120 protein-coding genes, 1 tRNA gene and 2 riboswitches (2 of these 123 running past the window's edge) are annotated in these 110,780 nt (G+C 63.5%); of the genes, 82 read left to right on the top strand and 39 right to left on the bottom strand.

The annotated features are described in order from the left end of the window. On the bottom strand, positions 1–129 hold the 5' end (the start) of the coding sequence (locus GR702_RS03745; RefSeq protein ID WP_160984631.1) for a type 1 glutamine amidotransferase domain-containing protein. Its footprint begins 420 nt before the window's first position; 129 of the gene's 549 nt are visible here — the first part of the coding sequence; its start codon is at positions 127–129; the stop codon falls past the left edge of the window. Between the two features lie 104 nt (positions 130–233). Here GR702_RS03745 and parC point away from each other — a divergent pair, with 104 nt between their 5' ends. Then, a complete protein-coding gene (gene parC / locus GR702_RS03740; protein ID WP_160984630.1) occupies positions 234–2,528 on the top strand; it encodes a DNA topoisomerase IV subunit A in 2,295 nt (764 codons plus the stop codon). 13 nt (positions 2,529–2,541) lie between these two features. On the opposite strand, the gene GR702_RS03735 is transcribed toward parC, so the two are convergent. From GR702_RS03735 to GR702_RS03705, 7 genes are all read right to left on the bottom strand, one after another. Next, positions 2,542–3,195, bottom strand: coding sequence for a retropepsin-like aspartic protease family protein (locus tag GR702_RS03735; protein ID WP_237449539.1), 654 nt, complete (start codon positions 3,193–3,195; stop codon positions 2,542–2,544). A 65-nt stretch (positions 3,196–3,260) separates the two neighbouring features. Further along, positions 3,261–3,899 carry a retropepsin-like aspartic protease family protein gene (locus tag GR702_RS03730; protein ID WP_160984629.1) on the bottom strand — a complete coding sequence of 213 codons (639 nt, stop codon included), beginning with the start codon at positions 3,897–3,899 and terminating at the stop codon, positions 3,261–3,263. Continuing rightward, positions 3,896–5,068: a CCA tRNA nucleotidyltransferase gene (locus tag GR702_RS03725; protein WP_160984628.1), complete on the bottom strand. Its 1,173-nt coding sequence runs from the start codon at positions 5,066–5,068 to the stop codon at positions 3,896–3,898. The genes GR702_RS03730 and GR702_RS03725 overlap by 4 nt, the downstream gene beginning before the upstream one ends. After that, on the bottom strand, positions 5,061–5,666 hold the full coding sequence (locus GR702_RS03720) for a CoA pyrophosphatase (protein ID WP_160984627.1): 606 nt from the start codon (positions 5,664–5,666) through the stop codon (positions 5,061–5,063). The genes GR702_RS03725 and GR702_RS03720 overlap by 8 nt, the downstream gene beginning before the upstream one ends. After that, positions 5,663–6,217 (bottom strand): DUF1285 domain-containing protein, encoded by a 555-nt coding sequence (locus GR702_RS03715; RefSeq protein ID WP_160984626.1) that lies wholly within the window; start codon positions 6,215–6,217, stop codon positions 5,663–5,665. The genes GR702_RS03720 and GR702_RS03715 overlap by 4 nt, the downstream gene beginning before the upstream one ends. Positions 6,218–6,294: 77 nt before the next feature. Next, complete coding sequence (locus GR702_RS03710; RefSeq protein WP_160984625.1) at positions 6,295–6,819, bottom strand: GNAT family N-acetyltransferase; 525 nt, start codon at positions 6,817–6,819, stop codon at positions 6,295–6,297. Between the two features lie 55 nt (positions 6,820–6,874). Next, positions 6,875–8,065, bottom strand: a complete 1,191-nt coding sequence (locus tag GR702_RS03705) for a PQQ-dependent sugar dehydrogenase (RefSeq protein ID WP_160984864.1) — start codon at positions 8,063–8,065, stop codon at positions 6,875–6,877. 10 nt (positions 8,066–8,075) lie between these two features. Here GR702_RS03705 and GR702_RS03700 point away from each other — a divergent pair, with 10 nt between their 5' ends. Then, positions 8,076–8,708, top strand: coding sequence for a ribonuclease HII (locus GR702_RS03700; protein ID WP_160984624.1), 633 nt, complete (start codon positions 8,076–8,078; stop codon positions 8,706–8,708). A 4-nt stretch (positions 8,709–8,712) separates the two neighbouring features. Here the strand turns inward: GR702_RS03700 and GR702_RS22020 are convergent, their stop codons facing one another. Then, positions 8,713–8,874, bottom strand: coding sequence for a hypothetical protein (locus GR702_RS22020; protein ID WP_202408036.1), 162 nt, complete (start codon positions 8,872–8,874; stop codon positions 8,713–8,715). A gap of 341 nt (positions 8,875–9,215) precedes the next feature. Here GR702_RS22020 and GR702_RS03695 point away from each other — a divergent pair, with 341 nt between their 5' ends. From GR702_RS03695 to GR702_RS03685, 3 genes are all read left to right on the top strand, one after another. After that, positions 9,216–10,349, top strand: a complete 1,134-nt coding sequence (locus GR702_RS03695) for a site-specific DNA-methyltransferase (RefSeq protein WP_160984623.1) — start codon at positions 9,216–9,218, stop codon at positions 10,347–10,349. Between the two features lie 133 nt (positions 10,350–10,482). Next, a complete protein-coding gene (gene folP, locus GR702_RS03690; RefSeq protein WP_160984622.1) occupies positions 10,483–11,595 on the top strand; it encodes a dihydropteroate synthase in 1,113 nt (370 codons plus the stop codon). Between the two features lie 206 nt (positions 11,596–11,801). Continuing rightward, positions 11,802–12,158 carry a hypothetical protein gene (locus GR702_RS03685; RefSeq protein ID WP_160984621.1) on the top strand — a complete coding sequence of 119 codons (357 nt, stop codon included), beginning with the start codon at positions 11,802–11,804 and terminating at the stop codon, positions 12,156–12,158. 119 nt (positions 12,159–12,277) lie between these two features. On the opposite strand, the gene GR702_RS03680 is transcribed toward GR702_RS03685, so the two are convergent. Beyond that, the gene (locus GR702_RS03680) at positions 12,278–13,702 is read right to left on the bottom strand and encodes a sigma-54-dependent transcriptional regulator (RefSeq protein ID WP_160984620.1); all 1,425 of its coding nucleotides are present in this window, start codon (positions 13,700–13,702) and stop codon (positions 12,278–12,280) included. Positions 13,703–13,896: 194 nt separating this feature from the next. On the opposite strand from GR702_RS03680, the gene GR702_RS03675 reads away from it, so the two are divergent. From GR702_RS03675 to gcvPB, 7 genes are all read left to right on the top strand, one after another. Next, entirely contained in the window at positions 13,897–14,019 is a 123-nt protein-coding gene (locus GR702_RS03675; RefSeq protein WP_160984619.1) for an aa3-type cytochrome c oxidase subunit IV, read from the top strand. 133 nt (positions 14,020–14,152) lie between these two features. Then, positions 14,153–15,313, top strand: a complete 1,161-nt coding sequence (locus GR702_RS03670; protein WP_160984618.1) for a deoxyguanosinetriphosphate triphosphohydrolase — start codon at positions 14,153–14,155, stop codon at positions 15,311–15,313. A 9-nt stretch (positions 15,314–15,322) separates the two neighbouring features. Continuing rightward, complete coding sequence (locus tag GR702_RS03665; RefSeq protein ID WP_160984617.1) at positions 15,323–16,087, top strand: NAD(P)H-binding protein; 765 nt, start codon at positions 15,323–15,325, stop codon at positions 16,085–16,087. Then, a riboswitch (glycine riboswitch) is annotated at positions 16,084–16,190 on the top strand. Its footprint overlaps the gene before it by 4 nt. 1 nt (position 16,191) lies before the next feature. Next, positions 16,192–16,311, top strand: a riboswitch (glycine riboswitch). Positions 16,312–16,346: 35 nt separating this feature from the next. Continuing rightward, positions 16,347–17,501 carry a glycine cleavage system aminomethyltransferase GcvT gene (gene gcvT, locus GR702_RS03660; protein WP_160984616.1) on the top strand — a complete coding sequence of 385 codons (1,155 nt, stop codon included), beginning with the start codon at positions 16,347–16,349 and terminating at the stop codon, positions 17,499–17,501. A 10-nt stretch (positions 17,502–17,511) separates the two neighbouring features. Beyond that, positions 17,512–17,883, top strand: coding sequence for a glycine cleavage system protein GcvH (gene gcvH, locus GR702_RS03655; RefSeq protein WP_160984615.1), 372 nt, complete (start codon positions 17,512–17,514; stop codon positions 17,881–17,883). A 109-nt stretch (positions 17,884–17,992) separates the two neighbouring features. Then, positions 17,993–19,363, top strand: coding sequence for an aminomethyl-transferring glycine dehydrogenase subunit GcvPA (gcvPA, locus tag GR702_RS03650; RefSeq protein WP_160984614.1), 1,371 nt, complete (start codon positions 17,993–17,995; stop codon positions 19,361–19,363). After that, on the top strand, positions 19,360–20,958 hold the full coding sequence (gcvPB, locus tag GR702_RS03645) for an aminomethyl-transferring glycine dehydrogenase subunit GcvPB (RefSeq protein ID WP_160984613.1): 1,599 nt from the start codon (positions 19,360–19,362) through the stop codon (positions 20,956–20,958). The genes gcvPA and gcvPB overlap by 4 nt, the downstream gene beginning before the upstream one ends. A gap of 97 nt (positions 20,959–21,055) precedes the next feature. Here gcvPB and GR702_RS03640 read toward each other — a convergent pair whose 3' ends face one another. Both GR702_RS03640 and GR702_RS03635 read right to left on the bottom strand, forming a co-directional pair. After that, positions 21,056–21,187: an entericidin A/B family lipoprotein gene (locus GR702_RS03640; RefSeq protein ID WP_160984612.1), complete on the bottom strand. Its 132-nt coding sequence runs from the start codon at positions 21,185–21,187 to the stop codon at positions 21,056–21,058. Positions 21,188–21,301: 114 nt separating this feature from the next. After that, complete coding sequence (locus GR702_RS03635) at positions 21,302–21,433, bottom strand: entericidin A/B family lipoprotein (protein WP_160984611.1); 132 nt, start codon at positions 21,431–21,433, stop codon at positions 21,302–21,304. 270 nt (positions 21,434–21,703) lie between these two features. Here GR702_RS03635 and GR702_RS03630 point away from each other — a divergent pair, with 270 nt between their 5' ends. Together GR702_RS03630 and GR702_RS03625 are read left to right on the top strand one after the other, a co-directional pair. Next, positions 21,704–21,910, top strand: a complete 207-nt coding sequence (locus GR702_RS03630; protein ID WP_160984610.1) for a hypothetical protein — start codon at positions 21,704–21,706, stop codon at positions 21,908–21,910. Between the two features lie 117 nt (positions 21,911–22,027). Next, positions 22,028–22,642, top strand: a complete 615-nt coding sequence (locus GR702_RS03625) for a YceI family protein (RefSeq protein WP_160984609.1) — start codon at positions 22,028–22,030, stop codon at positions 22,640–22,642. A gap of 72 nt (positions 22,643–22,714) precedes the next feature. Here the strand turns inward: GR702_RS03625 and GR702_RS03620 are convergent, their stop codons facing one another. Next, complete coding sequence (locus GR702_RS03620; RefSeq protein ID WP_160984608.1) at positions 22,715–23,908, bottom strand: acetyl-CoA C-acyltransferase; 1,194 nt, start codon at positions 23,906–23,908, stop codon at positions 22,715–22,717. A 438-nt stretch (positions 23,909–24,346) separates the two neighbouring features. On the opposite strand from GR702_RS03620, the gene GR702_RS03615 reads away from it, so the two are divergent. From GR702_RS03615 to GR702_RS03520, 20 genes are read left to right on the top strand one after another with little or no spacing between them, the layout of a single operon-like run. Next, a complete protein-coding gene (locus tag GR702_RS03615) occupies positions 24,347–24,721 on the top strand; it encodes an NADH-quinone oxidoreductase subunit A (protein ID WP_160984607.1) in 375 nt (124 codons plus the stop codon). Then, entirely contained in the window at positions 24,718–25,293 is a 576-nt protein-coding gene (locus GR702_RS03610) for a NuoB/complex I 20 kDa subunit family protein (protein ID WP_160984606.1), read from the top strand. Before GR702_RS03615 ends, GR702_RS03610 begins: the two co-directional genes overlap by 4 nt. 6 nt (positions 25,294–25,299) lie before the next feature. Next, the gene (locus GR702_RS03605) at positions 25,300–26,193 is read left to right on the top strand and encodes an NADH-quinone oxidoreductase subunit C (RefSeq protein WP_160984605.1); all 894 of its coding nucleotides are present in this window, start codon (positions 25,300–25,302) and stop codon (positions 26,191–26,193) included. 2 nt (positions 26,194–26,195) lie between these two features. Further along, positions 26,196–27,407, top strand: a complete 1,212-nt coding sequence (locus GR702_RS03600; protein ID WP_160984604.1) for an NADH-quinone oxidoreductase subunit D — start codon at positions 26,196–26,198, stop codon at positions 27,405–27,407. Further along, complete coding sequence (locus GR702_RS03595; protein WP_160984603.1) at positions 27,404–27,754, top strand: nuclear transport factor 2 family protein; 351 nt, start codon at positions 27,404–27,406, stop codon at positions 27,752–27,754. The genes GR702_RS03600 and GR702_RS03595 overlap by 4 nt, the downstream gene beginning before the upstream one ends. A gap of 17 nt (positions 27,755–27,771) precedes the next feature. Beyond that, the gene (locus GR702_RS03590) at positions 27,772–27,975 is read left to right on the top strand and encodes a hypothetical protein (RefSeq protein ID WP_160984602.1); all 204 of its coding nucleotides are present in this window, start codon (positions 27,772–27,774) and stop codon (positions 27,973–27,975) included. Continuing rightward, entirely contained in the window at positions 27,968–28,636 is a 669-nt protein-coding gene (locus GR702_RS03585) for a complex I 24 kDa subunit family protein (RefSeq protein WP_160984601.1), read from the top strand. Before GR702_RS03590 ends, GR702_RS03585 begins: the two co-directional genes overlap by 8 nt. Beyond that, positions 28,636–29,946, top strand: coding sequence for an NADH-quinone oxidoreductase subunit NuoF (gene nuoF / locus GR702_RS03580; RefSeq protein WP_160984600.1), 1,311 nt, complete (start codon positions 28,636–28,638; stop codon positions 29,944–29,946). Before GR702_RS03585 ends, nuoF begins: the two co-directional genes overlap by 1 nt. Then, entirely contained in the window at positions 29,946–31,964 is a 2,019-nt protein-coding gene (nuoG, locus tag GR702_RS03575; protein ID WP_160984599.1) for an NADH-quinone oxidoreductase subunit NuoG, read from the top strand. Before nuoF ends, nuoG begins: the two co-directional genes overlap by 1 nt. Continuing rightward, on the top strand, positions 31,961–33,007 hold the full coding sequence (gene nuoH / locus GR702_RS03570; RefSeq protein WP_160984598.1) for an NADH-quinone oxidoreductase subunit NuoH: 1,047 nt from the start codon (positions 31,961–31,963) through the stop codon (positions 33,005–33,007). The genes nuoG and nuoH overlap by 4 nt, the downstream gene beginning before the upstream one ends. After that, positions 33,004–33,489 (top strand): NADH-quinone oxidoreductase subunit NuoI, encoded by a 486-nt coding sequence (gene nuoI / locus GR702_RS03565; RefSeq protein WP_160984597.1) that lies wholly within the window; start codon positions 33,004–33,006, stop codon positions 33,487–33,489. The genes nuoH and nuoI overlap by 4 nt, the downstream gene beginning before the upstream one ends. Before the next feature lie 27 nt (positions 33,490–33,516). Beyond that, complete coding sequence (locus GR702_RS03560) at positions 33,517–34,134, top strand: NADH-quinone oxidoreductase subunit J (protein WP_160984596.1); 618 nt, start codon at positions 33,517–33,519, stop codon at positions 34,132–34,134. After that, on the top strand, positions 34,131–34,436 hold the full coding sequence (gene nuoK / locus GR702_RS03555) for an NADH-quinone oxidoreductase subunit NuoK (RefSeq protein WP_160984595.1): 306 nt from the start codon (positions 34,131–34,133) through the stop codon (positions 34,434–34,436). The genes GR702_RS03560 and nuoK overlap by 4 nt, the downstream gene beginning before the upstream one ends. 4 nt (positions 34,437–34,440) lie before the next feature. After that, positions 34,441–36,558 (top strand): NADH-quinone oxidoreductase subunit L, encoded by a 2,118-nt coding sequence (nuoL, locus tag GR702_RS03550; protein WP_160984594.1) that lies wholly within the window; start codon positions 34,441–34,443, stop codon positions 36,556–36,558. A 4-nt stretch (positions 36,559–36,562) separates the two neighbouring features. Continuing rightward, a complete protein-coding gene (locus GR702_RS03545; protein WP_160984593.1) occupies positions 36,563–38,095 on the top strand; it encodes an NADH-quinone oxidoreductase subunit M in 1,533 nt (510 codons plus the stop codon). Next, on the top strand, positions 38,095–39,558 hold the full coding sequence (gene nuoN, locus GR702_RS03540; RefSeq protein WP_160984592.1) for an NADH-quinone oxidoreductase subunit NuoN: 1,464 nt from the start codon (positions 38,095–38,097) through the stop codon (positions 39,556–39,558). The genes GR702_RS03545 and nuoN overlap by 1 nt, the downstream gene beginning before the upstream one ends. Then, a complete protein-coding gene (locus GR702_RS03535; protein WP_160984591.1) occupies positions 39,555–40,271 on the top strand; it encodes a biotin--[acetyl-CoA-carboxylase] ligase in 717 nt (238 codons plus the stop codon). The genes nuoN and GR702_RS03535 overlap by 4 nt, the downstream gene beginning before the upstream one ends. Before the next feature lie 22 nt (positions 40,272–40,293). Next, complete coding sequence (locus GR702_RS03530) at positions 40,294–41,073, top strand: type III pantothenate kinase (RefSeq protein ID WP_160984590.1); 780 nt, start codon at positions 40,294–40,296, stop codon at positions 41,071–41,073. Continuing rightward, positions 41,070–42,695, top strand: a complete 1,626-nt coding sequence (locus GR702_RS03525; protein ID WP_160984589.1) for an MBL fold metallo-hydrolase — start codon at positions 41,070–41,072, stop codon at positions 42,693–42,695. The genes GR702_RS03530 and GR702_RS03525 overlap by 4 nt, the downstream gene beginning before the upstream one ends. 12 nt (positions 42,696–42,707) lie before the next feature. Next, the gene (locus GR702_RS03520; RefSeq protein WP_160984863.1) at positions 42,708–42,998 is read left to right on the top strand and encodes a DUF1467 family protein; all 291 of its coding nucleotides are present in this window, start codon (positions 42,708–42,710) and stop codon (positions 42,996–42,998) included. Positions 42,999–43,176: 178 nt separating this feature from the next. On the opposite strand, the gene GR702_RS03515 is transcribed toward GR702_RS03520, so the two are convergent. Then, a complete protein-coding gene (locus GR702_RS03515) occupies positions 43,177–45,825 on the bottom strand; it encodes a coiled-coil domain-containing protein (RefSeq protein WP_160984588.1) in 2,649 nt (882 codons plus the stop codon). A gap of 69 nt (positions 45,826–45,894) precedes the next feature. Here GR702_RS03515 and GR702_RS22255 point away from each other — a divergent pair, with 69 nt between their 5' ends. Further along, positions 45,895–46,197 carry an Hpt domain-containing protein gene (locus GR702_RS22255; RefSeq protein WP_160984587.1) on the top strand — a complete coding sequence of 101 codons (303 nt, stop codon included), beginning with the start codon at positions 45,895–45,897 and terminating at the stop codon, positions 46,195–46,197. A 237-nt stretch (positions 46,198–46,434) separates the two neighbouring features. Beyond that, entirely contained in the window at positions 46,435–47,469 is a 1,035-nt protein-coding gene (locus GR702_RS03505) for a hypothetical protein (RefSeq protein ID WP_237449538.1), read from the top strand. A 170-nt stretch (positions 47,470–47,639) separates the two neighbouring features. Here GR702_RS03505 and GR702_RS22535 read toward each other — a convergent pair whose 3' ends face one another. Further along, positions 47,640–47,774, bottom strand: a complete 135-nt coding sequence (locus GR702_RS22535; protein ID WP_272916644.1) for a hypothetical protein — start codon at positions 47,772–47,774, stop codon at positions 47,640–47,642. Between GR702_RS22535 and GR702_RS03500 the strand changes: the two genes are divergently transcribed. Both GR702_RS03500 and GR702_RS03495 read left to right on the top strand, forming a co-directional pair. Next, on the top strand, positions 47,766–48,473 hold the full coding sequence (locus tag GR702_RS03500) for a hypothetical protein (RefSeq protein WP_237449537.1): 708 nt from the start codon (positions 47,766–47,768) through the stop codon (positions 48,471–48,473). The two genes, GR702_RS22535 and GR702_RS03500, sit on opposite strands and share 9 nt — an antisense overlap. After that, positions 48,470–49,852, top strand: a complete 1,383-nt coding sequence (locus GR702_RS03495; protein WP_160984585.1) for an ATP-binding protein — start codon at positions 48,470–48,472, stop codon at positions 49,850–49,852. The genes GR702_RS03500 and GR702_RS03495 overlap by 4 nt, the downstream gene beginning before the upstream one ends. A 1-nt stretch (position 49,853) precedes the next feature. Here GR702_RS03495 and GR702_RS03490 read toward each other — a convergent pair whose 3' ends face one another. The 3 genes from GR702_RS03490 to gltX form a co-directional block, all read right to left on the bottom strand. Next, positions 49,854–50,051 carry a hypothetical protein gene (locus tag GR702_RS03490; protein WP_160984584.1) on the bottom strand — a complete coding sequence of 66 codons (198 nt, stop codon included), beginning with the start codon at positions 50,049–50,051 and terminating at the stop codon, positions 49,854–49,856. 167 nt (positions 50,052–50,218) lie between these two features. Next, positions 50,219–51,502: a citrate synthase gene (locus GR702_RS03485; protein WP_160984583.1), complete on the bottom strand. Its 1,284-nt coding sequence runs from the start codon at positions 51,500–51,502 to the stop codon at positions 50,219–50,221. Between the two features lie 13 nt (positions 51,503–51,515). Beyond that, positions 51,516–52,964: a glutamate--tRNA ligase gene (gltX, locus tag GR702_RS03480; RefSeq protein WP_160984582.1), complete on the bottom strand. Its 1,449-nt coding sequence runs from the start codon at positions 52,962–52,964 to the stop codon at positions 51,516–51,518. A gap of 122 nt (positions 52,965–53,086) precedes the next feature. On the opposite strand from gltX, the gene GR702_RS03475 reads away from it, so the two are divergent. Then, positions 53,087–55,222: a ComEC/Rec2 family competence protein gene (locus tag GR702_RS03475; protein WP_237449536.1), complete on the top strand. Its 2,136-nt coding sequence runs from the start codon at positions 53,087–53,089 to the stop codon at positions 55,220–55,222. Here GR702_RS03475 and lexA read toward each other — a convergent pair. The 9 genes from lexA to GR702_RS03430 form a co-directional block, all read right to left on the bottom strand. After that, a complete protein-coding gene (gene lexA / locus GR702_RS03470) occupies positions 55,216–55,905 on the bottom strand; it encodes a transcriptional repressor LexA (protein ID WP_160984580.1) in 690 nt (229 codons plus the stop codon). The two genes, GR702_RS03475 and lexA, sit on opposite strands and share 7 nt — an antisense overlap. Positions 55,906–56,016: 111 nt before the next feature. Then, positions 56,017–57,243, bottom strand: a complete 1,227-nt coding sequence (locus GR702_RS03465; protein ID WP_160984579.1) for a molybdopterin-binding protein — start codon at positions 57,241–57,243, stop codon at positions 56,017–56,019. Positions 57,244–57,247: 4 nt separating this feature from the next. Next, a complete protein-coding gene (gene moaC / locus GR702_RS03460) occupies positions 57,248–57,724 on the bottom strand; it encodes a cyclic pyranopterin monophosphate synthase MoaC (protein ID WP_160984861.1) in 477 nt (158 codons plus the stop codon). Positions 57,725–57,740: 16 nt separating this feature from the next. After that, positions 57,741–58,532 (bottom strand): indole-3-glycerol phosphate synthase TrpC, encoded by a 792-nt coding sequence (gene trpC / locus GR702_RS03455; RefSeq protein WP_160984578.1) that lies wholly within the window; start codon positions 58,530–58,532, stop codon positions 57,741–57,743. A 10-nt stretch (positions 58,533–58,542) separates the two neighbouring features. Continuing rightward, positions 58,543–59,535, bottom strand: a complete 993-nt coding sequence (trpD, locus tag GR702_RS03450) for an anthranilate phosphoribosyltransferase (protein WP_160984577.1) — start codon at positions 59,533–59,535, stop codon at positions 58,543–58,545. Then, a complete protein-coding gene (locus tag GR702_RS03445) occupies positions 59,532–60,143 on the bottom strand; it encodes an anthranilate synthase component II (protein WP_160984576.1) in 612 nt (203 codons plus the stop codon). Before GR702_RS03445 ends, trpD begins: the two co-directional genes overlap by 4 nt. After that, positions 60,140–60,940, bottom strand: coding sequence for a phosphodiester glycosidase family protein (locus GR702_RS03440; RefSeq protein ID WP_337192513.1), 801 nt, complete (start codon positions 60,938–60,940; stop codon positions 60,140–60,142). Before GR702_RS03440 ends, GR702_RS03445 begins: the two co-directional genes overlap by 4 nt. Next, on the bottom strand, positions 60,937–62,448 hold the full coding sequence (locus GR702_RS03435; protein ID WP_160984574.1) for an anthranilate synthase component I family protein: 1,512 nt from the start codon (positions 62,446–62,448) through the stop codon (positions 60,937–60,939). Before GR702_RS03435 ends, GR702_RS03440 begins: the two co-directional genes overlap by 4 nt. Before the next feature lie 23 nt (positions 62,449–62,471). Beyond that, on the bottom strand, positions 62,472–64,421 hold the full coding sequence (locus GR702_RS03430) for a peptidylprolyl isomerase (RefSeq protein WP_160984573.1): 1,950 nt from the start codon (positions 64,419–64,421) through the stop codon (positions 62,472–62,474). Between the two features lie 350 nt (positions 64,422–64,771). On the opposite strand from GR702_RS03430, the gene tpiA reads away from it, so the two are divergent. From tpiA to GR702_RS03410, 4 genes are all read left to right on the top strand, one after another. After that, on the top strand, positions 64,772–65,530 hold the full coding sequence (tpiA, locus tag GR702_RS03425) for a triose-phosphate isomerase (RefSeq protein WP_160984572.1): 759 nt from the start codon (positions 64,772–64,774) through the stop codon (positions 65,528–65,530). A gap of 138 nt (positions 65,531–65,668) precedes the next feature. After that, entirely contained in the window at positions 65,669–66,076 is a 408-nt protein-coding gene (secG, locus tag GR702_RS03420; RefSeq protein WP_160984571.1) for a preprotein translocase subunit SecG, read from the top strand. Between the two features lie 142 nt (positions 66,077–66,218). Beyond that, complete coding sequence (locus GR702_RS03415; RefSeq protein WP_160984570.1) at positions 66,219–67,853, top strand: CTP synthase; 1,635 nt, start codon at positions 66,219–66,221, stop codon at positions 67,851–67,853. A 10-nt stretch (positions 67,854–67,863) separates the two neighbouring features. Beyond that, on the top strand, positions 67,864–68,904 hold the full coding sequence (locus GR702_RS03410) for an oxidoreductase (RefSeq protein ID WP_160984569.1): 1,041 nt from the start codon (positions 67,864–67,866) through the stop codon (positions 68,902–68,904). Between the two features lie 174 nt (positions 68,905–69,078). Here the strand turns inward: GR702_RS03410 and GR702_RS03405 are convergent, their stop codons facing one another. Next, a complete protein-coding gene (locus GR702_RS03405; protein ID WP_160984568.1) occupies positions 69,079–69,549 on the bottom strand; it encodes an Hsp20 family protein in 471 nt (156 codons plus the stop codon). Positions 69,550–69,729: 180 nt separating this feature from the next. On the opposite strand from GR702_RS03405, the gene grxC reads away from it, so the two are divergent. From grxC to GR702_RS03385, 4 genes are all read left to right on the top strand, one after another. Further along, complete coding sequence (grxC, locus tag GR702_RS03400; protein WP_160984567.1) at positions 69,730–69,993, top strand: glutaredoxin 3; 264 nt, start codon at positions 69,730–69,732, stop codon at positions 69,991–69,993. A 3-nt stretch (positions 69,994–69,996) separates the two neighbouring features. After that, positions 69,997–70,824: a carbon-nitrogen hydrolase family protein gene (locus GR702_RS03395; RefSeq protein WP_160984566.1), complete on the top strand. Its 828-nt coding sequence runs from the start codon at positions 69,997–69,999 to the stop codon at positions 70,822–70,824. Between the two features lie 7 nt (positions 70,825–70,831). Then, entirely contained in the window at positions 70,832–71,338 is a 507-nt protein-coding gene (locus GR702_RS03390; RefSeq protein WP_160984565.1) for a DUF1178 family protein, read from the top strand. A gap of 65 nt (positions 71,339–71,403) precedes the next feature. After that, a tRNA-Arg gene (locus tag GR702_RS03385) sits at positions 71,404–71,480 on the top strand. Here GR702_RS03385 and GR702_RS03380 read toward each other — a convergent pair. The 4 genes from GR702_RS03380 to GR702_RS03370 form a co-directional block, all read right to left on the bottom strand. Further along, on the bottom strand, positions 71,439–73,136 hold the full coding sequence (locus GR702_RS03380; RefSeq protein ID WP_160984860.1) for a recombinase family protein: 1,698 nt from the start codon (positions 73,134–73,136) through the stop codon (positions 71,439–71,441). The genes GR702_RS03385 and GR702_RS03380 overlap by 42 nt on opposite strands. 18 nt (positions 73,137–73,154) lie before the next feature. Next, positions 73,155–73,391 carry a hypothetical protein gene (locus tag GR702_RS22015; RefSeq protein WP_188082514.1) on the bottom strand — a complete coding sequence of 79 codons (237 nt, stop codon included), beginning with the start codon at positions 73,389–73,391 and terminating at the stop codon, positions 73,155–73,157. Positions 73,392–73,458: 67 nt separating this feature from the next. Next, on the bottom strand, positions 73,459–73,950 hold the full coding sequence (locus tag GR702_RS03375) for a type II toxin-antitoxin system YhaV family toxin (RefSeq protein ID WP_160984564.1): 492 nt from the start codon (positions 73,948–73,950) through the stop codon (positions 73,459–73,461). Next, positions 73,950–74,276 (bottom strand): type II toxin-antitoxin system PrlF family antitoxin, encoded by a 327-nt coding sequence (locus tag GR702_RS03370; RefSeq protein WP_160984563.1) that lies wholly within the window; start codon positions 74,274–74,276, stop codon positions 73,950–73,952. The genes GR702_RS03375 and GR702_RS03370 overlap by 1 nt, the downstream gene beginning before the upstream one ends. Before the next feature lie 139 nt (positions 74,277–74,415). On the opposite strand from GR702_RS03370, the gene GR702_RS03365 reads away from it, so the two are divergent. From GR702_RS03365 to GR702_RS22010, 5 genes are all read left to right on the top strand, one after another. Beyond that, positions 74,416–75,615 (top strand): DUF932 domain-containing protein, encoded by a 1,200-nt coding sequence (locus GR702_RS03365; RefSeq protein ID WP_160984859.1) that lies wholly within the window; start codon positions 74,416–74,418, stop codon positions 75,613–75,615. A 127-nt stretch (positions 75,616–75,742) separates the two neighbouring features. After that, the gene (locus tag GR702_RS03360; protein WP_160984562.1) at positions 75,743–77,896 is read left to right on the top strand and encodes a ParB/RepB/Spo0J family partition protein; all 2,154 of its coding nucleotides are present in this window, start codon (positions 75,743–75,745) and stop codon (positions 77,894–77,896) included. Between the two features lie 120 nt (positions 77,897–78,016). After that, positions 78,017–79,048 carry a DUF7146 domain-containing protein gene (locus GR702_RS03355; RefSeq protein ID WP_160984561.1) on the top strand — a complete coding sequence of 344 codons (1,032 nt, stop codon included), beginning with the start codon at positions 78,017–78,019 and terminating at the stop codon, positions 79,046–79,048. Between the two features lie 328 nt (positions 79,049–79,376). Next, positions 79,377–80,291, top strand: a complete 915-nt coding sequence (locus tag GR702_RS03350; RefSeq protein WP_160984560.1) for a DUF2493 domain-containing protein — start codon at positions 79,377–79,379, stop codon at positions 80,289–80,291. Between the two features lie 313 nt (positions 80,292–80,604). Further along, the gene (locus GR702_RS22010; protein WP_188082358.1) at positions 80,605–80,763 is read left to right on the top strand and encodes a hypothetical protein; all 159 of its coding nucleotides are present in this window, start codon (positions 80,605–80,607) and stop codon (positions 80,761–80,763) included. A 160-nt stretch (positions 80,764–80,923) separates the two neighbouring features. Here the strand turns inward: GR702_RS22010 and GR702_RS03345 are convergent, their stop codons facing one another. Together GR702_RS03345 and GR702_RS03340 are read right to left on the bottom strand one after the other, a co-directional pair. Continuing rightward, positions 80,924–81,829, bottom strand: a complete 906-nt coding sequence (locus tag GR702_RS03345; RefSeq protein WP_160984559.1) for an ImmA/IrrE family metallo-endopeptidase — start codon at positions 81,827–81,829, stop codon at positions 80,924–80,926. A 1-nt stretch (position 81,830) separates the two neighbouring features. Then, the gene (locus tag GR702_RS03340) at positions 81,831–82,157 is read right to left on the bottom strand and encodes a helix-turn-helix domain-containing protein (RefSeq protein ID WP_160984558.1); all 327 of its coding nucleotides are present in this window, start codon (positions 82,155–82,157) and stop codon (positions 81,831–81,833) included. Positions 82,158–82,456: 299 nt separating this feature from the next. Between GR702_RS03340 and GR702_RS03335 the strand changes: the two genes are divergently transcribed. From GR702_RS03335 to GR702_RS03300, 8 genes are all read left to right on the top strand, one after another. After that, on the top strand, positions 82,457–83,380 hold the full coding sequence (locus GR702_RS03335) for an AAA family ATPase (RefSeq protein ID WP_237449535.1): 924 nt from the start codon (positions 82,457–82,459) through the stop codon (positions 83,378–83,380). After that, positions 83,377–83,853, top strand: coding sequence for a hypothetical protein (locus GR702_RS03330; protein WP_160984557.1), 477 nt, complete (start codon positions 83,377–83,379; stop codon positions 83,851–83,853). Before GR702_RS03335 ends, GR702_RS03330 begins: the two co-directional genes overlap by 4 nt. Further along, complete coding sequence (locus GR702_RS03325; protein WP_160984556.1) at positions 83,850–84,350, top strand: HORMA domain containing protein; 501 nt, start codon at positions 83,850–83,852, stop codon at positions 84,348–84,350. Before GR702_RS03330 ends, GR702_RS03325 begins: the two co-directional genes overlap by 4 nt. Further along, positions 84,347–85,249: a CBASS oligonucleotide cyclase gene (locus tag GR702_RS03320; protein ID WP_160984555.1), complete on the top strand. Its 903-nt coding sequence runs from the start codon at positions 84,347–84,349 to the stop codon at positions 85,247–85,249. The genes GR702_RS03325 and GR702_RS03320 overlap by 4 nt, the downstream gene beginning before the upstream one ends. After that, positions 85,210–85,965 (top strand): DUF6602 domain-containing protein, encoded by a 756-nt coding sequence (locus GR702_RS03315; protein WP_474100215.1) that lies wholly within the window; start codon positions 85,210–85,212, stop codon positions 85,963–85,965. The genes GR702_RS03320 and GR702_RS03315 overlap by 40 nt, the downstream gene beginning before the upstream one ends. 8 nt (positions 85,966–85,973) lie before the next feature. Next, on the top strand, positions 85,974–87,158 hold the full coding sequence (locus tag GR702_RS03310; protein WP_160984554.1) for a DUF2235 domain-containing protein: 1,185 nt from the start codon (positions 85,974–85,976) through the stop codon (positions 87,156–87,158). Continuing rightward, positions 87,155–88,975 (top strand): hypothetical protein, encoded by a 1,821-nt coding sequence (locus GR702_RS22005; protein ID WP_202408032.1) that lies wholly within the window; start codon positions 87,155–87,157, stop codon positions 88,973–88,975. Before GR702_RS03310 ends, GR702_RS22005 begins: the two co-directional genes overlap by 4 nt. Before the next feature lie 489 nt (positions 88,976–89,464). Next, complete coding sequence (locus tag GR702_RS03300; protein WP_160984553.1) at positions 89,465–89,794, top strand: DUF736 domain-containing protein; 330 nt, start codon at positions 89,465–89,467, stop codon at positions 89,792–89,794. Positions 89,795–89,877: 83 nt separating this feature from the next. Here the strand turns inward: GR702_RS03300 and GR702_RS03295 are convergent, their stop codons facing one another. Continuing rightward, complete coding sequence (locus GR702_RS03295; RefSeq protein ID WP_160984552.1) at positions 89,878–90,102, bottom strand: helix-turn-helix domain-containing protein; 225 nt, start codon at positions 90,100–90,102, stop codon at positions 89,878–89,880. Between the two features lie 247 nt (positions 90,103–90,349). Here GR702_RS03295 and GR702_RS03290 point away from each other — a divergent pair, with 247 nt between their 5' ends. The 11 genes from GR702_RS03290 (at position 90,350) to GR702_RS03240 (ending at position 98,559) form a co-directional block, all read left to right on the top strand. Next, positions 90,350–90,619, top strand: coding sequence for a DNA -binding domain-containing protein (locus tag GR702_RS03290; protein WP_160984551.1), 270 nt, complete (start codon positions 90,350–90,352; stop codon positions 90,617–90,619). A 133-nt stretch (positions 90,620–90,752) separates the two neighbouring features. Further along, the gene (locus GR702_RS03285) at positions 90,753–91,031 is read left to right on the top strand and encodes a transcriptional regulator domain-containing protein (RefSeq protein ID WP_160984550.1); all 279 of its coding nucleotides are present in this window, start codon (positions 90,753–90,755) and stop codon (positions 91,029–91,031) included. Continuing rightward, positions 90,988–91,536 (top strand): DNA -binding domain-containing protein, encoded by a 549-nt coding sequence (locus GR702_RS03280; RefSeq protein ID WP_202408072.1) that lies wholly within the window; start codon positions 90,988–90,990, stop codon positions 91,534–91,536. The genes GR702_RS03285 and GR702_RS03280 overlap by 44 nt, the downstream gene beginning before the upstream one ends. Before the next feature lie 126 nt (positions 91,537–91,662). Then, on the top strand, positions 91,663–91,929 hold the full coding sequence (locus GR702_RS03275; protein ID WP_160984549.1) for a helix-turn-helix transcriptional regulator: 267 nt from the start codon (positions 91,663–91,665) through the stop codon (positions 91,927–91,929). Continuing rightward, positions 91,926–92,432, top strand: a complete 507-nt coding sequence (locus GR702_RS03270) for a DUF2840 domain-containing protein (protein ID WP_160984548.1) — start codon at positions 91,926–91,928, stop codon at positions 92,430–92,432. Before GR702_RS03275 ends, GR702_RS03270 begins: the two co-directional genes overlap by 4 nt. Next, positions 92,429–92,974: a S26 family signal peptidase gene (locus tag GR702_RS03265; protein ID WP_160984547.1), complete on the top strand. Its 546-nt coding sequence runs from the start codon at positions 92,429–92,431 to the stop codon at positions 92,972–92,974. The genes GR702_RS03270 and GR702_RS03265 overlap by 4 nt, the downstream gene beginning before the upstream one ends. A 34-nt stretch (positions 92,975–93,008) precedes the next feature. Further along, positions 93,009–93,344, top strand: a complete 336-nt coding sequence (locus tag GR702_RS03260; protein ID WP_160984546.1) for a DUF736 domain-containing protein — start codon at positions 93,009–93,011, stop codon at positions 93,342–93,344. 4 nt (positions 93,345–93,348) lie between these two features. Further along, positions 93,349–94,137 (top strand): lytic transglycosylase domain-containing protein, encoded by a 789-nt coding sequence (locus tag GR702_RS03255; RefSeq protein WP_160984545.1) that lies wholly within the window; start codon positions 93,349–93,351, stop codon positions 94,135–94,137. A 238-nt stretch (positions 94,138–94,375) separates the two neighbouring features. After that, entirely contained in the window at positions 94,376–96,136 is a 1,761-nt protein-coding gene (locus GR702_RS03250) for a DUF3363 domain-containing protein (protein WP_160984544.1), read from the top strand. A 14-nt stretch (positions 96,137–96,150) separates the two neighbouring features. Continuing rightward, a complete protein-coding gene (locus GR702_RS03245) occupies positions 96,151–98,124 on the top strand; it encodes a conjugal transfer protein TraG (RefSeq protein WP_160984543.1) in 1,974 nt (657 codons plus the stop codon). A 9-nt stretch (positions 98,125–98,133) separates the two neighbouring features. Then, complete coding sequence (locus tag GR702_RS03240; protein WP_160984542.1) at positions 98,134–98,559, top strand: ribbon-helix-helix domain-containing protein; 426 nt, start codon at positions 98,134–98,136, stop codon at positions 98,557–98,559. Between the two features lie 80 nt (positions 98,560–98,639). Here GR702_RS03240 and GR702_RS03235 read toward each other — a convergent pair whose 3' ends face one another. Continuing rightward, on the bottom strand, positions 98,640–99,278 hold the full coding sequence (locus GR702_RS03235; RefSeq protein WP_160984541.1) for a GNAT family N-acetyltransferase: 639 nt from the start codon (positions 99,276–99,278) through the stop codon (positions 98,640–98,642). Positions 99,279–99,556: 278 nt separating this feature from the next. On the opposite strand from GR702_RS03235, the gene trbB reads away from it, so the two are divergent. The 11 genes from trbB to GR702_RS03180 are packed head-to-tail and all read left to right on the top strand — an operon-like array spanning position 99,557 to position 109,145. Further along, positions 99,557–100,543, top strand: coding sequence for a P-type conjugative transfer ATPase TrbB (gene trbB / locus GR702_RS03230; protein WP_160984540.1), 987 nt, complete (start codon positions 99,557–99,559; stop codon positions 100,541–100,543). Further along, positions 100,540–100,872 (top strand): TrbC/VirB2 family type IV secretion system protein, encoded by a 333-nt coding sequence (locus GR702_RS03225; protein WP_160984539.1) that lies wholly within the window; start codon positions 100,540–100,542, stop codon positions 100,870–100,872. The genes trbB and GR702_RS03225 overlap by 4 nt, the downstream gene beginning before the upstream one ends. After that, positions 100,872–101,144, top strand: a complete 273-nt coding sequence (locus GR702_RS03220; protein ID WP_160984538.1) for a VirB3 family type IV secretion system protein — start codon at positions 100,872–100,874, stop codon at positions 101,142–101,144. The genes GR702_RS03225 and GR702_RS03220 overlap by 1 nt, the downstream gene beginning before the upstream one ends. Then, the gene (gene trbE / locus GR702_RS03215; RefSeq protein WP_160984537.1) at positions 101,141–103,630 is read left to right on the top strand and encodes a conjugal transfer protein TrbE; all 2,490 of its coding nucleotides are present in this window, start codon (positions 101,141–101,143) and stop codon (positions 103,628–103,630) included. The genes GR702_RS03220 and trbE overlap by 4 nt, the downstream gene beginning before the upstream one ends. Beyond that, a complete protein-coding gene (gene trbJ, locus GR702_RS03210) occupies positions 103,627–104,385 on the top strand; it encodes a P-type conjugative transfer protein TrbJ (RefSeq protein WP_160984536.1) in 759 nt (252 codons plus the stop codon). The genes trbE and trbJ overlap by 4 nt, the downstream gene beginning before the upstream one ends. Positions 104,386–104,389: 4 nt before the next feature. Next, on the top strand, positions 104,390–104,695 hold the full coding sequence (gene trbK-alt, locus GR702_RS03205) for a putative entry exclusion protein TrbK-alt (protein ID WP_160984535.1): 306 nt from the start codon (positions 104,390–104,392) through the stop codon (positions 104,693–104,695). 1 nt (position 104,696) lies between these two features. Next, on the top strand, positions 104,697–106,007 hold the full coding sequence (gene trbL / locus GR702_RS03200; RefSeq protein WP_160984534.1) for a P-type conjugative transfer protein TrbL: 1,311 nt from the start codon (positions 104,697–104,699) through the stop codon (positions 106,005–106,007). Positions 106,008–106,010: 3 nt separating this feature from the next. Then, a complete protein-coding gene (gene trbF, locus GR702_RS03195; RefSeq protein WP_160984533.1) occupies positions 106,011–106,694 on the top strand; it encodes a conjugal transfer protein TrbF in 684 nt (227 codons plus the stop codon). Further along, positions 106,691–107,707, top strand: coding sequence for a P-type conjugative transfer protein TrbG (gene trbG / locus GR702_RS03190; RefSeq protein ID WP_160984532.1), 1,017 nt, complete (start codon positions 106,691–106,693; stop codon positions 107,705–107,707). Before trbF ends, trbG begins: the two co-directional genes overlap by 4 nt. Further along, positions 107,704–108,924 (top strand): TraB/TrbI/VirB10 family type IV secretion system protein, encoded by a 1,221-nt coding sequence (locus GR702_RS03185; protein WP_160984531.1) that lies wholly within the window; start codon positions 107,704–107,706, stop codon positions 108,922–108,924. Before trbG ends, GR702_RS03185 begins: the two co-directional genes overlap by 4 nt. Further along, positions 108,921–109,145, top strand: coding sequence for a DUF2274 domain-containing protein (locus tag GR702_RS03180; protein ID WP_160984530.1), 225 nt, complete (start codon positions 108,921–108,923; stop codon positions 109,143–109,145). The genes GR702_RS03185 and GR702_RS03180 overlap by 4 nt, the downstream gene beginning before the upstream one ends. Before the next feature lie 14 nt (positions 109,146–109,159). On the opposite strand, the gene GR702_RS03175 is transcribed toward GR702_RS03180, so the two are convergent. The 3 genes from GR702_RS03175 to GR702_RS03165 form a co-directional block, all read right to left on the bottom strand. Further along, positions 109,160–109,468 carry an EexN family lipoprotein gene (locus tag GR702_RS03175; RefSeq protein WP_160984529.1) on the bottom strand — a complete coding sequence of 103 codons (309 nt, stop codon included), beginning with the start codon at positions 109,466–109,468 and terminating at the stop codon, positions 109,160–109,162. A gap of 30 nt (positions 109,469–109,498) precedes the next feature. Further along, entirely contained in the window at positions 109,499–110,422 is a 924-nt protein-coding gene (locus tag GR702_RS03170) for a LysR substrate-binding domain-containing protein (RefSeq protein ID WP_160984528.1), read from the bottom strand. 309 nt (positions 110,423–110,731) lie between these two features. Continuing rightward, positions 110,732–110,780, bottom strand: partial view of a sterol desaturase family protein gene (locus GR702_RS03165; protein WP_160984527.1) — the end only. 761 nt of this gene lie beyond the right edge of the window; only the last 49 of its 810 coding nucleotides appear in the window; the start codon falls outside the window, past its right edge; the stop codon is at positions 110,732–110,734.

Raw genomic sequence — 110,780 nt, 5'->3', positions numbered from 1 at the left:
CTTGATTTCTCCGGCTTCGGGGCTTGCGATCACGGTCTCGATGCCTGCGGCATTGAGTGCGTCCCGAGGGCCAGTGAGCTCCGACTGTTCGAAGCCGTCGGTCGCGATGATGAGCACGCGTTGAGCCATGCCAGAAGTCTCCTGTATTTGGGGGATGGTACAGGAATGGTCGGCGGAAAACTTCGGTTCCTGTGGTTCCACTCGGCCGGCCGTGTTGCTAGTGCGTTCCGGCCATGGTGACCACGACAGACGACGACTCCGATCCGTTCGACGCCATCGTCGACGCGCCCTTCGACGCCGCCTTGTCGGAGCGCTACCTGATATATGCGCTGTCGACGATCACGGCGCGCTCGCTGCCGGACCTGCGCGACGGGCTAAAGCCCGTGCATCGCCGCCTGCTCTGGGCCATGCGGCTGCTGAAGCTTGACCCGGGCAACGCCTACAAGAAGTCGGCGCGCGTCGTCGGAGACGTGATCGGCAAGTATCACCCGCATGGCGACGTGGCGGTCTATGACGCCATGGTCCGCCTCGCGCAGGACTTTTCGCTGCGCTATCCCCTTGTGGAGGGGCAGGGGAACTTCGGTAATATCGACGGCGATAACGCTGCCGCCTACCGCTACACCGAAGCCCGGCTGACCAGGACCGCTATCCAGCTCATGGCCGGGCTGGACGAAGGCACAGTGGATTTCGTGCCGACCTACAACGGCGAGGAAAGCGAGCCGGAAATATTCCCCGGCCTGTTCCCCAACCTCCTCGCCAACGGCGCGATCGGCATCGCCGTTGGCATGGCAACGTCGATCCCCAGCCACAACGTGGCCGAGATCATCGATGCGGCGCTGATGCTGATCGACAATCCGCAGGCAGAGCACGCGCAGCTGATGGAAGTATTCCACGGCCCGGACTTCGCGACCGGCGGCTTCGTGGTGGATAGCCCCGAGGCGATCAGCCATGCCTACGAGACCGGCAAGGGCGCGTTCCGCGTCAGGGGGCGCTTTTCTACGGGCCGCAACCCGGATGGGACCTGGGAGGAGACCGGGATTGAAAAGATGGGTGCCGGTCAGTGGCAGCTCGTCGTCACCGAAATCCCGTACATGCTCGCCAAGGGCAAGCTGATCGAGCAGATCGCCGCGCTGATCGGCGATCGCAAGCTGCCGATCCTGGAAGACGTGCGCGACGAGAGCGACGAGGAGATCCGTCTCGTCCTCGTCCCCAAGAGCCGTAACGTCGATCCCGAACTGCTGAAGGAAAGCCTCTACCGCCTGACCGATCTCGAAAGCAGGTTCAGTCTCAACCTCAACGTACTGGATTCGCATCGGACCCCGGGCGTGCTGGGGCTCAGGCTGCTGCTGCAGGAGTGGCTTTACAGCCAGATCGACATCCTGCTGCGTCGCACCCGTCACCGGCTCGACAAGATCGCGGCGCGGCTCGAACTGGTCTCCGGCTACATCATCGCCTATCTCAATCTCGATCGGATCATCGAGATCATCCGCCATGAGGATGATCCCAAAGCGGTGATGATGGCCGAGTTCGAATTGACCGACAGGCAAGCCGAAGCGATCCTCAACATGCGCCTGCGCTCCCTGCGCAAGCTTGAGGAAATGGAACTTCGCAAGGAACATGCCGAACTGCTGAAGGAGCAGGACGAGCTCAACAAGCTGCTCGAAAGTCCCGCTCGCCAGCGCACGCGGATCAAGCGTGACCTTGCCAATCTGCGCAAGGACTATGCGGAAGACACGCCTTTGGGGCGCCGGCGGACGACGATCGCACAGGCGGCCCGGACGGTGGAGTTCAGCATGGACGCCATGATCGAGAAGGAGCCCGTAACGGTGATCCTCTCGGCTCGCGGCTGGATACGCGCGGCGAAAGGGCACGTGCCACTCGACGGAGACTTCAAGTTCAAGGAAGGCGACGGTCCCGCGTTCGCATTCCATGCGCAGACCACGGACAAGATCCTCATCGCGCTGGACAACGGCCGGTTCTACACGGTGGGCGCAGACAAGCTGCCGGGCGCTCGCGGCTTCGGCGAGCCGATCCGAACCATGGTCGACATCGATGCCGAAGCGCATGTCGTCTCCGCCATCCCCTACAAGCCCAAGGGACAGTTGCTGCTGGCATCGAACATCGGCCGGGGCTTTGCGGCGGAGATGGACGAGCTTCTGGCCGAGACCCGCAAGGGGCGCGCGGTGATGTCGACGAAGCCGGGAGTCACTCTGTCCATCGTTCGCGAGATTCCGGCCGAGCATGACCACGTCGCGGTCATGGGCGACAACCGGAAGCTGGTGATCTTCAGCCTCGAGGAACTGCCGATCATGTCGAAGGGGCAGGGCGTCACGCTGCAACGCTACCGCGACGGGGGAATGGCGGACGTGATCACGCTGCGGCTTGAAGACGGGCTCTCGTGGACGATGGGCGGGGAGAGCGGCCGGACCCGGACGGAAAAGGACATGCAATTGTGGAAAGTCGCACGCGGTGCCGCCGGACGGCTCCCGCCGGTCGGCTTCCCGCGCGACAACAAGTTCCAGGGGTGAGTGAAAGGAAGGTTCAGCTCACGTTTTGCGGATGATGCGGCACCAGGATAAGGGTGCGCCCTTCCACCCGCCAACTCGCCAGACGCGACAGCAGGTTCATGCCGATCACGTTGGTCTCGCCGATCCCCGGCGCAACGACTGCATCGAGTTCCCGCGCGACGATGTTGCCGATGCGCAGTTCATCGATGGTGGCGAGCTGTGCCTTCACCGTCCCGTTCGCCGTCTTCATCAGCACGGAGCGGTTGAGAGTGTTCGTCTTCAACTCCGCGGCGGTCGCGGTGGCTGGCGAGATGGCGGTAAGCGTCGCGCCGGTGTCCACCAGGAACTGGCGCTCGACGCCGTTCACCGACGCCGTGATCCAGAAGTGCCCGTCCCGCTGCATGGGCACCCGCGTCTCCCCGCCTTCGACGCTTTGCCGTTCGATGCCGAGTTGAGGCAGCGCGAAGTCGGCGCCGGTCGTAAGCCGCGCCACTTGTGCGATCGTGAGCAGCATCGCCGCGAGAAGTCCCAAGTTACCGAGCCCGCGCACGAACCCGCCCAGCATGGGGGCCGGACGCCGAAGCAGTCCGCCCAGCATGCTCGCGACGATGCCCGCCAACGCAAGCGCCAGAAGGGGCTGGCCGGCGAGGAAGTTCAGGATCTGCGGGAAGTCCATGGATTGCGTCATACCAAGTCGCGGCTTTCCATTGGCTGTATGCGTCCACTTAGTCGCGGCCGCAGCCTAGTGCTTGATTACGTTGCCGCGGGGCGAGGAACGAGAATCAATCGACGCCCCTCCACCCGCCAGCTTGATAGCTGCGAAAGCAGGTTCATGCCGATGACGTTGGTCTCGACGTCGCCATCCGGTCCGACCGCGATAGGCAGGGCATTGGCGGCGATCCCGCCGAATTCCAGCGAATCCGCCTCGGCCATCCTCGCGACGATGGTGCCGTTGGCAGTTTCCAGGATCACGCCGGCGTTGTCAGGGTCGAGCCGGAGACCGGCGCGCTCGGCCGTGCGGCGCGAGACGCCGGTGTAGGTCGCGCCCGTGTCTACGAGGAATTCCACCGGCCTACCGTTGAGCCGGGCCTCCACCCAGAAATGCCCGTCGGCACGCATGGAGACGACGGTTTCCTGTCCGACGATTTCGGCGGGCCGGGTGCGGTCCAGCAGAAGCGCCGCATCGGAGCGGCCGTTGCGCTCGGCGACCTGCGCGACCGTCAGCAGCAGGGCGGCGGCCAGCCCGAGGTAAGCGGCGTTGCGCATGGCATGGCCGAGCCGTGGCCGCGCGGGGGAGAGCATCCCCGCGCCTACCGCAAGGAGGATGGCGACGATGGTGAGGGCGAGCAGAGGCTGGTCAAACAGGAAGCTGCCCAGCTCCCCAAGGTTCATGCGCGCATCTCCGCGAGAGCTTTATCGAGCAGAGCTTCCACCCGGCCTGCATCCGGGAAACCTTCCGCCACCCACGCGTCTTCCACGTGCTTCATGATACGCGCCACTTCCGGTCCCGCGCCAACGCCGCGCGCGACAATCTGGCCGCCCTTGAGCGGGAATTGCGGGGTGCCCCAATCCGCCAGCGAGGAGACGTCTGCGCCCGCGATCAGCAGCCGATCGAGCGCGGCATCGCGGCCGATTCTGTACGCCAGGGTGCGGGGTTCTACAGGTGCGTCATTGCGGGCGGCAGCGAGCGCCAAACGCTTCTTCTGCGCAGCGGAGAGGCGAAAGCGGGAGGCGACATGTTCCGCAAGAGACACTTGCGCGGGCAGGAGTGCGGCAAGCCGGCGGACGGCGTCGGGTGCCTGGCTCTGTGCGGTCTCGGCGGCTACCAAAGCGGCAAGTCCTTCGGGATCAGCCTCGGGCAGGATCACGGGAAGAACGCCTAGTTCCCGCATCCGTCGCACCGTGGGTGCGGGATCGGGAAGACCGAGAAGGTTCATCATCTCCGCGCCGACGCGCTCACGCGAGAGACCCTTGAGCGTAGCCGCGAGTTCGGCACAAGCCGCCTCGGCTTCCGCATCTGCAGGCGTCGTGCCGAACCGCGCCTGAAAGCGGAAGTAGCGCAGGATCCGCAGGTGATCTTCGCGAATGCGCTGGCGAGCGTCGCCGATGAAGCGCACTCGGCGAAGTTCAAGATCGAGATTTCCGCCGAACCAGTCGAATATTTCACCCGTAAGCGGGTCCGCATAGAGAGCGTTCATGGTGAAGTCCCGCCGGGCCGCATCCTCTCGCCAGTCGTTGGCGAAGACGACCGTGGCGCGGCGGCCGTCGGTCGAGACGTCGTGGCGCAAGGTGGTGATCTCGACCGGACCACCCGGCAGGATCGCCGTGACGGTGCCATGCTCGATCCCTGTGGGAACGGAGCGGATGCCAGCATCCTGAAGGCGTTCAATGACGGCGGACGGCACCAGCACGCTTGCCATGTCAATGTCCTTCACCGGCAAGCCGAGCAGGCTGTCGCGCACGGCTCCGCCTACATATCGCGCATTGTCGTGCCCCAGGGCCGTAACGAGCCCGGCCAGATCCTCGCGGTGCAGCCAGGCCGCTTCCAGGCGCTTAGTCATGCCAGTTCAGCCTTCCGGCAAGGTTGTGGAGAATGGCGCCCGTGACGCCCCAGATCACATGATCCTGGCCCTCCGCGTTCCAGACGATTTCCACGAAGCTATGTGCGCGTCCTTCATATTGCACTGAGCGGGTGCGCTGATTGGCACGGTCGAGCACGAAACCGACGGGTGCCTCGAACCATTGAGCGACTTCTGCGGGGTTGGGCACGATCGTGATGTCTGGCGGGATCAAGCCGATCACCGGCGTGATCTCGTACCCGCTACCGGTGCGGTAGAGATCGCTGGTTCCGATGACGCGCACATCCTGTGGGCGGATTCCGAGTTCCTCATGCGCCTCCCGCAAGGCGGCTTCCACCGCAGTCTCGCCCGGGTCGATACGCCCACCTGGGAAGGCTATCTGCCCCGGATGAGCGCGCATCGTCGATGGCCGGTGCAACAGCAGCATCCCGGGGCGCTCGCGCTCCGTGATGGCGATGAGCACTGCTGCGGGCTTGAAGCTCTCGATTTCGTCCACCCGCGGATCGGTCCAGAGAGCGGGAGGAGCCGCTGCGTGGCCCACCTCGAAGCGGCGGGAAACAGCGGCGAAAAGAGCGCTCATGCCGGCCGCAACGAGAAGGTTGCGCCGCCGCTGGTGACGGCCGGATTGGCTTCATCGGCACGGGCGAGAGCGAACTCGACCAGCTGGGCGTAAGTGCTGCGGTTGAGGCGCGCGCGGGTGCCGTGCCGAACCTTTACGTAGATCGCCGGAGTATCGGGATCGCCCTCCGCCTCGATGGGGTGGTCCGGCCCCGCAATCACGAGGTCGTCGGTGTTGAGGCGGAACACCAGGGTATCGCTCTCCTGCTTCATGTCGACCGCGACGAAAGCCGCATCTTCGACCTCGACAGAAAGCTTCTGCGAGGGAGTGACCAGCCAGTGGGTTCCCCTCTCATCGCACATCAACAGCGAAGCGAAAGCCCGCACCATGGCCGGCCGCCGGATCTCGCCGCCCTGATGGAACCAGCGACCGTCGGAAGCGATCCGCATCTCGCTGTCTCCCGTGTGCACGGGCGACCATCGATCAAGCGGAGGCAGCTTGCGCTCGGCCACAAGTTTGGCCACTTCGGTCAACGAAAGACCGGCAAGTTCGGGAGGCGGTTCGTAAGGCATCGTCTCGCGATGCCAGATAGGGCGCCGCGCGCCAAGGTCCAGTATCCCGGCTCGCCCCGACGAAGGACGCTGCCGGTTCAGCGCAGCCAGGGTCCGAGGGTGCCAGTCTTCGGAAGGACCGCCGGATTGTCGCACCGCACCAGCAGGCGATGACGCTCGAACGCGCCGGGAAGGGACCATCCCGCGGTGTGCTCATTGGCAAAACCCCAGAACCGTCCGTAATATTCTGGATCGCCGATCATCACCTGGGGAAGCGGCGCTCGTTCATCGATGCCTGCCATGCTTGCCGACATCAGCGCCTGGCCATAACCCATGCCCTGGTGCTCTGGCAGAACCGCGACCGGTCCTACCATGATCATCGGATGCGCGCGTCCCGCCTCGTCGTTTAGCGCCACCGGCCAGCACTGGATGGAGCCGACCAGCATCTCTTCTGCGTCGAGCGCCGCGAAGCTGAGGCCGGGCAGCCAATCGGTGCCTTCACGCACTTTGTAAGCGGTGCGCTTGTGCCGACCCGGTTCGAACGCGGTATCGAGCAACGCTTCGACAAGTGCGGGGTCGACGTTGTCGAGGGGGATTATCGTGGCGGTCTGAGGTGCGGTCATGGCGGCCGCCCGATAGGGGGGAGCGGCGCCGATGTCGATTCAATTCGCGGGATCGTCAGCCTGCGGGAGCAGAAGGTGCCAACTTCAGCAGCCGACCGCTTCCCGGTACTTCTCCGTCCTCGATCAGCCAGATCATCCCGGCACCGTCCTGCACGATGTCGCGGATACGGTTCTCCATCGGATAACGCGCTTCTTCGACAGCCTTCTCGCCATCGATCCGCACGCGAACAAGGCCGGTGGCGACAAGACCGGTGATGAGCGCCTGTCCCTTCCACTGGGGAAACCGCTCTGCGGAGTAGAAGATGAAGTCTCCCGGAGCGATCACCGGGTTCCAGCTTATCGCGGGAGCGGCAAGATCGGGGCGCGTGGAATGGCGCGGGATCGGTTTTCCGTCGTAGTGGTCGCCGTCGGACACGAGCGGCCAACCATAATTCGCCCCCGGTTTCACAAGGTTCAACTCGTCGCCGCCGGCGGGCCCATGCTCAAGATCCCAGAGGCGACCGTTGGCATCGAAAGCAAGGCCCAGCACATTGCGGTGCCCGTAGGACCAGATCTGGTCGGTTGGCGAGCCCTTGCCGGCAAACGGGTTTCCGGGCGCGGGCGTGCCATCGGGCAGCAGGCGCACAATTTTGCCGAGATTGGCCTTCATGTCCTGTGCGGGCGTGAACTTCTGCCTGTCGCCTGAGGCCACGAACAGGTACTTGCCGTCCGGCGAGAAGGCTAGGCGGTGGGAGTAGTGGCCACGCCCGGTGACTTTCGGTGTCTGCCGCCAGATGACTTTGAGATTGTCGAGCCGGCACTTGAGCGGCTCGTCGCAGACGAGGTCTGCTCGTCCCACTGCTGCCCCTCGCGTATCGCCTTCGCCAGCTTCGGCCCAGCTGAGATACACTGTCCTGCGGTCAAGCTGCCTCCCAGTCTCTCCGGGCGCGAAGACGATATCGCCCAGTCCGCCCTGGCCGCCATAGTCGACCTTGGGCACCCCGCTGACCGTTCCGATCCGGCGGTCGGCCAACATGAAGCGGATCGTGCCCTTCCGCTCGGTGACGAAGAGGGTGCCGCTCCCGCGGTCGACCGCAATGGCCCAGGGCTCGTCGAACTGCGCCGCCACTTCGACGCGGAACGGCGTACCCGTCTCGGCCCGGGTGTCTTGCGATGGTGAACTCTTTTCCCCTGTCGCGGCGCTGCCGCAGCTTGCGAGCATCACGGCGAGAGGCGATAGGGCGGTGACTAGTCTAGCAGCGATCATGCCCAGCCCAATGCGTGCTTCCTTCACCGGTTCCTCCGACACAAAACGTTACGTCATAGGCGTAGATGAAGCCGGCCGCGGCCCCCTCGCCGGGCCTGTGGTGGCAGGTGCCGTCGTGCTGTGCAAGCCGCGCCCTTCCGGGCTCGACGATTCGAAGAAACTCTCCCGTACCCGGCGCGGCGAACTAGAGGCGACGATCAAGCGGCGTTGCCGATGGGCGGTCGGTGTCGTGGAAGTGGACGAGATCGACCGGCTCAACATCTTCGGCGCGACGATGCTGGCGATGACCCGCGCCGTACTGTCGCTATGTGACGCGATGGGAGAGGAGCCGGGCGAAGTCCTCGTCGATGGCAACCTGACGCCGCTCGGCCGGCGGGAGGAGTGGCGGTGGAATGCGCGCGCCATCGTGGGCGGCGACGCGATCGAACCGTGCATCTCGGCCGCGTCCATCATCGCCAAGGAGCACCGAGACCGGCTGATGCGCGATCTCGCTCTTTCGCATCCACACTATGGGTGGGAACGCAATGCGGGGTACGGCACCGCCGAGCACCTCGCCGCCTTGCGGGAACACGGGGCGACAGCGCACCACCGCCGTAGCTTTGCGCCTGTCTCGCAGCTGGAACTGCTTCTTCAGGCGCCCTAAGCGATTAGGCTGCTAGCGGCAGCGGCTTGGCTTCGGTTGCTGCCGGGGTGGCGGGAACGGGCGCGTCGACAGCTTCGGCGGGAGCGTCAACCAGGCCCGCGATATAGCGTTCAGCAACGACGACGTCGCGGCGAGACGCGAAATAGAGCGAAATCAGCGAAAACATAAAAAACCTCGATGTGGATTGCTGCGGTGCAGCATGCCCGTCGCATGTGGCGCTCCCGGCCAGTTGCGGCAAATGCAAGGTTGCGTATCGCAGTTGCATAAAGTGCCAAGGGCGGATCTTAGCGGCAGCCCGTCAACGAAAGTTATCCACGTCCAGGCGTCTCGGCGCAGCACCATATCTTGAGTCCGGGCGAGTCGATCTGGCTCGACATCTTGTGGCGGATTCCTTTTGTTCCGCTCTGCTGAACGGCTGAATCGCAAGGTTTTCTGGCGAGTCGCGGCTTGACGTGGAGTTTCGGATGACTCACCCTAAAGGCATATCCACAGAAATTCGGAGCAGTCATGGGGCAGATATTGGTCAAGGAACGCATTCGGGCGAGGGCGCCGGCGCCTACCCCGAAGGAGCTGCTTCCGCTCGGCCGCATCATCCCAGGCGACTGCATTGAGGCGATGCGAACCATTCCAGATGGCAGCGTGGACATGGTGTTCGCCGATCCGCCCTACAATCTGCAACTGGGCGGCGATCTTGCCCGCCCGGATGGCAGCCATGTGGATGCAGTGACGAACGACTGGGACAAGTTCTCCAGCTTTGCCGCATATGACCAGTTCACGCGTGAGTGGCTGACCGAGGCGCGCCGCGTGCTGAAGCCGGAGGGGTCGCTCTGGGTGATCGGCTCCTACCACAACATCTTCCGGCTCGGTGCGATCATGCAGGACATGGGGTTCTGGATCCTGAACGATATCGTGTGGCGCAAGGCCAACCCGATGCCGAACTTCAAGGGGACCCGCTTCACCAATGCGCACGAGACGCTGATCTGGGCCAGTATGGGCGAGAAGTCGAAGTACACCTTCAATTATCGCGCGATGAAGACGCTGAACGACGAACTGCAGATGCGCTCGGACTGGGTCCTGCCGATCTGCAACGGCGCCGAGCGGCTCAAGAAGGGTGGTCGCAAGGTCCACCCGACGCAGAAGCCCGAGGCGCTTCTCTACCGGGTCATGCTGGCGACGACCAACAAGGGCGACGTTGTGCTCGATCCGTTCTTCGGAACCGGCACTACCGGTGCTGTCGCCAAGCGTCTTGGCCGCGAGTGGATCGGCTGCGAGCGGGAAGGCGATTACCGGGAGGCTGCGATGGAGCGTATCGAGATGGCGCTGCCGCTCGATGAAAGCGCGCTCAGGACCATGCAGTCCAAGCGCACCGCGCCCAAGGTGGCATTCGGCACGCTGGTAGAAACGGGCTGGATCGTTCCTGGAACCGAGCTGTTCGACAAGAAGCGCCGGCATGTTGCGACGGTACGGGCGGACGGGTCTCTGGAGGCGGGCACCGTAAGCGGCTCGATCCACGGCTTGGGGAAGGACCTCCAAGGCGCGCCGTCCTGCAATGGCTGGACGTTCTGGCATCTGGAGCACGAAGGCGAGGTCAAGCCGGTCGACGCCATCCGCCAGCTTTATCTGCTCGCCACCGAGCCTTGATCGCCGTCGAGCACGACGAAGGAGTGGCAACTTCGTGGCTCCGCGCCGGAGGATCTTGATCCTTTCAACGCGGAGCGCGACCTTTTGGCGGAAACAGGTTCTGCCTCCTCGTGCCTCACGCTAAAGCAGCATCATGACCCGCAAGCTCTACATCCGCCCGATCGCCTTCGCCGACAGCCCGCAGAGCGAGGAGGGTGATGCCGTCCGGCTTGGCGGCTCCATGGTCTGGGCAAGCCGCTTTGCCCTCATCGTGCGTGAAGGCTCGCGCGTCGTATCGCGAGAGCGGGTGGCCGCGTCCGAGATGACGGCGGCGTTGGCCGGGTTGCCGCCGGAGCTTGGCGAAGCGGGAGAGCGGCAATGGGCAAACCTGCGCAAGGTTCATGCACCCCTTGCGTGTGGCGAGCGAACGATCCGCCTTGACCAGCCACAGGTCATGGGCATCCTCAACGTGACGCCCGACAGCTTCTCGGACGGCGGGCTCTATTTGAATGATGAGGCGCGCGCTCTGGCCCATGCCTCGGCGATGCTCGAAGGCGGAGCGGCGATCATTGATGTTGGAGGCGAGTCCACCCGGCCCGGCGCAAGCGCCGTCTGGGAAGGTGACGAGATCGAGCGCGTCGTGCCGCTCGTGGGCAGGCTGGCGTCGATGGGAGCTGCGATCAGCCTCGACACCCGCCGCCCCGGCGTCATGGAAGCGGGACTTGCCGCAGGCGGGCACATCATCAACGACGTGTCGGCTCTCCGGTACGACCCGCGAAGCCTTGAGTTGGCAGCCTCCGGCAAGGGTCCGGTTGTGTTGATGCATGCGCCCGGGAGCGCGGACGACTTGCATCGCGGGGCCAACTACGAGGACGTTGCACTCGACGTTTTCGACTGGTTGGACGAGCGCCGCGACCTTGTGGTCGATGCCGGGATCAAGGCGGAGCGGATCATTCTCGATCCGGGCTTCGGCTTCGGGCTGACGCTGGCTGAAAATCTTGGCCTGTTCAATGCACTGCCTTTGTTTCATGCCCTTGGTCATCCCCTGCTGGTTGGGGTCAGTCGCAAACGCATGATCGGCGCGCTCTCGAACGAAGCGCCTGCCGAGCAGCGGCTTGGCGGTTCACTGGCACTTGCAGTTAAGGCATTGGATGCAGGCGCCCACATCCTGCGTGTCCATGACGTCCTGGAGACGGTGCAGGCGGTGCGGGTCTGGCGCGGGCTTCGCGACGCGGCGCTGACGGACTTCAGCCAGCTGCCTTCCTGATACAAATCTGCATGAAGGATGAACGCTCGCTAAATGCCAGATGAACAGCATTCCGGCATAAATGTGATCCAGTAGTCACAACACCGTCACGTCTTGGCTGACGGTCGGTTCGTCCCACCCGTGGGCGCCAAATGTACCTGGGTCGGTTTCCCTTTCAAACGCCGAGGCAATTCCGCCCGGCATGGAAAGCGAAAGGGGATTTTCCCATGAAGCAGACCAAGATCATCGGTGCCGCTGCACTGGCCATCGCCACTATTCCTGCCGCCGCCATGGCGGTCGTGCCCACTCTTTATGAAGAGCAGGCTGCACGAGCGGAGGAAGAACGCATCATCCAGACTCCTTTGGGAGGCATCGATGGCAAGCACTGGTACAACTACCGCGCGAATGTGAACGAGACCCAGAAAGAACTCGCTGGCGATTTGCGCGGAGCAAGCGACATCGAAGACCAGCGCGACGCCTGGGAGGAGTACGGCACCGAACTTCGTCACGAGCGCAGTACTTATGTGAAGGCGATGGTAAAGCGCGGCTACCGTGTGCCCACCGTGTATATTGAAGGCATCTAAACCTTCTTCTTCGAAACTCCGATCTTCAGAAAACCGGGTTGCGCAGGACGTGGCCCGGTTTTTTGCATGCAGTGAGGCATGGCAAAGCCAGAGTTCACTCCTTTCCGGCGCTTGGCGGGTTAGGCTGTGTTGTCGATGCCGAGTTCGCTGAGCTTGCGGTAAAGGGTAGAGCGGCCGATGCCGAGGCGCCGTGCCACCTCGGTCATGCGGCCGCGGTATAGGCCAATTGCAAGGCGGATGACGTCAGCCTCGATCTCCTGCAGCGGCCGAAGGTGCCCATCGGGCGTGTAAAGCATCACGCCCGAACTCTCCTGAATCGGGTTTCCGGCGACTGTGGAAGAGCTTGTGCCAAGAATGTTGAGAAGCTGTGGAAAGTCCTCAGAGGTCAGCGCATCGCTGTCGCAGAAGACAGCGGCACGGAAGAGGACGGCCTGCAACTGGCGAACGTTCCCGGGCCAATCGTAAGCAGCAAGCAGGGAGAGGGCGCCATCTGTCACGCCAAGTTCGCGCAAGCCCGGCTGTTCGCCGATCCGCGCGAGGAAGTAGCGGGTCAGTGCCGGAAGATCCCCGGCACGTTCGCGCAGCGCCGGTAGATGAACCTTGGTGGCGGACAGGGCCTCCAGCAGCTCCGGCATGAAAAGATCCTGGCTGACCATGTCCGCAAGGGGGAGGTTGCTTGCCGCGATGACACGAACGTCCACCCGGAACGAGTGACGTGCGCCTATCGGGCGGCAGTCGCCTTTACGGATGGCTTCGAGCAGTCGCTCCTGTACGGACAGGGGAAGGCTGTCGATCTCGTCCAGGGCGAGCGTGGCGCCGTCGCAATGCTGGAGCGCGCCGATCTGCCGGTCGAATGCGCCGGGGAACGCACCTTTCTCGTGTCCGAACAGGACAGACTCTATCGAGTTCGCAGGCATGCCACCCACGTTCACAATGCGGAGCGGCATTCGTGCTCGTGGAGATGCTGCATGCATGGCGCGGATGAGCATTTCCTTGCCCGATCCGCTCTCACCTTCGATCAGCACGGGCGAATGTCCCCGCGCCGCCTTCGCTGCCACGGCAAGGGCCTTGCGGAAGTTGGGAGAGGCTCCGATCATGGACTCGAAGTCGGGATTGGCCGCCATCTTCTCGGTGAGCGGTGCAAGCTCGTCACGCGGAGCTTCCTGCGTGGTTGCCGAGCGCAGCGCATGCATCAGGCGGTCGGGAGCCACCGGCTTGATCAGGTAATCGGTTGCACCGGCGCGCATCGCCTCTACCGCCAGGAGCGGCGAAGTGCTTGCCGTGAGCATCAGGATCGGCAGGGCAGGGCGGCGGGACTTGAGCTCTGCGATCAACACACAGGCGTCGTCGCCGGGAACCCACTGGTCGAGGATGATGGCCGACAACTGCATGCCCTGCCGGGTGCCGAGCGTGGCGATTGCGGTCTCGGCATCGCGCACGATAAGCGTACGCCATCCTTCCCGCGACGCCAGCGCCGAGATGAGACGGCTCTGTGCCGGCTCATCGTCGATGAGCATGAGGAGGCGTTGATCAAGGTCCGCCATTGTTCGCCGCTTTGCTTCGCCTCCATGGGGTGACAGGACTGTCATAGGGCTAACCGGTAAATGTGCGATTAAGCGTATGGTCGAAGCCCGCCAACATCGTCCTGCCGGGTCGTTTTGATGCCTTCCTGCTTGAGCCGGCACCCGGTGCTCGCTAGAGCAAGGGCAGAACCGGAACAAGGACAGGGGATACCACCATGGCTGGCAACGATATCAAGGCCGCGACCGAGACCTACAACGGCTTCGTCAAGGCTGCGACATGGGGCACGGTATTCTGCGTGGTCGTGGCAGCGATCGTCGTTGGCCTGATCGCCTCCTGAAGGCGAATCCCGGCCGAGCAGGCTTGCCGGCCCGCCTTCTGCAGTGAGTGCAAGCACTTGCGCGGACTTGTGCAGGAACCGCCCGAACGGCTAGGGCGGGACCTTCCCTGTCGCACAAGCGGAGACTGCGCGCTTGACCCTAGCTCCCTATGCCTCTGATCCTGCCCGCTCGCGTGGAAGGGAGTTCCCGACGGGTGACGGCCTGGCACGCGGACCGCGCAGCCCGTACCAGCGAGACCGCGACCGGATTATCCATTCCATTGCTTTCCGACGCTTGCGGTACAAGACGCAGGTCTTCATCGCGCCGGACGGGGATCACTACCGCGTCCGCCTCACCCACAGCCTGGAGGTAGCGCAGATCGCGCGCGTGATTGCGCGGATCCTGGGTCTGGACGAGGATCTCACCGAGGCGCTCGCGCTCGCTCACGACATCGGCCATCCGCCATTCGGCCATGCGGGCGAGGAAGCCCTCGATGCCGCACTCCACAAGGCGGGCGGTTTCGACCACAACGCCCATACCTTGCGCACGCTCATGCGGGTGGACAGCCCGTATTGCGAGCATGACGGCCTGAACCTCACCTGGGAAACGCTCGAAGGCCTTGCAAAGCACAACGGCCCGGTGAGCAATCCGGGATGGGCGCTTACCGCCTTGAATGAAGCCTATCCACTTGACCTGCACACGCATGCCTCGCTCGAGGCACAGGTCGCGGCGCTCTCTGACGATATCGCCTACGACAACCACGACATCGACGATGGTCTGCGCGCCGGCTTTCTCGACCTCGACGAACTGCTCGCGCAGCCATTCGTCGCCGATCAATGGGCTGAGGTCGAGCGCCGCTATCCGGGCTCGCCGATAGATCGCCAGCTGGCCGAGCTCATCCGCAGCCAGATCGGCGTCATGGTGAACGACCTGGTAGGCCAGACCCGCGCGAACCTTGTCGGCGTATCGAGCGTGGACGAGGTGCGCGCCGCGGGGCGTCCCTTGGCGTCCTTTTCGCCCGCGATGGCCGAGGCGGAACGCACCTTCAAGCGCTTCATGTACGAGAAGCTTTACTACCATCCAGAGCAACTGGAGACCGCCCGCCGTGCGCGCGCCGTTTTGGCGGAGCTTTATGCTGCCTACTCGCAGGAGCCGGTGCTGATGGAAGAAAGCTGGATCGACACCATGCCTCGCTTCGAGCCGGATCGCAGCCGCCACATTGCAGACTACATCGCCGGCATGACCGACCGCTTTGCCATCGCCCGCCACGCCGATATCTACGGGCGGACTCCCGAGGGCCTGAGCAATGTCTAGGCCGGGCTGATGACGCAGCAGGGGGCTTTGCGCATTTGCCTGGTCGGAGCGACGGGGCTCGTCGGTTCGGCCATAATCTCGGAGGCGGTGGGGCGGACTGACGTACGTATCATCGGCGTAGGCCGCCGCGAGGCTGACCTTCCTCCAGGCGCGCGCATGGAGATGCTGGTCGGCGAGCCGATCGACTGGCCCGCGCTCATACGCGCCGCACGGGCGGATGTTTTTGTCTGTGCACTGGGCACGACGATGAAGGCGGCAGGTAGCCGCGAGCAGTTCCGTGCCATCGATCATGAACTCGTGCGCTTTGCTGCGGAAGGCGCGCGGGAAGCGGGGATCGAGCGGATGGTCCTTGTTTCTTCGATCGGCGCGGATCGGGATGCTGCGAACTTCTATCTTCGGGTGAAAGGCGAGACGGAGGACGCGCTGGCGCGGCTCGGCTTCTCCCGACTGGACATCTTGCGTCCGGCACTGCTGCGTGGAACGCGGAAAGATCGTCGACCGCTGGAACGCGCAGCGCAGTGGCTCGCGCCTCTCGCGGATCTGCTGGTGCTTCACGGTCCTTGGCGACGCTTCCGCACCATACGCGCGCGGGACCTGGCCCGCGCGGCCATTTCGCTCGCGAGCGAGACGAGAGAGGGCAGGTTCGTGCATGAGCATGATGCCCTGCGCGAGCTGGCCCAAGGGCGCGGTGTTTCCCCACATTCCCTAGGAGGTTGCCGTGATGCCCCCGTTGACTCGTCCCCGGTGCTGAACCAAGGCTACGGCACTCGCTGACACGCGCGGGAGAGACTTGTCCGATTCGCCGACCAGGCGTTCGGCAGGCGCCGAAGGAGCAACCGCCCCGGAATCTCTCAGGCAAAAGGACCGCGCGGCGTCTACAGCGATACTCTGGAAAGTGCCGCATGCCGCAAGGCTGCGGCCGCCGACGGTGTAACCCGGTTCGTCCCATCGAGGATGACCCGGGGAAGCTCTCAGGCTTCCGTGACAGAGGGGGCACCGAAATGGTGTGCCATACTTGTTGCGGAGTCGTGTCTTGAGCGAATACCCTGTTTCCGAGGACGATGTCGTCGACGAGATCGCGATCCTCCATCTTCCTCTCGATGCCTGGCATAGGGAGACAGGCGGCCGAATGGTGGAGTTCGCCGGCTATCATATGCCTGTCCAGTACGAAGGCATCATGGCCGAGCATCTCTGGACACGGGAAAGTGCCGGGCTCTTTGATGTGAGCCACATGGGACAGGTGTTCATCTCCAGCGAAGAGGGCGTTACGCCTGCGCTCGAGGCCGCGATCGAGGCGGCACTACCGGTTGACCTTTCCACGCTGAAGGTCGGCGCTCCGCGCTATTCGCTGCTGCTCGACGAGAACGGCGGAGTTCTCGACGATCTCATGATCACGCGCTGGGCATCCGGGTTCTATCTTGTGGTGAATGGCGCCACGAAGTGGGATGACATCGGCACCCTGCGAGAGCTGCTTCCCGACGAAGTCACTCTCAATCACCTCGACGAGAGCGCGCTGCTGGCGCTTCAGGGGCCGAAGGCCTTTGCCGCCCTGGAGCGGCATGTAGAGGGCGACACTCCTCTCGAGTCCCTCACTTTCATGAAGGGGGCCGCGTTCAAGCTCGGCGGTGTCGACGCCTGGATCAGCCGTTCCGGCTACACCGGCGAGGACGGCTTCGAGATTGCGATCCCGGCCGAGTCGGCGGAGCATGTGGCCGACCTCCTTTGCGGCGAACCGGAAGTGAAGCCGATCGGCCTCGGCGCGCGGGACAGTCTGCGCCTCGAGGCAGGTCTGCCGCTTTACGGGCATGATCTCTCTCCCGAGACCAGCGCCGTGGACGCCGACCTTAAGTTTGCCATTAACAAGCGCCGCCGGGAGCAAGGGGGCTTCCCCGGCTCCGACCGCGTCCTGCGTGACTTTGCGCAGGGAACGCCCCGGCGCCGCGTGGGCCTTGTCCTTGAGGGACGCATGGCAGCACGCGAAGGCGCAAGGGTTTTGCTGAATGATCAGGAAGTTGGGCTTGTCACCTCAGGTGGCTTCTCGCCATCTCTCCAGCAGCCTATCGCCATGGCCTACGTCGATACGGCCCTCTCTGCCGAGGGTTCTGAACTTACCATCGAAATGCGGGGCAAGAAACTCGACGCCAAGGTCGTGACGATGCCCTTCGTCCCCCATCGCTATCACCGCTGAGGAGCTTTCCATGACTCGCTATTTTTCCGAAGACCATGAGTGGATCGAAGTCGAAGGGAACCTCGGCACTGTCGGTATCACCGACTACGCCCAAGGTCAGCTTGGTGACATCACCTTCGTCGACCTCCCTGCTGAGGGTGCGACCGTGGGCAAGGGCGACTCGGTCTCCGTCGTGGATTCCGTCAAGGCCGCATCCGACGTCTACACGCCCGTGTCCGGCACTGTCGCAGCCGTAAACGAAGCGCTGGCGGACCAGCCGGAGCTTGTGAACACGGAAGCCGAAACCGGCGGCTGGCTGTTTCGCGTGACTCTGTCCGACGCCGCCGAACTGGGCTCCCTCATGGATGAGGCCGCCTACAAGAGCTACGTCGACAGCCTCTGATTTTGCCTGCGGCGCTGCGCCGGCTCACCCTCATCCGCCCTGGCGGTCGAGGGCCAGGCGCAGCAACTCGGCCGGATGATCCGGCACTCGATTGAGAGATCGCTTTCCAATGCGCTACCTGCCCCTTACCCCGGCCGATCGAGCCTCCATGCTGGAGACCATCGGCGTTGGCGGCATCGACGACCTTTTCGTCGACGTGCCCGCCCAGGCCCGCCTCGCCGGACCGATCGATGGACTCCCGGCCCACGCCAGCGAAATGGCGGTCGAGCGCCACATGACCAGCCTCGCTGCCAAGAACCTCAGTGCGGGCTCGGTTCCGTTCTTCCTCGGCGCCGGGGCCTATCGCCATCATGTGCCGGCCTCCGTCGATCACCTGATCCAGCGCGGGGAGTTCCTCACCGCCTACACGCCTTATCAGCCTGAGATCGCGCAGGGCACACTGCAGGTGCTGTTCGAGTTTCAGACCCAGGTTGCACGCCTGTTCGGAACCGACATCGCCAATGCCTCGATGTACGATGGCTCGACAGCCTGCTGGGAAGCGATCCTGATGGCCGCGCGCGTGACTCGAAAGGGACGCGCGGTACTGTCCGGCGGACTGCACCCCCATTACGGCGAAGTCGTGCGAACGATGGCCAAGTTCACGAAGGATGACATTGTCAGCCTTGCGCCGGAACTTGCCGCCGATCCCGACGACAACGCCGTTATCGCCAGTATCGACGATGCCACCTCGTGCGTCGTCGTGCAGTATCCGGATGTTCTTGGCCGCATCCCCGATCTTGCAGCGATCGCCGACGCGGCGCATGCCAAAGGGGCGCTGCTGGTCGCCGTGGTTACGGAACCTGTGGCCCTTGGCTTGATCGAGGCGCCCGGCGTGCTCGGAGCTGATATCGTGGTGGGCGAAGGGCAATCGCTTGGCGTAGGATTGCAGTTCGGAGGGCCGTACCTCGGCCTGTTCGGCTGCCGTGAAAAGTTCGTGCGCCAGATGCCCGGCCGGCTTTGTGGCCAGACCGTTGACGCGGAAGGCAGGCGCGGCTTCGTGTTGACCCTCTCTACCCGCGAGCAGCACATCCGGCGGGAGAAGGCGACCAGCAATATCTGCACGAATTCAGGTCTTTGTGCGCTGGCCTTCAGTATCCATCTGACATTGCTTGGCGGGGAAGGGCTTGCGCGTCTCGCGGCCGTAAACCACGCGCGGGCACAGGCGACATTCGAGCGGCTCGCCAGAATACCGGGCGTAACTTTGCTCAATGCTGCCTACTTCAACGAGGCCACCGTGATCCTGCCGCGCGATGCCCGCGAGGTCGTGAGAGACCTGGCCGACCGGCAGGTGCTCGGCGGCGTTTCGCTCGGCCGGCTCTTCCCTGTCGCCGATGGCCTGCACAACGCACTGCTCGTCGCAGCAACCGAGACCACCACGGACGACGACATTGAAGCCTTCGCGACCGCCCTTGAAACAGTCCTAGTGGGAGTACCCGGATGAACGCCCCCAATGCCGCAGGCTGGCGCCCCGCGATGGGTGTTGCCGGTGAGACCAGATCCGCAACGTCCAGCGGTGACTACGGGCTGATGCTAGAAGAAGCTCTCAGCTTCGAACTTGGTTCTGCCGACAAATGCGGCGTCGATCTGGAGAAGACACGGCGCGAGCCTGCCAGCGGACTGACTCGCTTCCTGCGCAAGGCTGCGCCCGCGCTTCCCGGGCTGACGGAGCCCGAGACGGTGCGGCATTATACGCGCCTGTCACGCCAGAACTACGCCATCGATCTTGGACCGTTCCCGCTTGGATCGTGCACGATGAAGCACAATCCCCGCCTGAACGAGAAAATGGCTCGCCTGCCCGGCTTTGCCGACGTGCATCCCCTGCAGCCGCAGAAGACCGTCGAAGGTGCTCTCGAGGTCATCGAGCAACTCGCAGACTGGCTCATCACCCTGACCGGCATGGCCTCGGTGGCGATGAGTCCCAAGGCGGGAGCGCATGGCGAACTGTGCGGGCTCCTGTGCATACGTGCTGCCCTTGATGCCCGAGGAGAGACCCGGGACATCGTTCTCGTGCCCGAAAGCGCTCACGGCACCAACCCGGCTACGGCCGCATTCGCGGGCTTCAAGGTCGAATCGATTCCGGCTACACCTGCGGGCCGAGTGGACGTAGAGGCCCTCAAGGCAAAACTCGGGCCTAATGTCGCTGGTGTGATGATCACCAATCCGAATACCTGCGGCCTTTTCGAACCGGACATGCACGAGATCGCCGATGCGGTGCACGCCGCGGGCGGTTACGTTTATTGTGATGGGGCCAACTTCAACGCCATTGTCGGCAAGGTTCGTCCCGGTGATCTTGGCGTCGATGCCATGCACATCAACCTGCACAAGACCTTCTCCACGCCTCATGGCGGTGGCGGACCTGGGGCAGGGCCCGTGGTGCTCTCGGAAGCGTTGGCGCCGTTCGCGCCGCTTCCTTTCGTGACACGCGGTGCCGATGGCTGCATCCACCTTGTCGAGGAAGAGAACAGGGGCGAAGGGCATGATCAGGCCTTCGGCCGCATGGTTGCGTTCCATGGGCAGATGGGCATGTTCACGCGTGCTCTGACCTATATTCTCAGCCATGGCGCGGATGGATTGCGGCAGGTTGCAGAAGACGCGGTGCTCAACGCGAATTATGTGCTTCGCTCGTGCGAGGACCTTTTGCCCGCGCCATTTGCGGATAGTGGACCGTGCATGCATGAGGCATTGTTCAGCGATGCCGGGCTTGCAGAGGGCTTTTCCACGCTCGACATCGCCAAGGGCCTGATCGACGAAGGATTCCACCCGATGACGGTCTACTTCCCGCTTGTGGTGAAAGGCGCCATGCTTGTCGAACCGACCGAGACGGAGAGCAAGGCCGGGCTCGACCGCTTCATCGCTTCACTGCGAAGCTTGGCAGAGCGGGCGAAGGGAGGCGACGAAAGCCTGCATTCGGCGCCGTATTACGCGCCCCGGCGCCGGCTCGATGAGACACTCGCCGCACGCAAGCCCATTCTGGTCTGGCAGGGCAATCCGACGGAATCTGGCACGCCATCGCTGAGCGAAATCGGCGGGAGTTGAGCGGAAGATTGTGGGCATGGCCTGGGTCGCGGATGAACCTGTGACCTGGGCTACCTTCCTGTTTCGCTTTGGAAGCGGTGCGGCACCTGGAAAGCCGTCAGTGAATAGCGTCCGATCCGGCCTGACCGACCGACTGGATATCACGTCCGACACCCTTGACGGTGTTACACCCGGACGCAGTAAGCGCGATTGCCCCGCTTATCAGAAGGAGAAGAAGTCTCTGGATCATCTCGTACATACTTGATGTAGGGGGGTGGCGCGGGAGTTTTGTGCTCGTACAGCATCCGGAGGGCAGCGGACCGACTTCCGTCGGTGGCAGTACGCCGGCCCGCTACGACCCGGCTTAGTTGATGGCCTCTTCACCGGCCTGGCCAACGGACTGGACGTCGCGACCGGCTCCCTTGACGGTGTTGCAGGCCGAAGCCGAGAGAACGATGCCGCCGGCGACGAGGGCGAGGACGAGCTTCTTGACCATGATCTTGTTCCTTTTTGCGGAGCGACCCGGTTTCCCCCGGTTTGTCGCTTCCGGTCAGAACACGTCCATGACCGTCGAGTTCCCTCTGTCGATCCGCCCGCTCGCGGCCTCCCCCATGGTGCCTATGCACCATGCCGATCCATGCAGGAACGGCGCGTCTGATCTTGCAACCAGGCCGGGACGAAAACGGGCATATCGCGGAGGAAAGGCGAGATGAAGGAGGCACATGATCCAGCTTCGATTTTGGTGCACTGGTAGCAAACGTCGCTGATGGAAAACTTGAGCTTGATCCTGTGGGCAACAGGAAGCCTCGCGGCGGTGCTTGCCGCACTGGCCTGGTACGCAGACACACGCCGACATCGCAGGATAAATCTCGATCGGGTAGGCTTCATGCCCTGGATGGGAGTATTCTTCTGGTCATTTCTCGCCAGCGTCCTGCTTTTGGGCTTCGCCGTTCGTCAGTCGCTTGTCGGCTGAAACTAGACCACCGTTCCAAATAGTTGAACATAAGGAACGAGTTTATCCGGCTGGCGGCAATGCCGCCCGAATGGGAACTCTGCGGGGCATCTGCCTATCAATCGTGGAGATTCTTTGATGAAGCGTATCCTAGCATCGGCCTTCCTGGCCGCCTCGTTCGTAGTAGCCGCACCTCTCGTCGCGCAGCAGGCCAACACGAACGCTGCGCAGATCGAGGCTGGAGCATACAGGCTGGACACCTCGCACAGCCTGGTTCGTTTCACCGTCGATCACTTCGGGATCAGCGAATTCTTCGGCACTTTCCCGGGCGCTGCAGGCACTCTCTCGCTTGATCCCAAGTCGCTGTCTGCAACCAAGCTGGATGTGACTGTACCCGTTTCCACGGTCTCGACGACCAACGCGAAGCTCGACGAGGAACTGGTGGGAGCGGAATGGCTGGATGCGGCCAAGTTCCCTACCATGCGCTTCGTCTCCACCAAAGTGGTCAAGACCGGAGCCAGTTCCGCTGACGTTACCGGGAACCTGACACTGCATGGCGTGACCCGCCCGGTCACGCTCAAGGCGACGTTCAAGGCCGCGGCGGTCAACCCGATGAACAAGGCGTACACTCTCGGGTTCAACGCCACCGGCACCATCAAGCGCACCGAGTTCGGCGTGAGCAAATATGCTCCACTGGTCAGCGACGAGACAGTCCTGTCCATCACTGCAGCCTTCGAGAAGCAGCCTTCCTGAGCGGTTGCGATCTGTCGGAAAAAAGAAAACCCCCGCCGACTGGGCGGGGGTTTTTCATAAAGGTCGGGAAGTTCAGGCGAGCTCGATGGCGATCGCTGTCGCTTCGCCTCCGCCGATGCAGAGCGACGCGACGCCCTTCTTCAAGCCCTTCTCCTTGAGAGCGTTGATCAGGGTGACGATGATGCGGGTGCCGGACGCTCCGATCGGATGGCCCAGCGCGGTCGCGCCACCATGGATGTTGACCTTATCGTGAGGGATCCCAAGGTCATGCATCGCGAACATCGCGACGCATGCGAAGGCCTCGTTCACTTCGAACAGGTCCACGTCCGAGAGCTGCCAGCCTACCTTGTCCATCAGCTTGGTGATCGCACCCACTGGCGCCGTCGTGAACTTGGCAGGCTCGTGAGCGTGGGCGGCCACACCCACGACCGTCGCAACCGGGCCAAGTCCACGAGCCTCCGCAACGCTCTTGCGGGTCAGCACGACTGCAGCAGCGCCATCGGAGATGGAACTGGAACTGGCCGCAGTGATGGTGCCCTCCTTCGCGAAGGCGGCCTTCAGCATGCGGATCTTCTCGGGATTGCCCTTGCCGGGCTGCTCGTCGGTCGCCACAACGACTTCGCCCTTACGGGTCTTGACGGTCACGGGAACGATTTCGTCCGAGAATGCGCCCGTGTCGATGGCTTCCTGAGCGCGGCGCAGCGACTCGATTGCATAGTCGTCCTGATGCTCGCGGGTGAGCTGGTACTCGTCGGCGGTGCACTGGGCGAAGGAGCCCATCGACCCACCGTCGTAAGCATCTTCAAGCCCATCCAGGAACATGTGATCGTACATGGTGTCATGTCCGGCCCGCGCGCCCGAGCGGTGCTTCTTCGACAGGTAGGGAGCATTGGTCATCGACTCCATGCCGCCGGCGACCACGAAGTCGAGCGAGCCTGAGGCGAGCGCTTCCGCGCCCATGATGACGGTCTGCATGCCCGATCCACAGACCTTGTTCACCGTGGTCGCCTGCACCGACGTGGGAAGGCCAGCCTTGATCGCAGCCTGGCGAGCCGGGGCCTGCCCCAGGCCTGCCGACAGCACGCATCCCATGTAGATGCGCTCGATATCCTCGCCAGCCACCCCGGCGCGTTCGACCGCCGCCTTCACGGCTGTCGCTCCGAGATCCGTTGCGGACACATCCGCGAAAACCCCTTGCAGGCCTCCCATCGGCGTGCGGGCAGAGGAAAGAATGACGATCGGGTCGGATGCGGAGATCTGCGCCATGAATTGCCTTTCGCACTTAATGTCGAATGTTCGAATAATGTTGGGGGGACCTGATTGCAATGATGCGACGCTTTGATGACCAACCAGCTGCCCGCTTATCGCCGAAACGACTTTTCGTGTGAGATGGAGGCTCTCGTTTTGCCCACGAGCGGTAGTGCGAGAGCCGAGACCTCGACTTTGTTTCCACTGGATGTCGCGTTGAGGTTGCGCCGCACGCGCAGCGTGATTGCGCAAATCGCGACACCCTCGATGTTTCGGCCTTTTACGGTTGGCGTAGGCCGTGTTCCTGTTGCATCGCAATGCAAATGGACGGATTTATCCGACTGTGCACCTTGCGGCGCAGGGAGGGCTGGCCTAAGAGCGCGCCCAACTTGACGGCATTCGCCCATGACCCTCTCGAGTCCGTCGAAGTCGCATCCGGTATGAGGCAAGAGACCATTGACCGATCTGTCACAATACCTGCCGATCCTGATTTTCCTGGTCATCGCGCTGGGGCTTTCGTCGGTGATCGTGTTCCTGCCGATGGGCGTCGCGCGCCTGACCGGCACGCACCAGCCCAACGCTGACAAGAACAGCGAATATGAATGCGGCTTCCCCGCGTTCGAGGATCCGCGCAGCCAATTCGACGTCCGCTTCTACCTGGTCGCGATCCTGTTCATCATTTTCGACCTTGAAGCCGCCTTCCTGTTCCCCTGGGCCGTCTCGCTCGATGTCACCGGCTGGGCCGGCTGGCTGACGATGATGGTGTTCCTAGGCGAGCTCGCGATCGGCCTCGCCTATGCATGGAAGAAGGGAGCTCTGGACTGGGAATGAGCACGCTCGTGAACTCTGCCGGCCAGCCTCTGGCCCGCGCCGCCCACCCTGGCCCCGCAGGTGCGGTCACCGCACCGGACCAGTCGTTCTTCAAGGACCTTAACCAGGAAGTCTCCGACAAGGGCTTCCTCGTCACCAGCACCGAAGAGCTGTTCCAGTGGGCCCGTACCGGCTCGCTCTGGTGGATGACCTTCGGCCTCGCCTGCTGCGCGGTGGAGATGATCCACGTGAACATGCCTCGCTACGATATGGAGCGCTTCGGCGCCGCGCCTCGCGCTTCCCCGCGCCAGTCGGACGTGATGATCGTTGCGGGTACGCTGTGCAACAAGATGGCGCCTGCGCTTCGCAAGGTCTACGACCAGATGTCGGAGCCCAAGTACGTCATTTCGATGGGTAGCTGCGCCAATGGCGGCGGCTACTATCACTACAGCTATTCGGTGGTGCGCGGCTGCGACCGGATCGTGCCGGTGGACATCTATGTCCCGGGCTGCCCGCCGACTGCGGAAGCGCTGCTCTATGGCGTGATGCAGCTCCAGCGCAAGATCCGCCGCGTCGGCACGGTGGAGAGGTAAGGCGAGATGACCGTTCTGCATTCCGCTCCCCGCTTTGCCTCCAACGAGGGCGTGCGCGAGGCCTTGACCGGTGCGTTGGGCGCAAAGGTCGTCGCCTCGAAGGAGGATCACGGCGAGATCGTGCTCACTGTCGAGCGTGCCGAGATCGAGAACGCCCTGCGTAGCCTGCGCGACGACTTCGGCTACCAGCAGCTGATGGAGATCGCCGGCGTCGACTACCCCTCGAGGGCCGAGCGCTTCGAAGTCGTGTACATGCTGCTGTCGGTGACGAAGAACCATCGCCTGCTGGTGAAGGTCTGCGCCGCTGAGAACACTCCGGTGCCGACTGTCACCACGCTGTGGCCCGTCGCCGGATGGCTGGAGCGCGAAGTTTTCGACATGTACGGCGTGATCTTCGCCGGAAACAACGACCTTCGCCGCATCCTCACCGACTACGGGTTCGAGGGCCATCCGTTCCGCAAGGACTTCCCGCTGACGGGCTACACCGAGCTGCGCTATTCCGAAGAGGACAAGCGCGTCGTGTACGAGCCGGTGAAGCTTGCGCAGGACCTGCGCAGCTTCGACTTCATGAGCCCGTGGGAAGGTGCCGACTACGTCCTTCCGGGAGACGAGAAGGCGGCTGAAAAGCCTGCCACTCCGCCGGTCGAGGAAAAGAAGGTCACCGAGACGAAGGCCGATACGGGCGCTGGTGAGAAGGCGAACGAGAAGGCAGCGGACAAGGTCGCTCCGGCTGCTCCCACGGGAACAGTTGCCGGGCAGGGCGGCGGTGATCCGGCGCCTGTCACCACCGACAAGGCTGAGCCCGGTGCGCCCGAGCCGACCGGTGATCGCCCCGATCGCGGCGCGACCGGTGGCTCCGCCGCAAAGGAAGGTTCCGGCTCTGCGCCGGAGGGAAGCTGAACATGAGCATGCAGCTTGAACAGTCGCCGACCACCGGTGACGATGTCATCACCAATTACACCATCAACTTCGGGCCTCAGCACCCGGCGGCGCACGGCGTTCTGCGCATGGTCATGGAGTTGGACGGCGAGATCATCGAGCGTATCGATCCGCACGTGGGCCTGCTCCACCGCGGCACCGAGAAGCTGATCGAGCACAAGACGTACCTCCAGGCGCTGCCGTACTTCGACCGCCTGGACTACTGCTCTCCGCTCGCTATGGAGCACTCGTACGTCCTTGCCGTCGAGAAGCTGCTGAACCTCGAGGTGCCGCTGCGTGCGCAATACCTGCGCGTCCTGTTCTCCGAGCTGACGCGCATCTGCAACCACATGCTCAACATGGGATCGCACGTCATGGACGTAGGCGCGATGACGCCGAACCTGTGGCTGTTCGAGATCCGCGAGGATTGTCTCAACTTCTTCGAGCGCGCGTCGGGCGCCCGCATGCATTCCGCCTGGTACCGTCCCGGCGGCGTGCACCAGGACGTACCGCTCAAGCTGCTGACCGACATCGCGGACTGGCTCGACACTCGCCTGCCGCGCCTGTTCGAGGATGCGATGAGCCTCGTCGTCGACAATCGCATCTTCAAGCAGCGTAACGTCGACATCGCCATCGTCTCGAAGGAAGATGCGCTGGCCTGGGGCTTCTCGGGCCCGATGATCCGCGCTGCTGGCGTCCCTTGGGACCTGCGCAAGAGCCAGCCTTACGACGTCTACGATCGCATGGACTTCGAGGTGCCTGTGGGCACTGCTTCGGACTGCTACGACCGGTTTATGGTTCGGGTCGAAGAAGTCCGTCAGTCCGCGCGCATCATGAAGCAGTGCCTGCGCGAGATACCGGAAGGCCCCATCGCTTCGAGTGATAGGAAGGTCGTGCCCCCCAAGCGCGCCGAGATGAAAAGCTCGATGGAATCGCTGATCCACCACTTCAAACTCTACACTGAAGGCTTCCACGTTCCGGCGGGCGAAGTATACGTGGCGACCGAAAGTCCGAAGGGCGAATTCGGCGTCTATCTTGTCTCCGATGGATCGAACAAACCCTATCGCTGCAAGATCAGGCCGACCGCGTTCAGCCACCTGCAGGCGATGGACTTCATGTCCAAGGGGCACATGCTGCCGGACGCCACCGCCATCCTGGGCGCGATCGACGTCGTGTTCGGGGAGTGCGACCGGTGAGCAATCTCGCTACTGCCAGGGCAATGATCGCCGCCTACAATGCGCAGGACGTGGACCAGTACGTCTCGTACATGACCGAGGGCGCTTGCGAGGCGAACTACCGCGGCGATGTCGTGCGGGAAGGCAAGGAGGGCACCCGGTCGGGCCTCGCCGCCGCGTTCGCCCGCTGGCCCGAGAACAGGGCCGAGATCATCGATGCTCAGCAGATCGGCAGCTATGTGCTGATGCGCGAGCATGTCACGCGGGGGGCCGCCGCCGACGGTTCGGCGTTCGTCGAACCGTTTGAAGTGGTCGCCGTCTACAGTTTCGAGGGCGAGCTTTGCTCTCGCGTCGAGTTCATCCGGTAAGCGTGGGAGTGGGGCCGATGACGAAGTACAACACGGTAGACATGATCCGCATCTGGGCAAGCCTGACCGGGCTGTTCCTGGTGGGCCTCTACTTCGTGGTGATCTGGGCCGGGATCGAGCCTTCTCCGACCATCGCGATGCTGGCGACCGCAATCGGCGGTTTCGAGATTTTCTTTTTCGGCCAGGATCAGTGGCTGAAGCGCAGAGGTAAGCATGGCTGATCGCTTTATCGAACCCGATACGCCCGAATTGCGGGCGCGTTGGGGCAATTTTGCCTGGACCGAGGCGAACGCCGCCAAGGCGAAGGACATCGTCGCGCGCTACCCCGAAGGGCGTCAGCGTTCGGCGGTCATGCCTTTGCTCGATCTCGCCCAGCGGCAGGTCGGGGCCGAGCTGAACACGCAAGGGTGGCTGCCGATCCCGGTGATGGAATTCGTAGCCCGCGAACTCGACATGCCGATCATTCGCGTGGTCGAGGTCGCCTCGTTCTACACGATGTACAACATTGCGCCGATCGGCCGTTTCCACGTGCAGGTCTGCGGCACGACGCCTTGCATGCTGCGCGGGTCGGACGACATCATCGAGACGTGCAAGAAGCGTGGCATGAAGAAGGGTCACACGACCGCCGACGGCATGTGGTCGTTCACGGAAGTCGAGTGCATGGGCAACTGCGCGTCTGCGCCGATGGTCCAGATCAACGACGACAACTACGAAGACCTCACGCCCGAGCGCATGGACGCGGTACTGGACGCGCTTGCCCGCGGCGAGACTCCGAAAGCCGGAACGCAGGACCCGGCACGCCACACCGTCGAACCGGTTGGCGAGCCGACCAACCTTGCGGCCATGATCACCGCCAACCATGACTACCGGAGTGAGTGGTAATGGCTCTCGCCGACAAGGATCGCATCTTCACGAATGTCTACGGCTATCAGCCGTGGAACCTGAAGGAAGCGCAGGCGCGCGGCGCCTGGGACAATACCAAAGCGCTGATTGAGCGCGGTCGTGACGCCATCATCGACGAGATGAAGGCGTCTGGCCTTCGCGGTCGCGGCGGCGCTGGCTTCCCCACCGGCATGAAGTGGTCCTTCATGCCCAAGCAGCCGCCGCTCGACCAGAACGGCAATCCCAAGCCCAGCTTCCTCGTCATCAACGCCGACGAGTCTGAGCCCGGGTCGTGCAAGGATCGCGAGATCATCCGTCACGACCCGCACATGCTCCTCGAAGGCGCGCTCGTCGCGGGCTTCGCGATGGGAGCACGGGCTGCCTACATCTACATTCGCGGCGAATACATCCGCGAGGCCGAGACCCTGTTCGCCGCGCGTGACGAAGCTTACGCTGCGGGACTGCTGGGCCGGAACGCCAGCGGCTCGGGCTACGACTTCGACGTCTTCGTCCACCGCGGCGCAGGTGCCTACATCTGCGGCGAAGAGACCGCGATGATCGAGAGCCTCGAAGGCAAGAAGGGCCAGCCACGCCTCAAGCCGCCGTTCCCGGCAGGCGCGGGCCTCTACGGTTGCCCGACCACGGTGAACAATGTCGAGTCCATCGCGGTGGCCCCGACCATCCTGCGCCGCGGCGCTTCGTGGTTCTCGTCCTTCGGGCGCGAGAACAACAAGGGCACCAAGCTCTTCCAGATCAGCGGGCACGTGAACCGTCCTTGCGTGGTCGAGGAAGAGATGTCGATCCCGTTCAGCGAGCTCATCGAGCGTCACTGCGGCGGCATCCGGGGCGGCCGCGACAACCTGCTGGCGGTGATCCCCGGCGGCTCGTCGGTTCCGCTTGTGCCCTCCGCCGAGATCTGGGACGCTCCGATGGACTTCGACGGCCTGAAGGCGGTCGGATCGGGCCTCGGCACGGCCGCCGTCATCGTCATGGACAAGTCCACCGACATCGTCCGGGCCATCTCGCGCCTCTCCTACTTCTACAAGCACGAGAGCTGCGGCCAGTGCACGCCCTGCCGCGAAGGTACGGGCTGGATGTGGCGCGTGATGGAACGCCTGCGCACCGGTGATGCGCATGTCGAGGAGATCGACATGCTGCAGCAGGTGACCAAGCAGGTCGAAGGCCACACCATCTGTGCTCTGGGCGACGCGGCTGCGTGGCCGATCCAGGGCCTCATCAAGCACTTCCGCCCCGAGATCGAGCGCCGCATCGAAGAGCGCCATGGATCTCTGCAAGAGGCCGCCGAATAATGCCGAAAGTCAAAGTAGACGGCGTCGAGCTCGAGGTCCCGGCCGGTGCAACCGTGCTGCAGGCCTGCGAGCTTGCCGGCAAGGAAATCCCGCGCTTCTGCTATCACGAGCGCCTGAGCATCGCCGGCAACTGCCGGATGTGCCTGGTCGAGGTGAAGCCCGGACCGCCCAAGCCGCAGGCTTCCTGTGCGCTCCCGGCCACGGACGGTCAGGAAATTCGCACCGACTCCGAGATGGTCAAGAAGGCGCGCGAAGGGGTGATGGAGTTCCTCCTCATCAACCACCCGCTCGATTGCCCCATCTGCGACCAGGGCGGCGAATGCGACCTGCAGGACCAGTCGGTGGCTTATGGCCGTGGCGGCTCGCGTTACCACGAGCACAAGCGTGCAGTGACCGAGAAGTACATGGGTCCTCTGATCAAGACCCAGATGACGCGCTGCATCCATTGCACCCGCTGCGTGCGCTTCTCGGAAGAAGTGGCGGGCGTGGACGAGATCGGGGCGCTCTACCGTGGCGAATCGATGCAGATCACCACGTATCTCGAGCACGCCGCGAAGCACGAGATGAGCGCCAACGTGATCGACCTTTGCCCGGTCGGTGCGCTTACGAGCCGTCCTTACGCCTACGAGGCTCGCCCGTGGGAACTGAAGAAGACGCTCGGCATCGATGTCTCCGATGCGACCGGTTCGAACATCCGAATCGATGCCCGCGGGCGGGAAGTGCTGCGGGTGCTGCCGCGCAACAATGACGACGTGAACGAAGAGTGGCTGAGCGACAAGGCCCGCTTCCAGATCGACGGTCTGACGAAGCGCCGCCTCGACAAGCCGTACCTGCGCCGTGACGGCAAGCTCGTCGCCGTGACCTGGAACGAGGCTTTCGCTGCACTGTCGACGCTGAACCCCGGCGCATCGATTGCCGCAGTTGCAGGCGACATGGTCGATTGCGAAACGATGTTTGCCGCAAAGGCGCTTGTGGGCGCGCTGGGCTCGAGCCTTCTTGAAGGCCGGCAGACCGGTATGAATTACGCCACCGCAAACCTGGCGGCGGTGAATTTCAACACCACGCTCAACGACATCGAATCGGCCGACACGATCCTCATCGTAGGCTCGATGGTCCGCTGGGAAGCGCCGACCGTCAACGTTCGTCTGCGCAAGGCGGTGAAGCGCGGTGCAAAGGTGTTCCTGATCGGCCCGGAGTGGGAAACCACCTTCGGAGGCGAGTTCATCGGCGACGATCTCTCGGTGCTTGGCAATCTCCCCGGTCACGTCTCGAATGCCTTGGGCCAAGCCAAGCGCCCGGCGGTGATCGTGGGTGGAGCGGCACTGGGCCGTGGCGGTCTTGAGGCCGCCCTTGGCCTTGCAGGCCAATTCAAGCTTGTCCGCACTTTGGAGGACGGCTCTGCATGGAACGGCTTCAATGTCCTGCACATGGCGGCATCCCGGATGGGCGGCCTCATGCTTGGATATGCTCAGGAAGGCGGCATCGCTGATCTGGTCGCGGCCAAGCCGAAGGTCCTGATCTCGCTCGGTGCGGACGAAGTGGACTACGCCGGGTTCGCGGGATCGATGATCGTCTACATCGGCCACCACGGCGACAAGGGCGCGCACGCTGCAGACGTCATCCTGCCGGCCTCGGCCTACACGGAAAAGGCAGGTACTTACGTCAGTACGGAAGGCCGGGTTCAGTTCGCCGACAAGGCAGTTTTCGCGCCTGGGGACGCGCGCGAAGACTGGACGATCCTGCGCGCGCTTGCCGATGCCTTTGGTGTCACCGTTGGGTTCGACAGCTTCGACGAGCTGCGTGCGGCCATGATAGCTGCTGTTCCCGCCCTCGGCATCGAGGGCCTCGCCGGGTATGGCAAGGCTCTTCCTGCGGGTGGTGGATCGGCCTCGGGCGCTATCGTCTACCCGATCAAGGACTTCTACATGACCAACCCGATCGCCCGCGCCAGTGCGACGATGCAGCGCTGTTCGGCGGAGCTGCTGCACGGTGAGGAATTCGCGGAGGCCGCGGAATGACTTCGTTTTTCCTCTCCCTCGGGATGACCTACGAGTGGGCGTGGTTCGTGGCCACGGTCTGCGGGATCCTTCTGATTGCGCTGCCGCTGATGGTCAGCGTGGCAATGATCATCTATGCCGACCGCAAGATCTGGGCGGCGATGGCGCTTCGTCGCGGACCGAACGTTGTCGGTCCTTTCGGTCTGCTCCAGTCGTTTGCGGATGGTCTGAAGGTCTTCCTGCAGGAAACCATCATCCCTTCGGCAGCGAACAAGGGCATATTCCTGATCGCTCCGGTGGTGACTTTCACTGTGGCGCTGATGGCTTGGGCCGTGATCCCGTTCAATTCGGGCGCCGTCCTGGCAGACGTGAACATCGGCCTGCTCTATGTTCTGGCGATCAGTTCGCTGGGCGTATACGGCACGATCATGGCCGGTTGGGCATCGAACTCGAAGTACCCGTTCTTTTCCGCAATGCGCGCATCGGCACAGATGATCAGCTATGAAGTCTCGATCGGCTTCATCCTCATCTGCGTTGTTCTTTGGTCCGGTACGTTCAACATGAACGGTATCGTCCTTGCGCAGAAGGGTCATGTTCTCGGCATCGTCAATGGCTTCGTGGCAAATCCGTTGCTGTTTCCGATGTGGGTCATGTTCCTGATCTCGAGCCTGGCGGAAACGCAGCGCGCGCCTTTCGATCTCACGGAAGCGGAATCAGAGCTCGTCGCCGGGTACCAGACGGAATACTCGTCGATGGCTTTCGCCGCGTACTGGCTGGGCGAGTATGCTAACGTCCTCCTGATGTGTGCGCTGAACGCAACGCTGTTCTGGGGTGGCTGGCTGCCGCCGCTCGACATTCCTGTTCTGTACCTTGTCCCTGGATTCGTATGGTTCCTGCTCAAGGTTCTCTTCTTCTTCTTCGTATTCAGCTGGATCAAGGCGACGGTTCCCCGTTACCGCTATGACCAACTGATGCGCCTGGGCTGGAAGGTCTTCTTGCCCGTCTCGCTGCTGTTCGTCGTGATCGTCAGCGGCTACCTCATGGCAATCGGACACTTCGCATGACCGTCGGATATCTCATCAAGAGCTTCACGCTCTGGGAGTTCGTGAAGGCGCATTGGCTGACCTTGAAGTACTTCTTCAAGCCCAAGGCAACGATCAACTACCCGTTCGAGAAAAACCCGCTTTCGCCTCGCTTCCGTGGTGAGCACGCCCTTCGTCGTTATCCAAACGGCGAGGAACGCTGCATCGCTTGCAAGCTTTGCGAAGCGATCTGTCCGGCGCAGGCCATTACCATCGAGGCGGCACCCCGCATCGACGGATCGCGTCGCACTACGCGCTACGACATCGACATGACGAAGTGCATCTACTGCGGCTTCTGCCAGGAAGCCTGCCCCGTGGATGCCATCGTCGAGGGGCCGAACCTCGAATACGCGACGGAAACGCGCGAGGAACTGCTCTACGACAAGGCCAAGCTCTTGGCGAACGGGGACAAGTGGGAGCGTGCTATCGCCGCGAACCTTGAAGCCGACGCGCCGTACCGCTAACCGGCGCGCGCAAGGAAACAGGGCTCCATGATTCACGTAATCGCCTTCTATCTCTTCGCGGTGCTGACCATCGCCTCAGGCGCGGTCACCATCCTCGCGCGAAATCCGGTGCACTCAGTGCTCTGGCTGATTCTCGCGTTCTTCAATGCCGCCGGCCTCATGGTTCTTACCGGGGCGGAGTTCATCGCGATGCTTCTCGTCATCGTCTATGTTGGCGCGGTCGCGGTGTTGTTCCTCTTCGTCGTCATGATGCTGGACATCGACTTCGCGTCGCTGCGGGCAGGGTTCGTCCGGTATTTCCCGTTCGGTGCCCTGGTCGCGATTGTCCTCCTCGCGGAAATCGTGCTTGGCATCGGCGCCTACCGCGCCGGGGCCCTGGAGCTTGGCTCGCCGGACGGCACCGCGGCAACGCCTGCAGGCGCCTCCAACATCGAGGCAGTCGGTGGGCTGCTGTACAGCCGTTACCTGTTCCTGTTCGAAGCTGCGGGCATCGTGCTCCTTGTTGCCATGATCGGCGCGATCGTGCTGACGCATCGGCAGCGCACCGACACGCGCGGGCAGAACATCCGCAAGCAGAACATGCGCCGGCCGGGTGACGCAACCGTCAACGTCAAGCCCGAAGTGGGCAAGGGGGTCCAGCTGTGATCGGCGTCGAACACTATGTCGTGGTAAGCTCGATCCTCTTCGTGCTCGGTGTTCTCGGCATCTTCATCAACCGCAAGAACGTGATCGTCATCCTGATGTCGATCGAACTCATCCTGCTTGCGGTGAATATCAACCTCGTCGCTTTCAGCGCCTTTCTGCATGACCTCACTGGCCAGATCTTTGCCATGTTCGTGCTGACCGTGGCTGCCGGCGAGGCTGCAGTGGGGCTCGCTATCCTCGTGATCTACTATCGTGGCCGCGGCACCATTGCCGTTGACGACGTCAACCAGATGAAGGGGTAAGAACGTGTCTATACTTCTTATCGTCTTCCTGCCGCTGCTGGCAGCGATCCTTGCAGGGTTCGCCAACAAGTCGCTCGGACTTGTCGCCCCGAAGGTCGTGACAACCGGCGCTCTGTTCGTGGCGTGCGCGCTTTCTTGGCCGATCTTCATCGGCTTCCTGGCCGGGACGGCTGAGGCGCAGGTTGTTCCAGTGCTGAAGTGGGTGGCTTCGGGTACCATGGTGTTCGACTGGTCGCTGCGGGTCGATGCGCTTACGGCAGTCATGCTGGTGGTCATCACCTCGGTCTCGGCACTGGTGCACCTCTACTCGTGGGGTTACATGAGCGAGGAACCCGATCAGCCTCGCTTCTTCGCCTATCTGTCGCTCTTCACCTTCGCCATGCTCATGCTGGTAACGGCAGACAACCTGGTGCAGATGTTCTTCGGGTGGGAAGGCGTGGGCCTGGCCTCGTACCTCCTCATCGGGTTCTGGTTCCGCAAGCCCTCGGCGGGGGCTGCCGCGATCAAGGCTTTTGTCGTCAACCGCGTGGGTGACCTTGGCTTCATGCTCGGCATCTTCGGAACCTTCCTGGTATTCGGCACCGTGTCGATCCCCGAGATCCTGGCGGCCGCCCCATCCATGGCCGGCTCAACGATCGGCTTCCTCGGGATGCGGTTCGACACGATGACGGTGATCTGTCTGCTGCTGTTCGTCGGTGCGATGGGCAAATCGGCTCAGTTGGGTCTGCACACCTGGCTTCCCGACGCAATGGAAGGTCCGACCCCCGTTTCGGCGCTGATCCATGCCGCGACGATGGTCACCGCCGGTGTATTCATGGTGTGCCGCCTGTCGCCGATGTTCGAGCAGAGCGAAACCGCAATGCACTTCATCGCGTTCATCGGCGCTGCGACCTGCTTCTTCGCGGCCACGGTCGGCTGCACGCAGTGGGACATCAAGCGTGTAATTGCTTACTCCACCTGTTCGCAGCTCGGCTACATGTTCTTCGCGACTGGCGTCGGCGCCTATGGCGCCGCCATGTTCCACCTGTTCACGCATGCCTTCTTCAAGGCGTTGCTGTTCCTTGGTGCGGGCTCGGTCATTCACGCGATGCATCATGAGCAGGACATGCGCTTCTATGGCGCGCTTCGCAGGCATATCCCGATCACGTTCTGGACGATGACTGCGGGTACTCTTGCCATCACCGGCGTCGGCATCGCGGGCTTCATTGGCTTTGCGGGCTTCTACTCCAAGGACGCCATCCTGGAGGCTGCATTCGGATCGGGTACTTCTGTCGGCACCTTCGCCTTCTGGATGGGCATCGCAGCAGCGCTGATGACGAGCTTCTACTCGTGGCGCTTGGTGTTCCTTACTTTCTTTGGGAAGCCGCGTTGGAACCAGTCGGAGCACATCCAGCACGCCGTTCATGACGCACACGGTCATCATGAGCACGAGGCGCATGGCCACGGTGCTCCGGCGCAGGAAGACGCGGGCGAAGGCACGGATCATCACGACGACCATGCGCATGCGCCGCATGATCTCGGATCGCGCGGCCCGGACTACGCCGTCCGCGGCGACGGGACTGGCGGGTACCACCCGCACGAAAGTCCCCTTGTCATGCTGCTGCCGCTGCTGCTCCTTTCGGTTGGCGCGATCGCCGCCGGGTTCGTCTTCGAGCATGCGTTCGTGTCCGATGGAGAGGGTGAGTTCTGGAAGGGCGCACTTGTCTTCCACGAGCACTTGATCCACGCGATGCACGGTGTGCCGACCTGGGTGAAGTGGGCGCCGTTCACGGTCATGGCGCTGGGCCTGCTGACTGCATGGTACGGCTACATGAAGAACCTTTCTTTCCCGAAGGCGGTCGCCGACCAGCTCGGGCCGGTATACACCTTCGTGTACCGCAAGTGGATGTTCGACGAACTCTACCACAATATCTTCGTCAAGCCTGCGTTTTGGCTCGGGAAGGTGTTCTGGAAGGTGCTCGATATCGGCGTCATCGACAAGTTCGGCCCCGATGGTGCCGCGTGGGTGGTCGCTCGTGGTTCGACTTACGCGCAGAAGGTCCAGTCGGGCTATCTGTACAGCTATGCTCTTGTGATGCTGCTGGGCCTTGTCGGCGCCATCAGCTGGGTGATCGCGGGATAAGATGATGAGTGGTTTTCCGATCCTCAGCCTGATGCTGGCAGTGCCGCTCGCGGCGGCGCTGGCGTGTCTCTTCCTTGAAGCGAAGGCAGCGCGCACTCTGGCGCTCGTCGCGACGCTTGTGGACTTTGCACTCGGCGTGGTCCTGTGGTTGAACTTCGATGTCGGCGGTGCTCAGTGGCAGTTCACGGAACGTCTGGAGATTTTCTCCGGCTTTTCGTGGGCACTTGGCATCGATGGCATCGCGCTTCTGCTGATCATGCTGTCGGTTTTCCTGATGCCGATCTGCATCGGGGCAAGCCGGTCGATCGAGAAGCGCGTGGGCGAGTACATGGCCGCCTTCCTGCTCGTCGAGACACTCATGCTCGGCGTGTTCATGGCGCAGGACATTTTCCTGTTCTATATGTTCTTCGAAGCCGGCCTGATCCCGATGTACCTGATCATCGGGATCTGGGGCGGTGCTGATCGCATCTATGCGTCCTACAAGTTCTTCCTCTATACCCTGCTGGGCTCGGTGCTGATGCTGGTGGCGATGCTGTGGATGGTTCACACTGCTGGTACCACGGACGTTCCTACCCTGATGGCCTATGACTTCGCGCCTTCGGTGCAGACATGGCTTTGGCTGGCGTTTTTCGCCAGCTTCGCGGTGAAGATGCCCATGTGGCCGGTGCACACCTGGCTTCCTGCGGCACACGTCCAGGCACCCACGGCAGGTTCCGTCATCCTGGCGGGTGTGTTGCTGAAGATGGGCGGATACGGTTTCATCCGGTTCTCGCTGCCCATGTTCCCGGAAGCCTCGGCATACTTCGGGCCGCTCGTGTGGGGCCTGTCGATGGCTGCGGTCGTGATCACCTCGCTCATCGCGCTGGTGCAGAACGACATGAAGAAGCTGATCGCCTACTCGTCGGTGGCTCACATGGCGATCGTCACGCTCGGTCTGTTTGCCTTCAACGTTCAGGGACTTGAGGGCTCCATGCTGGTCATGCTGAGCCACGGCCTTGTCTCGGGCGCGCTGTTCCTGTGCGTGGGCGTCATCTATGATCGTTTGCACACACGTGAGATTGATCGTTACGGCGGCCTTGCCATCAACATGCCGCGTTACGCACTGTTCTTCCTGCTCTTCACCATGGCCTCGATCGGGCTACCCGGTACGAGCGGTTTCGTTGGCGAGTTCCTGAGCCTTGGCGGTATCTATCAGGTCTCGACGTGGGCGGCGCTGATTGGCACCACCGGAATCATTCTCGGCGCAGCCTACATGCTCTTCCTTTACCGACGCGTGGTGTTCGGGGAGCAGAAGAATGCCGATGCGGCAGCGATGCCTGACCTCGACACGCGCGAACTGCTCATGGTGGTGCCGCTCGGTCTGGCGGTGATGTGGATGGGCGTGTACCCGGAAAGCTTCATTGCTCCGATGCGCGCCGACATTGCAGCGCTCGATGCTCGCCTGGCTCGTGCCAAGCCGCATGGGGACAGCGCGCCGACAACTGGAAAAGCTAAGCCTGCGCATGCAGAATCCGCTGCGCATGGGGGGTCACACTAATGGATTGGTCGCACTCCCTGCGCCTCATCGCGCCGGAAGAAACGCTAAGCATCGCAGGTCTGATCCTGCTTCTCCTCGCTGCCTGGGGCGGAGACAAGGCAAGTCGCCTTATTTCGATCCTTGCGGTCGCCGCGCTCGTGGGTGCCACCGCCCTTGTCGCTCCGGCCCTTTGCGGAGGAGCCATGGGTGCGGATACGTCGGCATTCTTCGGGCAGTTCCGGGCAGATGCGTTCTCCAGCTACGCAAAGATCCTGATCTACCTGTCCGCGGCGGTAACGCTTGTGGTCGCTCCTGCATTCTTCGAGCGCACGGCGGCGATGCGTGCAGAGTTCCCGGTCCTGATCGTCTTCGCCGCGCTCGGCAGCGGCATGATGGTGTCGGCGTCTGATCTTCTGACGCTTTACGTTGGCCTCGAGATGAATTCGCTTGCCGCGTACGTATTGGCCGCGTTCGTGCGGACGGACGGTCGTTCCGCCGAAGCGGGCCTGAAGTACTTCGTGCTGGGCGCTCTGGCTTCGGGCATCCTGCTGTTCGGCATGAGCCTGACTTACGGCTTCACCGGCACGACCTCGTTTGACGGCATCAATGCTGCGTTGGCTGGCGGTCTTTCGAACGGTGCGGTCTTTGGCATCGTATTCATGCTTGCAGGTCTGGCATTCAAGATCAGCGCAGTACCCTTCCACATGTGGACGCCGGACGTCTACGAGGGCGCTCCGACCCCGGTCACAACGTTCTTCGCAACATCGGGCAAGGTAGCCGCGGTGGGGCTCACCATGCGCGTCCTCCTTGATGCGTTTGGCGACCAGGCCGCTGCATGGCGCCAGATCATCGTCTTTATCGCTCTGGCCTCGATCATTGTCGGTGCGCTGGGCGCGATCGGGCAGAAGAACATCAAGCGCCTGATGGCCTATTCGTCGATCAACAACGTCGGCTTCATCCTTGTCGGCCTGGCGACGGCGAACGTGCAGGGCGCGTCCGCTATGCTGTTCTATATGGCGCTCTACGTTGCCATGTCGCTTGGCGGTTTCGTCGCAATCCTGATGCTGAAGGATGAAGCAGGCCGACCCGTGGAGGACATCCAGTCCCTTGGCGGTCTTTCGCGGACGCGGCCCGGGCTTGCCCTTGCCCTTGCTATCGTCATGTTCAGCCTTGCCGGCATTCCGCCACTTTTCGGCTTCTGGGGCAAGTTCCTGGTTTTTCAGGCAGCAGTGGAGGCTGACCTCATGGCACTGGCCTTCATCGGCTTCGCGGCTTCGGTCATTGGCGCGTTCTACTATCTCAAGGTCGTGAAGATCATCTACTTTGACGAGCCGGTGAACGCGGTGACGGGCGAGAGCGATGTCTGGCACAAGGCTATCCTCGTTGTGACCTGCCTCATCATGTCCCCGCTGGGCTATCTGCTGACCAGGTGGCTGAGCGGCCTCACCGACACGGCGGCCACGGCGCTGTTCTTCACGTCTTGATCACGTATGTTGAGGAGACCGGATCGACCAACGCCGATCTCAAGAGCCGGATAGCTGAGGGAGAGTACCTGTCCGAGGGCGACTGGTTGGTGACGGACCGCCAGACTGCGGGCAGGGGACGGCTTGGTCGTATCTGGAGCGACGGGTACGGCAACTTTATGGGATCGACCGTCGTTCGTCCCGGGCCAGGGGACCCGCCGACGTCTAGCCTGGCGTTGTTGTCCGGGATAGTGGCAAGCACTACGCTTTCCGCCTTCCTGGATGAGGGTGCAACGCTCATGTTGAAGTGGCCGAACGACCTCCTCATCGGTGCGTGCAAAGTGGGCGGTGTTCTGCTCGAAGCGGTCCGCGACGTCGTCGTGATCGGTATCGGCGTGAACCTTGCGAACTCTCCGGACGTGCCGGGGCGGCAGGTTGCTGCCCTGTCGGAGTTCGGGCCAGCACCGGAGCGGAATGCTTTTGCAGAGGCACTGGCGGACACTTTCCAGACCGAACTGGCACGCTGGCGCACTGCTGGCCTTGCTCCACTCCTGCGTCGCTGGCACAGTGCCGCGCATCCTGTGGGAACACCCCTGACTGTTCTTCCGCCCGGCGAAAGCGCAGTGCAGGGTACATTCGCGGGTCTGGCAGATGACGGGAACCTTCGTCTTCTCGTTTCGGACGGGATGATCCGGACCATTCATGCCGGTGACGTGCTGCTTGCAGATGCCTGAGTAACAAGGAACGGGAAAGCCCATGCTGCTCGCCATTGATGCCGGCAACACTAACGTCGTATTTGCGCTCCTGGATGGCCAAGCCATTCGAGGGCGGTGGCGCATCGCCACTGATCCGCGGCGGACGGGCGACGAGTATGCCGTATGGCTGATGCAACTCCTGGCGATCCGCGGGGTGAGGGCGGAAGAAGTCGATCAAATCATCATCTCGACGGTGGTGCCCCGGGCGCTTCACAACCTTGAAATTCTTTCGCGGCACTACTTCAACGTGGAACCCCTGATCGCTGGACAGGGCGCGGCGGCTTTCGGTATCGATATCGATGTGGATGAGCCACGGTCCCTCGGAACCGACCGCGCGGTGAATGCCATTGCTGCCCATGCGAAACATTCCGGCGACCTCATCGTGGTCGATTTCGGTACCGCGACGACGTTCGACGTCATCGATTTCAACGGGGCGTACAAGGGCGGAATCATCGCGCCGGGGCTAAACCTCTCGCTCGATGCATTGGTCGGAAACACGGCCAAGCTCCCGCGCATAGCGATCGAGATCCCAAAGACCACTGGCGTCGTGGGGCGCAACACCGAAGATCAGATGCTGATAGGGGTCTTCTGGGGTTATGTGGCGATGATGGAAGGGCTGATTGCGCGCATCCGCGCCGAGATCGGTCGCCCGGCAAAGGTCATTGCCACGGGAGGGCTGGCTGTGCTGTTCCACGAGGCCACCGACATTTTCGATGCCGTTGACGCGGACCTCACGATCGATGGTCTCGCTATTCTTGCGCAAAGGGCCGCATCTAAGTGATTCCAGGAAATGAACTGCTGTTCTGTGCCCTCGGCGGCTCGGGCGAGATCGGCATGAACGTCAATCTTTATGGCTGTCAGGGCAAGTGGCTGATGGTCGATCTTGGAATGACCTTCTCGGGCAACGAGTATCCGGGCGTGGATCTCGTTTTCGCCGATCTCGAGTTTATCGAGAATGAGCGTGAGAACCTGCTCGGGATCGTCCTGACCCATGCGCATGAAGACCACATCGGGGCCGTGCCGTACTTCGCAGAGGACCTTGACGTACCTCTCTATGCGACCCCTTTCACTGCCAAGCTCGTCGCGGCCAAGCTGGAAGAGGCCGGCATTCTCGACAAGGTCGAACTGATCGTCGTCGACGATCTGGAGAACTTCCAGATCGGCCCCTTCGAAATCCGTTACGTGCCGCTTGCGCATTCGATCGCGGAAGGCAACGCACTGTTGATCGGCACGCCGTTCGGACGGATTTTCCATACCGGAGACTGGAAGCTCGATGACGAGCCGCAGGTCGGAACTCCGGCAACAAAGGCCGAGTTGTCTGCCATCGGCGACGAGGGTGTTCTCGCGCTCGTCTGCGATTCCACGAACGTCTTCAATCCGGAGGCGTCAGGTTCTGAAGGCGAAGTTTATCGTGGTTTGCTGGAGGAGGTAGGGCGGCACAAGGGCCGGCGTGTCGTTGTGACCACCTTTGCCTCCAACGTCGCGCGCCTTCAAACGCTTGGCGACGTTGCGAGGAAGACAGGGCGCCAGCTGTGCGTCGCCGGACGTTCGCTCGATCGCATCATCGCGGTGGGTAAATCCTGTGGCTATCTTTCGGACCTGCCCAACGTCATCGATGCGGACACCGCGATGGACCTGCCGCGAGGAGATGTCCTGATCGTAGCCACCGGGGGGCAGGGCGAACCTCGAGCCGCGTTGGCGCGCATTGCCGAGGGCAATCACCCGATCAAGCTTGAGCGCGGCGATGTGGTGCTGTTTTCGAGCCGCCAGATCCCGGGCAATGAAATCCAGATCGGTCGGATCCAGAACCGTCTTGCAGAGGCCGGGATCGTCATCGTGACGGACCGCCAGAGTCCGATCCATGTCTCGGGCCATCCGGGCCGGCCTGAACTGGAAGCGCTTTACGGTTGGCTCCGGCCGCAGATACTGCTGCCCGTGCACGGGGAAATCCGACACATGAAGGAGCAGGCGAGGTTGGGCCTGGGCTCCGGGATCCCCACGGCCGTCTTTCAGAAGAATGGCGATCTCGTGAGGCTGGCGCCGGGCCATGCCGGCAAGTTCGGCGAGGTTCGTTCGGGGCGTCTCGTGCTGGATGGTGACATCATCGCACCCGCCGATGGGGAAGCGATGGCCATGCGCCGCCGCCTCGCCTTCAACGGCGTCGTATCCGTTGCTGCGAACCGCAAGGGCCACGTGGAGGTGTCTGCCATCGGACTCCCGCTTGACGAAGATTATGATGACTTCGTTGCCGAAGCGAGGAAGGACGTTGCAGACGCGCTTGCTCGTGCGAAGAAGGGGGAACGCAGCGTGCGGATGGAAGCGGCGAGACTGGCAGCACGCCGGGCTGCGGCACGCTGGTCGGGCAAGAAGCCGCAGGTGCAGGTGCTGCTGCTGGAGGACTGAAGCGGCGTGGCGATGAACTGGACTTCGATCATTGCGATCTACGCCCTGTTCTGGGTGTTGAGCGCATTTCTGGTAATGCCGTTCGGCTTGCGTACGCCTGACCAGGTTGATGGTCACGAGGTACCAAAGGGGCATGCCGACAGTGCGCCGGTGAACTTTCGCCCGAAGGTGATTGCTTTTCGCGCGACGCTGCTCGCAGCAGGGCTGTTCTCCGCGTACTACGTCAACTATGCCGCGCAATGGATCACCGTTGACGATTTGAATTTCTTTGGAAGGCCCCCGGTCGACGATCTCGGGTATTGAGCGCGGGTTGCTCGCCTAAGAACCGGCGAGCCGACGCTCAGGGAAGGCCAGACCGCCCGCCAAGACTCCTCCTCTCGTTTGGTTAGGAGGGTGAACGTTCGCCCGCTTTTTTGTTTGCCAGAGCCGCGAATCGTTTGTCTGGGACCCGCTGGCTCGCGCAAGACAGCGGGGCTGCGGCTCAGCTGCGCAGGCGTTCGACACCCTGCGCGAGGGCCACGTAGAGCTTGCCCATGTCAGAGGATAGCAGCGTGACGCCCAAAGCGTTTCCGTCCCTCGTGGAGAGTACCTGACGCAGGATAGACTCGAAATCGTGGATGTAGCGGCTGACGTTGCCTCGAAAAGCGTCGTCACGTTCGAACAGCTGGTGGATGGCCTTGACCTCACCAGCGTCCAGAAGTCGCACCGCCCGTCGGGTGAAGATGCCGCGATCGCCGCGCAGGTATGCAGCCCATGCGGTGTCGGCGATGTCCTGCGACACCACCGAAACGATGTCGATGGCGTTCGAGTTGAGCGATTCGGTGATGATGGCGGCGCGGCGGGCGAAGTCGTTGTCGACCTGCTCCTCAGCCTCGCGGCGAGCATCTGCGACACGGCTCTCCAAGTTGCCGACCAACTGGTCCACCTTGCTTATCTGCTCGTGCAACTGACGCGTTGTCTCGTGGGTAACGCCTGCTGACCGGGCGACCGCCTGTTCCAGCTGGCCGGATATCTCGGCGACCCGGTTGCGCATGGCCTTGTCGATTGCGGAGGCGCTTTCCGCCCCCAAGGATTGGGCGATGCGAACGATGCGGTCAGGGCTGTCTTGCTCGATCGCCTCGACGGCGTGGGCAAGCTCGGAGCGCAGCGCCTCAATCGACCCTGCAAGCGCACCGCTCGCCCGATCGGCAGCCTGGCGGGTGGCGTCGTCCATTTCGGTGATCGTCGCAAGCAGGCGTGCGAACAGCGCCGTGTGATCGGCGCCACGGGCAGATAGGGAGGCCTGTGCCTGTTCGAGCCCGGTGACGAGTGCATCCAGATCACGTCCGGATGTACCGATGGAGGCGGCAAGACCTTCGCTACCCTGAACCGAGAGGCGCAGTTGAGCCATGAACGCCGCAAGGCCTTCCTGCAGACGTACAAGCCTGTCTTCCGAAACGGCCAGCCCCTCGGGCAGGGCAGTGTGGGTCTGTTTTGCGCTCGCCTGTATGAGTTCCAGCAGGCGGAGACTGTCGCCCGTCAGCTTCTCGACCTCGCTATCGGTGGAAGCGAGCGTGGCGCGCGCCGCAGTGAGGTGTTGAGCAAGGGCGCTCAGGCTGGCGCCGATACGCTGTTCGGAGTCACCGGCGGACTGCGTTATCGTGGCGAGCCGGACTTCGTAGAGCGAAAGCTCCTCCGTGACTTCGGCGGCGCGGTCGGCTAGGTTAGCCGCCTGGCTACGATGGCGCTCCAGGCGCTCGGCCATGCCCGCGTCGAGTTCCCGCAGCATGTGTTCTATCCGGGCGATTGCGTGGCGCTCCTGCTCGGCCTGACGGGATTGACGCTCTTCGGCCTCCATGGACAGGCGCTCGGCGCGAAGGCCGATGGCTTCGTCGACCTGCCTTGCTTCGGATGCAATGGCGGCAAGACGCCCTGCAAGAGCTTCGACTGCGGCTTGCTGCGCCTGCTCCAGGGCAGCACTGACCATCGAATGTTCAATAGAAAATTCATCGAGAGAACTGCGGAGAGCCTCTTGCGCCCTTTCCTCTGCATCGCGCAGGGCGCGGGATACCACATCGCTTTCATCGCGTAGCGCGACGAGGCGGGCACGAAGCGAAGTGAGGCTTTCCGCCTCGTGACGGTCGAGCTGCTGGCGCGTCTCCCGGATTTCGTCCGAGAGGGCGCTGGCGCGCCCTTTCATCGCCGAAAGGGCATCCGCCTCTTCACGGTCAAGCCGGGCCCTGAGTTCGTCACTGCGTTGTGCCAACTCGGCGAACCGCGCCGACGCGATGCCCTCCAGCTGTTCGCACTGACGGGTAAAGCCCTCCAAAGTATCACTCACCTGCTCGCGCAGCATGGTGACCTGGCGAGTACTGGCAGCACCGAACTCGTTCAAGCGATGGAAGCCTGCGACCATGTCCTCCAACTGGCCGTGAGCGGTACGACCGGCATTGGCGATGTTGTTCGTGACGTCCTTGGCGGAGTTGGCGATGACCGGCAACTGCCCGCGCAGCTTCTCCATGTTGTCCAGAGCCGCGTTGCTGACGGTGCTGATCGATTCGACCCTCGCGCCGTTTTCGCGCACGAGATCCTGCAGGCGCTCGGCGTTCTGCGACAGGCGCTCGCTTGCGAGTCTGCCCAGCGATTCCAGATCGCGAGATTGCGCGGCAAGAAATTCACGGGCCAGGCTAAGTTCCCGGTTCACCCCGGCGAGGCGCCGCTCCAGAGATGCCGATTCCGACGAGAGCCTATGAGCCACATCCGCGAACCGCCCAGCTTCGCGGGTACTGTGACGCATCGCCAGAAGCCAGATCACTCCGACCAGAAGGACAGGAACGCACCAGGTCGCGATGAGCTCGGGAAGCTGAGCGAGCAAGGGCTGGTCGGAAGGAGAAGAGGCTTGTCCGGCGATGAAGAGAGCAGTCCACGCCGTTACGGCAGTTGCTGCGGCCACGATCGGCCAACGGCGGCGTGACGACTGTTCGGCGGCGATCTCATCCGCAACTGCAGGCTCGTCCTCGTCGATCCCCGCCTCGTTCCAGTTCTCACAAGCTGGGAGCGCTGCGGGTGCGGGGCCGCCCCCTTCGGGATCGGACTCCGTACGTTCGCCGCTGCTCGTCCCTAAGGCGATGATCCTGTGTTCCCCAGCCATCCAGGCAGAATATCACGGGCGGCTCGGCGATAAACCCCAGTTTAACGACTTCGCCATTATCCTGGGGAAATGGCGTATGAAGCGGGCGCACTTGAAGCTACACTGGCTGCTGCAGCGGGCGGCGATCCTTTGCTGATGGCGGAGCTACGCCAGGCATTCGTCGATAGCGTTGCCAGGCAGGTAGACCTCCTGGAACGATCGCGATGCGACGGGAACTGGATCGTGGCCGCCATGCGCCTCAAGGGCCTCGCCGCGAGCTTTCACTCTGACCGCCTGCGCATCCTAGCCGAAAGGGCACTGAGCGCCGCCCCCGGAGAGCCTACGGCACTCCGAGACTTGAGGGCCTACCTCGCAGAGTTTTCCCTAGACTGATCGTTCGGTTCCGCTTGGAACTTGTCAGGCACCTGCCTAAACGATGAGGTTGGGTGCTGGAGTTCGGATTTGCGGATCGCATTGCTGGCCATGATGGAGCCTGCCGGGACGGGGCAGCCGTCTTCCCGTGCATTCCTGCGCGTGGCAGGGGCGAGCGTTGCTCAGCACCAGGTGGGGATGGCGCTGGCATTCGCTTGCCAGCGGGTAATATGCCTAGCTCGAGGCGCGTCCGCCGAAATGATCGCGCTCCAGCACGCCGCTGAAGGCGCGGGCCTCCAGTTCACCATTGCCACCGGGCCGGGCCAACTGGCCGGGCTTGTCACCGCCACCGATGAACTCGTCGTGATGTCCGAGGGGCTGTTCGTTGACCCCGGTAAAGCATTGCCCTTGCTGGAGGGGCGCACGCCGGTGGTGCTGGTCCAACCCGTTGAAGGCGCGCTGGCGGCCGGGTTCGAGCGGATCGACATCAACAGAGCAACGGCCGGTCTGATGCGCGTGCCTGGTGAACTTGTGGAACAGTTGCATCAACTCCCCATCGACGTCGACGTGCCGTCCGCTCTCACTCGGATTGCCCTGCAGACGGGGATTGCCATGCGCGAGATCCCTGCGGCGGCTCGATCCGGCACGGCATGGCGGGTCGTTCGTACAGAGGCCGAGGCGTTTGCACTCGAAGACGACTGGCTGCGCTCGCGCCTCGGCGACGATGCAGGCAGGTCTCCCGGCCGGGCGTTGGCCCGCATCGGCGTCCTGAGCTTTGGCTCCTCCCTCCTCCATGCGGGCAATGCGAGCAACGCCGTATCCCTTGCGGTGCTCGCTTCGATCGCCATGGCTGCTGGTTTGGGGTGGTTCGGGCTGGCGGCCGGCGGCTTTGCCTTCGTTGCCGTAGCCTGGGTGCTGGCTGAAGCGAGCCGGCTGCTGCGGTCTGCCGAGCGGCAGGCACTCGGACAGCCGCTTCCTGCGATCCCGCGCGCTGATGCCTTGGGGTGGGCCATCGATCTTGCCTTCACGGCACTGATCCTTGTGGACACGCCGCGGTTCCCGGGAGAGCCGGTGCTGGCGTGGTTGTGCGTGCCGGCTATCCTGATGATGATCGTGATCCTGCTGCCAAGGGTCGTCGAAGGCCGTCCTCGAGGGTGGATTTCAGACAGGGCGCTGCTTGGGCTCGTCCTTGCTGTGGCTTCAGCTTTCGGCCAGGTTCTTCTGGTTGTCCGGCTCCTTTGCGCCATTCTCCTTGCCGCAGCGCTCCTCGTGCCGCTGCGGCGACACGGATAACCTTGGATTAACCAAATGCCCGTTAGACAGGTCATATGATCGACCAAGTCTCCCCGCCAACGGCACCGAAGTGCCTCGGCCTCCCCTTACGGGAGGCACTTGCGCGAGGGGACGCCGTGGCGGGTACAGCCGTGCCGATCCTGCGTCATCTTATTGGGGCAGGCGATCTTTCAATCTTCAGCGAAGAGACTGTGGCGCGGATTCGCGGAATGCTTGCCGATGTTGCGCGGCAACTGCTCGACGCGCTTGTCGGCGACGAAGGACATCGCGTTCACTCGCCGGGAGAGGTCGAGGTAGTGGGCCATGCGCTGCTCGACAACACCGCTCTTGTGACCCACCTTCATGCCTTGACGCTGGAATGGCAGTTGACCGAGCGGCTGCAAGGACGGCTCGGCCTCGATCCAGTCGCTTCGCCGCTACTGCAAAGAGCTTTGGTCTCGACCCAGCCGTTGGCCCGGAGCGAGGCGGCTGCGTTCCTGTCGACCCAGGTCCGCTGGTGCCACGCACAACGAGGCATGGGCCTGCCACTGGCCGAACTGCCTGCGGAACTGCTGGACATCGCTCTCTATACGCTTCGTACGCTTGCCGGTTTCGAACCTGCGCTTGCAGAAAGAGCCGGTGTGGTCGAAGATGAGCTTCGCCGCTCGCACGACGAAGCGTCGACGCGGATCGGGCTTGCCACAAAGCTCCTTGCGACTTTGTCGCAAGAGGGAGGGCATCAGGGACTTTCGATTTCCGACGCCGGGGTGCCGTTATTCCTCACGGCAGTTGCTACGGCATCAAATCAATCGCGCGATAGCGTTCTGCGTTACACCCACCGCAGTCAGGCGGTTCGCCTTGCTCTTGCCTTTCGAGCGGCGGGCTTGGATGACCGCGAAGTGAGGGCTCAGGTAGCGGCCTTTGATCCAAGCTGTGCGCTCCCGGATGGATTGGCGCAGATCGATGCCGTAGAGGCCGCGGCAATCCTGTCTGCCCCTCCGCAGCCCCGGCCCTACGCGCTGTGACGCGCGAGGATGGCTCGATAATCGCGCTGGGATCCATCGACGCGCAGGACCGCCTGCTGAATGCGGACGAGCCTCTTGCCGGATTGCAGGTGCGGTGCGGGGGGGAGATTCCGGGCACGATCGCAGTGCCCGAGCTTCTCGATCTGGTGCGCCGGGTGCGTCTCTCCCGCCACGCCATGGCGCTGACGGTGAATGCTTATGACGGAAGCGATGCGATCAGCGCATGGGTCGAGGTGGAGCCCGGCGAAGCGGATGACCATGATGGCTGCATTATCCGCGTTCGTTCATGGCAGGCCGCCCCTGCCTCGCAGGAAGAAGGCGCTCAGGCGAGCGAACGGCAGGCGACGATCGATCGTCATGTCGCCGAACTTTGCGCTTATCTTGACGCCGGGCAGCGCTTGCTTGCAGTCGCTTCGGACTCGCAGGAACTTGCCACGTTGACCGCGACAATGGAGGCGGGGGCTGGGCGGCTCTGGACGGAATTCCTCGCACCAGAAAAAATCACTCATCAACAGCCCCTTCATTGGCGATTGCTTGATGGAACACGCGTGATCGTCCCAGGATCGGCAAGGTCATGGCGCGTATCATTGCTGCCGATGGTGTCTCCGGGTTGCGAGCCGGCCGGGTTCGAATTGCTGCTGCTTTCCGATGAGCCGGCAGCTCACGACCCTATCGTGATCGAGCCCGCACCGCCCCCTCGACGAAGCCTTGTCGGTCAGGATCTGGCGCCGGTTTTGAAGCAGCCTATATCCCGTATCGTCGCCAACGCGGAGACGATACGTACCCGCTTGGCAGGGCCACTGCCCGATGCCTACGCGGAGTATGCGGGCGAAATAGCCGGTGCCGGTAAACTGCTGCTGTCGCTTCTGGAGGACATGGCCGACCTTGAAGTGGTCGAGTCCGGCAGTTTCACAACGATACCGGAGCCAATCGATCTGTCCGAAGTGGCGCGCCAGGCGGCGGGTATTCTCAACGTCCGCGCGCGTGAGAAAGGCATTGTGATAAATGCCCCGGCTGTGGATGAGAGTGTGCCGGCCTTGGCCGAATTTCGCCGGGTCCTACAGATCCTGCTCAACCTGATTGGCAACGCCATCCGGTACACTGATGAAAATACACAAGTTTTTATACACGCGGAGCAAGCTGGACAGTTCGCGCGCGTGACCGTAACCGATGAAGGCGCGGGCATTCCCAGCGAGGATCAGGTACGTATCTTCGACAAGTTCGAGCGCCTCGGCCGGAGTGGAGACGGCGGATCGGGGCTGGGCCTCTATATCTCTCGAAGTCTGGCGCGCGCGATGGGGGGCGATCTGACTGTGTCCAGCGAGCCAGGGCAGGGCGCCTGTTTCACGCTCGAGGTACCGGCAACTCCTGGGGCCTAAGTTAGCCTCTTCGCGCCAGCCAGACCACGATACCGCCCACCGCAGCCAGGACGGCACCGCGCACTGCCCAGGCGCGGTCTGCCAGCATGAAGCTGTCTGCCGGCCACAAGACCACACCCGTCCCCTGACCGACGAACAGCAATCCGGCTAGGATTGCAAGCAAGCCCAGCAATGTAGCGATGATCCGAATGAACAGCATATCGTCGCGCCCCCGACTGGTTGACGTAAACGTAAACAGCGGATGCGGCCGGATTGTGGCGGCTGCTCTTCGAACCGGATCCATAACGGAAAAAAGGCCCCCGCTCGCGCGGAGGCCTTCCCTCGGGTACCGCGACTGCCCGCGGTTCGTTGACTTGGTAGAGGTCGTCAGCGCTTGTCCAACGGCACGTAATCGCGCTGCGTCGGACCGGTATAGAGCTGGCGAGGACGACCGATCTTCTGGCCCGGGTCGGAGATCATCTCGTTCCACTGTGCGACCCAGCCCACCGTACGGGCAAGCGCGAACAGCACGGTGAACATCGTCGTCGGGAAGCCGATCGCGGACAGGATGATCCCGGAGTAGAAGTCCACGTTCGGGAACAGCTTCTTCTCGACGAAATACGGATCGTTGAGCGCGATTTCTTCAAGCCGAAGCGCGGTTTCGAACAGCGGGTCGGTGACCTTCAGCGCCTCGAAGACCTCACGCACCGTCGACTGCATGACTGTCGCGCGGGGGTCGTAGTTCTTGTAGACGCGATGGCCAAAGCCCATCAGACGGAACGGATCGTTCTTGTCCTTGGCCCGCTCAATGTAGTGCGGGATCTTGTCCGGGGTGCCGATTTCCTTGAGCATGTTGAGCGCGGCTTCGTTGGCGCCGCCATGGGCAGGGCCCCAAAGGCAGGCGATGCCGGCTGCGATGCACGCGAAGGGATTGGCACCCGAGGAACCGGCGAGACGCACCGTCGATGTCGAGGCGTTCTGCTCGTGGTCGGCGTGAAGGATGAAGATGCGATCCATCGCCTTCTCGACGGCGGGGATCACCTCGTACTCCTCCGCGGGCACGCCGAAGGTCATGCGCAGGAAGTTGCCGGTGTAGCTAAGGTTGTTGTCCGGGTAGAGGAATGGCTGACCAACGGAATACTTGTACGCCATCGCAGCGATCGTGGGCATCTTGGCGATCAGGCGGTGCGAGCTGATCTTGCGATGCTCGGGATCGGCGATGTCGGTCGAATCGTGGTAGAACGCGGAGAGCGCTCCGACCACGCCGCACATGATCGCCATCGGGTGCGCATCGCGGCGGAAGCCACGGTAGAACGTCGCCAGCTGTTCGTGCAGCATGGTGTGACGGCTGATGGTGTAGCTGAACTTCTCAAGCTCGTCCTTGCTCGGGAGTTCACCGTTCAGCAGAAGATAGCTGACTTCCATGAACGAGGAGTTTTCGGCCAGCTGGCCGATGGGGTAGCCGCGGTGAAGCAGCACGCCTTCGTCGCCGTCGATGTAGGTGAGAGCGGACTCGCAGCTTGCCGTGGACGTGAAGCCGGGGTCGAAGGTGAACTTGCCGGTCTGCGCATAGAGCTTGCGGATATCCACGACATCCGGACCGACACTCCCTTTCAGGATCGGGTATTCGAAATCCGCGCCGCCAGCGCTCAGTTTAGCCTGATCACCCACCAGTAATGTCTCCTTATGCCTGCGACCCGGCGGAAACGTTCGCCTGCGCACCAATGCGCGCAAGGCTTTCTTCCCGTCCGAGCAGTACCAGTACGTCGAAAATCCCTGGCGAGGTCGTCTGACCTGTCAGGGCCGCCCGCAACGGCTGTGCGAGCTTGCCAAGGCCCAGTCCCAGTTCCTCGGCCATTGCTTTCAAGCTCGCTTCCAATCCCTCCAAAGTCCAGTCTGCCAAGATGGACAGGCGCTCGTGAACGACCGCGAGACGGCTACGCGCCTCGTCATTCAAGAGGCCGAGCGCCTTCTCGCTCATGGCGAGCGGGCGATCGGCGAACAGGAAGGCAGCGCCTTCTGCAAGTTCGTTGAGGTCCTTGGCGCGGACCTTGAGCACGGGCATCGCGCGAGCCAAAAGGCTGAGATCCGCACGAGCGGGAGCCTCGATGCGCGGCGCCACCAGTGCGGCAAGGCGCTCGTCATCTGCTTCGCGCAAGTAATGCCCGTTGAGGTTCTGAAGCTTGGCAAGGTCAAAGCGGGAAGGCGACTTGCCGACATCGACCATGTCGAACCATTCGACAGCCTGCTCGCGAGAGATGATCTCCTCGTCGCCATGGCCCCAGCCAAGACGAAGGAGGTAATTGAAAACGGCTTCTGGCAGGATGCCCAACTCGTCACGATAGGCGTCGACGCCCAATGCCCCGTGCCGCTTCGAAAGCTTCGCGCCGTCCGAACCATGGATCAGGGGCACGTGCCCATAGACCGGAACGTTCCAGCCCATAGCCTCGATGACCACGAGCTGGCGAAAGGCGTTGTTGAGGTGATCGTCACCGCGAAGGACATGGGTGACGCCCATGTCGTTGTCGTCCACGACCACCGCCAGCATATAAGTAGGCGTTCCGTCACTGCGAAGGATGACGAAGTCGTCGATCTCGATATTCTGGACCGTGACAGTACCCTGCACGAGATCGTCGATCGTCGTTTCGCCGTCGCGGCGGGCTTTCACGCGAACTACATAAGGCTTGTCGGCCGGCCACGTGGATGGATCGGCATCGCGCCACTCAGAGTCGATGCGGAAGGGGCGGCGCTCTTCCTGAGCTTTCTGGCGCCGCTCGGCCAGTTGCTCGGGCGTCAGGTAGCAGCGGTAAGCATCGCCGTTCTCAAGCATCTGCGCAGCGACCTGCGCATGACGTTCCGAACGAGCGAACTGGAAGACCGGCGGCTCGTCTCCTTCGAGCCCGAGCCAGCCAAGACCGTCGAAGATCGCATCGATGGCAGCGTCGGTCGATCGGACGCGGTCGGTGTCCTCGATCCGCAGCAGGTACTTGCCGCCATGATGGCGAGCGAATAGCCAGTTGAACAAGGCAGTCCGGGCACCGCCGATATGAAGATAACCCGTGGGCGAAGGGGCAAACCGCGTCACGACCGCTTTGCTGCCGGTCGCCTCGCCTGTTGCACTGCCGCTTGCCATCGATAACACCTTGCTGTCCTATGTGCGCCATGGGGAACCTGGGCGCGACTGTCGAAAATGCGTCTCCGAGAGAGGCCGGAGCCGCTGCATTGCAGCATCGGCCATGGACCGGTGGAGGCGACTTGTCGAGGCCTTTGGAGGCCATCGAGCGATTTCTTTCGGGCGCCGGTTTCGATCGCGGGCCCTGGCTCGCCGTTGCCTTCGCGGCGGGCATCGTAGCCTGGTTTGCGCTACCTACCAAAGCAGACTGGATCGGCTTTCTCGCGGCATGTGCGATCGTGGCGGTCTGTGGCGTGGCTCCCTGGAAAAGCGCTCGAAACTATCCCTATCTCCGCCAGGCCCTGGTAGTAATCGCCCTGCTTGCGATCGCCGGTTGCCTGACTGTGTGGGCCCGTTCCTCGATCGTCGGCGAGGTGCCTATTGAACGGCCGATCGTAGGCACGTTCACGGCAAAGGTACTGCAGATCGAGCCGCAACCGGCTCTGGAACGAGATCGTCTGATCCTTTCGATGCGCGAGCCTGTGACGGGTCGCGCAATCAAGGTGCGCGTCAATGTTCCCGGTCGGAACCTTGCAGGGAAGGTCGCCATCGACGACGTGGTGCGGTTCAAAGGGCGTCTGATGCCGCCGGCACCTCCTATGTTGCCGGGCGCCTATAACTTCGCGCGCACCGCCTGGTTTTCCGGTATTGCGGCGAGTGGATCGTCACTCGGGGAAATCGCAGTGGTGAAGCAAAGCGGTGGAGGAGGGCGCAAGCTCTCCGACATGCGCCGCGCGTTGGCCAATCACATCCGCGCGCAGATCGGAGATGAACGCGCCGGCATTGCAACGGCGCTGGTGACCGGCGACCGGGGAGGCATCATGGATGCCGACGCGGAGGCCATGCGCGATTCCGGGCTCGCCCATCTGCTCTCCGTCAGCGGCCTGCACGTCGGCGCCGTCGTGGGCGCGGTCTACGTGCTGTCTCTAAGGGTACTTGCGCTTAGCACGTGGTTGGCGCTGCGGCTGCGCTTGCCGGTGGCCGCTGCCGGCATCGGGGCACTCGCCGGGGTGGGATATACTCTGCTTTCCGGATCGGAGGTGCCGACGGTACGCTCCTGTCTTGGCGCCTTGCTGGTGCTTGCGGCGTTGTCACTGGGACGCGAAGCACTGTCTTTGCGGATGCTGGCAGTGGCGGCGTTCTGCGTCATGCTCCTCTGGCCGGAATCGGTCACCGGTCCAAGCTTCCAGATGAGCTTCGGCGCGGTTCTCGCGCTCGTGGCTGTGAGCACCTCGGCCCCGGCCAAGAACTTCATGCAGCCAAGGGACGAATTCCTCGTGGCCAGAGTAATGCGCCATCTCGCGATGCTGCTGCTTACAGGCTTGGTAATCGATCTTGCGCTGATGCCCATCGGCCTGTTCCATTTCCACCGCGCCGGAATCTATGGAGCGCTCGCGAATGTGACTGCTATTCCCTTGACGACTTTCGTCGTCATGCCGCTGCTTGCCGGAGCCTTGTTGCTGGATGTCGTAGGAGCGGGCGGTCCGCTGTGGTGGCTTGCTCAGGTGGCAATCGACCTGCTGACCGCAATCGCCCACTGGTTTGCATCGCGTCCCGCTGCGGTGACAATTCTTCCTGCCGGCCAGAATTATGCGTTCGTCGTTTTCGTGGCGGGAGGGCTGTGGCTGGGGCTGTGGTCTGGGAAAGTACGTTGGCTGGGCCTGCCCTTTGCGCTTCTGGGCGCAGGCATTCTGGCGCTTGCCGAGCCGCCCGATGTCCTTGTCTCGGGAGATGGGCGGCACGTGGGCCTCCTTGAGCCCGGCGGCAAACGCTTGTTCGTCCTGCGCAACGGAGGCGAAGGCTATGCGCGTGACAACCTCATGGAGTTGGCGGGGATTGAGGGGGAGCCGGCGCTGCTGAAGGAATGGCCCGGCGCACGCTGCAATCCGGACTTCTGCGCTGTCGTCATTGTCAAAACAGGAAGAGCCTGGCGCCTGCTCATCTCGCAGGGCAGGAACGGGGTGCCCGAACGTGCGCTGGCGGCAGCCTGCGACAGGAGTGACATCGTGATCTCCGACCGGTGGCTGCCGCGTAGCTGCGTGCCGCGCTGGTTCAAGGCGGATCGCAACTCTCTTTCCCAAACAGGGGGAATTGCGCTCAACCTTGCGCGGCAGGAACTAACGACCGTGGCGCAAAGCCAAGGCAACCATGGCTGGTGGCGCCCCGCACCGCAACCCCTGAAAAGGCCAGCCAGGCCGCCCGGCCTGTCCGCTCAGTGATACCGGCGCAGAAGACCCGCCAGCTTGCCTTGCACTTCCACCTCATCGGGTCCGTAGATCTGCGGTTCATATGCCGCATTGGCCGGATCGAGGCGAACCATCCCCTCTTCTCGGCGCAGGTATTTCAGAGTCGCTTCCTCTCCCCGGACCAGCGCAACGACGATTTCGCCATCCCGCGCGGAGTTCGTGCGCTTCACAAGCGCGAAGTCACCGTCAAGAATGCCAGCCTCCACCATCGAGTCGCCTGACACTTCAAGCGCATAGTGCTCTCCCGATCCGAGAAGGGCCGCCGGAACCGGCAGCATAGACTGCCCTTCAAGCGCTTCGATCGGCACACCTGCTGCGATTCGACCGTGGAGCGGGATCTCGATGACATCGTTTGCAGGTTGTGCAGGCCGCTCGGGTGCGCGAACCGGAACCGTCTGGTTGCCAGCGACCGCCTCTGCGCGCGCGGGCTTGGTCCCGGAATCGTCAGGTTGACGCAAGACTTCGAGGGCTCGGGCGCGGTTGGGGAGGCGGCGAATGAAGCCGCGTTCCTCTAGCGCGGAAATCAAACGGTGAACGCCGGACTTCGACTTGAGATCAAGCGCCTCTTTCATCTCCTCGAAGCTTGGAGAGATGCCGCTTTCCTCCAGTCGAGACTGGATGAACCGAAGCAATTCGTGCTGCTTGCGCGTCAACATTGTTGCTGCCCTTTCGTTGCCGTGGGCGAAGCGCTCTTCGTCCGGGCATGTTCTTCTAGTGAACAATGAGGGAACAATTAAGCAACGAATTTCAGTGCGTCAAGCAATGCCTCATACAATGCCGCCGTTCTGGAGGAGGAATACCTCGACTTTGTCGCCGACACCGATTTCCGGGGCATGGGCCGGCCGATCAATCAGGACATTGCTGGCAGCAAGCGAGGCAAGGGCTCCGCTGTCCTGCAAGGGATGAGGCACGACCTGTCGTCCATCCCAATCGCCTCGCAGAAATTCGCGGCGCGGGCCATTGCCACGAATGGGAGCGGCGGCGGTCGTCGCGACCTTCAGGGGCAACACTTCGCCGGCGCCGTGGAGCTGTCGGAGCAGTGGCAGAAGGAAGTAATAGGCAGTGACGAAGCTGGAGACGGGATTGCCTGGAAGTCCCAGAATGATCTGCGGTCTTGCGGATTTGCCGGGCCGCATACGGGTTGCCACCAGAATCGGCTTTCCTGGCTTTATGGCCACGCGCCAGAAATCGAGATCGGCACCCCATGCTTGCAGAGCAGGGCGGATGAGATCGTGGTCCCCGACGGATGCACCGCCGCTGGTCACGATGACGTCCGCGTCCGCCGCCTCGTCCAAGGCTTGAACAAGAGCTTCCAGGGTGTCCGGGACTGGACCGAGGCGGCTTGTTTCGGCGGAGAGCGGAGCGGCCAGTGCCGTAAGCATCGCGCCGTTGCTGGCCGGGATCTGATGAAGCGCGCAGCCCTCTGGATCGGCCGTGAGCTCATCCCCGGAATCGATCACGACGATGCGGGGTGCTCGGCGGACCGGGAGGTGGCGGTGTCCGGCTGCAATCGCCAGTGCAGCCTGAGCCGGGCCGATCCGTGCTCCCGAGGGGAGCACCTCGTCCCCCTCGCTGAAGTCCATCCCGCGTCGACGGATATGCTTGTCAGGTGGCTGGGGCGCCACGCCGGTGAGCGTCAGGGAGTGCCCGACGAGGGAGACATCCTCTTGGATTATCACAGCGTCGGCACCTGCGGGCAAGGCCGCGCCGGTGGAGATGCGGACCGCTTCGCCCGCGTTCACGTGACCGTCATAAGGATGCCCTGCTGCGCTTTCCCCGACTAGCCGCCAGGGTCCTGCAAGGTTGGCTGCAGCGACGGCGAAGCCATCCATGGCGGAAAGGTCCAACGCTGGCTGCGTTCGGCGCGCGAGCAGCGGATGGGCAAGGAAGTGGCCGACCGCCCCCTCGACATCCACATGGACAACATCGAGCGGCGAAGCGAGAGCGAGCAGCCGCGCCTGGGCATCTTCAAGCGAAAGCAGGGCTTGCTTCACGTACCTAGTCCTGCGCGCGCCAGTGACCGGACTTGCCGCCGCGTTTTTCAATCAAGCGGATGCTGCCGATGACCATCCCCTTGTCCAAAGCTTTCGCCATGTCATAGATTGTGACGAGAGCAATCGAAACCGCTGTGATGGCTTCCATTTCGACACCCGTCCTGCCGCTCAGCGAGACTGTGGCCGTGGCCCTGATGCCGTTATCCTCGAAAGTGAAATCAAGGTTTGCCGCGTTGATCGACAGCGAGTGGCACAGCGGGATCAACTCGGCGGTGCGCTTGGCAGCCATGATGCCGGCGATGCGTGCAGTTCCGACCACGTCGCCCTTGGGAGCATCACCTGCCCTGATCGCGGCGAGGGCGGCCGGGGTCATGCTGATGGAGCCGGATGCGATCGCGACACGAAGCGTCTCGGCCTTTTCGCCCACGTCGACCATGCGGGCTGTACCTTCAGCATCGATATGGCTGAGAGACTGCGTCACCGGCATCTATCTCCTGTCAAGGACCGCCAAGAAGGGCGCGGGTTGCGCCTTCTACGTCGTCCTGCCGCATCAGGCTTTCACCGACCAGGAAGGTGCGCGCGCCGGAAGTCGAGAGGCGGAGGAGGTCGGCATGGGTGTTAATACCGCTTTCGCTGACGAGGAGCGTTCCCTCGGGCGCAAGCGGCGCGAGGCGTTCGGTAATGCCGATGTCGGTGACGAACCGCTTCAAGTCCCGATTGTTCACGCCGATCAGCCGCGACTTCAAACGGCTCGCCCGTTCCATCTCGCGTTCGTCATGAACCTCGACAAGGCAGTCCATTCCACGCTCGTGCGCTGCCGCTTCCAGTTCCAGCATGAGGGTATCATCGATGGCTGCAGCGATAATCAGGATCGCGTCCGCTCCGATCGCGCGCGCTTCGGCAACTTGCCAGGGATCGACCATGAAGTCCTTGCGGATCACCGGCAGGTTGCAGGCTGCACGAGCATCCATGAGGAAATCCTCATGCCCCTGGAAGTATTGGGCATCGGTCAGAACCGAGAGGCATGCCGCGCCGCCCCGCTCGTAAGCGATCGCATGCTCCGCCGGGCGGAAGTCTGCCCGTATGAGGCCCTTCGACGGACTGGCCTTCTTGATTTCCGCGATGAGCGCGAAACCGCCATTCGCGCGGGCGCGCAGCGCCGCCTCGAAGCCCCGCGGAGGCGTCTGTTCACTGGACGCGGCATCGAGGTCTGCGATCGTGGCTAAACCCTTGCGGGCGGCAACCTCCTCGCGCTTCGTCCTGCAGATCTCGATAAGCTTGTCGGACATGGTTTCCTCGTCAGCCGCGCGTCGCAGCTATCCAGCAGTCAAGCAGAGCCTTCGCGAGGCCCTTGTCGATAACCTCGGCAGCTTCTTCCACCCCGGCCGCCCAGCTGTCGACCTCCCCGGCCACCAGCAAGGCTCCGGCGGCATTGAGAAGGACCGCGTCGCGGTACGCACCCGGTTCTCCCATGAGCAGGCGGCGCAGGGCATCCGCATTGTGCGCGGGGTCGCCGCCCCGTATTGCTTCGACCGGGGCTGCCGGAAGGCCAGCGTCCTGCGGGCTGACGCGACGCATGAACAGTTCGCCGGCGCGCACCTCCGCCACTTCGTTGCCGCCGGCCAGGCTCAGTTCGTCCAGCCCTTCGTCCCCTGAAATCACCATCGAATGCTCAGTGCCGAGACGCAGCAGTGCATCCGCATAGATCGGCACATAGGCAGGACGCGCGATGCCTACGAGCTGACGCGACACCTGAGCGGGGTTCGCCAGCGGTCCCATGAGATTGAAGATCGTGCGACGGCCCAGCGCCTTGCGCAGCGGCATGAGGCGACCCATCGCGGGATGATGGCGCGCCGCGAACAGGAAGCCGATGCCAATGTCGGCCAGAGTGGCTTCCGCTGTCTCCACGGCGCGGTCGAGATCGAGGCCCAGTGCTTCCAGCGTGTCGGCTGCCCCCGCCTTTGAGCTGGCGGCGCGGTTGCCATGCTTGGCCACGGGCACGCCGGCAGCAGCCACCACGAGCGACACGGCCGTGGAGACGTTGAGGGTATGGTGGCCGTCACCGCCGGTGCCGCATACATCGATCGCGTTGGCAGGTGCGTTGACCGGCACCATCCGCGCTCGCATGGCGCGCGCAGCGCCAGCTATTTCAGACGCAGTCTCTCCCCGGTCGGAAAGCGCGACGAGGAACTGCGCAACATCATTCTCGACGATCGCACCGTCGAGGATTGCCCCGAAGGCGGTCTCGGCCTCATCCTCGGCAATGGGGTGCAGCGGATCGGGAAGCTTCATGCCGCCTTCGCGGCGCCGATCACGCGGTCAGGCAGGCGGGCTTCGATCCTGCACATCCGCAGGAAGTTCGCGAGCATGGCATGTCCGTGCTGCGTGGCGATGCTTTCGGGATGGAACTGCACGCCGTGGATGGGAAGGCTTGCGTGCCGGAAGCCCATCACGTGTCCATCATCGGACCGGGCGTTAACGACGAGCGCATCGGGGATGTCCTCGACAATCAGCGAGTGATAGCGCGCGGCTTTCATCGGGGAGGGCACGCCTTCGAACAGCCCGGTGCCATCGTGCGTTATCGTCGAGGTCTTGCCGTGCATGAGACCTCCACGCACGACCTTCCCGCCAAAGTGCTGCCCGATCGACTGGTGACCCAGGCAAACTCCGAGCAACGGTATTCCGGCCCGTGCGGCGGCGCCGACCAGATCGAGACTGATGCCCGCCTCGTTCGGAGTGCATGGGCCCGGGGAGACCAGAAGCCCCTTCGCGCCCATGTCCATCGCCAGGTCCACACTGAGTGCGTCGTTGCGCACGACCTGCACCTTGGCACCCAGTTCCATCACATAGTGGACAAGGTTCCAGGTAAAGCTGTCGTAATTGTCGATGACGAGGATCATGGTTTCGCCTTTGCGCGTTTTTCGACAACGATCAAGGGGCCGAGCGGAGGACCGCCGTCGACACGGCCATGCTGCGGGTCCCAGAGCGAGGATACGCTGCCGTCAAGAAACAACGCGTTGGGGCACTTCAAGCCATCGCGGAAGTACCGCGCGAGCTTGCCGAAGGAAACCGGCTCGTCCGAGATCACGAAATGGGCACGTCCCTTCGTGTCGACACCCACACCATTGCGGACCTTCAAAGATTTGCCGGTTTCCGGCAGGCGTGCATCGATCTTTGGATGCAGCTTCCCGGCGATGACGAGCATCGGCCCTGACTGCGTTCCGAAGTCCGGCCGGTCTGTCACACCGCGCAGGAAGTCCTCGGAAGTACGGATACGCCACTTGCCATTCGCATCGCCGTAGAAGACCCCGTTGGGCATGAGGTGGAAATTGCCCCAGCCCTCGTTCGTGTTCAGAGCCTTGCGTCTCACGCCCTCTTCCACGAAGTAGCCGATCGGCAGCCCTCCTGCGTCGAACATGCCGCCATTCACCGCGAAAGCGACTTCGCGGCTGCGTGGGGGCCGGTCCACGGCCAATTGAGACAGGCTGCGATAGGGAGCGCCGCCCTTGGGTCCAAGCACGGCATGAATGGAGTGACGTCCTGGCACAGCCGTGCAGTGGGTGAAGCTCGCGCTCTCGAACGTTTCTCCGATGCAAGGTGGCGGCGGCGGAACCTCGGCCCGTGGTGCCGTCTCCGACGAGCACGCGGCGAGCAGCGCGAGCACCGCAGTCGCGGCTCCTCGCACGGGAAGGTTCACTGTCCGAACCCGGGTTCCCCGGCTACCCGCAGAGCTTCGCGCGCGGCGGCAAAGAGAGCGCCGCTTTTGGCCTCGCATTCGCGCTGCTCGTACTCAGGGTCACTGTCGGCAACGATGCCGGCTCCCGCCTGGACGTGGAGGATACCGTCCTTGAGCACGCCGGTGCGCAGGACGATGCAACTGTCGACCGAGCCGTCAGGTGCGAAATAGCCGACGCCGCCCGCATAGGCGCCGCGGGTTTCCGGTTCGAGCTCGGCGATAATCTCGCATGCACGAACCTTGGGCGCTCCTGAGACTGTACCGGCCGGAAAGCCCGCGAGCACGGCGTCGATCGCATCGTGCCCATCCGCATCGAGTTGTCCGACCACGTTTGAGACGATGTGCATGACGTGGCTGTAGCGCTCGATGGTGTAGCTGTCCGTCACTTCCACGGTGCCGGCCTGTGCGACACGGCCAACGTCGTTGCGCCCGAGGTCGAGCAGCATGAGATGCTCCGCCCGTTCTTTCGGATCGGCAAGGAGGCCGGCTTCGTTGGCCTTGTCTTCGGCGGGTGTTCCGCCGCGAGGGCGGGTTCCCGCGATCGGGCGGATGGTGACTTCTCCATCTCGCACCCGAACGAGGATCTCCGGGCTCGAGCCGATCAGGGCGAAGCCGGGAAGATCGAGGAAGTAGAGGAATGGAGACGGGTTCACGCGGCGCAGGGCGCGGTAGAGCGCAATCGGCGGTAGCGGAAATTCGCAGGTGAAGCGCTGCGCAAGCACCACCTGGAAGATGTCGCCAGCCTCGATATAGGCCTTGGCTCTGAGCGCCATGGCCTTGTAGTCCTCGGCCGGTAGCACGGGATTGCGGATCGGCTCCGGCAAGCTGGAGGGGAGTGCCGATCGAGGCGCCGGTCCTGCAAGACGGCTAAGGGCTTCGTCGATCCGGTCAACCGCGCGTTGCACCGCCTCAGTAGGCCGCCCGCTTCCCGGCCAGACTGGCGCAACGCAGAACAGCTCGTCCGAAAGACGATCGAATACCAGGATCAACGAGGGACGGACGAAAAGCATGTCCGGCAGTTCGAGCGAGCTCTGCGGCGCGCGGGGCAGCTTCTCGACCAGCCCGATCGTCTCGTAGCCGAAGTAACCGACAAGGCAGGACAGGGCGCGCGGGAGTTCCGCGGGAACATCGCAGCGGCAGCTGTCCACAAGCGCGCGTAGTTCAGTCAGGCTGTCGCCCGCAAGGCCAGAGAAGGCTGAACGATCCTCCCGCCATTGCCGGTTGATCTCGCATGATGCGCCGCTTGCGCGAAACACCAGGTCCGGATCCAGACCGAGCAGGCTGTAGCGCCCACGCGTCTCGCCGCCTTCTACGGACTCGAGCAGGAAATCGCCCCGGCCGTCCTCGAACAGCTTGAGCGCGGCGCCGACAGGCGTCTCGGTGTCGGCCACAAGGCGGCGCCAGACAAGGGCAGGGCTACCCTTCGCGAGCTGCTCCAATGCTGCCGAACGATCCGATTCGCGCTCCATGTCCTGCTTTCTCTGAGGGAGTGTCAGTTGGCGGCTGCACTGCCGGCGAGCTGGTCGCGAACGGCCTTGATCGCTGCGGCATTGCGCTTGACGCCCACATCCTTGCGTACAGCCTTGCCGAACGCGTCGGCGTAGGCCTGTCCGACCTGATCGCCCAGCTCGTTGCGGGTGTTTTTCACGAGATCGGACGATTCGACCTTGCCGGGTACGATGTCCTTCAGGAGTACCAAGAACCAGCCCCGTTCTCCTGCCGCCGACTGCACCTTCACGGTTCCCTTCGACATGTGGAACAGCAGGGAAACCGGCGGCGGGACCTCGCGGCGGGCATTGATCGCAGCTGCCAGCGTTGCTCGCGACATCGAAACCTGCTGGGGCGCGGGTAGCTTTTTGCCCGAGGCGGCAATGACCTGCTCGACGGTGCGGCCCTTGCGGATCTCCGCCTGCATGCGAATTGCCGCAGCCTTCGCCGCCTTCGAACCGGCATCGATTGCCCACGCGAGCTTCACATCGTCCTTGATCTGCGCGAGGGGAGCGGGAGCCGAAGGCGCGATATCGGTGATGTCGAAAATAGCGAAGGTCTTCCCGCGCTCGACTTCGGCGACCTGTGGCTGCTCCTGGTCCATCTTAAACGCGGTCTCAAGCACGGGGCGCAACTGGTCAGGCACGGTCTTGCCTGGCTGCAGGTAGATGTTGCCGTCTGCGGTCACGGGCGGAAGGGTCTGCACCTGAGCGCCTACCGACTTGGCCACCTCGTTGAGGTTCGCGCCGTCCGCGAACTGCTGCTCGATGCGGCTGAAAGCGTCGGTGAATGCGCTGCGGCGCTTCTCCAAGGCGATCTGCTCCGACAGTTCTCCGCGAACCTCCGCAAGCGTGCGGGCGGGTGTCTTCTGCTCCTGATCCACGCGGATGACGTGCCAGCCCAGCACGCTCTTCTGCGGGGCGGCCAGCTTTCCGATGGGTGCCGCGAAGACGGCCTGCGCAACGGCGGGCGAAAACTGTGTAGAGAGTTGCTCGCGCCCGAAGAACTCCAGCGGAGCGGCCGTCAGGCCTTTCTCGCGGGCAGCGACCTCGAGCGACTTGCCGCCCTGGACTTCGGCCACGACTGCCTTGGCGGCGGCTTCCGTGGGCACGATCAGCTGCGTGATCTTGCGGTTGTCGGCCGCGCCGTAAGCCGCTTTGTTGGCCTGGTACCGAGCGGCGATCTCCGCCTCGGTGGGAGCTGCAGGAGCCTTGATCGCGTCCTCGCCCACGGTGGCGTAGCGGATCGTCCGGCGCTCCGGCCGAATGAACTGATTGGAATTAGCCTTGTAGAACGCAGCAAGTTCCGCATCGCCCGGCTGCTTCTCCGGTGTGAACAGCAGGGAAGGCAGGGCGATCACGGTTCCGCTGCGACTTTCGTCAAGAAGCGCTGCGTAGCGGGTTGCGGCGTACTGCGAGATCGCCGACCCTACCTGAGCGGGAGCCATCAACTGGCGCGCGACGAGGCTTTCGCGAATATCGCCGCGAAGGGCCTGTTCCGAAATCCGCTGCTGAGCAAGCGCCTGGCGGAAGACGTTCTGGTCGAACTTACCGTCCACCCCTTGGAACGCCGGTATCTGCGCAAGTTCGCTGTCGACGAGCCGATCGCTGGCCTCGATGCCGTTGCTTTTGCCGAACGCGAAGAGAGCGGCGCGGTCGATGAGATCGCCGAGCACCTGCTCCACCGCGCCTTGTTCCAGCAGAACTTTCATCGTGAGATTCGGGTTTTGCTGCTGGACGCGCTCCAAGGCGCGCTTCGTGCCCTGCTCGAGCGCCTCGGCAGTCACATCCTCGTCGCCTACCTTGGCGACGGAGGCGTCCGCACCGAGGCCGGAACTGGTATTGAACCCGGCTATGTCGCCGCTTGCGAACGCCAGGGCGATGACGCCCAGCACCAGCAGGCCGATGATGGCGCCGACTTTGGATTTGAGGAACGAGCGAAAGAAATGGAGCATGGACCGTGCCGATCAGCGATAGCTTTGCGAGAGCCCGGATAAACCCGGCCCGTCACCTATGAAACGGGCGCAGGCTTTAGGGGGCCCTGACGCATCCTGCAATGCCGCTTCGATCTTGCGCCGGCAAAAGCAGCCGCTGGCGAAGTCTGTTGCATTATGGTGATATCTGTCGGGTATCGCTGGACTGAACCGCCGATGAATTTTGACAAGCCATGGCGCACTGGCCTAGCTGCGCTGCAACACGGATCATCTGATTCCCTTGGACAGCGCCGGGCGGTCCAGGGTCGGCCTAAAGGATCCGCACCGGGCTCCTTTCAGGACTCGGCCGAGAATTGACAATAGGAATTCACATGGCTGCATTGCCTTACATCGTCGGTAACTGGAAAATGAACGGCACGCGCGCGATGCTCAACGAGGCGCGCGCGATCGACCGGGCTGCCGCACGCTTTCCGAAGGTGCAGGTGGCCGTCGCGCCGCCAGCGACTCTGCTTTACCGCACGCGCGATGCGGTCGAGCTCATCGGCGTGGGCGGGCAGGATTGCCATCACAAGGAAAGTGGGGCCTTTACGGGCGATATCTCGGCCCCCATGCTCAAGGATGCAGGCGCGGACTTTACGCTCGTCGGTCATTCCGAGCGGCGTGAGTACCATTCGGAAAGCGATGCTGATGTGAAGGCAAAGGCGGAGGCTGCGCTTTCGGCGGGCCTCGCCGTGATCCTGTGCGTCGGAGAGACGGAGAGCCAGCGCGATGCCGGGGACGCCGAAGCGGTCGTCGGCAGCCAGTTGGAGGGATCATGCCCGCGAACTGACGGCGCGGTTGACAAGCTTTCCATCGCTTATGAGCCCGTATGGGCGATCGGGACCGGCCGCGTTCCATCTGTCGAAGACGTGGCGGCAATGCACGCCTCGATTCGCGCAAGGCTCGTCGCCATCTACGGAGATGCCGGGGCGGACCTGCGCATCCTCTACGGCGGATCGGTCAAGGCGGAGAACGCCGGTGAGTTGCTGGCCATCCCCGACGTCGGCGGTGCGCTTGTCGGCGGGGCGAGCCTTACGGCCGAAAGCTTCCTAGCGATTGTCGGTGCTGCTGCCTCGATGGGCGCTGACTGATATCACCGGACCGGGCAGGGCCGTTTCACGGACTGTCTTCCGACTATCCAGGTCTGGCGGGTTGCGCCCGGACGCGCCAGCGCTTATCTGCGCGGCGAATGATGCGGGTGCGTAGCCCGACAGAAGGCTGAAACGAAGATGTTCCTTTTTCTGACCGTGGTCCAGGCGCTGGTCGCCGCGCTGCTTGTGGGTGTGATTCTTGTCCAGAAGTCCGAAGGCGGCGGGCTGGGTGTCGGTGGCAGCCCTTCGGGTCTCATGTCGGCAAGAGGTGCAGCCAATTTTCTGACGCGGGCGACTTCGGTTTTGGCGACGCTTTTCGTGGTGCTGAGCATTTTGCTCGCCGCGCTTGCAGTAAACGAAACCACGGGGCGAGATATCGACACCTCGCTGGAGCGCAATACCGCACCTGCAGCGCCTGCGCAGCCGGCCGACCCGCTGGCAGGTTCTGCGAACCCGGCTGCGACTCCCGTCCAGGCTCCGGCTGAAGCGCCGGCAGGTGGTCAGGACGTTCCTGCCGACCCACTTTCGGGTGCTGCCAAGCAGTAACCGCGATAGACGCCTCCGGGCGTTTCACCGTAAACGAAATGCCGTCTGGCGCTGTCAGACGGCATTTCCTTGTGTTTGACCTGTGGAATGAGGCTCCTGGCGCTTGCCTGAGGGCCCCCATGCAATTTAAGGGCCGACTCCCATGGCGCGGCATATCTTCATCACCGGCGGCGTGGTCTCCTCGCTGGGCAAGGGCCTCATGGCGGCAAGCCTTGCGGCGCTTCTCCAGGCGCGCGGCTACAAGGTTCGCATCCGCAAGTTCGATCCCTATCTGAACGTCGACCCGGGAACCATGAGCCCCTACCAGCACGGTGAGGTCTTCGTGACGGACGACGGCGCGGAAACCGATCTGGACCTTGGGCATTACGAGCGGTTCACCGGGGTGTCCGGCCGCAAGGCCGATAACATCACGTCGGGTCGGATCTATCAGGACATCATCGCCAAGGAGCGTCGCGGCGACTACCTTGGCGCCACCGTCCAGGTCATCCCGCACGTCACGGATGCGATCAAGGACTTCGCGCTGACCGAAACCGAGGATCTTGATTTCGTGCTTTGCGAAATCGGGGGCACGGTAGGCGACATCGAGGGACTGCCTTTCGTCGAGGCAATGCGCCAGCTGCGCAACGAACTTGGACGCGAACAGACCTGCTTCGTCCACGTGACCTTGGTGCCTTACATCGCGGCTGCGGGTGAGCTGAAAACCAAGCCGACGCAGCACTCCGTTCGCGAGTTGACGGGTCTCGGCATACAGCCCGACATTCTCCTTTGCCGGGCCGATCGCGAACTGCCTGAGAGCGAGCGGCGCAAGATTGCCCTGTTCTGCAACGTGCGGCCGCAGGCCGTCATCCAGGCGCTCGACGCACCGAACATCTACGCCGTTCCCCTGCAGTATCACCGTGAGGGCCTTGATGCGGAAGTCCTGCATCACTTCGGGATGCTCGAATCGGCCACGCCGCCCGAGCTTTCACGTTGGGATGACATCACCGATCGCTACCAGAACCCCGAGGGCGAGGTGACGATCGGCGTGGTTGGCAAGTACGTCGGCCTGCAGGATGCGTACAAGTCACTCAACGAGGCGCTTGTCCATGGCGGCATGGCCAATCGGGTGAAAGTCAACGTCCGCTGGATCGACGCGGAGATTTTCGAGCAGGAAGACGCTGCCATCGCGGCCGCGCTCGAGCCCATGCACGGGATCCTCGTGCCCGGTGGCTTCGGCGAGCGCGGGACGGAAGGCAAGATCGCATCGGTTCGCTTCGCGCGCGAGCGCGGCGTTCCATTCTTCGGAATCTGCCTTGGCATGCAGATGGCTTGCATCGAAGGTGCACGCGCTGCGGGTATCGAGAAGGCAAGCTCTACCGAGTTCGGTCCCACGGAAGAGCCGGTCGTTGGCATCATCACTGAATGGATGACCGAGGACGGCCTGCAGACCCGCGCGGAGGGCGGCGATCTTGGCGGCACCATGCGTTTGGGGGCATACCCGGCGGCACTTTCTCCCAACAGTCATGTGGCGGCAATCTACGGATCGACCGAGATCAGCGAGCGCCATCGCCATCGCTACGAAGTCAATGGGTCCTATCGCGAGGCGCTGGAGGGCGACGGCCTGATCTTCTCGGGCATGTCGCCGGACGGTCTGTTGCCAGAGATTGTGGAACGTCCGGAGCATCCCTGGTTTGTCGGCGTGCAGTTCCACCCCGAGCTGAAGTCACGGCCATTCGAACCGCACCCGCTGTTCTCCGGCTTCATTGCCGCGGCACTGCGCCAGGCGAGGCTCGTCTGAGGGTTTAACCATGAAAGAGATCGGCGTCGGCATCATCGGCAACGGGATGGCGACCCGGGTCTTTCATGTGCCCTACATCCGGGCTTGCGAGCAGCTGGACCTGAAAGCCGTCGTGTCGCGGAGGCCCCAAACGGAACCACCTTGCGATGGAATCGCGGTTGTTTCGGATGTGGATACATTGCTGGCGGATCCCGCGATCGCCCTGGTGGTTATTGCGACGCCTAGTGACACGCATGCGGACATTGCCCGTAAGGTGATCGAGGCCGGGCGACATGTTGTCGTCGAAAAGCCTTTCACGTTGCAACTGACGCAGGCTCAGGCCCTCGTCGAGCTTGCGCGTGAACGAGGGGTTGTTCTCAGTGTCTTCCACAATCGGCGGTGGGACACGGACTTCATGGCCGTTCGCGCAGCCATCGACGAAGGCCTGATCGGGCGAGTAGTTCACTTCGAATCGCACTTCGACCGGTTCCGCCCAAACGTTCGTGATCGGTGGAGGGAGGACGGCAGTCCGGGCTCCGGAGTCTGGTTCGACCTCGGTCCTCATCTTGTCGACCAGGTCATCCAGATCTTCGGGCCCCCAAGTGCGGTGACCGCAGATATCGACATGCTCCGTGACGGAAGCGCGGCGGCGGACTGGGCCCATATCGTCCTTCAGTATCCGGGCATGCGGGCGGTTCTTCATGCCGGAATGTGTGTCGCTGGCGGAGAGCCGCGTTTTCGCGTCCACGGCATACGTGGCACGCTGCTCAAGCAGAAGCTCGATCCGCAGGAGGGGCAGTCCGTCGCGGGACTTTCGCCTGCTCACGAGAGTTGGGGGCTGGACACAGACCCGCTCCTCGTAATCGATGGCGAGGGCCAGTCACGCTCGCTGCCTGCTCCTCGCGGTTCGCAGCAACGTTTCTACACCATGATGGCTGAGGCATGTCTTGGCGTCGGACCGCCACCTGCCTCTTCGGCGGAGATACTGGCAGTCCAGCAGGTGATCGAAGCGGCGCTTGTATCCACCAGTGAAAGGCGAACAGTCGATCTATCGCTTCAGATCTCGCGATAGCGCCGTCCCGTCGCCTCATGAACATGCGCTGGGGCAGGGTTCTTCCCTGAAGACCGGCGACAACCCAAGGCAACACAGAAGGGCGGCCCGGACAACGGACCGCCCCGATTAGGTCACATGTTTATCAAGAAGGCGCCCACCTAAAGGGACGGAGGTGGGCACCTGCGCTCCGGGTCAGGCAGCAGCCGACTCTTCCGCGCCATCCGCTTCGACAACCATGAGCCGGTTGCCGCCGATCGCCACCTTCTTTGGCTTCATGGCCTCGGGAACCTCTCGGACAAGGTCGATCACGAGGAGGCCGTCAGCAAGGTCGGCGCTGTCGACGCGGACATAGTCCGCCAGTTCAAACCGACGTTCGAAGCCGCGCTGGGCGATACCGACGTGCAGGAACTCGCCCTCGGTGCCTTCATCGGGCTTCTGGCCCTTGACCACCAGAAGGTTCGCCTGCGCCGTGATGTCGATATCGGCCGCCTTGAAGCCCGCGACGGCGAGCGTGATACGATAGGCGTCCTGTCCGCGACGCTCGATATTGAACGGCGGGTACTTGTCGCCCGTGCTCGCACGTCCCTGGTTCTCGATCATGTCGAACAGGCGGTCGAAGCCGACCATGGTGCGGCGGTAGGGCGTGAAGTCGATACGGTTCATGACAAAAATCCTCCTATGAGCAATCTTCGTAATCGAGGCCCGACGATCGGCGCCTCGCTTGATGAGCCATCCCCATGGCGGGCCATGACTCGACTTCCTAGATATGATAGCCCGCGTGCCTTTCAAGGCCCGCGTAACCCACCGCTTGCAAGGCCGAGCGTTCGTGAAGGAGCTTCCAAAATGACCCAGCCCAGGATCGAGATCTATACGAAGTGGGGCTGCCCCTACTGTGTCGCAGCGAAGTCGCTGCTGGACGGGAAGGGCGTGTCCTACGAGGAGTACGATGTGACTATGGGCGGGCCCAAGCGCGCAGAGATGGTGGAGCGGGTTCCGGGTGCAGTGACCGTTCCCCAGGTTCTTGTCGATAACAAGCCATACGGCGGTTACGACGACATCAGCGCTCTCGACCGTCAAGGCAAGCTCGACGCCGTCCTGGGGCTTTGAGCGATGGTCCGCGCCGCATTGTTGCAGATGACGACCGGCATCGATCCAGGCGCGAACGGCAAGGTCATTGTCGACGCCGTTGCAGCGGCGCGGACTGGCGGTGCCGAAATGCTTTTCACACCCGAGATGTCGGGCTTGCTTGATCGCCAGAGGGATCGCGCACGCTCTTCGATCAGGGCGGAGAGCGAGGACACTGTCCTGATCCAGGTACGCGAGGCTGCCAGACGCCATGGCATGTGGGTACACATCGGATCGCTGGCGGTGCAGCGTCCGGACGGCATGTTGGCGAACCGAGCCTTCGTTGTCGACAGTAGCGGCGAAATTCGGGCTCGCTACGACAAGATGCACATGTTCGATGTCGATCTGGCATCAGGAGAAACATGGCGGGAATCCAGCGCCTATCACCCGGGGGACGAGGTAGTCACGGTCGAGACCCCGGTCGGCCGCGTTGGACTTGCCATCTGCTACGACGTGCGTTTTCCCGCCCTCTTCGAAGCCTTGGGGCGGGCCCGTTGTGATGTGATCGCGATTCCGGCTGCCTTCACCGTTCCCACCGGGCGGGCACACTGGCACCTTCTGCAGCGGGCTAGAGCGGTGGAAGCCAGCGCTTACGTGCTATCGGCGGCGCAGGTAGGGCGCCATCAAGACGGGCGCGAAACCTTCGGGCACTCGATTGCGGTTGATCCTTGGGGCGAGGTAATTCTGGACATGGGCGGTGCGCTGGACGGCAGAGGCGCTGGGTTGGGCTTCGTGGATGTCGATCACGCCCGGATCGCTGAAGTGAGATCGCAGCTTCCGAGCCTTGCCAACCGACGGCCGGTCGCCACATAGGCACTCGATGATCGTCTACGACCTGGAATGCCGCACCGGGCAACACCGATTCGAGGGCTGGTTCAAATCCTCGGACGACTATACGCGCCAGCAGGAGCGAGGCTATGTGTCCTGCCCCCATTGCGGCTCCGGTGAAGTCGGCAAGGCAGTCCAGGCACCCCGTCTCGCTCGTAAGGGCAACCAGTTGCCGGAAGGCCAGGCCGGTCGCCCCGCGCCCGTGCCAGCGCCGTCGTCGAAAATGACTGCGATCGCACCTGCACCAGTACCGGAACCACCGCCGCAGGTTGTTGAAATGATCCAGACTCTTGCGAAGTTGCAGGCGGCAGCACTGGAATCCTCGCGGTTCGTCGGAGACAAGTTCGCCGACAATGCCCGCGCTATCCACTACGGAGAATCGGAAGCCGAAAGCATCCATGGCCAGGCGACGGTCGAGGAAGCGCGCGAACTCGTCGATGAGGGGATCGCTGTACTGCCGCTTCTGCTTCCCGTGGTTCCTCCGGAAAAGGCGAACTGAGGCGTCAATTCCTGCGCTTGCGGCGATTGCCAAGGCTGAACATGCAAGCTAGGACGCGCTCGAGTGCGCCCGTAGCTCAGCAGGATAGAGCACCAGATTCCTAATCTGGGGGCCACAGGTTCGAATCCTGTCGGGCGCACCATTTCGGTTCAAAACCACGAACGCCTAGCACCGCCGCCTCTACGCCAGAGGCGGCGGTCAAGGTTCTAAGCAGTTCGCTGCGCTGACCGCGGATGCGGACCTCGGTCTTACTGATCACTTCGACTCGTTGCGCAACGGCACGGATATGGTCGCGAGCGAACGACCCATCGTTGTTGCGCAGCTTCTTGCGGGCCGCCTTCGCGAAGGCCCGAAGACTTTCCGGTGTGATTGCCGGACCAATCTTTTCGATGTGCGATACCGCACGGTCAGCGTCGCCGCGCGCCTGATCCCGGGTTGCGGCCAGTTCGGCAATGCGGTCCTTGAGCGACGGGTCGCTCATATCGAGCACGCCATTCTCGATGGCCTCGTAGAGCCGCTTGAGCTTGGCTTCGGCTTCCGTCGCCCGGCGCTCAAGATCGGCAACGTGCAGTCGGCGCTGGGCGACCCAGTCGTCCCTGCGTTCGAGGATCTGGTCCATAAGCGCTTCCAGCCGCACCGGTTCAAGCAGCCGCTTCTCGATATGCGCGATGACGGCGTCGTTCAGCCGGTCCATGGGCACGGTGATGCCGGGGCAACCCTTCACGCCCTGTCGGGCCTTGGTCGCGCAGGTGTAGTACCGATATTCCTTGCCGGTGTTGCTGGTCCCGGTCCGCAGCGTCATCGCGCCGCCGCAGCAAGCGCAGAAGCAGATGCCTGTAAGCAGTGTAGGACCACCCACTGCCATCGGCGGCATCATCTTCGGGCTTCGCGCCTTCAGCGACCGCTGCACGGTTTCGAACTCAACCTCTGAGATGATAGCCGGCACTTCCATGATCGCATGCTCGCTCTCCGGCTTGGGCCGCCGGGTCTTGTGATCGCGCGTATTGAACCGGTGTTGGCCGATATAGGTCGTGCGGGTCAGTATTTGGTGAACAGCTCCCACACCCCATCGCCCACCATCACGGGTGCGGATGTTGTTCTCGTTGAGCCAGCTCGCAATCGCCTTGAGTCCCATCGGCCCGCGATCTTCAACCCCGTTCAACGCCATTCGGTAAATGCGCCGCACCGTTTCAGCCTGAATCGGATCGACTTCCAGCGCCTTTTTGATCTTTGCCCCGCGCTGCCCGGCTGCCACGATCCGGTAGCCGATCGGTGCCCGTGCGCCATTCCAGAAGCCCTGCCGGGCGTTCTCGTTCATGGCGCGCAGGGTGTGCTTGCCGTTCTCCTTCGACTGATACTCGTCGAACAGGGTCATGATCTGCCGCATCATGACACTCATCGGATCATCGCCAAGGTCCTGGGTGATCGAGACAAGCCTAACCCCGTTCTTGGCCAGCTTGCGGACATAGAACTCGAATTGGAACTGATCGCGGAAGAAGCGCGAGAAACTGTGAACGACGATCACGGTAAACGCAGGCGGCTTGCTCATCGCCGCTTCGATCATCGCCTGGAATGCAGGTCGGCGATCATCGGTGGCAGTGTTACCCGGTTCGACGAATGTGTCAGCAACCTCCCAGCCGCGTGACAGACAATAGCTTTCGATCTGACGACGCTGGTCAGGGATCGACAGGTCGCTTTCGGCCTGTTTGCTGGTCGAGACGCGCAGATAAAGCGCAGCGCGCGCGGTGGTGGCAACCGGCACCACCTCCTGATCCGGTCGGCGGGCCGTGCTGGTCATGGCTTACTACTCCTCAGATCACGGCAGCGGACCAAACAGCTTGTCGAGTTCGCTGCGCAAATGGCCTTCGATGACGCGCAGTTCAGCGTCGCTGATCGGAACCTGATCGGGCCAGTCATCTGAGACAGCGATCTCTGTGTCTGTCTTGCCGACATATGCGCGTTGCGGCGGTGCCTTAACATAATCATGCAGGTCACCAATGTCTTGCGACCATTTGCGTGGCGCGCGGATCCGGCGTTTGCGTGGCAGCGGCATGGGCCGATGCTGTCGCTGCATATCGCGTCGCGCAAACCCTGATTACCAGCGTAGTGCAGATACGTGCTCACGGCGCTTCCGGCGTAGCCGCCTCGAATCGTTGGAGCGCTTCATCGTCACTTGCCGCTGCCATCAGCGCCACCCAATCATCGGGCGGGTTGCCGCTGTCGAGCATCTTGCGGAACACAGCATAGGCATCAGACTTCGAGCCATAGGTCCGCAGGTTGTTCTCGTCATTCACCCAGGCGAACACGATCACCTTGGCGCTGCTGCTGTAGCGGAAGAACAATCGAAACCGCCCGCCGCCGAACTTGGCCCGGAACCAGTGTTTCCGCGCATCGCCGAGTGTGCCGCCTTGGCGGTATTCAGGACGGGTGGGATCCTGCGGGATCTTCTCGAACACCAACTGGCGCAGGGCAGCGAGCAGCTTCGCGTTGGCCGACTTGCGCCAGCCGCGCGGGTCTTTTGCTTGCGCCTTCTCGGCCGCCGCTGCCAACCTCTCGATCTGATCGAGGAACAGCGGATGGGCGAATAGCTGCCACCCGTTCACCTCCAGCATTACAGATCGACGTCGCCATCGATCGGCGCTTCGAGGTCAACCTTCACACCTTCGGTCAGCGCCGCAAGACGCTCGGCTAGTGCCGGCGTCAGCGCAGTGACCGCCTCGGGTCGCCGGGCAATGTCGTCGGCAAGGAACGCCAGGAACCGGTCAATGGCGGGGTCTTCGTTATCGACCTCCGCGCGGTGGACCGACACGCCGCGCTCGTCGACTCGGAACGCGATCTTGCCGCCATAATCGACGCCAAGTGCGGTCCGGACCGACTTCGGAACCGTGGTCTGGCCCTTGGCGGTGATGGTGCTGATCTCTTCAAGCATTGCGGACATGGCGGTCTCCTATACGCCTGCTGCTCGTAAGGAGATCGCATTACAAAGTCAAGAAGAGAGGAAGAGGGCGGCGGCTGTCGCCGTGACGGTTCGAGTGTCGGGAGAGAGGCTCTCGGCCGGGCCGTCGCGGAGACATGTCATGACACAAGTTCAAGTTCTCGACGCGAGCCCTGACCTGAGCGGTGGCTACAAGGTCGATGTCGGTCGCGGCCAGCGGGTAGGTCGGGTTTCGTCGGAATGGTTCAGTCGTCCCGCCGACGAGCGCTATCTGTCGCTCAATGCGCTGATGGCCTCGGTGAAGGGCCGGGCCGAGCGCAGCCGCACGCGCACGGTGGAAAGTGCCGCAGTGCGGGTCGAAGCCAGCCGCGACGATGCTGAACGGCTCGACCTGATCCTGCCTGGTGCCGAGCAACCGATCTCGCCAACGCATTGGAGCTTCGGACAGCTGGCAGCATTGGTCGGCGCGCCGGCGGCGTATCTGCGCCAGCTTCCGGCGCCGCTGGCAGGCATCAACCTGCAATATGGGCTTACCAACCGCCGCGCAGAGCAGGTCAAGACGCTGGAGACCGATGACGGCCGCATGGAACTGCGCGCGGTCACCGGTCCAGATTACGGCCGAATCTACGACCATGAGCTGGTCGCTGCCGTGCAGCGTATCGCTGGCAACGGCACGGGCGACACGCGTTGGAAGGTGCCGGGCGTGCTCGACTGGTCGACCGGCATCTACAATCCCATGGTCGATATCAGCGCCGATACGACCACGCTGTATGCGTCCGACCGCGACGTGTTCCTTTTCCTGGTCGACGACCTCAACCCGATTGAGGCGGGCAAGCTGCCAGACGGATCGCCCGACATCTACTTCCGAGGCTTTTATTGCTGGAACAGCGAGGTCGGCGCCAAAACACTCGGCATCGCCAGCTTCTACCTCCGTGCCGTCTGCCAGAACCGCAACCTCTGGGGCGTCGAGGACTTCGAAGAGATCAGCATCCGGCACAGCAAATACGCCGCTAACCGTTTTGCATATGAGGCGGCACCGGCGCTGACCCGGTTCGCGGATTCCTCGCCGCTGCCGTTCGTCAACGGCATCCGGCAAGCGCGCGAGCGCATCGTCGCGCGCTCGGATGAAGATCGGAGCGATTTCCTGCGCAAGCGGGGGTTCGGAAAGGCAGAGACCACCAAGATCATCGACACGGTTCTGGCCGAGGAAGGTCGCCCACCGGAGTTCGTGTTCGACTTCGTCCAAGGCATTACCGCCTTCGCGCGGGGCAAGGTGCAGCAGGACGCCCGGCTTGATCTCGAAGGTCGCGCCAAGAAGCTGTTCGACCGGGTGGCGGCATAGCTCTCTTTTTCAACGTCATCCCGGTTCGCGGCGTCGCTCTCTTCAGAGGAAGAGGGCGGCGCTTCGCTTCGTGACGGTTCGAGGTGTCGGGAGAGTGGCTCCCGGCCGGGCCGTCCGGAGAAGTGTCATGCCCAAGTCCAATCCCAATCCCAAGCTCGCGCTCAGCGTTTCACGCGACATCCCGTTCGACAAGCTGGTGCTGTCGCAGTCCAACGTCCGCCGGATCAAGGCAGGTGTCGGCATCGAGGACCTTTCCGAGGATATCGCCCGGCGCACGCTGTTGCAGTCGCTCACCGTCCGCGCCGTCGTCGATGCCGATGGCAACGAGACCGGCATGTTCGAGGTGCCATCGGGCGGTCGCCGCTACCGGGCGCTCGAACTGCTGGTGAAGCGCAAGCAGCTGCCGCGCAACGCGCCGGTGCCGTGCATTATCCGCACCGAGGGCGATGCCGAGGAAGACAGCCTGGCCGAGAACATCCAGCGCGCACCGCTGCATCCGCTCGACCAGTTCCGTGCATTTCTGGCGCTCCGCGAAAAGGGCCAGTCCGAGGAGGAGATTGCGGCGCATCAATTCGTGTCGGTCGCGGTGGTCAAGCAGCGACTGAAGCTCGCCAGCGTGTCGCCGAAGATCCTCGACGCCTATGCCGAGGATGAGATCACGCTCGACCAGCTGATGGCGTTCACGGTCAATGGCGACCATGAGCGTCAGGAGCAGGTCTTCGAACGGCTCGCCGGCTCCTACGACCGCCAGCCATACGCGATCCGCCGGATGCTGACCGAAGGCGCGGTGCGTGCCTGCGACAAGCGCGCCCGTTTCATCGACATCGATGCCTATATCGAGGCGGGCGGCGGCGTCATGCGCGACTTGTTCCAGGGTGACGACGGCGGCTGGCTGCAGGATGTCGGGCTGGTCGACTTGATGGTCTCCGAACGCCTGCGCGATGAGGCGATGAAGGTGCAAGCCGAAGGCTGGCGCTGGATCGATGCAGCGCCCGACTTTCCCTATGGCCATACCTATGGCCTTCGCCAGCTCCGGGGCACGCCGGTGGCGATCACCGCTGAAGAGCAGGCCACGCGCGATGCGCTCCAGGCCGAATACGATGGGCTGATTGCCGAGCACGAGGACTCGCCCGAGCTGCCCGACGAGGTCGACGAACGGCTGGGCGAGCTGGAAACCGCGATCGAAGCGCTCGATCAGAGGCCGCTGGCCTATGATGCCGATGAGGTTGCGCGGGCCGGTGCATTCATCAGCATCGCACCCGACGGTAGCCTGCGGATCGAGCGCGGGTTCGTTCGGCCCGAGGACGAACTGCCCGTCGAGCCCGAGCAAGGTGCTGTTGTGGAAGGGGACCAAGGCCATGCCGACAACGGCACCGACGATGGCGGCGATCAGGCCGGCATCGACAGCAATGTTGAGGTTGCGCCTGAGCCCGAGGAGGATGAAGGCCTCCGCCCGATTCCTGACCGGCTGATGTCCGAACTGACCGCGCACCGCACGATCGCCCTGCGCGATGCAGTGGCCCGGTCGCCGGAGGTGGCATTCCACGCCTGCCTCCATGCGATCGTGCTGCGGTTGTTCTACCGCTATGCGCTAGACAGCTGCCTCGAACTCGACGCCAAGCATGTCGGGTTTGGCCAGCAGGCACCTGGGCTTGGCGACACGGCGTCCGCACAGGCCATCGATGCGCGGCACCGGGCGCTTGCCGATCTGCTGCCCGCGCAACCCGAAGCACTGTGGGATGCCCTTGGCGACATGGACGGCGAACAGCAGAAGTCGCTGTTCGCCCACTGCGTCGCCTGCACGGTCAACGCCACGTTCGAGGCTTACAACCGCAGGCCGCGTGCGCTCGCCCACGCCGACAGCCTCGCGCAAGCGGTCGATCTAGACATGGCGGCAGCGGGTTGGGCTCCAACCGCGGACACATTCCTTGGCCGCGTGACCAAGGCGCGGATCGTTCAGGCAGTGGGCGAAGCAAAGGGCGAACAGGTGGCTGAGAGCATCGCGCATCTCAAGAAGCCGGACATGGCGGCACGGGCAGCTGTGCTGCTCGAAGGCAGCGGCTGGTTGCCCGAACCGCTGCGTACACCCGGTCGCGCACTGCCAGCGCCGACCGAAAGCGAGGTCGAGTCGCCCATTGATGAGGCCATGGTCGATGCCGATGCCATTGGCGAAGCGCAGCCGGCGGTAGACGACGGCGCACGGTCCGTGGCGGACGAAGCGCTGATCGACGACAATGCCGAGGCCGAGGGCGACACCCCCTTCGCCGTCGCCGCCGAGTAGGTCGCGCTCCCCAGACCCGCTCGCAACTGAGGGTCCGCCGTGCATCGGGGTCCCCGCGAAGCCTGCTTCGTGGGGATTGCTTGGGCGCGGCGGACCCTCTTCTTGTCTCAGGAGGATCAGATGCCAGATGCATCCGACCTTGCCCGGCAGCTTGCTCGCAATGCCGAGAGCGTCTGCCGCTACTATCTACCCCAAGGCCGCCGACAGGGCCGCTACTGGCTCATCGGCGATGTCGAAGGCACACCGGGGCGCAGCCTGTTCGTGCGACTGACCGGACCCGACGCCGGCAAGGGTGCTGCCGGCAAATGGACCGACGCGGCCACCGGCGAGCATGGCGATCTGCTCGACCTTATCGCCGCCAACCAGCGATTTGCATCTCTTGCCGACACGCTCGAGGAAGCGCGGCGCTTTCTGGCTCTGCCGCCGCCAGAACTAAAGGCATTTGAACCGCTGCCGCCCGTACCGACCGGATCGCCGGAAGCTGCACGACGGCTGTGGGCGATATCGCAGCCGATCCATGACACGCTTGCCGAGACGTATCTGCGCCAGCGAGGCATCATCGACCTGCGCGCGTGCGGCTCGCTACGGTTCCATCCCAACTGCTGGTATCGCGCCGACGAAGACGATCCGCCCGGCACGCCGAGCGCGTTCCCGGCATTGATTGCAGCAATCCGCTGTGATGACGGATCTTTGACCGGCATCCACCGCACCTGGCTCGATCCGAACGGCAGCGGAAAGGCATCCGTTGCTACTCCGCGTCGCGCCATGGGTCATCTCCTCGGCAACGGCTTGCGGTTCGGTCGGGCCGGATCAGTCCTGGTCGTCGGAGAGGGCATCGAAACGACACTGTCGCTCCGTCAGATCATGCCGACCATACCCATGATCGCCGGTCTTTCAGCGGGTCACCTGTCCGCGTTGCGAATCGCGCCATCGCTGCGCCGCCTCTACATTGCGCGCGATAACGATCCCGCTGGACAACATGCGGCTGACACGTTGGCCGAGCGCGCGATCGTGGCTGGTATCGAGCCGTTGATGCTGACTGCCACCCTTGGTGACTTCAATGACGATTTGCAGCGGCTTGGCCGGGACGAGATGCGGGCAGCGGTGCGAGTGCAGCTTGCCCCGGAGGATGCCGAACAGTTCATCGGCTGAGCATAGGCGGTGAGGTCTCTGCGCCCGAGCTATGTTCGTCATGATCCATCACTCCGGACAGAGCCGCGCCTCTGCCTTCGAGAGGGGCGAGAGAAGCGGAAGCCGACTGGGCCGGCAATGGCTGTGCGCGACTTTCTTCCCCGCCGCGACCACCCCACGCGTCAAGCCGCGCGGGGACCCCGGATCTGCGGCTCCTCGCGCGCCAAGAAAGTCGTGCTCGCCATCCTCCGCTGCGCTTCGGCCACATCGGTGCCGACCCGGTCCGCCCCCGCTCTTTGCTCGCCCATGAAGGCCGCGAGAGGCGCGGTCCGACAACGGAGCGCCCGTCATGACCGAGCACGACGAACCCCAGGAGCAATCCCCGACCGCCCATTTACTCGACGAACTGCAACTCTACGGCTTCCGCCCATTCCACGACGAACCCGATCCGCGACCATTACCCGAAGGCGACCGTGTCGCAGGTGCCGTTGCCGACATTTTCGACGCTCTGATCGGTACGCTAGCCGATACCCGGCTCGAACCCGATCTCGACGACTTGCTGTGGTCAACGGTCAATCTGTTCCACCGCGCCGCCGAACGCGTCGAACGCGAACTTGACGACAATGAGCAGGCACAGCGCCGATCGCAGCGCGACCAGGACGGCTCGGAGGTGGCATCGGTCGAATTGGAGCGATTGTTGGCCCAGGGTCTGACATTGATCGAACGGCGCAATGCCCATGAACTGATGCGCGATGCTGCCTGCGATCTCTATCGCACCCATACCGGTTCGGCTTGGCATCCGCGCCATGGCAGCCTCGTCAACCGCCGCGCGCTGACCGCAGCCATGGTCGACAGCCGCGACTTCATTGCCGCCCGCCGCCGAGCCGAAACCCAGGTCATGCTGCCTGCTGGCCCCAAGGTCGCATTTACCGGCGGCAAGGACTGCAATGACACCGACGCCATCTGGGCGGCACTGGACCGGGTCCGCGCAAAACACCCGAATATGGTTCTGCTGCACGGCGGCGCGCCATCAGGTGCTGAGCGTATTGCCGCCTGCTGGGCCGACAATCGCAAAGTCACGCAGGTGGCTTTCAAGCCTGACTGGTCTCGGCACGCCAAGGCGGCACCGTTCAAGCGCAACGATGCGATGCTCGATGTGCTGCCGATTGGGGTCGTGGTGTTCCCCGGCACTGGCATTCAGGACAACCTTGCCGACAAAGCCCGCAAGCTCGGCATCCCCGTGTTCGACTTCCGCAAGGGTTAGCCGCCGACCTGATCAATGGGCATTGCCTGATCGCTGGCAGGAGCACTGCTCCGATGGTCAACAGCGTGAGTGGCACGACAGCAAAACTCCGGCCGGAAAACCGACACTGCATCCCCTTCCGAAGCGGGAACGCCCCGCTCTCTCTGGCTTACCTCTGACCAATGCGCTGCCTTGTGACGATCAACCCGCAAGGGGTCCGCTAAGCACAGCTTGCGGCCTTCAGCTCCGCCTCCGGTGATCGCGGCCGCGCGTCGGTCGCCTGTGCGCCTGTCGAGCGGGGGCGGTCCCCGCTCCTGAGACAGGAGCAAAGATCATGTCGCTTCCCACCGCCCAAAAGTTCGCCTGGAGCCTCGCCAAGACGCTGATGACCTGCGTGGTGCTGATCCAGACCAGCGATGGTTACGCCGTCATGACCGATGCCGATTATGATGGCGATCCGATGCTGATCGTTCAGGTGTACGATCCGTACTAGGCGGGCAACTGCTTACAGGACTTCAGCCGCAGAGGAATGCTCACGTGCCCAGCAAAAGCCGACGTGAAGCATTCCTTTGGCCTAGAACGTTTTTGAAACGGTGTCGGCAATAGAAGCATTTTCGTTTGGCCCAGTTATAACGAACTCGTAGCCGCTCCAATTAACGGCGACGGCTTCGTGATGGAAAACGTGGGTTCTCCCACACGTCATATGCATCTGAAATTTGACCGTCGCTGTCCTCTTCTTCGTCCTGATCGGCATAAATGAGCAGCGTCATTATCCATCCGTCGTGCAAACGATAGGCTTGTTCCTGCAAGCTATGGTGACGGACTTCTCTCGCGATCGCCAGCCACACCCCGGCGTGAACGTCATCCCAATCAGATTGCTGATCACCGGCCAAGCGCGCGCTGAGCGAAGGCGTGGGCAGACTTGTCCCAACCCGGACATCGATGAAAGGAAAACGGTTGGGCTTGTATATCCGCCGGACGACGCCATCCTTTGAGATGATTACCGCGCAAACCGCATCTTGATGAAGAACATATTGGAGAGCGGTCGCTTCCTTGCTCATATTGTATCGCATAGCCAGCGTGAACACATGCTCTAGCGCTGGTGTCCCCAGATTGCGCATGTCGGGCTTGAAACGCGCAAGCGGCATCAGGATGCCCGCGCTGAACCGATTAGCCTCCATTTCCATCCGCCGCGCACGATTGTCGCGATCCGCCTCACGGATCGCCATATCTGCTTTCGAGCACGTAAACTGGCCAGTGGATGCGGGCTGGTGCGCGATGATCAGATAATGGCCAAGCTCGTGCCCGATCGTAAAGCGCTGACGCTGCGCGGTAGCTCTGCTGTTCACCAGAATGACACCGCTCGCGCGTTCAGGCTGTGTCACTAGCCCGCCCTCGAAGCTTGCCGTTTCCAAGCGATGAATATCGGTGATGCCGACTGCCACGGCGAGTTCCTCAATCGGAACAGGAATCTGCATTTCAGGCACTTGCCGCATGATCTCGGCAATGATCTTCTCCGGCGAACCGCAGTCCGCAAGTTCGACTCGGTCTATATCCATCCTACCCCCCGTCGCGCCGCTTTTGCATCCCTTTGATGATGTCCTCGATCAACTCGCGTTCTTTTGCATCAAGCGTTTTCAGGTCGCGATACATTACGAGCAATTGTTCATCGTCGTTGCCCTCATCTGGACCTTCTCCGACCAGGCTGGCAATCGAAACGCCGAAATGATCAGCTAGCTTCCGGACGAGCTCAATTGACGGATTCTTGGCCGTGCCCTTTTCCAGTTCCCAAACATGCGCCTTTGATGCCCCGATGGCGTCAGCGACATCCTGAAGTGACTGTCGCTTTGCCGTGCGAAGTTTCTGAAGCTTCGTCGCTAACGACATGTTTTGATCTCCTACCACTCAATATTTTATCCCGCTGTCCCTTTATGAATCAAGACTCGTTCGGTCAAACGAACATTTTCGTCCGACCAGTTGACCGCAAGCGATGTTCGATATATCTTACGATCTCGTAAGGACGAATCCGACAGGGAAGACGTATGATTTGCAATCCGCAGCACAGCGCACTCGCAAAGCTGGATCGTCAAACGAGCTGGTCACCGATGCGAACATTCAGTCGATTGCGACCAATGCAAATCGTTTGCCAGCGATCAGTTTAATCACACAATATCTCGAAGGACCAGATGATGCGCACTGCCCCAGCTAACGACGCCGATCTCGCTAAGGGGATTAGTGCGAGTCGCGAGCTACCTGACCCCGTACTTGGCGCACTATGGGACTCGATCGTCCTCGACCGGGAAATTAAACAACAGCTCCTCTCCCAGGCAATGCTGAATTTTACGATGCGCCCAAAGGTGCCGCGTACGGTTCTGCCGCTGCATGGGGTGATCCTGATGGTTGGGCCGCCCGGTACTGGGAAAACCTCGCTCGCCCGCGGCCTTGCCCATCGTACCGCGGAGTCGTTCAAGGGCGCGCCCTTCCGGCTGCTCGAAATCGAGCCCCACACGCTGACAAGCTCGGCCATGGGCAAGACGCAACGCGCTGTTTCCGAATTGTTCGCCCAGTCGATTTCGGAAGCAGCGATGCAAGGCCCAACAATCGTTCTGCTGGACGAAGTCGAAACCCTCGCTGTTGACCGGTCCAAACTTAGCATGGATGCCAATCCGGTCGATGTGCATCGCGCGACCGACGCTGTTCTCGTCCAATTAGACGCGCTCGCCGAGCGCCACAACAATCTACTTTTCATAGCGACGAGCAATTTCCCGCAAGCAATCGACAGCGCCTTCACCTCGCGCTGCGACCTGGTGCTCGAAATTCCGTTGCCCGATAAACATGCGTGCGAACTCATCCTGCGCGACTGTCTCAACGGACTGGCAAAGATTTACCCCGCGATCGGTGAACTCGCCTTACATCGCGACTTTTCGGCATGCGCTGCTGCGAGCGTAGGTCTCGACGGCCGCGCAATTCGCAAGATGGTTGCCAACGCCTTTGCCGCGTCCCCCGAGATCGCCATGCACCCTGAACGCCTGAACGTGACGCAACTGCTCGCCGCCGCAAAGGCGGCCAGCAAGGGGCGCGGTACGACTGAGTGGAGTGCTGCAAGATGAGCACCGTATTCCGCCGTACTTTCGCCAGTAGTCCCGCGCGCGACGCGCACGAGACATGGACGGCGATCGTCGATCTCCTGACCAGGGCATGCCCTGTCGCAGACCGCGAGGAACTGATCGCGGTGGCGGGAACCGCCGCAAGCACGATTTCTGATCAGGCTCCCCGGGATGTGCCGATCGTCGTGAGCTGCGACGGCCCGCGCACGCGGATCTATTGCCTCTACGACGAAGATGCCGTCGAGGGGTCTGACAGCAACGAAGATGTTCTGGGTTATGACCCCCTGAAGGGTGACTGGGCGATCTCGTTGCCTTGCCTCACCGACGATCTTGGCTGGGTTCAGTCCGCGCTGGCGCGCCACAGCAAGCGCATCACCGCCCGCGACGTCTCCGACGGTCTCTCCGCTGATGCGGGAACCAAAAGTGACGCGGCGGCTGGCCTCACCTTCGATCCAGCGGGGTTCCTAGGATCATGACGACGGTTTCAGCCTATTCCTACACGCACTCCACTACCTATGTGGCAGACAACATCCTGAAGAGCTTCAAGGATATCATCCGGCTGTCCGGACTCGATCCAACGAAGTTCGTCGATAATTGGGAGCTGCATCGCCGCGGCATCAAGGAATGGCTCGAGTCGGGCCATCTGACCTGCGTCGTCCTCGAGATATTCCACCCGCGAACCAACGCCCTGATCATTCGTTGGGACATCGACATTGCGTATGAATGGTCTAGCGGCGACGGCAATTTCTACACCGACACCGACCAGCTCCGCTACGCGATCCACAAGGCCGGAATCGCGCCGTCCGAAGCCAAATACGACATGCTCCTCAGGGTGAAGCCGGGGCATCCATCGGTGATGGGGTGGAGCGATGGCACCGGTCGCTCGACCGACGGCTTTGCCCGCCATGCGCTTGGCACCACTATCGAACATAGCGGGTTGGGAGCCAGCGCCGCATATTGGAGGCGTGCATGACGCTCACCGTCGACGAGGCATTTCGCAAGTTCAAGAGCCGGCTCGAGCTTAATACAAAGGAGCAGGCCGACGCGAGCAAGCGGCACACCGAAGTGCGCGAGTTCCTACGTACGCGCTTCACAATCGACCGCGATTTCCTCACGGGATCATACAAGCGCTGGACCAAGACCAAGCCACTCAAGGATATCGATATCTTCTTCGTGCTTGGCGAGGCAGAGCGAGACTACCGCGACAAGAGTCCCGACACCGTCATCGACGATTTTCACGCTGCACTTATCGATAAATATGGCGAGACCGCGGTCCGCAAGCAGGGGCGATCAGTTTGCGTCTCGTTCGGGGTCGTGCCCGACCAGGATGACAACACCGACTATCAGGTGCTGAGCATCGACGTCGTCCCGGCCTTTGCCGATGGCGACAACTACGAAATTCCTGATCGCGACTTGGGTGAATGGATTAAGACCAATCCCGAAATCCATGCCGACAAGGCAACAGCGGCGCACCAGGCCTTTTCCAGCGAGTGGAAGGGGTTGGTCCGCATGGTCAAATATTGGAACAACAATCGCCGGCATGGCGAGAAGCCGGTCAAGCCGTCCTTCCTCATCGAGGTGATGGCACTCGAATGCCTTTACGGGGGCTGGCATGGCCGCTTCGATTACGAGATTCAGTCCTTCTTCGCCACGTTGGCCGACAGGATCCTTGACCAATGGCCCGATCCCGCAGGGTTGGGTCCGCCGGTCAGCAACGGGATGGACGCGGCGCGCAAGGCGCGCGCACGCACGCTGCTTCAGGCGGCGAGCAAGGAAGCGAGTGCGGCGATTGACCATGCCCGGCGCGGGCGGAATGGCGAGGCGCTCAAGGCGTGGCGCGCTTTGTTCGGCCCGAAGTTTCCGCTGTCATGAGCGATTGGTCCCTCTCGACCATCCTCGCCACGCTGCACGAGGACATCCAGCACCGGCTGCGTTCGGTACGGGCAACACTTGCCCATCCCGGCACCAAGGGAGATGGTAGCGAGAATGTTTGGCTGGATCTGCTCGGGACCTACCTCCCGCAACGCTATCAGGTCGCCAAGGCCTTCGTTGTGGATAGCCATGGAAATTTCAGCCAACAGATCGACCTTGTGGTGTTCGATCGCCAGTACACGCCGTTCATCTTCAAGATCGAGGGACAGACAGTAGTACCCGCCGAGAGTATTTATGCGGTCTTCGAGGCAAAGCAGACCCTTGATGCGGGCATGATTTCCTATGCGCAGGAAAAGGTCGCTAGCGTGCGTAGGCTAGATCGCACAAGTCTGCCGATCCCGCACGCGGGTGGCACCTACGCTCCCAAGCCGCCAATACGCGTTCTTGGCGGCATATTGAGCTTTGAGAGCGAGTGGTCACCGCCGCTCGGCGAACCGTTACGCAAAGCCCTGACCGCCAATCTTGACGAAGGTGTGCTCGATATTGGCTGCGTCGCTGCCCATGGCCACATGTTCCGTCGCGATGACCATTTCGAATTGGTCGAAGCGGGGAAGCCTGCCACTGCCTTTCTGTTCAAGCTCATCGCTATGCTGCAATTCAGTGGTACGGTGCCGATGATCGATATCGAAGCCTATGCCCGCTGGCTGGCCGATTAGCAGCGCCCATGCCGCGTAATCTCATCCTGCTGCTCGATGGCACCAGTAACGAGGTCAAGGACAACCTGACCAATGTCGTGAAGCTGTATCGCTGCGCAGAACGCAGCGACAATCAGCGCGTTTTTTATCATCCCGGAATCGGCACTGTGCCGCTGACCACCGATTGGAGCCCTGCCACGCAAAGCGCGATCGCGGCCTTTGGCCTCGCGACCGGTTGGGGCCTCGACGCCAATATCCTCGCTGCCTATTGCTATTTGATCGACACATATCAGGAAGGCGATCGGATCTTCCTCTTTGGCTTCAGCCGCGGCGCCTATACCGCCCGTGCGGTCGCCGGGCTGATCCATTTGGTCGGTTTGGTCGATCCCGATCAGCGCAATCTCGCTGAATACGCGCTCAAAGCCTATAAACGTTCTGATCGGGAAGACCGGCTCGACATTGCTTGGCAGTTTCGCCGCGTAATTGGCGGACGCCGAGTGCCGATCCATTTCCTGGGGGTCTGGGACACGGTCGCCTCGGTGTTCGTGCGCCCAGGATTGCTGCGCCTTCCTAGCCAATCCTTCCTGCCTTACACCAAGTCTAATCCAAGTGTCCGCGTCTTCCGGCAGGCAGCGGCGATCGATGAACGTCGCAGGATGTTCCGGCTCTACAATTGGACGCCGAGCCAGAACTTCAAACCCGATCCGTTCGCTGCCGCCGAGGGCGTGCAGGACCAGCAAACCGTCTGGTTCGCCGGGGATCACTGTGATGTCGGCGGCGGCTGGGCCGAGACCGAAAGCCAGATCGCCAAGTTTCCCCTCATCTGGATGGCCCGGGAAGCCCAAAGGCACGGCCTTGAACTCGATGAGTCCATGTTCGATCACCTTGCCGAAGGCGCCCCCCTGCCTGGCGGCAAGAGGATGTATGTCGCGCCGGATGCGAACGGCCCGATCCATAACTCCATGACCGCCGCTTGGTGGCCGCTTGAATATCTTCCTAAGAATCGCAGATGGAAACGCTTCCCCGAAAGGGCAGTAACTGGCGGCTATTACCTTCCTCGCGCGGAGCCACGCAGAATTCCTGACGGCGCTTTGGTTCATTATTCAGTGATCGAGCGGATGGCCATGGGCTACAAGCCGGTCAACCTGCCCGCCGATTTCACGACTGCGCCACCAGCTCCAACCTCACCCGCTCCGACTGGAAGTGGCACATGATCGACCATCTTGAAATTGCGCAATCGGGATTTTTCCACCAGCGCAGGCGCCGGTTATCGAACGATGCAATCAACCGGCTCTTCACAACAATGCGCGCACAGGCGCGCCAACCCTCGCGCAATCTTTTCCGAGCCGATCGGGTCGCGCTCGGCGACGCCCGTTATTCGGCAATCTGCTTCTCGCACGAACGCGATGTGTCGTTCCTTGCCCCGGAAGCCAATGTTGTCGAGCGGGTATATGGCTTTGCGCTAATCGTCGAGCATGGCCCGTACATTGCCGTGTTCAAATCCGGTCTCGACCTGCCCTCGGCGTTCAAGACCGCCTATCTCGGCAAGATCGCCAATGAGCGGATCGAGCGCGCAATCGCCAGGCAGGACGCGGTGTTCGAAAAGCTTCGTCTGCGCAACATGTCGATTTCGCCGCTTGCCTTGCGGTCAAAATCGCTAGAGGCGCGCGACCTCGAGAACGCAGTAGCGACCAGCAGTGCTAGCCGCTTCATTCCCCAGGCCTATAGCGTCCGGCGTGACGACGGCGTGTATTCTGCCACACCGACCACCGGCCGGATTTCACTGCGCGCCGATCGCGCCGGAGTTGAAGAGACCGTCGCCTGGGCCGTCCAGATTTCGGAGCTGCTCCAAGCCGACGCCGGAGTAGTTGCTGGTTTTATCCGCAATTTTGCGCGCCCTATTGAACTGACCGCGCTGCCGACCGATGTCCGACCGACATTTGTAGGTATCGACACGATAGGCCTGGCCGACGCACTATACACCGCCGAGAACGGGATCCGCCTGATCCGTGAAAGCGCGAATGGGGTTGAGGAATTGCCACAGCCCGAAGCCGGAGCCGTACTAGCGACGCTTGAACCAGCTTTTCCGGTGGTCCGCCGTCGCAGCATTTACGAGGTCCGCGACGACGATGGACACACTCCGATTGCCTCGCTGCGTATTGGCGCAACGCGGATCGCGTTACGGGGCCTCGATCTCCCATTGATCGCCGACATCTCAGTAGAGAGGCGTAGCCAGCCCCTTGGCGAGGACGCTGATGCAGTGCCGCTATCGCGATACCTTGACCGGGAAAATCTGTTCACGGTCCTCTTCAGCGACCTTGCCCTTGCTTATATCGACGGAGCACTTTTCCGAGACGAGGCGCTGGCTGGCGGCGCGACCTCGCTGCTCGCGCATCTCCGGGTCGACGCATCGCTTGCCCAAACCACCAGCGAAAAGGGCGCGTTCGAGGTTGGTCAAGTCGAGTTTGCGCAAGGCTGCGTGTTCCGCTCGGTGGTCGATACGATCGCGGACGGGGACGACGTGCTGCTCTGCGATGATCTCGGTGACGAATGGGCAGACTTTATTGGGGTCAGTACGCAAAGCAACCCAACCATGATCAGCTTCTACCATGCGAAGCACGGCAACCAGTCGCTCAGCGCGTCGGCCTTTCACGAATCGGTCGGCCAAGCGATTAAGAACCTTGGCCGGATGAGCCTGCCCGCCGATATGCTCCCCAACAAGTTGGCTGGCTGGGACGACCGGTATCGCAACAACGGCGTCCAAACCGACATTGCCCGAATAATCCGCGGTGGTACCCCGAATGAGATTTCTGGGAAGCTCGACGCGGTGCGCGCCGCTCCGGATGTGCTCCAGCGGGTGTTCATCGTGACGTCCTCGCTCAGCCGCGCGCAGGTCGAAGGCGTCCTGGCCGCAGTCGCGCAGGGCACAGCGCCTACACCACACTTCGTCCAACTTTATTGGCTATTGATGAGCTACTTCTCGGCCTGTGTTGAGATGGGCGTCCGGGGATATGTGGTGTGCCGCCCGTAGACGGGGCGACGACGACCTTCGCATGCTCTTAATAGACATTGGTGTTTCCAACCTCAGCTCGGATCGGTGTCTTGTTACTTGTCTAAATGACAGATTGGCCGATCTGATGACGTCATCTCGGTTGCCCGCGAAGTTCACCATTACGCGTCGGCTTGGCGATCAATGTGATCGAATGGTGGATATCCGAGCCGCTGCTTTTGCGCAGTGTTTTCCAGCATTAATCTCTCTTTTGGCGTCCCACCTAAAAGCGATCTCTTCACGGGTTTGATCTGGCCAGGACCGGCTTCGCCTCGTCCACCTAGCCGCAACGGCGGGCTTGCAACTTTCTTCCCCTGACCTTCGGTCATTCCTCGCGAGACAAGAAACTCGCCACCCACCGCCCTCCGCTGATGCTGCGGCCGCAAGCGGTGCGGCGGCGTCCGTCCCGGCCTTTGGATCACCCATCGAGACCGCAATCGGGCGGTTCGATCCAAGGAAAGGAACTTCATCATGGCAACCATCGGCACCTTCAAGAAGACGGCTTCCGGCGAATACACCGGCGAAATCGTCACCCTCTCGGTTCAGGCCAAGGGCGTCCGCATCATCCCGCAGGACACCCGCACCAACGACAACGCGCCATCGCACCGGGTTCTGGTCAACCGCGCCGAGATCGGTGCCGCCTGGAGCAAGACCTCGAACGAAGGCCGCGACTATCTCGCAGTCAAGCTCGACGATCCCAGCTTCAACGCCCCGATCTACGCCAACCTCTTCGATGATGAGGGCGGCGAGACCTTCAGCCTCATCTGGTCGCGCCCAAACGGTCGCCGCAGCGACGGTTGATCCGGCCATACGCCCCGCCCGGTCCACCGGGCGGGGCTCTTCGCTTTCTGAAGGGCGCACATCGGATCAAACCGCGACGGGCGTTATTCCCCGTCACGATCGGGCCGGCGAAGCAAGTCGGCAGCTTCAAGCCCCAGTTCGCGTGCCAGTCGGTCGACCACGTCGATCCCCGCCGAATAAACGCACCGTTCGAGCGCGCTGATGTAGGTTCGGTCGATTTCCGCCCGATGCGCCAACTCTTCCTGCGACAGGCCAGCGACTCGGCGAGCGCGGCGCAAGTTTGCGGCCAAAACCTCTCGTATTTCCATGAATACGAAAGGCAATCATTGCAGAGGATTCAACCACGGAGTATTCTCTACAAAGAGAATCTAAGGAGGTCATGTCGGTGAAATGCACTGGCAAATTGACACCGCGTTCGGCTTCGCACCAAAGGAGCGCCGTCCGGATTTTGATCTTGACGCTGCAAAAGGTGCGTTCAGCTATGCATGACTTGCAAGTATTTTCCGGCGGTAGTTCTGTTATTGCAGTCGCGGGCAAGAGGGGGAATTCGTTGCCATGAGCTGCCGCTTCGACGACGTTGCGCCTGAGCTTCCGGCGATCACGCCCTATGACGAGGCGCACCTCACAGACTATCTGCGATTGCTCGACGCTGACGCCGACGGAGCCGATTGGCGAGAGGCGGCCGCAGTCATTTTCGACATCGATCCAGGCCTCGAACCCGAGCGCGCCGAGCGGATGCACGCCAGTCACCTGGCCCGCGCGCGGTGGATGACCGAGGTCGGATACGCCCATCTACTGGCACGTGAGGGCGAGCTAAAGCATTAACGTTACAATCCATTTTGGCGAAACGTCAGCGCATCGCGTGCATGGCAGCATGCAGCTTTGACGCTTTTCGATACGCAAACGCATTGCCACGCTCTGGTCCGCGGGCCGCGATGGTCGCGGCCAGGAGACTGTCATGCCTGGGTCGTCGAACAAGCGTACCAATGGCAGTGAGAAGGCGGCCGAGACGCTCGGTCGCGCCGAACTCGCCGCCGAATTTCTGAAGCGCAACCGCAGCTACCGCGCCGAACATGCGCAGATGGAGCAGCGGATCGCGCGAAGTGGAATTTCACGCCAAGCCGCTGAAGCCGCATTCGCGCGGCGCTGGGGGTTGTCCTTTCGCCTATGCGCCGGCCGAGCTTGCCGACACAGTGATCTGGCGGCCCGAGCTGACCGCCGTCACCGTCATTCTTGATGCTGCGCCGGACGGATTTGGCAATGCCAAAGCTGTTGATCCGCTGAAGCTGGGCGCGCTGCTAGCCGATCAGGCCGGGGTCGAGGGCCGGCACGTCGTGGTGGCTGACCGGGACGGCGCACATTCGCTCTGGCTGCGCGATCCGACGCCTGGTCAGCCGCTGGCGGCGATCATCCCACTCGACAAGGATTTCACGACGCGGGTGACGAGCCTGCTGCGCTTCCATCGCCGATTGTTCGGCAAGCAATCGGGGCCGCCAGCACGCGGATGGCCGCTTACCCGCTACCGGCAAGCACGCCTGGCCATGATGCTTCAGGCGCTCGATTTGCGCATGTCAGGGGCGAGCTATCGCCAGATTGCCGCCGCTATGGGCCGCGAAGATGACGCCGAACTGCCAGCGACCGAATGGAAGACATCGGCTGGGCGGTCGTTCGCAATCCGGCTCGTCCGCGACGCCACAGCGCTGATGAACGGCGACTATCGCAAGCTGCTGCGTATCCGCTGAACCGGCTTTCGCGGGTCTCGGGCAGGGGTGGTCACATCCCCGCGATCACAAATCTTCATACTCCACCTCTCCGGGCGCGCTTCGTCATTTTCGCCTCCTGCCACCCCCGACCGCAGGAGTCCGACCTTGCCTGATACGACGCATAATCTGCCGCCCCGCTATCTGCGGACACCGGAAGCTGCCCGCTTCTTGGGGCTATCCGGACGGACCCTGGAAAAGCACCGCTATTTCGGGACCGGGCCAACCTATCGCCGCATCGGCGGGAGGGTGGTCTATTCGGTCGACGACCTTCAGGCCTGGGCCGATCTCGGCACCAAGAATTCAACCAGCGAGCCGGGCCAGAACGACCTGCTTCCGCGCGCCAACTCGCCCTTCGCGCGGAGTCGGCAATGACCGTCTCGCCCACACATAATGGACACGGCGCGCCGCGTCCTGACAGCATGACCCACGTTCAACTGACGTGGATCGAGAAGCGGGTTGAGCATTGGATACGCTTCGGTCGGATCGCCAAGGACGAGATCGTCGATCGTCGTCGCCGCATCGTCAGCTTCCGTCCCGGCGCCGTCTTCGCATTCGTGCGCTGGACCGCCAACGACTATGGCACAGTCAGCTCGCGTATCGACATCGTGCGCGCGGTCGGTGCCGGTGAACCATTCACGACGCTACCATCCGTGCAGCCCGGCGGCGAAATCCTGCTCACCATAGAGGGCTGGCCAAAGGTCTCCCAGGTGCTCGGCCATATCGAGGTTGTGGACACCGCAGGCGTCGATCCCTGCGACGCCGCGCCCGACCATTGGCGGCACGTCCACAACCGCATTGCCGCCGGACATCAGCCGCGTGCGTACACGATGGAGCGCCATCGTGCGTGGCTCAAGCGTCGGGAGATCGAAGGATGACCCGCCGTTTCTATGCCCGCGCGACGGCGGTTGCGGCTGCTTCGTTCGCCCTGTCATTCGCAGCAATTGCGGTTACCGATCCGCTGCCGCGCGTCGTCTGGAACGCCAGTGCGAGCGCGCCGATCGGGCTTTATAGTATACTGCCCGACACCGATCCGCCGCTCGGAGCGCTGGTCGCCGTCGCACCGCCGCAGCGAATTGGCCGCTGGATGGCGGCGCGCGGATATCTCGGCGAAAACGTGCCGCTGTTGAAGCATGTCGCTGCCAAGGCAGGGCAGCGCGTCTGCCGGATCGGCGGCACGGTGACCGTCGACGGACAGCCGGTCACGCTTGCACTGACACACGACCGGCTTGCACGTCCGCTTCCCGTCTGGCGCGGCTGCCGGACGCTTGAAGCCGACGAGCTGTTGCTTCTCAACCCCGCGCATCCCGACAGCCTCGACGGCCGCTACTTCGGCCCTCTGCCGACAGCAACCGTGCTCGGCCGCGCCATCCCGATCCTCACTCGAGCCACGCCCGACGCGCCACTGACTTGGCGCTGACCTCGCGCCCACTTCAATCGAAAGGAACTTTCTCATGCAGATCGGCAGCTTCATCCGCACTGACAAAGGCTTCGAAGGCGTGATCGAAACGGCGACGCTCGATATCCGCATCTCGCTCATCCTGGTTGAACCCGGCGGTGCCGACAAATCACCAGATTGGCGTGTCCATCGCGGCAATGACGGCGAAGGGCCGGAAGTGGGTGCGGGCTGGAACGAGAGCGGCGAGCGGGCCGGTGATTACGTCTCGCTGCGCATCGACGATCCCAGCTTTCCGCAGCCGATCCGCGCGGCACTGTTCCAGAATGCCAACGATCCGGCGTCGTGGTCGCTGAGCTGGAACCGCCCGCGCACCGCCCGTGAGCAGGACTGAGCCGATGCGTCCTGCCGCAATCCATAGGCCTTTGAACCTGCGTTTGCGTGCCGCATCGCTCGGCGCCGCCGCACTGCTGGCCGCGTTGCCGATCAGCCAGGCACCGGCGTTGGCGCAGGAAACCAACCAGCCGCCTGCGCCGTCCGCCGTTACTCATCCATATGCGCCGCATGTCGCTGACGCGGCGCGGCGGTTCGGCATTCCCGAGGCTTGGATCTGGGCTGTGATGCGGGTCGAAAGTGCTGGCAATCCCCGTGCAGTTTCGCGCGCGGGGGCTATGGGCCTGATGCAGATTATGCCCAGAACCTGGGCACAGCTTCGTGCGCGCCATGGTCTCGGAGCCGATCCTTTCGATGTGCGCGACAACATCACGGCGGGCGCTGCCTATCTGCGCGAAATGCACGACCGATACGGCAATGCGAGCGCAATGCTGGCGGCGTACAATGCCGGACCGGGACGCTACGACGACTACCTTTCGCGTGGCCGTCCGCTGCCCGCCGAAACAGTCGCCTATCTGGCGCGGCTTGGGTCAATCACCGGCAACGATAGCGTCGTCGAAGTGGCTGTCGTCGCACCGCCTGATCGCTTCGCCTGGCGTCGTTCGGCGCTGTTCGTCCACACATCCGCGGCCACAACAGAAGCTGACTTGGCGCGACCCAAGGACGAGATCGCCGCGGCCGATAGACCCACCGCTCAGTCCGCAGTCGGCCAATTGTCTTCACCCAATCCGCCTGCCGCAACGCCGATCGACAGCATCTTCGTTCCTCGCGCTGGCGCGGGTCGACCGCAATGATAGCCGCAGCGATCAGAGGGGTAGTCCGGATGGAAATCAGGACGGATCAGGGAGAAAAGTGCCTGAGAAGACGATTGCAAGATATAAGCAGTGCCCCGTTCAGCCGAAAAGCCGTGGCTTTTCCGTGGCTTCACGCGGGGGCGTCGGACGGCGCGCGTGCCGCGCGGAAGAGAAAAGACAGCAAAAACAATGCCTCGAATGGCACCACAGGCCATTTTCGGCCGAAAGCGGCCCGCCCGTGAGCGAGGACAGCGAGTTCCGAGTCCGGCCGGGCAAGGCCAAGCGCAGCAAGGCGCAGGGCCGCAATGCGCGCGGCCTGGTCGCCGAGGTGTTGCGGGTCGCCGCGATCCATAGCGGCGGCCGGCGAGGCGGCGCCAGCGGAGCGCGCCGTGGCGCGCAATCCACCTTCGGTCGGGGACGCACGGCGTTCGCCCGCAGCCGCCTGTTCGGCTCGGGCCGCCGCGTAATGGTCAAGATGCTGCCCGTGACCACCCGAAGCCGGGGTGGCCGGCGCTCGGCGCCGCTGTCCGCGCACGTCTCTTATTTGAAGCGCGAAGGCGTCACCCGCGACGGCTCGCCGACGCGCATGTTCGACGCGGCCGGCGACAACGCCGACGATCGCGGTTTCACCGCGCGGTGCAAGGATGACCGGCACCATTTCCGGGTCATCGTGTCGCCCGAGGACGCCGCCGAGCTGACCGACCTACGCGAATACACCCGCGACCTGATGCGGCAGATGGAGGCCGACCTGGGCACGCGGCTCGATTGGGTCGCGGTCGACCACTGGAACACCGACAATCCGCACGTCCATCTGCTTGTGCGCGGCGTTACCGATCAGGGCGCCGATCTCGTCATCTCCCGCGAATACATCAGCCACAATCTCCGCTCGCGCGCGCAAGATTTGGCCTTCGCCGAGCTTGGGCCGAAGCCCGAACTTGAGGTGCAGCGCGCGCTCGACCGTGAGCTGACGGCGGAACGCTGGACCCGGCTCGATACCGAGATCCAGCGTTCCGCCGACGAGCTGGGCGTGATCGACCTACGCCCCGAGCGCCCCGGCCCGGACGATCAGCGGCTCCGCCGTTTGATGGTCGGGCGCTTGCAGCACCTGGAGACGATGGGGCTCGCAGCCGAAGGGGATACCGGCCAGTGGGCGGTCGCGGAAGGTGCGGCGGCGAAGCTGCGCGAGCTGGGCGCGCGCGGCGACATCATCCGCACGATCGGCGCGGCGCTCAAGGATCGGGGGCAGGCCCGGCCGCTCGACAGCTACGCCGTCGTCACCAGTGCGCCCGAGAAGCCGATCGCCGGCAGGCTGATCGACAAGGGGTTGCACGACGAGCTGACCGGCACCGCCTATGCCGTGATCGACGGCACGGACGGGCGCACCCACCATGTTCGCCTGCCGGGCGTCGAGGCGCTGGAGCATAGCCCCAAGCTCGGCGGCATCGTCGAGTTGCGCGGCGTCGGCCGGCCCGGCGAGGAGAAGCCGACGCTGGTGCTAGCCACGCGGTCGGACATAGACCTTGCCGCGCAGGTGAAAGCGCCCGGCGCGACCTGGCTAGACCACAGGCTGATCGAGCGCGGCGCGCGCGTCGCAGACGGCGGGTTCGGCGCGGAGGTGCGCCGTGCGATGGATGCGCGCACCGACCATCTCGTCAAGGAAGGGCTGGCGCGCAGGTTCGGCGAGCGGACGGTGTTCGAGCGCGGGATGCTCGACACGCTCCGCAAGCGCGAGCTGGACGCGGTTGGGGCGAAGATCGCGGGGGAGACCGGCCTTGCCTATCGCCCCGCCGCGTCCGGCGAGAAGATCGCCGGCACCGTGCGCCAGCGCCTCGCGCTCGCGTCAGGCCGCTTCGCCATGATCGACGACGGGCTCGGCTTCCGGCTCGTGCCGTGGGCCAGCACCCTCGAACAGCAACTCGGCCGACAGGTGTCGGGCGTCGTCCGCGCCGGCGGGGGCATCGACTGGACGCTGGGCCGCGAGCGCGGCCTCGGGATCTAAATCAGGAGAACTCCATGTCCGCGACCAAGATACTCTGGGGCCAGATCATCATCGTGTTCCTGACCGTGCTCGCCGGGGTGTGGGGCGCGACGCAGTGGACAGCCGCCGCGCTCGCCTATCAGCCCGAGCTGGGGCCGCCTTGGTTCATGGTCGGCAAGTGGCAGGTCTATCCGCCGCCAGCCTTCTTCTGGTGGTGGTTCAGCTTCGACGCCTATGCACCGCGCATATTCCTGACAGGCGCCTATATCGCCGCGTCCGGCGGGTTCGCGTCGATCGCCGTCGCCATCGGCATGTCGGTGTGGCGCGCACGTGAACTAAAAAACGCCGAGACGTACGGGTCTGCGCGCTGGGCGACTGAGCGCGAGGTTCGCGGCGCCGGGCTGCTCGGGCCGAACGGCGTCGTGCTGGGCAGGCTCGCCCGCGACTATCTGCGCCACGACGGCCCAGAGCATGTGCTGTGCTTCGCCCCAACCCGCAGCGGCAAGGGCGTCGGCCTGGTCGTGCCTTCGCTGCTGACCTGGCCGGCGTCGGCGGTCGTCCACGACATCAAGGGCGAGAACTGGACGCTAACCGCCGGCTTCCGGGCGCGCTACGGCCGCGTGCTGCTGTTCGATCCGACTAATGCCGCCTCGGCGGCCTACAATCCGTTGCTGGAGGTGCGGCGTGGCCAGTGGGAAGTGCGCGACGTGCAGAATGTCGCGGACGTGCTGGTCGATCCCGAAGGATCGCTGGAGCGTCGGAACCATTGGGAGAAAACGAGCCATAGCTTGCTGGTCGGCGCGATCCTCCACGTCCTATATGCCGAGGCGGACAAGACCTTGGCCGGTGTCGCCGGATTCCTCTCGGACCCGGCGCGCACGATCGAGCAAACGCTGGCCGCGATGATGGCGACGCCGCACCTCGGCGAAGCAGGCGTGCATCCCGTCGTTGCTTCGGCCGCGCGCGAGTTGTTGAACAAGTCTGACAACGAGCGATCGGGCGTGCTCAGCACCGCCATGTCGTTTCTCGGCCTCTACCGCGATCCCGTCGTGGCCGAGGTTACGCGAGCCTGCCAATGGCGCATAGCGGATCTGGTCGAGGGCGATCGGCCGGCGACATTGTATCTGGTCGTGCCGCCCAGCGACATCTCCCGCACCAAGCCGCTCATCCGCCTCATCCTCAACCAGATCGGGCGCCGGCTGACCGAGGAGCTGACCCCGAAGGGCAACCGCCATCGCGTGTTGTTGATGCTCGACGAGTTTCCGGCGCTCGGCCGGCTCGACTTCTTCGAGTCCGCCCTGGCGTTCATGGCGGGCTACGGCCTCAAGGCATTCCTGATCGCGCAGTCGCTCAATCAGATCGAGAAGGCATATGGCCCGAACAACGCCATTCTCGACAACTGCCATGTCCGCGTGAGCTTCGCCACCAACGACGAGCGCACCGCCAAGCGCGTGTCGGATGCGCTCGGCACCGCCACCGAGATGCGCGCGATGAAGAACTATGCCGGGCATCGCCTTTCGCCGTGGCTCGGGCATCTGATGGTGTCGCGCTCCGAGACAGCCCGTCAGCTCCTCACCCCGGGCGAGGTGATGCAGCTTCCGCCCGATGACGAGATCGTGATGGTGGCGGGCGTCCATCCGATCCGCGCGAAGAAGGCGCGCTATTTTCAGGACCGGCGCCTGTCCGAGCGGATCATGCAGGCACCAGCGTCCGCGGCCGCTGCGATCCGTCCTGACGATTGGACCGGGAGGCAGGCTGTCGCCGATCCGAAGCAGGTCGCGCGCATCATCCGCGACGCCGAGGACGTCGGCAATGGCGGGCTGCGCCGGGAGCCCGAGCTGCCCGAGCATGTCGCCATCGTGCCGGAAACCCCGGTACCTGCGGCGCAGGAGTTTTCGATCGTCGACGACGAGCAGGACGACGCGGTCCGCCAGGCTGCCGTGCGGCGACGAATGCAGGGGCTCGCGCGACAGGCGTCGCTCGATCCCGGCGACGGCATCGAGCTTTAGGAGGGCACCATGCGAACCAGGCTTAACGTCTATTTCCCGCCCGCGCTCGCCAAGCAAGTGGACGAGCTGGCGATCCGGCGGCGCATATCACGCTCGGCGATCGTGGAGGCTGCCGTGGCGTCCTACCTGTCGCCGGACGGCGCCGACCGGATGGAGGCCGCGTTCGCGCGGCGGCTCGACCGCCTGTCGCGTCAGGTCCAGCGGCTTGAGCGCAACACCGGGCTTACCACCGAGGCGCTGAGCCTGTTCGTCCGGTTCTGGCTGTCCGTGACCCCGCCGCTGCCCGACGAGGATCAGGCGGCGGCGCAGGTGAAGGGCCGCAAGCGCTACGAGGGGTTCGTGGAAACGCTCGGCCGACGCTACGCCAGCGGCAAGAGCTTGATGGACGAAATCCCCGAGGATGTCTGGCCGAGGTCCGCCGCCGAGACGGAGTGAGTGCAAACTCGTAGCAAGATGGCCAGAAGCGCCAAGTTGCAGCCTCTCGGCAATGATGCGGCGACCGCCAAAAGCCGACTTTACGGCGTGACGATCGAGGCCGTCGAATATGGCGAGATCGTCTCCCATCCTAGCGCCGAATAGAGCGCTCGGCCGTCTTCCGTGGCCACGAGCAATTCCGGGCTGCTGGGATGCTGGCGAGCGTCATGCAGCGTTAGCATTAGGGCATGCCCCAAGCCTTTTCGGCGATGCTCAGGCTCCGTCACGATCCGATCGTATATTACGACGCCCCGCGTCTCCGCCGCATAACCGCTCGCCGCGAGTGCGCCTATTTCAGAGAATATCCGCGCCTCAAACACCATACCGACCCGCTTAGCCTCGATCCTATACCCGTCGGCTAGGCGCCTTGCGGGAGGCTTGCCAGTTGCCTGCATGAAATAGCTCGGGGTGTGAAGCTCCCAGCCCATTGGTAGCACCGCTCGCAGTTCGTCGGCGGCACCGCAGAGCTTAAGGAGAAAGCGCGGCTCGCTGATGGAACGAGCAAGCTGTTCGAGACCCGACCCTATCCTGGGGAAAACCCAGCGGGCGACTTCGGCGTCCGACTTAGTATCGACGCGAAAGCCTCCGTATTCGGGGACTGGCGACGGCAACCCCCGTACGATCGACCGAGCTGAGAGCCATGCATTTAGGATCAGCGGATCGACGCCTTGGTTGCTCATCATCTCTCGCGAATAGAACGACAGCTATCCGCATCATGGAAGCTGCAAGGCGGTCTGGCAACAATCCACCACTTTCCACCGTTCGCCGATTCGTTGGCAACGGGCCAATTCAACGCGGCGGATCCAAATCGACGAGGAGTAATCCGCCGCCGGCGCCGTATCTACCGCCGCCTCTACTACCCCGCCAAGTAGCTGTTGCAGATCGAATATTTCTGCGTCTCTTGATGTGCTCCTGACGCCGGGCGGCGGTTCGCCCGGCCTGATCCAGGGGCCGATCCTTGACCGTCCAGCCGATCCGATCCGAAGCCAAGACACGCGGCGCGCGAATGCTGCGCACGGCGCTGGGCGCGGCGATCGCGGCTTGGCTCGACGATCCCGCCGTCATCGAAGTGATGCTCAACCCGGACGGCCGGCTTTGGGTCGATCGGCTCGGCGAAGGCATCAGCGATACCGGCGAGCTGCTGTCGGCCGCCGATGGTGAGCGGATCATCCGTCTGGTCGCGCACCATGTCGGCGTCGAGGTTCATGCCCGCGCGCCGCGAGTTTCGGCGGAGCTGCCCGAGGGCGGCGAGCGGTTCGAGGGGCTGCTGCCGCCCGTCGTCGCCGCGCCCGCCTTCGCGATCCGCAAGCCGGCCGTCGCCGTCTTCACGCTCGACGACTATGCGCGTGCCGGGATCATGTCGGCGGTTCAGGCCGAGGCGCTGCGGCATGGTGTCGAGACCCGCGCCAATATCCTCGTCGCCGGCGGGACCGGCAGTGGCAAGACGACGCTGGTCAACGCGCTGCTCGCCGAGGTGGCGAAGACGACCGACCGCATCGTTCTGATCGAAGACACGCGCGAGCTGCAATGCGCGGCGCCCAATCTCGTCGCCATGCGGACCAAGGATGGGGTCGTCTCGCTGTCGGAGCTGGTCCGCTCGTCGCTGCGCTTGCGGCCGGACCGCATCCCGATCGGCGAGGTTCGCGGCGCCGAGGCGCTCGACCTTCTCAAAGCCTGGGGCACCGGCCATCCGGGCGGCGTCGGCACGATCCACGCCGGCTCGGCGCTCGGGGCGCTGCGGCGGATGGAGCAGCTCATTCAGGAAGCCGTCGTCACGGTCCCGCGCGCGCTGCTCGCCGAGACGATCGACCTGATCGCCGTGCTGGTCCGCGATGGACACGGCCGCCGCCTCGCCGAGCTGGCCCGTGTCGAAGGGCTCGACTCAGCCACCGGCGACTACCGCCTGACCTCCCTCACAGCCCCCAACCTTGGAGACGAACAATGATCCACGTTCTGTCGCGTGGCGCACGCCGCGCCATGCTTGCCGCCACCGCCAGCGTCGTCGCGCTGACAATCGCCGCCCCCGCCCATGCGGGTGGTTCGTCGATGCCGTGGGAAGCGCCTCTGCAAAGCATCCTCGAAAGCATCGAGGGACCGGTGGCGAAGATCGTCGCGGTCATCATCATCATCGTTACGGGCCTGACGCTCGCGTTCGGTGATACGAGCGGCGGCTCCCGCAAGCTGATCCAGATCGTGTTCGGCTTGTCGATCGCGTTTGCGGCCAGCTCGTTCTTCCTCAGCTTCTTCAGCTTCGGCGGCGGGGCGCTGGTCTGATGTCGGACGGGGTCGAGCCCATCCCCGGCTATTTGGCGCCGGTCCACCGGGCGCTGACCGAGCCGATTCTGCTCGGCGGCGCCCCGCGCTCTCTTGCCATCGTCAATGGCACGCTGGCGGGCGCGATCGGTCTCGGCCTGCGGCTCTGGATCGCCGGCCTGGCCATCTGGGCCGTAGGCCATGCGCTGTCCGTTTGGGCCGCGCGCCGCGATCCGCAATTCGTGGACGTGGCGCGCCGCCATCTCCGTTATCCGACATGGATGCGGCCATGATGAGCTTGCGCGAGTATCGCAGCAAAGCTGCGCACCTGGCCGACTTCCTGCCTTGGGCCGCGCTGGTCGGCGAGGGAGTCGTTCTGAACAAGGACGGCAGCTTCCAGCGCACGGCGCGCTTTCGCGGTCCCGATCTCGACAGCGCCACCCCGGCCGAGCTGGTCGCCACGACGGCGCGACTGAACGGGGCGCTCCGGCGCCTAGGCTCGGGCTGGGCGATTTTCGTCGAGGCGCAGCGGACGCCAGCGCTTGACTATCCGACGTCCAGCTTCCCCGATGCCGTATCTGAACTGGTCGATTGGGAGCGGCGCGAGCAATTCAGCGAGGAAGGCGCGCATTTCGAGAGCCGCTATTTTCTCACGCTGCTGTGGATGCCGCCGGCCGAAGAAGCCGCGAGGGCCGAAGGCTGGCTCTACGAAGGCCGGGCCACGACCGGCGTCGATCCGTGGGAGTTGCTCAAAGGCTTCACCGATCGCAGCGACCGCGTGCTCAACCTGGTCGAGGGCTTCGTGCCCGAGGTCCGCTGGCTCGACGACGCCGAGACGCTGACCTTCCTGCACAGCACCATCTCGACCCACCGCCAGCGTGTCCGTGTGCCGGAGACCCCCATGCACCTCGACGCGCTGCTAGCCGACGAGCCGCTGACCGGCGGGCTCGAACCGAAGCTCGGCGACCAACATCTTCGCACGCTCACCATCGTCGGCTTCCCGAGCGTGACCTTCCCCGGTCTGCTCGACGAGCTGAACCGGCTCGCCTTCGAGTATCGCTGGTCGACCCGCGCCATCATGCTCGACAAGACCGATGCGACCAAGCTGCTGAGCCGCATCCGCCGCCAGTGGTTCGCCAAGCGCAAGAGCGTGGTCGCGATCTTGAAGGAGGTGATGACCAACGAGGCGTCGGTCCTCGTGGACAGCGACGCCTCCAACAAGGCCGCCGACGCCGACACCGCCCTGCAGGAGCTGGGCGCCGACTATGCCGGCATGGCCTATGTCACCGCGACGGTGACGGTGTGGGACCGCGACCCCGCCATTGCCGCCGAGAAGCTGCGGCTGGTCGAGAAGGTCATTCAAGGCCGCGACTTCACCGTCATCCCCGAGGGCATGAACGCGATCGAGGCATGGCTGGGGAGCCTGCCCGGCCACACCTACGCCAATGTCCGCCAACCTCCCATCTCCACCATCAATCTCGCCCACCTGATCCCCCTGTCAGCAGTATGGGCGGGGCCGGAACGGGACGAGCATTTCGGCGCTCCCCCCTTGCTCTATGGCAAGACCGAAGGCTCGACCCCGTTCCGGTTTTCCCTTCATGTCGGCGACGTTGGCCACACGCTGATCGTCGGGCCGACCGGCGCGGGCAAGTCGGTGCTGCTCGCCCTCATGGCGATGCAGTTCCGGCGCTACGAGAACGGCCAGGTCTTCGCCTTCGACTTCGGCGGCAGCATCCGCGCCGCCGCGATCGGCATGGGCGGCGATTGGCAGGACTTGGGCGGGATGCTTGCCGACGAGGCCGGTGACGGTGTCCAGCTCCAGCCGCTCGCCCGCATCGACGAGTCCGCAGAGCGCGCCTGGGCGGCCGAATGGCTGGCGGCGATCCTCGCGTCCGAAGGCGTCGCGGTCGATCCGCAGGCCAAGGAGCATATCTGGTCCGCGCTCGGCTCGCTCGCCAGTGCGCCCGTCACGGAACGCACGCTGACCGGCCTGGCCGTGCTGCTGCAGAGCCAGCAGCTCAAGCAGGCGATTGCCCCCTATTGCCTTGGCGGGCCATGGGGCCGGTTGCTCGACGCCGAGGCGGAACGGCTCGGCGAGGCATCGGTCCAAGCGTTCGAGACTGAGGGCTTGGTCGGCGCCGGCTCGGCCGCCGCGGTCCTGTCCTACCTGTTCCATCGGATCGAGGGACGGCTCAACGGCAGTCCCACGCTCATCATCATCGACGAGGGCTGGCTGGTTCTCGACAGCCCGGACTTCGCCGCACAACTCCGCGAGTGGCTGAAGACACTGCGCAAGAAGAACGCCAGCGTGGTCTTCGCCACGCAGAGCCTCGCCGACATCGAAACCTCGAACATCGCGCCGGCCATCATCGAAAGCTGCCCGACGCGCATCTTCCTGCCGAACGAGCGCGCCGCCGAGCCGCAGATCGCGGCGATCTACGAGCGGTTCGGCCTCAACGCCCGCCAGATCGAAATCCTCAGCCGGGCGACGCCCAAGCGTGACTACTACTGCCAATCGCGGCGCGGCAACCGGCTGTTCGAGTTGGGGCTGGGCGAGGTCGCGCTGGCCTTCGCCGCCGCGTCTTCCAAGACCGATCAGCTCCGCATCGCCGAGCTGGTCGAGACCCATGGCCGCGAGCGCTTCGCCGCCGAATGGCTGCGCCATCGCGGCCTGGCCTGGGCGGTCGATCTTCTTCCCGAACCCCAATCCGATCCGCTGGCCGGTGGCCGGGAAGATACCGGCCAGCTCCCCCTTGCCTTGAAGGACATGACCCCATGAAACCCAATATCCTGCGCCGTGCCATGCTGGCCGGCGCCATCGCCACGTCGAGCATGATCGGCATCACCGTCGCCACGCCGGCCCAGGCTCAGTTCGGCGGGATCGTCTATGACCCGACCAACTATGCGCAGAACGTGCTGACCGCCGCCCGGTCGCTCCAGCAGGTCAACAATCAGATTCAGCAAATCCAGCAGCAGGCGACCAGCCTCATCAACGAGGCGCGTAACCTGGCTTCGCTGCCGTTCAGCTCGCTCCAGCAGTTGCAGCAGCAGGTGCAGCGCACCCAGCAGCTTCTCGGTGAGGCGCAGCGGATCGCCTACGACGTGCAGAACGTCCAGCAGGTGTTCAACGGACGCTACAAGGGCGCGGCGCTGACCGGCACCCACGCGCAGATGGTCGCCAACGCCAACGCGCGCTGGGAGGATAGCGTCGGCGCGTTCGAGGACGCGCTTCGCGTTCAGGCCGGCGTCGTCGGCAACATCGACGGCGCGCGCACGACGATGGATGGCTTGGTTACGTCCAGCCAGTCGGCGACGGGCGCGCTCCAGGCGGCACAGGCGGGCAACCAGCTTCTCGCGCTGCAATCGCAGCAGCTCGCGGACCTGACGGCGCTGCTCGCCGCGCAGGGCCGGGCGCAGGCGCTGGATTCGGCGCGTGATGCGGCGGTCGAGGCCGAAAGCCGCGAACGGCGACGCCGCTTCCTGACGCGGTCCACCGGCTACCAGCCGGGCAACGCAAGCATGTTCCACGACTGATCCGATGGACACCAAGCTCCTCGCGCGCATCGGCGCCATCATCTTCGTCGCCATCGCCATCACGATGACGGCGATCGAGATGAGCCGCGCGCCTGAGCCTGCGCGCGAGGAGCCGGCGGCCGTCGCTGACAGCTCGGAGACAGTCGATCCGCTGCTGATCGAACTGCGCCGCTGCCAGTCGATCGGAGCGGCCGGGGCGAGCGACTCCGACTGCCTGCGCGCCTGGGCCGAGAACCGCCGCCGGTTCCTCGCGCCCGGCGCGCGGCCCGCCGCCCGCATCGCCGAAGACGCTTCGGCACAGGAGAACTGATATGGGCGGCACTGGCGTCGTCGATCGCTTTCTGGACGTCTTCACCCGCTACATCGACAGCGGGTTCGGCCTGCTCGGCGGCGAGGTGGCGTTCATCGCGACGACGCTGATCGTCATCGACGTGACCTTGGCCGCGCTCTTCTGGACCTGGGGCGAAGGCGACGACATCATCGCGCGCCTCGTCAAGAAGACCCTATTCGTCGGCGTCTTCGCCTACATCATCGGCAACTGGAACACCCTGGCGCGGATCGTCTTCGAGAGCTTCGCCGGCCTGGGCCTGAAAGCGTCGGGCACCGGCTTTACGGCCGCCGAACTGCTCCAGCCGGGCCGCGTCGCCCAAGTCGGGCTGGAGGCTGGTCAGCCGATCCTAGAATCCATTTCCGACCTGATGGGCTGGGTCGCTTTCTTCGAGAACTTCATCCAGATCGCGGTGCTGCTGTTCGCCTGGGTGATGGTCGTGCTGGCCTTCTTCATCCTGTCGATCCAGCTCTTCATCACGCTGATCGAGTTCAAGCTGGCGACGCTCTGCGGCTTCGTCCTCATCCCGTTCGGCCTGTTCGGCAAAACCGCCTTCATGGCCGAGCGCGTGCTGGGGCTGGTGATCTCGTCGGGCATCAAGGTGCTGGTGCTCGCCGTCATCGTCGGCATTGGCTCGACATTGTTCGACGAGTTCCGCGCCGGGTTCGGCGGCGCGCAGCCAAGCATCGAGGACGCGCTGGCAGTAGCGCTCGCCTCGCTCTGCCTGCTGGGCCTCGGCATCTTCGGCCCATCGATCGCCAACGGCATCGTGTCCGGCGGCCCGGCGCTGGGCGCGGGTGCGGCGGCGGGAACCGTGCTTGCGGCCGGCGGCGCACTGGCTGGCGGCGCTGCTGCCGCCCGGCTCGGTGTCGGCGCGGCGGCAGGCGCGGTCAGCGGTGCGGCCCGAGGGGCGGCCTTCACCTCCGGCGCGGCCAACAGCGCCTATGCGCTCGGCTCGGCCGGCAAGAGCGGTGCGGCGGCAGTCGCCGGCGGCGCTGGCGGCGTCGGTCAAGCCGCCGTGGGCGCAGCCATGTCGCCGCTTCGCAAGGCGGCCGCCTCGCTCAAGAACAGCTACCGCTCGGGCGGCCGCGCCGCCGTCACCGCCACCGGCGGGACCATTTCAGGCGGTAGTTCCACGCCGTCGCCGGACGCGCCGGCCGGCGCGCCCGCTTGGGCGTCCGCGATGAAGAACCGCCAGACCATGACCCACGGCGCGACCATCGCCGCCCACACGCTGCGCTCCGGCGATGGCGGCGGTGGCGGCGCGTCCGTCGACACCAGCCAGAAGGATTGATCCATGTTCAAGCGCCCCAGCATCCGCTACGGCCAGGCGCCCGAGCCAGCCACACCCTATCAGCGCGCGGCGCAGGCATGGGACGACCGCATCGGCTCCGCGCGCGTGCAGGCGAAGAACTGGCGGCTCGCCTTCTTCGGGACGCTCGCGCTTTCGAGCGGCTTGGCCGGCGGCCTCGTCTGGCAATCGACACGCGGCCACATCGTCCCCTGGGTCGTGCAGGTCGATCGGCTGGGCGAAGCTCAGGCGGTTGCGCCCGCCGAGGCCGGCTACCGTCCCACTGATCCGCAAGTAGCGTTTCATCTCGCCCGCTTCATCGAACAGGTGCGCAGCATCCCGGCCGATCCGGTCATCGTGCGGCAGAATTGGCTCCGGGCCTACGACTTCACGACCGACAAAGGCGCCCTGTTCCTCAACGACTATGCGCGCGCCAACGACCCGTTCGCCAATGTCGGGCGGGTGCAGGTCGCGGTGGAAGTGTCGAGCGTCATCCGCGCCTCACCCGACAGCTTCCGCGTCGCCTGGACCGAGCGCCGCTATCAGGACGGCAGCCTTGCCGCCACCGAACGCTGGTCCGCGATCCTCACCATAGTCGTCCAGCCGCCGCGCACCCCCGACGCTCTGCGCAAGAATCCGCTCGGCGTCTTCGTCAATGCCCTCAACTGGTCGAAGGAGCTGTCGCAATGACCGGCATACCCATCCGCCGCGCGGCCACGGCCGCGTTGCTCGTCTCCGCGTCCGCGCTCGCGGGCTGCGCCACTACGTCGGCCAGGCCGCCCGTGATCGCTTTGGATGATCCGCCTCGGGCGATCGTCGCGACGCGCGCGGCCGAGCCGCCCCGCGCGGTCGAGATCGTCACGATCCCCGAGCCGTTGCCGCTGCCCGGCCAGTTGAAGCCGGTGACGGAGAGCGCGCGATCGCCAGAGTCCGCCGATCCGCGCCGCCGTGTCGGCGATGCCAACAACGCCGCCCGTATTCAGCCGGTGCGCGATGGATTCCTTAACGCCATTCAGCAATATCCGTGGACCGAAGGCGCGCTCTATCAAGTCTATACCGCGCCGGGTCAGGTGACGGACATCGCCTTGCAGGAAGGCGAGCAGCTCGTGGGGCCAGGGCCGGTCGCAGCCGGAGACACGGTGCGGTGGATCATCGGGGACACGGTGAGCGGCAGCGGTGCGACCGCGCGCGCCCACATCCTCGTCAAGCCCACCCGGCCCGACCTCGCCACCAACCTTGTTATCAACACCGACCGGCGCACCTACCATCTGGAGCTGCGCGCCACGCCCGCGACCTACATGGCGTCCGTGTCCTGGACCTATCCGCAGGACCAGCTCATCGCCTTGCAAGGCCGCAACGCGGCTGCCGCCGCTGCCATACCGGCCGCAACCGGCGTGGACGTGACGGCGCTCAACTTTCGCTACCGGATCGAGGGCGACCGCGTGTCGTGGGCGCCGGCCCGTGCGTTCGACGACGGGCGGCAGGTGTTCATCGAGTTTCCGGCCGGGATCTCGCAGGGTGAGATGCCGCCGCTGTTCGTGACCGGCGCGCGCGGTGACGCCGAACTGGTCAACTACCGCGTGCAGGGCCGCTACATGGTGGTCGATCGCCTGTTCGCCGCCGCCGAGCTGCGCCTGGGCGACCGCCGCACCGAACAGCGCGTCCGCATCGTGCGCGACGATGGACGGAGGGGGCGGCCGTGACCGAAAGCCACGATGCGCCAGCCGAAGCGCGGCCGGAGCCGCAGGCCGCTCGCCCCGATCCCGCCGCGTTCCAGCTTCGCGGCGAGCCACCCCGCGTCATGCGGCTCTCGCGTAAAGCGCTTGCCGTCGTCGGCGTCGCCGCCGGCCTCGGCATAGGTGGTTCGCTGATTTATGCGCTGCGGCCGCCGGGCGAGAAGGCTGCGCAGGAACTCTACAACACCGACAGCCGCGCCACGGCCGAAACCATCACGTCCGGCCCGCGCGATTACGCACGGGCGCCACGGCTCGGCCCGCCGCTTCCGGGCGACCTCGGCCGTCCAATCGTGTCGGCGCAGCAGCGCGGCGAGGACGTTACCGTGCCGCCGATCGGCGTGCAGCCCGGCCCGCCCGATCCGCGCGCGCAGGCGGCGGAGGCAGCCCGGCAGCGCGCCGCTCAGGAGCGCGATGCGGCCCGCACCAGCTCGGTTTTTCTAGGCAGCGGCGGCGCGCGTGCGGGTGCGGAGCCGGCCTCAACGCCGGGTTTGCCGGCGCCTTCCGCGCAGGAACCGGCGCAGCAGGCGGCGCAAGGCGACCAGGCCGCCAAGCGCGCCTTCATGGCGCAGCCGTCCAACCAGCGCACAATCAGCGTTGAGCGGCTGACGGCGCCGGCATCGCCCAACATCGTGCAGGCCGGCAGCATCATCCCGGCTGCGCTCATCACCGGCGTCCGCTCTGACCTGCCCGGCCAGATCACCGCCCAGGTGACGGCCAACGTCTATGACAGCCCGACCGGGCGCATCCTGCTTATTCCGCAGGGCGCGCGGCTGATCGGCGAGTATGATAGCGAGATCGCCGCCGGGCAGACGCGCGTGTTGCTCGCCTGGGATCGGCTCATCATGCCGGACGGGCGCTCGATCGTTCTCGAGCGCCCGCCCGGCGCGGACGGAGCCGGATTCGCGGGGCTACAGGACCGCGTGAACCAGCATTGGGGCAATCTCCTCAAGGCGGCAGCCGTCTCGACACTGCTCGGCGTAGGCGCCGAGCTAGGTGCGGACAGCGAGGACGACCTGACCCGTGCCCTGCGGCGCGGCTCGCAGGACACCATCAATCAGACCGGCCAGCAGATCGTGAGACGGCAGCTCAACGTGCAGCCGACGCTCACCATCCGGCCAGGCCATCCGCTGCGCGTCGTTCTCACCCGCGACCTTGTGCTCGAACCGATCGGAGGGACCCGATGACGAAGTTGAAACTGGGGCCGCTCGCCGATGACCGGCCGGTGAAGCTGGCGGCGGAGGTCCCCGCCGCCGTCCACCGCGATCTTGTCGCCTACGCCGCTGCGCTTGCGGCCGAGACCGGCGGCGAACCCGTCGCGCCGGAAAAGCTGGTCGCGCCGATGCTGGAGCGATTCATGGCGAGCGATCGCGGATTCGCGCGCCGGCGAGGTGGCGCGAAAAACTGAGCGCCACCGTGCGATCAATTGTCCAGAAACCGCTTCCGGCGCTCCTGGGCGTCGACCTTGATTATCGCCTCATCGGCATTGGCGCATTCGCCGCCCCGAACCGAACCGTCACGGCACCCCGCGACGACCTGGCGTGCTTCGTCGATATGCGCGACGAAATACTGCGTGCCGCGCGCCTCGCTCGTCACCAACGCCGCAGGTGGGCCGGCAGCGATCGTGTCGGCCTGCTGCATTGGTGCGATCACCGGTCGCAAGATGAATCCACCGGCGAAGCCGACGACCAAGGTAACGAGCAGGAGGATGATTGTCTTGCCATGCCACATGGCGGCAACTCCAAGAATTTGGCTTCTAATCTACTCGGATCGCTGCGAGAAATCAAAAGACAGCGCATAGCGCGCCTTGATGAATCCAAGAAACCGTCGCAGGGCCGGATTGCCGTTGTCTTCGCGCCAGCAACCGGAATAGACCGTCAGCGCCGGCCCCTGTTCGCCGTGGATAGGCCGGTAGACGACATCCGGGTAGCGCACGCCTGTCGAACCTTCGCACACGATCGACATGCGCCGGCCGGCGCCGAGCAGGCTCAGCACGGTCTCTCGCGTGGTCTGGTCGATTCTGATGTCCGGGTGCGCGCCGGACATAGACAGTCGTCCTAGCAGCATGTCGCGGATATCGGAGCCGGGATCCGCTGCGGGCAGGACAAAGCGCTCTGATCGCAGATCGGTCCAATGCACAATTTCGTGGCCCGCTAACGGATGCTGGGCCGGCAGTGCGACCACGATGCGCTCGCTCCAGAAAGGCTCGCGCCGATAGCCTTCATGGCCGGCGTCGCCCATCAGGATTGCGATGTCGATCTCGCCGGTGTCCAATCCGGCGAGTAGCGCACCACGATCGGTTTCCACGCTCCCGAAATCGACATCCGGATTATCGCTCTGCCAAGCCAGTACCGTGGCGCGCAGATTGCCCGCGGAGACCGAGCTGTTGTGTCCCAACATCAAAGCGCCAGCACGGCCCTGGCCTGCGTCCCTGGTCGCCGCCACCATCCGATCCGCATTGGCGACCATCGGCCGGGCGCTGCGGATGAAGCGCGTGCCCGCGATCGTCGTCGTCACTCCCGCACGAGAGCGGTCGAACAGCTTGGCGCCGATCATCCGTTCCAATCGCAGAATATTGCGACAAAACGTCGATTGCTCGACATCAAGTGCGCGTGCGGCGCGATAAAAGCTCCCGTGGTCCGCTGCCGCTATCGCATAACGAAGCTGTCGCATATCGAAAGTCACCGAGCCGTTTTCCTGAATTTACGCTTGAGTGCGACGATTGAGCTGACCGTGCGACACGGAACACCGGTCGTCGCGATCCTCGGCACAGGCAAACTGCGCTTAAGGATGGAGAATTCCGCCTTCGCGACCTTTCGCTGACCTTCGCCGAACGAGTCGTCCTGCCTGAAAGCAGCTGCCGTCGGCGTTCTCGACAGCGCGCCCCAGAACGACGGTTTCGGCCGCGTGAGGCAATTGCATCGAGTCATCAACGACCTGTTTGCGAGGACCAGGGTGCTCCCCGCAAAATGAACTTCCGCTAGCATTCACTGGTCAAGGCGCTCCGAACAGCGTTCGGCCAATGTCGCGAAACCGCGTTGCT

Source organism: Novosphingobium silvae (assembly GCF_009856825.1).
Lineage (GTDB): Bacteria > Pseudomonadota > Alphaproteobacteria > Sphingomonadales > Sphingomonadaceae > Novosphingobium > Novosphingobium silvae.
This window is presented reverse-complemented; position numbering and strand designations above follow the sequence as displayed.

Excerpts from the sequence above, each read along its gene's own strand:
- GR702_RS03585 (WP_160984601.1), top strand. The coding sequence starts at position 27,968 with ATGGCTGATCGCTTTATCGAACCCGATACGCCCGAATTGCGGGCGCGT.
- lexA (WP_160984580.1), bottom strand. The coding sequence starts at position 55,905 with ATGTTGACGCGCAAGCAGCACGAATTGCTTCGGTTCATCCAGTCTCGA.
- GR702_RS03680 (WP_160984620.1), bottom strand. The coding sequence starts at position 13,702 with ATGGCGGACCTTGATCAACGCCTCCTCATGCTCATCGACGATGAGCCG.
- GR702_RS03625 (WP_160984609.1), top strand. The coding sequence starts at position 22,028 with ATGAAGCGTATCCTAGCATCGGCCTTCCTGGCCGCCTCGTTCGTAGTA.
- GR702_RS03520 (WP_160984863.1), top strand. The coding sequence starts at position 42,708 with ATGAACTGGACTTCGATCATTGCGATCTACGCCCTGTTCTGGGTGTTG.
- gcvH (WP_160984615.1), top strand. The coding sequence starts at position 17,512 with ATGACTCGCTATTTTTCCGAAGACCATGAGTGGATCGAAGTCGAAGGG.
- trbL (WP_160984534.1), top strand. The coding sequence starts at position 104,697 with ATGGGCGGCACTGGCGTCGTCGATCGCTTTCTGGACGTCTTCACCCGC.
- GR702_RS22255 (WP_160984587.1), top strand. The coding sequence starts at position 45,895 with ATGGCGTATGAAGCGGGCGCACTTGAAGCTACACTGGCTGCTGCAGCG.
- GR702_RS22015 (WP_188082514.1), bottom strand. The coding sequence starts at position 73,391 with ATGCCGCTGCCACGCAAACGCCGGATCCGCGCGCCACGCAAATGGTCG.
- nuoI (WP_160984597.1), top strand. The coding sequence starts at position 33,004 with ATGACCGTCGGATATCTCATCAAGAGCTTCACGCTCTGGGAGTTCGTG.
- GR702_RS03610 (WP_160984606.1), top strand. The coding sequence starts at position 24,718 with ATGAGCACGCTCGTGAACTCTGCCGGCCAGCCTCTGGCCCGCGCCGCC.
- nuoH (WP_160984598.1), top strand. The coding sequence starts at position 31,961 with ATGACTTCGTTTTTCCTCTCCCTCGGGATGACCTACGAGTGGGCGTGG.
- grxC (WP_160984567.1), top strand. The coding sequence starts at position 69,730 with ATGACCCAGCCCAGGATCGAGATCTATACGAAGTGGGGCTGCCCCTAC.
- trbF (WP_160984533.1), top strand. The coding sequence starts at position 106,011 with ATGTTCAAGCGCCCCAGCATCCGCTACGGCCAGGCGCCCGAGCCAGCC.
- GR702_RS03350 (WP_160984560.1), top strand. The coding sequence starts at position 79,377 with ATGACCGAGCACGACGAACCCCAGGAGCAATCCCCGACCGCCCATTTA.
- GR702_RS03180 (WP_160984530.1), top strand. The coding sequence starts at position 108,921 with ATGACGAAGTTGAAACTGGGGCCGCTCGCCGATGACCGGCCGGTGAAG.
- GR702_RS22535 (WP_272916644.1), bottom strand. The coding sequence starts at position 47,774 with ATGGCCCACTACCTCGACCTCTCCCGGCGAGTGAACGCGATGTCCTTC.
- GR702_RS03370 (WP_160984563.1), bottom strand. The coding sequence starts at position 74,276 with ATGTCCGCAATGCTTGAAGAGATCAGCACCATCACCGCCAAGGGCCAG.
- tpiA (WP_160984572.1), top strand. The coding sequence starts at position 64,772 with ATGGCTGCATTGCCTTACATCGTCGGTAACTGGAAAATGAACGGCACG.
- GR702_RS03560 (WP_160984596.1), top strand. The coding sequence starts at position 33,517 with ATGATTCACGTAATCGCCTTCTATCTCTTCGCGGTGCTGACCATCGCC.
- GR702_RS03175 (WP_160984529.1), bottom strand. The coding sequence starts at position 109,468 with ATGTGGCATGGCAAGACAATCATCCTCCTGCTCGTTACCTTGGTCGTC.
- GR702_RS03300 (WP_160984553.1), top strand. The coding sequence starts at position 89,465 with ATGGCAACCATCGGCACCTTCAAGAAGACGGCTTCCGGCGAATACACC.
- GR702_RS03380 (WP_160984860.1), bottom strand. The coding sequence starts at position 73,136 with ATGACCAGCACGGCCCGCCGACCGGATCAGGAGGTGGTGCCGGTTGCC.
- GR702_RS03345 (WP_160984559.1), bottom strand. The coding sequence starts at position 81,829 with ATGGATATAGACCGAGTCGAACTTGCGGACTGCGGTTCGCCGGAGAAG.
- GR702_RS22005 (WP_202408032.1), top strand. The coding sequence starts at position 87,155 with ATGATCGACCATCTTGAAATTGCGCAATCGGGATTTTTCCACCAGCGC.
- GR702_RS03715 (WP_160984626.1), bottom strand. The coding sequence starts at position 6,217 with ATGCCTTACGAACCGCCTCCCGAACTTGCCGGTCTTTCGTTGACCGAA.
- GR702_RS03235 (WP_160984541.1), bottom strand. The coding sequence starts at position 99,278 with ATGAGCAACCAAGGCGTCGATCCGCTGATCCTAAATGCATGGCTCTCA.
- GR702_RS03225 (WP_160984539.1), top strand. The coding sequence starts at position 100,540 with ATGATCCACGTTCTGTCGCGTGGCGCACGCCGCGCCATGCTTGCCGCC.
- GR702_RS03390 (WP_160984565.1), top strand. The coding sequence starts at position 70,832 with ATGATCGTCTACGACCTGGAATGCCGCACCGGGCAACACCGATTCGAG.
- GR702_RS03335 (WP_237449535.1), top strand. The coding sequence starts at position 82,457 with ATGATGCGCACTGCCCCAGCTAACGACGCCGATCTCGCTAAGGGGATT.
- GR702_RS03710 (WP_160984625.1), bottom strand. The coding sequence starts at position 6,819 with ATGACCGCACCTCAGACCGCCACGATAATCCCCCTCGACAACGTCGAC.
- GR702_RS03695 (WP_160984623.1), top strand. The coding sequence starts at position 9,216 with ATGGGGCAGATATTGGTCAAGGAACGCATTCGGGCGAGGGCGCCGGCG.
- GR702_RS03270 (WP_160984548.1), top strand. The coding sequence starts at position 91,926 with ATGACCGTCTCGCCCACACATAATGGACACGGCGCGCCGCGTCCTGAC.
- folP (WP_160984622.1), top strand. The coding sequence starts at position 10,483 with ATGACCCGCAAGCTCTACATCCGCCCGATCGCCTTCGCCGACAGCCCG.
- trpC (WP_160984578.1), bottom strand. The coding sequence starts at position 58,532 with ATGTCCGACAAGCTTATCGAGATCTGCAGGACGAAGCGCGAGGAGGTT.
- GR702_RS03665 (WP_160984617.1), top strand. The coding sequence starts at position 15,323 with ATGACGCAGCAGGGGGCTTTGCGCATTTGCCTGGTCGGAGCGACGGGG.
- trbK-alt (WP_160984535.1), top strand. The coding sequence starts at position 104,390 with ATGGACACCAAGCTCCTCGCGCGCATCGGCGCCATCATCTTCGTCGCC.
- GR702_RS03430 (WP_160984573.1), bottom strand. The coding sequence starts at position 64,421 with ATGCTCCATTTCTTTCGCTCGTTCCTCAAATCCAAAGTCGGCGCCATC.
- nuoN (WP_160984592.1), top strand. The coding sequence starts at position 38,095 with ATGGATTGGTCGCACTCCCTGCGCCTCATCGCGCCGGAAGAAACGCTA.
- GR702_RS03725 (WP_160984628.1), bottom strand. The coding sequence starts at position 5,068 with ATGACTAAGCGCCTGGAAGCGGCCTGGCTGCACCGCGAGGATCTGGCC.
- GR702_RS03675 (WP_160984619.1), top strand. The coding sequence starts at position 13,897 with ATGGCTGGCAACGATATCAAGGCCGCGACCGAGACCTACAACGGCTTC.
- gcvPB (WP_160984613.1), top strand. The coding sequence starts at position 19,360 with ATGAACGCCCCCAATGCCGCAGGCTGGCGCCCCGCGATGGGTGTTGCC.
- GR702_RS03415 (WP_160984570.1), top strand. The coding sequence starts at position 66,219 with ATGGCGCGGCATATCTTCATCACCGGCGGCGTGGTCTCCTCGCTGGGC.
- GR702_RS03330 (WP_160984557.1), top strand. The coding sequence starts at position 83,377 with ATGAGCACCGTATTCCGCCGTACTTTCGCCAGTAGTCCCGCGCGCGAC.
- GR702_RS03685 (WP_160984621.1), top strand. The coding sequence starts at position 11,802 with ATGAAGCAGACCAAGATCATCGGTGCCGCTGCACTGGCCATCGCCACT.
- GR702_RS22010 (WP_188082358.1), top strand. The coding sequence starts at position 80,605 with ATGTCGCTTCCCACCGCCCAAAAGTTCGCCTGGAGCCTCGCCAAGACG.
- GR702_RS03355 (WP_160984561.1), top strand. The coding sequence starts at position 78,017 with ATGCCAGATGCATCCGACCTTGCCCGGCAGCTTGCTCGCAATGCCGAG.
- nuoF (WP_160984600.1), top strand. The coding sequence starts at position 28,636 with ATGGCTCTCGCCGACAAGGATCGCATCTTCACGAATGTCTACGGCTAT.
- nuoG (WP_160984599.1), top strand. The coding sequence starts at position 29,946 with ATGCCGAAAGTCAAAGTAGACGGCGTCGAGCTCGAGGTCCCGGCCGGT.
- GR702_RS03310 (WP_160984554.1), top strand. The coding sequence starts at position 85,974 with ATGCCGCGTAATCTCATCCTGCTGCTCGATGGCACCAGTAACGAGGTC.
- parC (WP_160984630.1), top strand. The coding sequence starts at position 234 with ATGGTGACCACGACAGACGACGACTCCGATCCGTTCGACGCCATCGTC.
- GR702_RS03220 (WP_160984538.1), top strand. The coding sequence starts at position 100,872 with ATGTCGGACGGGGTCGAGCCCATCCCCGGCTATTTGGCGCCGGTCCAC.
- GR702_RS03405 (WP_160984568.1), bottom strand. The coding sequence starts at position 69,549 with ATGAACCGTATCGACTTCACGCCCTACCGCCGCACCATGGTCGGCTTC.
- GR702_RS03265 (WP_160984547.1), top strand. The coding sequence starts at position 92,429 with ATGACCCGCCGTTTCTATGCCCGCGCGACGGCGGTTGCGGCTGCTTCG.
- GR702_RS03365 (WP_160984859.1), top strand. The coding sequence starts at position 74,416 with ATGACACAAGTTCAAGTTCTCGACGCGAGCCCTGACCTGAGCGGTGGC.
- GR702_RS03505 (WP_237449538.1), top strand. The coding sequence starts at position 46,435 with ATGATCGCGCTCCAGCACGCCGCTGAAGGCGCGGGCCTCCAGTTCACC.
- GR702_RS03290 (WP_160984551.1), top strand. The coding sequence starts at position 90,350 with ATGAGCTGCCGCTTCGACGACGTTGCGCCTGAGCTTCCGGCGATCACG.
- GR702_RS03340 (WP_160984558.1), bottom strand. The coding sequence starts at position 82,157 with ATGTCGTTAGCGACGAAGCTTCAGAAACTTCGCACGGCAAAGCGACAG.
- GR702_RS03720 (WP_160984627.1), bottom strand. The coding sequence starts at position 5,666 with ATGAGCGCTCTTTTCGCCGCTGTTTCCCGCCGCTTCGAGGTGGGCCAC.
- GR702_RS03395 (WP_160984566.1), top strand. The coding sequence starts at position 69,997 with ATGGTCCGCGCCGCATTGTTGCAGATGACGACCGGCATCGATCCAGGC.
- GR702_RS03360 (WP_160984562.1), top strand. The coding sequence starts at position 75,743 with ATGCCCAAGTCCAATCCCAATCCCAAGCTCGCGCTCAGCGTTTCACGC.
- GR702_RS03530 (WP_160984590.1), top strand. The coding sequence starts at position 40,294 with ATGCTGCTCGCCATTGATGCCGGCAACACTAACGTCGTATTTGCGCTC.
- GR702_RS03375 (WP_160984564.1), bottom strand. The coding sequence starts at position 73,950 with ATGCTGGAGGTGAACGGGTGGCAGCTATTCGCCCATCCGCTGTTCCTC.
- gltX (WP_160984582.1), bottom strand. The coding sequence starts at position 52,964 with ATGGCAAGCGGCAGTGCAACAGGCGAGGCGACCGGCAGCAAAGCGGTC.
- GR702_RS03490 (WP_160984584.1), bottom strand. The coding sequence starts at position 50,051 with ATGCTGTTCATTCGGATCATCGCTACATTGCTGGGCTTGCTTGCAATC.
- GR702_RS03735 (WP_237449539.1), bottom strand. The coding sequence starts at position 3,195 with ATGACGCAATCCATGGACTTCCCGCAGATCCTGAACTTCCTCGCCGGC.
- GR702_RS03600 (WP_160984604.1), top strand. The coding sequence starts at position 26,196 with ATGAGCATGCAGCTTGAACAGTCGCCGACCACCGGTGACGATGTCATC.
- GR702_RS03545 (WP_160984593.1), top strand. The coding sequence starts at position 36,563 with ATGAGTGGTTTTCCGATCCTCAGCCTGATGCTGGCAGTGCCGCTCGCG.
- GR702_RS03435 (WP_160984574.1), bottom strand. The coding sequence starts at position 62,448 with ATGGAGCGCGAATCGGATCGTTCGGCAGCATTGGAGCAGCTCGCGAAG.
- GR702_RS03605 (WP_160984605.1), top strand. The coding sequence starts at position 25,300 with ATGACCGTTCTGCATTCCGCTCCCCGCTTTGCCTCCAACGAGGGCGTG.
- GR702_RS03705 (WP_160984864.1), bottom strand. The coding sequence starts at position 8,065 with ATGATCGCTGCTAGACTAGTCACCGCCCTATCGCCTCTCGCCGTGATG.
- GR702_RS03445 (WP_160984576.1), bottom strand. The coding sequence starts at position 60,143 with ATGATCCTCGTCATCGACAATTACGACAGCTTTACCTGGAACCTTGTC.
- GR702_RS03630 (WP_160984610.1), top strand. The coding sequence starts at position 21,704 with ATGGAAAACTTGAGCTTGATCCTGTGGGCAACAGGAAGCCTCGCGGCG.
- GR702_RS03240 (WP_160984542.1), top strand. The coding sequence starts at position 98,134 with ATGCGAACCAGGCTTAACGTCTATTTCCCGCCCGCGCTCGCCAAGCAA.
- GR702_RS03245 (WP_160984543.1), top strand. The coding sequence starts at position 96,151 with ATGTCCGCGACCAAGATACTCTGGGGCCAGATCATCATCGTGTTCCTG.
- GR702_RS22020 (WP_202408036.1), bottom strand. The coding sequence starts at position 8,874 with ATGTTTTCGCTGATTTCGCTCTATTTCGCGTCTCGCCGCGACGTCGTC.
- GR702_RS03410 (WP_160984569.1), top strand. The coding sequence starts at position 67,864 with ATGAAAGAGATCGGCGTCGGCATCATCGGCAACGGGATGGCGACCCGG.
- GR702_RS03260 (WP_160984546.1), top strand. The coding sequence starts at position 93,009 with ATGCAGATCGGCAGCTTCATCCGCACTGACAAAGGCTTCGAAGGCGTG.
- GR702_RS03590 (WP_160984602.1), top strand. The coding sequence starts at position 27,772 with ATGACGAAGTACAACACGGTAGACATGATCCGCATCTGGGCAAGCCTG.
- GR702_RS03700 (WP_160984624.1), top strand. The coding sequence starts at position 8,076 with ATGCGTGCTTCCTTCACCGGTTCCTCCGACACAAAACGTTACGTCATA.
- trbG (WP_160984532.1), top strand. The coding sequence starts at position 106,691 with ATGACCGGCATACCCATCCGCCGCGCGGCCACGGCCGCGTTGCTCGTC.
- gcvPA (WP_160984614.1), top strand. The coding sequence starts at position 17,993 with ATGCGCTACCTGCCCCTTACCCCGGCCGATCGAGCCTCCATGCTGGAG.
- trpD (WP_160984577.1), bottom strand. The coding sequence starts at position 59,535 with ATGAAGCTTCCCGATCCGCTGCACCCCATTGCCGAGGATGAGGCCGAG.
- GR702_RS03730 (WP_160984629.1), bottom strand. The coding sequence starts at position 3,899 with ATGAACCTTGGGGAGCTGGGCAGCTTCCTGTTTGACCAGCCTCTGCTC.
- GR702_RS03255 (WP_160984545.1), top strand. The coding sequence starts at position 93,349 with ATGCGTCCTGCCGCAATCCATAGGCCTTTGAACCTGCGTTTGCGTGCC.
- GR702_RS03320 (WP_160984555.1), top strand. The coding sequence starts at position 84,347 with ATGACGCTCACCGTCGACGAGGCATTTCGCAAGTTCAAGAGCCGGCTC.
- secG (WP_160984571.1), top strand. The coding sequence starts at position 65,669 with ATGTTCCTTTTTCTGACCGTGGTCCAGGCGCTGGTCGCCGCGCTGCTT.
- GR702_RS03325 (WP_160984556.1), top strand. The coding sequence starts at position 83,850 with ATGACGACGGTTTCAGCCTATTCCTACACGCACTCCACTACCTATGTG.
- GR702_RS03635 (WP_160984611.1), bottom strand. The coding sequence starts at position 21,433 with ATGGTCAAGAAGCTCGTCCTCGCCCTCGTCGCCGGCGGCATCGTTCTC.
- GR702_RS03295 (WP_160984552.1), bottom strand. The coding sequence starts at position 90,102 with ATGGAAATACGAGAGGTTTTGGCCGCAAACTTGCGCCGCGCTCGCCGA.
- trbE (WP_160984537.1), top strand. The coding sequence starts at position 101,141 with ATGATGAGCTTGCGCGAGTATCGCAGCAAAGCTGCGCACCTGGCCGAC.
- GR702_RS03620 (WP_160984608.1), bottom strand. The coding sequence starts at position 23,908 with ATGGCGCAGATCTCCGCATCCGACCCGATCGTCATTCTTTCCTCTGCC.
- GR702_RS03515 (WP_160984588.1), bottom strand. The coding sequence starts at position 45,825 with ATGGCTGGGGAACACAGGATCATCGCCTTAGGGACGAGCAGCGGCGAA.
- GR702_RS03640 (WP_160984612.1), bottom strand. The coding sequence starts at position 21,187 with ATGATCCAGAGACTTCTTCTCCTTCTGATAAGCGGGGCAATCGCGCTT.
- trbJ (WP_160984536.1), top strand. The coding sequence starts at position 103,627 with ATGAAACCCAATATCCTGCGCCGTGCCATGCTGGCCGGCGCCATCGCC.
- GR702_RS03285 (WP_160984550.1), top strand. The coding sequence starts at position 90,753 with ATGCCTGGGTCGTCGAACAAGCGTACCAATGGCAGTGAGAAGGCGGCC.